This window comes from Pseudomonas qingdaonensis (assembly GCF_018398475.1).
Taxonomy (GTDB): Bacteria; Pseudomonadota; Gammaproteobacteria; order Pseudomonadales; family Pseudomonadaceae; genus Aquipseudomonas; species Aquipseudomonas palmensis.
Map to the genome: position 1 here is coordinate 1,768,516 of NZ_CP074676.1, position 113,987 is coordinate 1,882,502.

The window sequence follows — 113,987 nt, forward strand, 5'->3', positions numbered from 1 at the left end:
CATTGGTGGCGACGGCTTCATCGCCGTGCAGGCCCCGGATGGCAGCGAAGCCTACGTGCGTACCGCCAGCCTCAACATCGATGCCCTGGGCGTGCTGCGCGCGGGCAACGGCATGCCGGTGATGGGCAATGGTGGCCCGATTGCCGTGCCGCCCGAGCAGAAGGTCGAGATCGGCCAGGACGGCACCATCAGCATTCGCGCCATGGGTGAAGGCCCGCGGGTGATGGCCGAGGTCGATCGCATCAAGCTGGTCAACCCCGACGTCAAGACCCTCAACAAGGGCCTGGACGGCATGATCCACACCAAGAGCGGCCAGCCTGCCGATGCCGATGCCAACGTGCAGGTGGTGTCCGGTTTCCTGGAAGCCAGCAACGTCAACGCCGTCGAGGAAATGACCTCGGTGCTGGCGCTGTCCCGTCAATTCGAACTGCACGTCAAGATGATGACCACGGCCAAGGAAGGCGACGAAGCCATGGCTCGGGTTTTGCAAATCGGCTAATTACACAGACGTAGCGCCGTAAAACAGGCGCACGAGGAGAACAGCATGCTTCCGGCTCTTTGGGTCAGTAAAACCGGTTTGTCCGCCCAGGACACCAACCTGACCACCATTTCCAACAACCTGGCCAACGTCTCGACCACCGGCTTCAAGCGTGATCGTGCCGAGTTCCAGGACCTGCTCTACCAGATCAAGCGCCAGCCAGGTGCACAGTCGACCCAGGACAGCGAGCTGCCATCGGGTCTGCAGGTGGGTACTGGTGTGCGCATCGTCGGCACCCAGAAAAACTTCAGCACCGGCAGCCTGCAAACCACCGAGAACCCGCTGGACATGGCCATCAACGGTCGCGGCTTCTTCCAGGTACTGCAGCCAGACGGCACCGTTTCGTACAGCCGTGACGGTACCTTCCACCTGAACTCCGATGGCCAGGTGGTCACCGCCAACGGTTTCGCCCTCGAGCCTGCCGTGGTCGTGCCGCCAGACGCGCAGACCTTCACCGTGGGCCAGGACGGCACCGTATCGATCACCACCGCCGGCAACCCGGCCGCGCAGATCATCGGCAACATCCAGACCGCCGACTTCATCAACCCGGCCGGCCTGCAGGCCATGGGCAACAACCTGTTCCTGGAAACCGCCGCCAGCGGTGCGCCGCAGATCGGCACGCCGGGCCTGAACGGCTTCGGTACCACCCTGCAGCAGACCCTGGAAAACTCCAACGTCAGCACCGTGGAAGAGCTGGTCAACATGATCACCACCCAACGTGCCTACGAGATGAACTCCAAGGTGATTTCCACCGCCGACCAGATGCTCTCGTTCGTTACCCAGAACCTGTAAGTGAAGCCCCAGGGGCGCTGATGCGGCGCCTGTTACACCGTGAGGTCAGAGTCATGAGCCGTTTGTTGTCCGTATTCGCCCTGGGTGGGGTGGTGTTGCTGGCCGGTTGCGTCGCGCCGACGCCAAAGCCCAACGACCCGTACTACGCGCCTGTGTTGCCGCGTACACCCCTGCCTGCAGCGGCCAACAACGGCTCCATCTACCAGGCCGGTTTCGAGCAGAACCTGTACAGCGACCGCAAGGCGTTCCGGGTGGGCGACATCATCACCATCACGCTCAACGAGCGTACCCAGGCGAGCAAGAACGCCAACTCGCAGATCGCCAAGAACAGCAAGGCCGAGCTTGGCCTGACCTCGCTGTTCGGTGCCGGGGTCAACACCAACAATCCGTTTGGCGACGGTGACCTGAGCCTCAGCGCCGGCTACAGCGGCGACCGCGCCACCAAGGGCGACAGCAAGGCGGCCCAGGGCAATACCCTGACCGGTTCGATCACCGTCACCGTGGCCGACGTGCTGCCCAACGGCATCATCGCGGTACGCGGCGAGAAGTGGATGACCCTCAACACCGGCGACGAGCTGGTGCGTATTGCCGGCATGGTACGCGCCGACGACATCGCCACCGACAACACCGTGCCGTCGACCCGGGTCGCCGATGCGCGCATCACCTATTCGGGCACCGGCTCGTTTGCCGATGCCAGCCAGCCCGGTTGGCTGGACCGCTTCTTCATCAGCCCGCTTTGGCCTTTCTAGGTTCGGATGATCATGTTCAACATCAAGCAGCTGATTGCCGCGACTGTCCTGTTGTCCACCGCGTTCGGCGTACATGCCGAGCGCCTCAAGGACATCGCCAGCATTTCCGGCGTGCGTACCAACCAGTTGATCGGCTACGGCCTGGTGGTGGGGCTCAACGGCACGGGTGACCAGACTACCCAGACCCCGTTCACCCTGCAGACCTTCAACAACATGCTCTCGCAGTTCGGTATCAAGGTGCCGCCGGGCTCGGGCAACGTGCAACTGAAAAACGTCGCGGCAGTGTCGGTGCACGCCGACCTGCCGGCGTTCGCCAAGCCGGGCCAGGTGGTGGACATCACCGTGTCGTCCATCGGCAACTCCAAGAGCCTGCGCGGCGGCAGCCTGCTGATGACCCCGCTCAAGGGTATCGACGGCAACGTCTACGCCATTGCCCAGGGCAACCTGGTGGTGGGCGGCTTCGATGCCGAGGGCCGTGATGGTTCCAAGATCACCGTCAACGTGCCATCGGCCGGGCGTATTCCGGGCGGTGCATCGGTAGAGCGCTCGGTGCCGAGCGGCTTCAACCAGGGCAACAGCCTGACCCTGAACCTCAATCGCCCCGACTTCACCACCGCCAAGCGTATCGTCGACAAGGTCAACGAACTGCTCGGCCCGGGTGTGGCCCAGGCGCTGGATGGTGGCTCGGTGCGCGTCACCGCGCCCCTGGACCCGAGCCAGCGCGTCGACTACCTGTCGATCCTGGAGAATCTCGAGATCGACCCCGGCCAGGCAGTGGCCAAGGTCATCATCAACTCGCGTACCGGTACCATCGTGATCGGCCAGAACGTCAAGGTATCGCCAGCGGCGGTCACCCACGGCAGCCTGACCGTGACCATCACCGAAGACCCGATCGTCAGCCAGCCCGGCCCGTTCTCCAATGGCGAGACGGCAGTGGTGCCGCGCTCGCGGGTCAACGCCGAGCAGGAAGCCAAGCCGATGTTCAAGTTCGGGCCGGGCACCACGCTCGACGAGATCGTACGTGCGGTCAACCAGGTGGGCGCGGCCCCCGGTGACCTGATGGCGATTCTCGAAGCCCTCAAACAGGCCGGCGCGCTGCAAGCCGACCTGATCGTGATCTGAGGGGCTGGTCATGGATATGCCTAAAAGCGGCATCAGTGCCGCCGACAGTGGTGCCTACACCGACCTCAACCGCCTCAACTCGCTCAAGGTGGGTGATCGCGACAGCGACGCCAACCTGCGCAAGGTCGCCCAGGAATTCGAGTCGCTGTTCCTCAACGAGATGCTTAAGTCGATGCGCTCGGCCAGCGATGTGCTGGCCAAGGACAACCCGCTCAATACCGAAACCACCAAGCAGTACCAGCAGATGTACGACCAGCAGCTGGCGGTGAGCATGTCCCGCGAGGGCGGCGGCATCGGCCTGCAGGATGTGCTGATGCGCCAGCTGTCCAAGCAGAAGGCCACCAACGCTGCAGCGGCGGCCAGCAGCCCGTTCCCGCGGGTCGATCTGCAGCAGCGCAGCCTGTGGGCGACCAAGGTGGCCGAGCCACTGCGTGATGCCGCCAGCACCAGCCACCGCAACGACATGGCGGCGCTCAATTCGCGGCGCCTGGCATTGCCCGGCAAGCTCACCGATCGCCTGCTGGCCGGTATCGTGCCGTCGGCAGATGGAACGCCAGCCACCACCAATACCGCCGCGTTGCCGCAGCGCACCACGGCCATGACCGATGCGCTGGTCAAGGGCGACTGGGCCCCGGCCCAGACTTTTGCCGCGCCGGGCTCGATGCGTATCTACGGACGTGCCGTGGCGCAGCCGCCACTGGCCCCGGCCAAGCGCGCGTTCGATTCCAGCGACGAGTTCGTTACCACCATGCTGCCGATGGCCGAGCAGGCCGCCAAGCGTATCGGCATCGACCCGCGGTACCTGGTGGCACAGGCCGCCCTGGAAACCGGCTGGGGCAAATCGGTGATGCGCCAGGCCGATGGCAGCAGCAGCCACAACCTGTTCGGCATCAAGGCCACCGGCAACTGGAAAGGCGATCAGGCACGTGCGATCACCAGCGAGTTCCGTGACGGGCAGTTCGTCAAGGAAACCGCTGCGTTCCGTTCCTATGACTCCTACCAGGACAGCTTCCACGACCTGGTGAGCCTGTTGCAAAACAATGCTCGCTATAAAGATGCGGTAAATGCGGCCGATAAGCCTGAACAGTTTGTGCGAGAGCTGCAGAAGGCCGGGTATGCAACCGATCCGGACTACGCCAGCAAGATCTCGCAGATCGCAAAACAGATGAAGTCGTACGAGAGCTACGCAGCTGTCGCTACTACAACGAAACTATAAGGTTTGAATTATGGCGAGTTTGATCAATATCGGCTTATCCGGTGCCAGCGCTGCCCAATCGGGCATGCACACCACGGGTAACAACATCGCTAACGTCGATACCGCTGGTTACTCGCGCCAGCAGAACATTCAAAACTCCAAGAGTTCGATCCGCGAAGGCCAGGTGTTCATCGGCACCGGCACCACGCTGGCCGATGTGCGCCGCGTGTACAACAACTTCCTGGAAAACCAGCTGCGTACCACCAACTCGCTGAGCAGCGAGGCCAACGCCTTTCTCGACCAGGTCAGCCCCACCGACAAGCTGCTGTCGGACAAGGACACCGGTATCACCGGCGCCCTGCAGAGCTTCTTCACCGCCCTGCAGAGCGCTGGCGCCAAGCCGACCGAAGACGCCTCGCGCCAGTTGCTGCTGACCAGCGCCCAGGCACTGAGCAAGCGCTTCAACACCATCGCCGCGCAGCTCAACCAGCAGAACACCAACATCAACGGCAACCTGTCGTCGATGGCCACCCAGGTCAACAACCTGACGGCCACCATTGCCAACTACAACGACCAGATCTCCCGCGTGTCGTCATTGCAGGGCAGCCCCAACGACCTGCTCGACAAGCGCAACGAAGCGGTGCGCCAGCTCAGCAACCTGGTGGGCGTGGATGTGGTCGAGCGCGAGGGCAACCTCGACGTGTACCTCAAGAACGGCCAGTCGCTGGTGCTCGGCAAGACCACCAACACCCTCGAGACGGTGAACAGCCCGACCGACCCGACGCGTTCCAACCTGGTGCTCAACCGCGGCACCACCAAGATCGATATCACCAACAGCGTCAGCGGTGGCGAGATCGGCGGCCTGATCACCTACCGCAATGACGTGCTGGAACCGGCGCTCAACGAACTCGGCCGTGTGGCCCTGGTGGTGGCCGACCGGATCAACAGCCAGCTGGCGCAAGGTATCGACAAGAACGGTGACTTCGGCGCGACCCTGTTCAACGATATCAACAACGCCACCATGATGGCTCAGCGCAGCATCGCCAAGGCGGGCAACAACGCCGCCACCGGCAGCCTTAACGTCAACATCAAGGACACCGGCAAGCTGACCACCAGCGACTACCAGGTGACCTTTACCGACGACAACAACTACACCGTCACCCGGCTCCCGGGTGGCACTGCAGTGGGCTCCTACAAGCTGGACGAGACGCCACCGCCGGTGATCGACGGTTTCACCCTGGAAATGAACGGTGGCCTGCCCAGCAAGGGCGACTCGTTCAAGATCACCCCGACCCGCGGCGCCGCGGGCAGCCTCGACACCGTGCTCACCGACCCCAAGCGCATCGCGCTGGCGGCGCCGCTGACCGGCACCAGCGGTGCAGGCAACCAGGGCACCGGCATCATCGGTCAGCCCAACCTGACTTCGATGATCGACATCTACGACTCGGCCCAGCGCACCGAGCTGCAGAACGGCCTGAAGTACTCGACGCCGGTCAAGCTGGTGTTCGGTGATGAAAGCACCAACCCGCAGACCTACAAGATCCACAACGCCCAGGGCGATGAAATCGGCAGCGGTACTATCATTCCGGGCCAGGAAAACAAGCTGCAGATCAACGTGCCGATGGTCGATGCCAGCGGCAACCCGGTGGGTACGCCACAAAAGAACATCACCTTTGAAATGACCGTGGCCGGTTCGCCCAAGCAGGGCGACAACTACACGGTGGGCATGACCGGTGCCGGCTCTGCCGACAACCGCAACGGCCAGGCGGTGATCGATCTGCAGACCAAGGCCACCGTCGACGTCGGCCCCAACGGCAAGGGCATCAGCCTGACCGATGCCTACGGCAAGCTGGTGGAGAACGTCGGCGGCAAGGCGGCCCAGGCCAAGCTCGATACCGAGGCAACCGGCGCCCTGCAGAAGTCTGCGGTAGCCGCCAGCGCTTCGGTGTCCGGCGTCGACCTGGACGAAGAAACCGGCAACCTGATCAAGTTCCAGCAGTACTACACGGCCTCCTCGCAGATCATCAAGATCGCGCAGGAAATTTTCACCACGCTGATCAACAGCCTTTAAGGAGTCGTAGATCGTGCGCATTTCCACCGCCCAGTTCTACCAGACCAGCACCTCCAACTATCAGGCTAACTTCGCCAAGGCCGTGGAGTCCCAGCAGCAGGCCAGTGACCAGTTGCGCGTACGTACCGCCGCGGACGACCCGGTCGGTGCCGCGCGCCTGCTGCAACTGGAACAGCAGAACAACCTGATCACCCAGTACAGTGGCAACATCTCCAGTGCACGCTCCAGCCTGGGCACCTCCGAGGCCACCCTCAACAGCATCACCAATGTGCTGTCGCGGGTGAAGGAGCTGGCGATCGGCGCCGGCAGCGGCAACATGACCGACAACGATCGCAAGGCCAACGAGCAGGAGTTGTCGCAGCTCGAAGAGCAACTGTTCAGTCTGATGAACAGCCGCGACGAGAACGGCAAGTACATCTTCTCGGGTTCGCGTGGTGACACCCAGCCGTTCGAACGCAATGCCGATGGCACCTACTCGTACAAGGGCGACCAGAGCACCACCAACCTGCAGGTCGGTGACATGCTCAGCGTGGCCACCAACGAGACCGGCTACGACGTGTTCCAGAAGGCGCTAAACACCAGCCGCAGCCAGACCACCATGACCGCGCCTGCCAACCCGGCCGACGTGCGTGTCAACCTGTCCAATGGCCAGGTCTCCGGCAGCTCGACCTATAACGACCTGTTCCGCAGCGGCGAGCCGTACAAGATCGAGTTCGTCAGCGCCACCGAATTCAAGATCACCGACGTCAACAACGTCGACCGTACCCTGGAAGCCACCAATGGCGGGGTCTTCAACCCGAAGGGCGGCAACACCACCATCAATTTCCGCGGCGTCGACATCCGCATGGAAGTCGGCCTGCAGGGCAACGAATTGACCGACCCCACCGCCGCTGACGACGCGGTGCGCGGGCACGAGTTCACCCTCGCTTCCAAGCCCGACGAAATCACCGGCACCCGCAGCCCCGGCAACGTGTCGCCCGACGGCCAGCTCAGCGGCCTGTCGATCGCGGACAAGGCAAAATACGACGCTGCGTTCCCCGGTGGCGGTGCGATCGTCAAGTTCACCAGCGACACCACGTTCGATGTCTATGCGCAGCCGATGACTGCCGACAGCCGTCCTGTGGGCAGCGGTGATACCACCGTCAGCCCGACCCGTGTGGCCGGCGTCGACTTCACCTTCACTGGTACTCCGAAAGATGGCGACCAGTACTCGGTGCAGGTCAACAACCACCAGAACCAGAACGTGCTCGACACCATCCATCAGTTGCGTACCGCGCTGCTGACACCTGTCGACAACGATCCGACAGCCCGCCGCAACTTCCTCGCGTCGATGGACTCGGCTATCTCCAACCTGGCCAGCGCAGCGGACAAGATCGCCGAATCCATCAGCTCCATCGGTGGACGCGGTGCGGCACTGGATGTGCAGGCAGAAACCAACGAAGCCTTGCAGTCGGCCAACACCATCACGCAGAACTCGATCCGCAACGCCGACCCTGCCGAGACGATGATCCGTCTCACGCTTCAGCAGAACATGCTGCAAGCCTCGCAACTGGCCTTCAGCAAGCTGGCCGCGCTCGGGCTGTTCAACCGGCTCTGATTGACCCTTTTCTGCAGTACCCACCCGGGGGCGCTCAGTCGCCCCCGGGGTTTTCTCCAGGTCTATCTCAATGAACGAACTGCCGCTCGTCAGCATCGCCATCCCCGCGTTCAACCCCGAGTTCTTCAGTCGCGCCCTGCACAGTGCCATTACCCAGCGTTATGCCAACGTGGAAGTGGTCGTGTGCGACGACAGCCAGGGTGACGAGATCAAGGCGATTTTCGACCTGTGGGCAGGCCAGGCCACGTGCGCGCTGCGGTATGTGCGCAACCCGTCGACGCTGGGCTTTTCGCGCAATGTGCTGATGTGCCTGGAGCAGGCGCAGGGTGAATTCATCAAGTTTCTCTGCGATGACGACTGGCTGGTGAGTGACTGCATCGCTCAGTCGGTGCAGGTGATGCTCGACTGCCCGGATGTGAATGTGCTGGTTCACCATCGGCTGATATGCGCGGCGGACGAAACGGTACTGCCCATGCGCCAGGCCAACTGCATCATTTCCCCCACCAGCGCGTTGATCAACGGCGGCGACCTGCTGGAGGCGCTCGAAAGCAACCTGCCGAACCTGTTTGGGGGTATCAGCCATGCGCTGTTGCGCCGTGCCCAGGTTCAGGACTTTTTGCCGCAGCTGGTGCAGGAGGGCGAAGGGTTTCGTGCGCGTCTGGTCGAAGCGCTGTTCATCTGCCTGCTGCGCCGTGGCCACCTGGCCTACCTGAACACCATGCTCAGCCTGGAGCGCGTTCACCCCGGGCGCTTGAGCCATCACCCCAGCATGACCCTGGCTTTCGCTACCGAAAGCGAGTGGTTGCGCCAGATGCTCGCCTCGCGCACCAGTGAACCGGCGCCGGCCAGCGGTTGGGTGCGGCACATACCACTGGAGCTCTACACCGCCGGCGCTGACAAGGCCTGGGAAGAGTTCGAGCTGACGCGCCTGTATGCGCGCCAGGTCGCCAGTTTTCAGCAACAGGTCGGCACCAGCAGCCTGAGCTTCACCGAGCTGTACGGCGAGTGGCTGGGGTGTCGGGTATTGTCGGCGGCGCAGCTTGACCTGCTGCCCAAGCGCATTGCGCAATGGCCGCGTCGCCCGCGCATCGACGTGCTGGTGCTCGCTGCCCAAGACGATGGCGTGGCACTCAAGGCCACGCTGGACAGCCTTGAGCAACAGTCCTATGCCGCTGCGGCCATTTGCGTGCTGGGCCCGGCAGCGCTGCAACCGTTGAACCCCAAGTTCGTGCAGGTGCACGCCCAGGGCCATGCCATCGAGCAGCTCAATGACTGCGTGACCCGCGATGGGGCGGGTGACTGGGTATTCCTGCTGCGTGCAGGCGACTGCCTGCACCCGCATGCGTTGGTCATCATGGCCGAGCGCATGGCACTGCAACCCGACTGCGCGTGCCTGTACACCGATGAAGGCACCCACGACAACCTGCAGCCCAGCCAGCCGATCTTCAAGCCGGACTTCAACCTGGACCTGATGCGCAGTGTTCCCTACGTAGGCAGGCTGCTGGCCTTCGATACCGCCCGGGTGCGTGAGCAGGGCGGTTTCGACCCGCAGTTCGAGTCGTTGGCCCCCCACGACATGCTCTGGAAACTGGTCGAGAGTCAGGGGTTGGGCGCGGTGGGGCATGTCGCCGAGCTGCTGGTGCAATGTCGCTACGGCTATGAGGCCTGGCAGCGGGAAGCGGCCTGTGCCGTACAGGCACCCAGGGTGCTGCGTGCGCATCTGGCACGCCTGGGCGTCGAGGCCGAGGTGGTCAGCGCCGAAGGCTCGATGTTTGCCCACGTGCAGTATCGACATGCCGATACGCCGGCGGTGTCGATCATCGTTGCCGCAGGCGATGACGTAAAGGCACTGACGCGCTGCGTCGAATCGATTTTCGAGCACACCGCCTACCGCAACTACGAGATCCTGATTGCTGTCAGTGGTCGTGAGTCGATGCCGGTACAAGGCTGGCTGGCTGCAATGCAGGGGCTTGGCAGCGAGCAGTTGCGCATTGTGCCGGTAGCCTCGGCGAATGGCCCGGCGCTTTACAACCAGGCCAGCCTGCAGGCACGTGGCAGCTACCTGCTGTTGCTCGATTCGGACTGCGTGTTTTTCGACGCGCAATGGCTTGATGAACTGGTAGGTCAGGCCCAGCGTCCAGAGGTCGGCATCGTCGGGCCAAAATTGTGCAACCAGACTGGCAACGTGACCGGAGCAGGCCTGGTGCTGGGGCTGCACGGTGTTGCCAGCAGTCCGTTTTTCGGCCAGCCCGCAGACGCCAATGGCTACATGAATCGGTTGGCTTGCGTGCAGAACTACAGCGCCGTGAGTGGCGTCTGCCTGATGGTACGTCGCGAGCTGTTCGACCAGCTTGGCGGTCTGGACGGCGAAACCTTCTCGACCGGCTTGAGTGATGCCGACCTTTGCCTGCGTATGCGCGACCATGGCTATCTGATCGTCTGGACTCCCTTTGCGGTGGTTGCCAAGGCCACCTCGCAGACGGTGGCCCTGGACGAGCAGCACAAGGACAGCTTCTACGAGCGCTGGCTGCCGCGCGTGGCCAATGACCCGGCGTACAACCACAACCTCAGCTTGCGCATGGCCAGTTTCAACCTGGAGCCGGGCCTGCGCGAGGGATGGGTGCCGTTCATCCAGCCGGTGCTGCCTTTTGTCATGGCCTTGCCAATCAACACCACTGCGGTCGGACACTATCGCGTCAGCCAGCCGTTCAAGGAGCTGGAACGGGCCGGCTGGATACAGGGACAGTTGAACTATGTGCTGCCGAGCATGGTGGAGCTTGAGCGTTGCAAGCCGGATGTGATCATCCTGCAGTGCCGCTATACCACCGGCTCGCTTGAGGAGATGGCGCGCATTCAGAGACTTTCTTCGGCTCGGCGCATCTACGAGATCGATGACTACATCATCGATGTGCCCGAGAAGAATGAACACCGGCGCAACATGCCCGGCAACATGCGCGAAATGGTCAGCCGCGGTATCGCCCTGTGTGATCGGGTGGTGGTCTCCACCGAGCCACTGGCCGACGCGCTGTCGAGCATGCACCGGGATATTCGCGTGGTCCCCAACATGCTCTCGCGCTCGTTGTGGGGCGGCCTGAAGGGGCGCCGCCAGACGTCGGCGCGTCCGCGTGTCGGCTGGGCGGGCGGCACCAGCCACCGCGGCGACCTCGAACTGCTGGCCGAGGTGGTCAAGACCTTGGCCAATGAGGTCGACTGGGTGTTCTTCGGCATGTGCCCGCCGCTGCTGCGTCCCTACATCAAGGAGTTTCATGCCGGCGTGCCGCTGCACCTGTACCCGCAGAAGCTGGCGGGCCTGAACCTCGATCTGGCGCTGGCGCCGCTCGAGCAGAACCTGTTCAACGACTGCAAGAGCAACCTGCGCCTGCTGGAATACGGTGCTTGCGGTTTCCCGGTGATCTGCACCGAGACCAAGGCCTACGGTGGTTACCTGCCCTGTACGCGGGTCGCCAGTAACACCACCGAGCAGTGGCTGGACGCGATCCGCATGCACCTGGCAGATCCGCAGGCCAGTTATCGCCAGGGCGATGCGCTACGCGAAGCGGTACTGCGTGACTACGTACTCAATACACACAATCTGCAGCAATGGGCCAACGGCTGGTTGGCCGATTGACCTCCACCGGCCGGCAAGTCGCCTGGCCGGGCATCCAACAACAGAGGTAGGTGCTTTATGACTGACAACGCAACCGGGTTGGGCAAAGACGTTACGGTCGTGCTGCTGGGGCATGAAGAGCAGGGCTATCGCGAGCGCGCACTGCATTACTACAAGGCGCAGGGTCTCGCCTGTGCAGTGGTCGAGCACGCCTCGTCGAACCTGACTGGCGATGCCTGCACCCAGGGGCTGCAGGCGCTGCTTTCGCAGCTTGCAACGCCGTTCGTGAGCCTGGCGCTGGATACCGACTTTGTCCGTGTTCAGGCCCTGGAGGCTGCGGCAGAGCATCTTCATGCGCACCCGCAGTGCCAGTTGGCCCAGGGCTACGTGCTGGGCTACGCCCCCGGCAGCAAGCAGGTGGCCTACCACAAGATCGGCGATGCACTTGATGCCACCGTTGGCGAAAACGCACGTGTTGCCATCGAGCAGTATGCCGCCAGCGGACAGTCGGCCTGGCGTGCGCTCGTGCGAGTACCGACGCTGCAGGCTGTGCTGTCGACCTTGCCCGCCGGGCTCGATTTCGATACCTGGCTGGTGGTGGTGTCGTACTCGATGCTCGGCCAGGGCGCGCTCAAGCGGCTGGACCAGACCGATGCGCTGGTGCAGTACGCCGACAGCCGGCTGAGCCAGGTCGAACGCGAAGAGCAGCGAGTGCGTGCGGTGCGCGTGCTGCGCCAGTGGGACGCCGACCACCTTCGGCTATGCGCCGACGATGAGGGCTTCACCGTCATCGACCGGTTCGTTGGCGCCACCCAGGGTGGTGTTGCTACCGATCTGCTGTTCACCTCCACCTGGAGCGGCATGAATGCAGCGCCCGAGCGCAGGTTCGAGCCGCGCCAGTTTGTCGAGCTGCCTTACTACAATGCGCCGTTGTTCGAGGTACTGACCGGTCTGGAATTCCTGTTGCACGCCTGGCCGGTCGGACAGGCCCATCGGCAGGCGGTCGAGGGTACCTGGGTGAGCCAGTTCGAGCTGTTGCGCGAGCACCCCAACGACACCGTCGATACCCTGAGGGCACGCTACTGGCAAGCGTTGGACCTGGGGGTGTTCACCCCCGAGGTTTGCCGCCGTCTGCTTGCGACCCTGGTGGATGAGGACGTCCAGGCCGATGCCCGCGAGCTGCAGGCATGGCTGGAACGCCTGGATGGTCTGCCGGGCATCGACCCGGCCGCGTGGCTCAGGGCCACCGCCTCGGGCCTGGTGCAGGAGTCGATTGCCGCTGCCACGCCGGACGCCGCCACCCAGCAGCGTATCGTCGCCCACCTGAGCAAGCAGCGTGCTGCACAGATCGCCTTCGTGGTTGTCGACCTGGAAGACGACAACGGCGCACTGCAGAACACCTTCGACAGCCTGTTGGCCAGTGGCCTGCGCGACTTCAAGCTGGTCGTGCTCAAGGCCGGCAAGCCGCCGGTGGTGACCACGCCACGCGATACCCTGCATTTCATCCAGGTCACGCCGGGCAATTTCGTCTCCCACCTGAACCAGGTGGCGCGTCAGGTACCAAGTGAATGGCTGTTGCTGCTGCAGGCCGGCGACCTGCTGACCGTGGGCGGCTTGCTGCGCCTGCAGGTGGAGCTGGCGTCAGCCCCGGGCTGCCTGGCCATCTGCGCCAACGAAGTGCAGCGCGACTCCGACGGGCGTCTGGTCAGCGTGGTGCGCCAGGGTGGCAACCTGGACCTGCTGCGCAGCCGTCCCGACCTGATGTCGCAGCACTGGCTGGTACGTCGCGAGGCAGTGGTCGAACTGGGCGGCTACAGCGAAACCTACCCGCAGGCGGTGGAGTTCGACCTGCTGCTGCGTCTGGTCGAGCACAACGGCCTGAACTGCCTGGCACACATGGACGAGTACCTGGTGATCGGTCGGGGCGGGCGTGAGGGCATGGCCCAGGACGCGCTGTCCACGCTCAACCGTCACCTGGCGGCGCTGGGCTACCGTGGCCAGGTCAATGATGCAGGCGAGGGGCAGTTGCAGATCGACTTCCGCCATCAGTCCACGCCGCTGGTGAGCATCCTGATCGCGGCCGACGATGACCTCGAGCAACTCAAGGCCTGCGTGGCCAGTGTGCTGCAGCGTACCCGCTACCCGCGCTACGAAGTGCTGGTGGCCTGCCGCGACACCCTGGCAGACCTCACGGTCGCTGCGCTGCAAGGGTTTGGCGGGCGGGTCAAGCTGCTGGCCGGCGAACACGTGCAGTCAGCCTCGCAGCTCATCAACCTGGCTGCCGTCAACGCCAGTGGCGAGTACCTGGTGCTGCTCTCCAGCCGTTGCCAGGTGGTGACGCCGGCCTGGATCGAAGCCCTGCTCAACCAGGCCCAGCGCCCTGAAGTGGGCGTGGTGGGTGCGCGTCTGGTGGACCGCGAAGCCGCCATCAGCCATGCCGGTTACGAACTGCTTGCCGGCGCCCAGGTGCAGTCGCCCTGGCTGGGGGTGTCGACGCGCGACAGCAAGGCGTCGCTGTGGTCGGGCGTGGTCCGCAGTTGTGCGGCGGTGTCGGCTGACTGCCTTATGGTACGCAAGGCACTGTTCGAGCAGTGCGATGGCCTGTCTGCCGAGGGCGGTGCCGACATCGAGCTGTGCCTGAAGGCAGCCGATGCAGGCCTGCTGGTGATCTGGGCGCCACAGGCGCAGTTGCTCAGCGACCAAGTGCCGATGCCGGATGCCCAGGCCTGCCAGGCGCTGGAAGGCCGTTGGCCGGCTGCGTTCAGCAGCCGGGTGATCATCGACGGCCGGTTTGGTGTCGATGTGTCGCGCTCGGTCGCTGCCGGTGGTTCGCCGGTGCTGGAGTGGCTCGCCGACCTGGGCTGATGGCGCGGGTTTTGCAAAAGCCGGGTTTCGTACCCGGCTTTTTTGTGCCCGACCCGCTCAGGCATGAGCGCCGCGTCAGGATCATGCCGGGGTACGGCAGTTTATTGACAGCCATCGCAGGGCGGGCGGGCTTTTCGAGCCGCAGGTGCGCCGTTGTGATCGCCTGAAAAACCTACACAGATCGTACCGGCCCCAGGGCCGTGCGATGGAGGCGTTACCGTGAGCAAACAGGTTATCCCTTTCAACAAGCCGTTCGTGGTTGGCAAAGAGCTGTTCTACATTGCCCAGGCGGTCATGAACGGCTCCATTGCGGGGGACGGCGAATTCACCACGCTGTGTCAGGGCTGGCTGGAAAACAACCTGGGCTGTGAAAAGGCGCTGCTGACCCATTCGTGCACCGCTGCGCTGGAAATGGCCGCGATCCTGGCCGACGTCGGGCCGGGCGACGAAGTCATCATGCCGTCCTTCACCTTTGTCTCCACGGCCAATGCCTTCGTGCTGCGCGGTGCGGTACCGGTGTTCGTGGACATTCGCGACGACACCCTGAACCTGGACGAGCGCCTGGTCGAGGCGGCCATCACCGACAAGACCAAGGCGGTGGTGGCAGTGCACTACGCCGGGCAGCCGTGCGACATGGATGTCTTGGCGCAGATCTGCGAAAAGCATGGCCTGTTCCTGATCGAGGATGCCGCCCAGGCGATCCTGGCCCGCGACCGCAAGCGCGCCCTGGGCACCATCGGGCACCTGGGCTGCCTGAGCTTTCACGAAACCAAGAACGTCATCAGCGGCGAGGGCGGTGCCCTGCTGATCAACGATCCGCGGCTGGTCGAGCGGGCCGAGATCATCTGGCAGAAGGGCACCAACCGCAAGGCCTTCAGCCGCGGCGAAGTGAGCAAGTACACCTGGGTGGATGTCGGCTCGTCGTTCCTGCCCAGCGAGCTGACGGCCGCATTTTTGTACGCGCAGCTCGAGCATGGCGAGCGCATCAACAAGCACCGTCGGACCCTGTACGAGAAGTATTTCAGCCTGCTGCGACCACTGGCCGCCGATGGTCTGTTCCAGCTGCCGCGTACCCTGGACGACAAGCCGGCCAACGCGCACATCTTCTACCTGCTGATGCGCAGTGTCGAAGAGCGCACGGCGTTGATCGCGTTTCTGCGCGAGCATGGGGTGAATGCGGTGTTCCACTATGTGCCATTGCATGACTCGCCAGCAGGCCTGCGTTATGCGCGCAGCAGCGGCCAGTTGCCGATCACCACGGATGTCTCGCAGCGCCTGTTGCGCCTGCCGTTGTTTTCCGACATGCGTAGCCGCCAGGTGGCGCATGTGTGTGCGTGCATCGCGCGCTTTTTCCAGGACAAGCCTTCGAGCGCCTCGCGCTGACAGCAGCACGCCCCTAATCAGAGATTGGAGTTTCACCATGTCGCATGCCTCGCAGGTCGACGCGCAGGTCCTTGAGCAGGCGTTGTTTCGACACACCCTGATGTTCGCCAAACCCGAACACCCTTACTACATCATGGCGCCCGACTACCGGGACACCTCCTCGGGCATCGTGTCGCTGCACTACCTGTGTCACGTGCTCAACCTGAACGGGCGCGAGGCGTATCTGTGCGGGCCCAAGGTGGTCAACCCCAACCTGAAGACGCCGCTGCTCGACGCCGCCACCGAGCAGCGGCATCAGCAACAGGGCAAGGTGGCCATCGCCGTGTATCCGGAGGTGGTGGTCGGCAACCCGCTGGGGCGCAGGGTGGTTTCGCGCTTTTTGCTGAACTTCGAAGGGCTGATCAACGGCAAGTCGATGGAGGCCGCGCCCACCGACCTGCTGTTCTACTACGGCCCGGCGCTGGCTGAAAAACGCGGCCACGCCAACCCCGACCTGCTGGGCCTGCCGGTGCTCGACATCGACCTGTTCAAGGCGCCGCCGGCGGGCACGCCACGCAGGGGTTGCTACCTGTATCAGAACCGTCATCCCCTGGAGCAGATCGACTACTCGCTGTTGCCCGAGGGTATCCAGCTGCTGCGCATCGCCAATGCGCTGCCGCTTCATGAACTGGCCCAGGTGCTGCGCTCGGCCGAGGTGATGTACAGCTACGAATGGTCGATGACCTGCGTGATCGCCGTGCTGTGTGGCTGCCCGGTGATCTTCATGCCCGGTAGTGGTGTCGACCAGGCGTTTCTCGAAACCGGCTTCCTTGGCAGCGCCGGCTTTGCCCTGCTTGACCAGCCGGACGCGCTGGCCACCGCCAGGGCAGGGGTGGAGGGGGCATTGCAGCGCTACGTGCTGGCAACGCTGCCGTTCTGGAAGCAGCTGGATACGTTCATTGCCAAGACCCAGGCCGCGGCCGCGCTCGAAGCGGCGGACCTGAACCTGGGCGTGCTGCCCTGGTTGCGCGAGCGCCACCCTGATGCCCAGCAGCTGCGCCTGATCAACGAGCGCCTCGACAGCCAGCCGATGCCGGTCATCGGTGTGCTTGTGCTGGATGACGCTGATGATCGCCAGCGCCTGGCCGCCACCCTGGCCAGCCTGGGTACGCAGCGCTGCCTGTACCCGCACCTTGAGGTCTGCGTGCTTGGCAACCAGTCGTTGGCCGACCCGCAGGTGCAGCATGTGCCCTGTACCCGGGAGCGGCAAGCTGAAGCGATCAATGCTGCGCTGCAGCACAGCCGGTGCGACTGGTTTCTGATCGTGGAGGCGGGCGTCGAATTCACGGCCTCGGGCCTGCTGATCGCGGCACTCGAGCTGGCCGGTGCCGAGGCCGGTTGCCTGGCGTACATGGCGGATGAAGCGATGCGCGCGACCAATGGCAGCACCGACATCGCACTGCGACCGGATTTCAACCTCGACCTGCTGCTGAGTTTCCCGGCAAGCCTGTCGCGGCACTGGTTGTACCAGCGCCAGGCCTTGTTGCAACGGGGCGGCTTCGCCCTCGACTGCGCTCGGGCGTTCGAGCTGGAGTACCAGCTGCGCCTGGTCGAACAGCAGGGCCTGGGCTGCGTGGGGCATGTCGCCGAGCCGTTGCTGATCGGCGAGGCCCTGCCATTGCGTGATTGCGCCCACGAGCGCGCGGTGCTGGAACGCCACCTGCAGGCCCGCGGTTACACGCAGGGGCAGGTCGCGGTGCTGGCGTCGTTGCCGGGCCGTTATCGTCTCGATTACGGGCATGCCCAGGCCGCCTCGGTGAGTATCCTGATCGCCCTGGAAGGCAGCGTCGGCCACTTCCAGCGCTGCATCGAAACCTTGCTGGAGAACACGGCGCTGGCTGGCGGCTTCGAAGTGCTGTTGCTGGCGCCGTCTGCCCTGGACGAGGCTGCCCGTGAATGGCTGGCGATGGTCGAGCAGATCGGCGGTGAGCAGATTCAGGTCCTGCACTATGCTGCCGGCCAGTCGCGGGTTGCCATGTGCAATCACGCGGCGCAGCAGGCCCGTGGCGATTTCCTGCTGTGGCTGGATGCGCGTGCGGGGATCCTCGCGCGCGACTGGCTGCAGCAATTGCTCAATCACGCCCAGCGGCCCGAGGTGGGCGCGGTGGGGGCCAAGCTGATGGCGGCCGACGGCAAGGTCCGGCATGCCGGCCTGGTGCTGGGGCTCACCGGCCTGGTGGGCTCGGCATTCGACGGGGTCGATCATCAGCAGGCCGGTTACATGGGGCGGCTGCAGGTCGATCAGGACTGTTCGGCGCTCAGTGGCGAATGCCTGATGCTGCGCCGGGCGCTGTTCCTTGAGGCCGGCGGCTTTGCCGAAGATCCGCTGCTGGCCCGCTGGGTGGATGTCGACCTGTGCCTGAGGCTGCAGGAGGCCGGTTACCTGAACGTCTGGACGCCCCATGTGCAATTGCTGATGGACGCTTGCGAGCGCGACGCGGCGACCACGGAGCAGGAGGACGCTCTGCTGGCCCGCTGGCTGCCACGCCTGGCCCGCGATCCGGCATACAACGCCAACCTGTCGTTGCAGGTGCCGGGTGGCTTTGTCCGGGCGAGCAACTCGCTGGTGTGGAACCCGCTGAAAAGCTGGCACCCGCTGCCCATGTTGCTGGCTCACCCGGCCGACCTGCAGGGCGCCGGCCAGCAGCGCATCGTCGAGCCGTTCAAGGCGCTGCGCGAGGCGGGGTGGGTGGACGGGCTGGTCACGCCGCACCTGCTGTCTGCCGTGGAGCTGGAGCGCTACGCACCGGACACCGTGCTGCTGCAGCGCCCGCTCGATGACGCGCAACTGCTGGCCATGCGGCGCCTGCGGGCGTTCTCGCGGGCGTTCAAGGTGCTCGACGTGGACGGCTACCTCCCGCAGATGCGCTTGCAGGGCGCGCATGCCGGGTTTGGCGCCGACGAAATCAGCCAGCGCTTGCAGAGCGCGGTGATCCTCGCCGATCGCATCATCGTGCCTGCGCCCGCGCTGGCCGAGTTGCTGGCAGGCCAGCACGACGATATTCGTGTGCTGGAGGCCAGCTTGCCGGGCCGATGGTGGCGCAATCTCCAGGGCAAGCGTGGCATGGGCAGCAAGCCCCGTGTCGGCTGGGCCGGGGCGGTGGATGCCGACCTGCTGGTCGATGTGGTCAGGACGCTGGCCGCGGAGGTGGAGTGGGTGGCGCTGGGCGACTGCCCCGAGGCCCTGCGCCCCTACATGAAGGAGGTACACGCCGCCGTCGCCCCCGAACGGCAGGCCGCAGCGCTGGCCGCGCTCAACCTGGACCTGGCGCTGGCGCCCATGGCCCAGAGCCTGCTCAATGCCTGCTCGGGCAACCCGGGGTTGCTGGAGTACGCCGCCTGTGGCTACCCGATCATCTGCAGCAATGTGCCGGGCTTTGCCGGTGTCGATGTGCTGCCGCTGACCCGCGTGGCCAACACCACGGCCGACTGGCTGGCCGCGATCCGCCTGCACCTGGGCGACCCGCAGGCTTCCGCCAGCCTGGGCGAGGTGCTGCAGGCCAGCGTGCGGCGCGACTGGCTGCTCGAGGGCGAGCGCCTGGCGCTGTGGCGCGCGGCCTGGCTGGCGGGCTGAGCGGTTTTGCAGGGCGGTCGGGCCTTCCCGACCTGGCCGTCCTCACGTGACCGTGAAGTGCTGTGCACAAGCATCGCCCTGGTTCGCGTACAATGCCGTGACTTGGCAGTCGAAACGTGCATCTCTAAGCTAATGAATCAGCGGGCGGTGCAGGTGGCCTGGAGCGGCGCTGCGTGAGATCCCTTGCCTGCAGGGGAGTGAGGCCCGTGAAAATCCGCATATCTATCGGGAAGCCACAATGATTGGCATCAAAAGTATCGCGAGTTACGTACCTGTCGAGGGTCTGAACAATTACGCCCAGGGTGCGAAATTCGGCAAGGATCAGGACTTCATTCTGGGCAAGATCGGTTCGACCTTTCTGCCGCGCAAGGAGGCAGGTCAGGAGACCTCGGACTTGTGTGTAGAGGCCGCCAAGGTCCTGTTCGCTGCCAATCCTTCGTTGTCCCCGGAGTCGATCGATGTGCTCATCGTGGTCACCCAGAACGGCGACGCCGAAGGGTTGCCGCACACTGCCGCGATCGTCCAGCACAAGCTTGGCTTGCCCACCCATGTGGCGGCCTTCGACATTTCCCTGGGCTGTTCCGGTTACGTCTACGGCCTTTATGCCATCAAGGGCTTCATGGAGGCGGCGGGGCTGAAGAACGGCCTGCTGATCACCGCCGATCCCTATTCCAAGATCGTCGATCCGGAAGATCGCAACACCACCATGCTGTTCGGTGATGCTGCCACGGTCACCTGGATGGGCGAGGACGCGGCCTGGCAACTGGGCAAATCGAGCTTTGGCACCGACGGCGGCGGCGCAGAGCACCTGAAGGTGAATGACGGGGTGTTCTTCATGAACGGTCGCCAGGTGTTCAACTTCGCGTTGCTCAAGGTACCTGCGCACCTGCGTCAGTTGCTCGAGGCGAGCAACCTGGGGGCCAACGACATCGACCTGTTCTGCATTCACCAGGGCAGTGCGGCAATCGTCGATGCCGTGGCGCGCCGCTTCGAGGAAGACAAGCCCGAAACCATCGAGAAATTCGTCAAGGACATGGTCGAGACCGGCAACACGGTGTCCTCGAGCATTCCGTTGCTGCTGGAAAAGCACGTACTGGGCACCCAGCACAGGCGTGTGGCCTTGAGCGGTTTTGGCGTGGGCCTGTCGTGGGGCTCGGCAATCATCGAGCGTCGGGACTGAACCGACCTCCCGTCTACAGAAGCGCTGCCTTGAAGGTGGCGCTTTTTTTTGCCTTTGCGGTATGCCACAACCAAGGCTGTGCCGCAGGGGCCATAAAGCTGGCGTCAAACCCTTGATTTCATTGGAGTGGCAGGGTGCCAGTAAAAATTTTCAAAAAACCCCTAAAGCAACCTGCACAGACGACGATAACTATTACGAAGGTTCTCTAGGCCACACCCGGCGCTTGCCAGGGCCGGAAGCCGCAATACCCACAAACGAGGAATTCGTCATGGCATTAACCGTAAACACCAACGTCACGTCGCTGAACGTTCAGAAAAACCTGAACCGCGCTTCCGACGCCCTGAGCACCTCGATGACTCGCCTGTCTTCCGGCCTGAAAATCAACAGCGCCAAAGACGACGCCGCTGGCCTGCAGATCGCTACCCGTATGACCTCGCAGATCCGCGGTCAGACCATGGCAATCAAAAACGCCAACGACGGTATCTCGATCGCCCAGACCGCTGAAGGCGCGATGCAAGAGCAGGTCAACATCCTGCAGCGTATGCGTGAACTGGCTCTGCAATCGCGAAACGACTCGAACGATTCGGACAACCGTGACTCGCTGAACTCCGAATTCGCCCAGATGCGTGACGAGCTGACCCGTATCGCTCAGTCCACCCAGCTGAACGGCAAGAACCTGCTGGACGGTTCCGCCAGCACCATGACCTTCCAGGTCGGTTCGGAAACCGGTGGCATCAACCAGATCAGCATCGACCTGACCGGCAAGTACCTGGCCAGCGACCTGGGTATCACCAACGCCATCACCATTGCCGGTAGCGACAGCGCCACTGCCGAGACCAACTTCTCGGCTGCAATGGACGCGATCGATGCTGCGGTCAAGACCATCGGTGAAGGCCGTGCTGCACTGGGTGCCGTTCAGAACCGTCTGACCAGCACCATCAACAACCTGCAGAACATCAACGAAAACGCCGACGCTGCCCGTGGTCGTGTACAAGATACCGACTTCGCTGCCGAGACCGCTCAGCTGACCAAGCAGCAGACTCTGCAACAAGCTTCGACTTCGGTTCTGGCCCAGGCCAACCAACTGCCATCCGCCGTACTGAAACTGCTTCAGTAATCGCCTGATGGTTATCGGCGGGGGAGTGCACCTGTGGCGCTCCCCCGCCTTTTGCATTGAGAGGTGGTTGGCATGGATATGAGCGTCAAGCTGAACCTGTCCTACCAGGCTGCGAAGCCTGTGGAGCAGCCCACCGAGCGCCCTGCGGTCAAGCCCGTGGAGGCTGTCGAATCCATCAAGCCAGCGAAGGAAAGCGCCGACAGCGGCCTGACCGAAGCTGAGAAGGTCAAGAACGCGCTCAAGGACATCGAGAAGTTTCTCGCCTCGTCGCGTCGCAATCTCGAATTTTCCACGGATGAAGAATCCGGCCGAATTGTAGTTAAAGTCATCGCCAGTGAAACCGGTGAGCTGATCCGCCAACTTCCTTCGGAAGAGGCGTTGAGAATTGCCCACAGTCTGAGCGATGTTAACAGCCTGCTGTTCAACGCCAAGGTCTGATGCTGGCGTCCGAGCAGCACGTTCGCTAGCCTTGATCGGCTAGGGGCGGCGCGCAACCAAGAGGGAATAGCAATGGCGAGTTCAATTTTACCGGGCACCGGTCTGGGTTCTGGCGTCGATATCAACAAGATCGTCAGCACGCTGGTGGCGTCTGAAACCGATCCGAAAGCCAACCAGATCAAACGCCAGACTGCCAACAACTCGGCCATGCTTTCTGGTGTCGCATCGCTCAAGAGCGCGCTGTCTGTCTATCAGGCGGCGATGAAGAAACTCAATGATCCCCTCGCGCCGTCGTTCAATGCCTATGCGGCAACGTCCAGCAACGACGCCGCGATCAAGGCAACCTCCAACAATACCGCGGTGCCTGGTACCTACACGATCCGTGTCGACAACCTGGCCACCTCGTCCAAGGTGGCCAGCCAGAACTTCGACACCGGCGCCACCACGCCGATTCCCGAAGGTGACCTGCTGATTACCCAGGACGGTGTCACCCACACCGTCAAGGTCGGCCCTGGTGCAACCTTGCAGTCCGTGCGCGACACCATCAACTCGTCGCTGTCCGAGAAAGGCATCACTGCCAACCTGGTCAATGGTGCAGACGGTTCGCGCCTGGTGTTCAGTTCGACCAAGACCGGTGAGGGTACGGACATTTCCGTCGACGGCACCATCGACGCGCTCAAGATCGCGCCGGGCGAGAAGATGGATGGTGACGGTGCCGGCTACATCGGTGAGCCGGCCAAGGACGCAAAACTGTACGTCGACGGCCTGCCGGTCACGAGCAAGAGCAATACCGTCACCGGTGCCATCAGTGGCATCAGCCTGGACCTGCTTCAGGCAACCGGCCCCGACGCCAGCAAGGCTGTACAGGTTACGGTGGGTGAGAACACCGATGGCCTGAAAAAATCGGTGCAGGCCTATGTCGATGCCTATAACACCCTGATCAAGGCGGTCACCAACCTGACCTCCGTGAGCAAGGATGCCGATGGCAACACCGTGCTGGGCCCGTTGACCAACGACCCGACCACCCGTTCGCTGCTGAGCGACCTGCGCAGCCAATTGGCGACCGAGTCGGACGGTACCCGCCTGACCACCCTCAGCCAGCTGGGCATCAACACCCAGAAGGACGGTACCCTCGAGTTCAACTCCGTCAAGTACGACGCAGCGATGAAGGACAAGAAGCTCGGTGCCGACGTGCAGGAGCTCTTCACCGGTAAAAATGGCGTGTTCGCGCACATGAACAAGGCGATCGAACCGTACCTGCAGACCGGTGGCATTCTCGACTCGCGCAAGAACGGCCTGGACAGGCTGCAGAAAGACCTCGAGAACCAGCAGGAGGCCCTGGATCGGCGCATTGCGTCGCTGACCGAGTCGCTGACCAAACGCTACGTGGCCATGGATACCTTGGTCGGCAAGCTCGAGGCGCAGCGCAAGAACATTGCCTCGATGTTCGCCTCGATCGAAGCGCAGCAGAAGAACTCCTGATAGCAGGGGCCGCAAAAAAGCCCGGCAGCACCCCTTCGGGTGCTCCGGGCTTTTCGTTTTCGGGGTTAAAGTTTTTTGACCCGCAGGCGATACAGGCGGTATATGAACCTTTTCGTTTGTTACGAGGTAGAACATGAACCCTATGTTGGCCCTTCGGCAGTACCAGAAAGTCAACGGCGTGGCGCAGACCTCCGAGGCCAGCCCGCACCGTCTCGTGCAGATGCTCATGCAGGGCGGGCTGGATCGCATCGCGCAGGCCAAAGGTGCAATCGCGCGCAATGACCTGGCCCAGAAGGGCATCCTGATCGGCAAGGCCATCGGGATCATCGGCGGTCTGCGCGAAGGGCTCGACCTCGAAAACCAGGCCGAGGCACTGGCCGACATCGATGGGCTGTACGCCTACATGAGCAGGCGCCTGGTCGAGGCCAACGTGCAGAACGACCCGGAGATCCTCAATGAAGTCGCACGCCTGCTGATTACCGTCAAGGAAGGTTGGGACGCGATCGGCGATCAGGTCGCCGACGTCTAGGAGAACGCCATGAGTGCCGTGCTCGAACGTATCGAACAAACCCGCGAAGCCCTGCTCGGGGCATTGGCCAGCCGCGACTGGGAAACGATCACCGAACTGGACCTGAGCTGCCGTGTTTGCGTCGAGGACGTACTGGCCGAGGCATCGACCAACGAACAGGTCCTGCGCACCAGTCTTGAGGAATTGCTCGACGTCTACCGCCAACTAATTGATGTTGCAAGTGGTGAACGTCAAACAATAGTCGACGAGATGACGCAGATCCGCCAAGCGAAAAACGCCGCAAAGGTATACCATCTGTTCAGCTGACGCTGGACGGTTCGAAAATGCAGTGCGCCATAAATTTGACTGTGTACGATTTTTTGACTTAACTAGTGGCTGTTTTCTAATTTCAGACGTCCGATCACTGACCGCTCCAGTCGGAATGGATGTCGAGCATGCCCACATTGGGTGTCGAGTTGACTAGGGAAGTTTCGATTGCATGTGGCGTGAAACCAAAATTCTCCTGATCGATGACGATGACGCTCGCCGCCGCGACCTGGCGGTGGTGCTGAATTTTCTTGGCGAAGAAAATCTTTCCTGCTCCAGCCACGATTGGCAGCAGGTCGTTCAGTCGTTGTCATCCAGCCGTGAAGTACTCTGTGTCCTGGTCGGCACCGTGAACGCTCCGGCAAGCCTTTTGGGCTTGCTTAAGACCGTGGCTGCCTGGGATGAGTTCCTTCCGGTATTGCTGTTGGGTGAAATATCTTCTGCCGAGTTGCCCGAGGACCTGCGCCGCCGGGTGCTTTCCAACCTGGAGATGCCGCCCAGCTACAGCAAGCTGCTCGATTCGCTGCACCGTGCCCAGGTCTATCGCGAGATGTACGACCAGGCCCGCGAGCGCGGTCGTCAGCGCGAGCCCAACCTGTTCCGTAGCCTGGTCGGTACCAGCCGCGCCATCCAGCATGTGCGCCAGATGATGCAGCAGGTGGCCGACACCGACGCCAGCGTGCTGATCCTCGGCGAGTCGGGTACCGGCAAGGAAGTGGTCGCGCGCAACCTGCACTACCATTCCAAGCGCCGTGAAGCGCCGTTCGTGCCGGTCAACTGCGGCGCGATTCCGGCCGAGCTGCTCGAAAGCGAACTGTTCGGTCACGAGAAGGGGGCGTTCACCGGCGCCATCACCAGCCGTGCCGGGCGTTTCGAGCTGGCCAATGGCGGCACCCTGTTCCTCGACGAAATCGGCGACATGCCGCTGCCGATGCAGGTCAAGCTGCTGCGCGTGCTGCAGGAGCGCACCTTCGAGCGTGTGGGTAGCAACAAGACCCAGAGCATCGATGTGCGCATCATCGCCGCCACTCACAAGAACCTCGAGAGCATGATCGAGGTGGGCAGCTTTCGCGAAGACCTGTACTACCGCCTCAATGTGTTCCCGATCGAGATGGCCCCGCTGCGTGAGCGGGTCGAAGACATTCCGCTGCTGATGAACGAGTTGATCTCGCGCATGGAGCACGAGAAGCGGGGGTCGATCCGCTTCAATTCCGCCGCGATCATGTCGCTGTGCCGCCATGGCTGGCCGGGCAACGTGCGCGAGCTGGCGAACCTGGTAGAGCGCATGGCGATCATGCACCCGTATGGCGTGATCGGCGTGTCCGAGCTGCCGAAGAAGTTCCGCTACGTCGATGATGAAGACGAGCAACTGGTCGACAGCCTCCGCTCGGACCTGGAAGAGCGCGTGGCAATCAACGGCCATACGCCCAATTTCAGCAACCATGCGATGTTGCCGCCCGAAGGTCTCGACCTCAAGGACTACCTGGGCAGCCTCGAGCAGGGCCTGATCCAGCAGGCGCTGGACGATGCCAACGGTATCGTGGCGCGTGCCGCAGAGCGCCTGCGCATCCGCCGCACCACGCTGGTGGAAAAAATGCGCAAGTACGGCATGAGCCGTCGCGATGGAGACGAACAGGCGGAGGATTGACGCCTGCTTCCTGCCGGCAGGCCCCGACCGGGGCCTGCCGAACGCAATACCCCTATTTTCCACAGGGCTGTAAAGCCTGCCCTTGCTGGCTTTGGGCGGCGCGCCGCTGCTGCTGGCAACCCCCCGTCAAAGTATCCGGCACGTCTATTGCTATACCGCTGGCAACATACCGTTTTATGACGGTGAGCCATGCGAGAGAGCAACCCATGCCCCACGCCGCCCACATCCCCGCCGCCGAGCCCAGGCGTTCTGACGCCGCCGAACAGCAGAGTCGTCAGGGGCTCGAGCAGGCGTTTGCCCTGTTCGACCAGGTGTCGACCCAGCTGAGCCAGTCCTACAACCTGCTCGAGGCCCGTGTCACCGAGCTCAAGGGGGAGTTGGCCGTGGTCAGTGCGCAGCGCATGGCGGAGCTGGCGGAGAAGGAGCGACTGGCCAACCGCCTGCAGAACCTGCTGTCGCTGTTGCCCGGCGGGGTGATCGTGATCGACGGCCAGGGCCGCGTGCGCGAGGCCAACCCGGCCGCCGTCGAACTGCTGGGCCAGCCGCTGGTGGGCGAGCTGTGGCGTCAGGTGATCGCCCGCAGCTTTGCGCCGCGCGAGGACGACGGCCACGAAGTGTCGCTGCGCGATGGTCGCCGCCTGTCGATCGCTACCCGCTCGCTGGATGCCGAGCCGGGCCAGCTGGTGCTGTTGACCGATCTCACCGAAACCCGCCACCTGCAAAGCCAGCTGGCGCGGCACGAGCGCCTGTCGACCCTGGGGCGGATGGTGGCCTCGCTGGCGCATCAGATCCGCACGCCACTGTCGGCCGCCTTGCTGTATGCCAGTCACCTGGCCGAGCAGGACCTGCCGCTGGACACCCGTCAGCGTTTTGCCGGCAGCCTCAAGGAGCGTCTGCACGAACTCGAGCACCAGGTACGCGACATGCTGGTGTTCGCCCGCGGCGAACTGCCGCTGACCGACCGCGTGACCCCCAAGGCGTTGTTCCAGGCGCTGCAGCAGGCCGCGCAGGTGCATGTACAGGGGCATGCTGTGCGCTGGCAGTGCGACAGCCACCTGGGCGAATTGCTGTGCAACCGCGACACCCTGGTGGGGGCGTTGCTCAATCTCATTGAAAACGCCCTGCAGGCCGCGCCCGGCGCTGCTCGGCTCAAGGTACACCTGTATCGTCGCGGGCAGAGCCTGCGCCTGTGCATCAGCGATGCCGGGCCGGGCATCGACAGTGCATTGCTGGCGCGCCTGGGCGAGCCGTTCCTGACCACCAAGGCCACTGGCACCGGGCTTGGCCTGGCGGTGGTGATGGCGGTTGCCCGTGCACACCAGGGCACCGTGCAGCTGCGCTCGCGCCCTGGGCGCGGTACCTGCGCGCTGGTGACCCTGCCGCTGATCGGCGCACCGCTGGAGGCAACGCCATGAGGGCGATCAAGGTTCTGCTGGTCGAGGATGACCGCGTACTGCGCCAGGCCCTGGCCGATACCCTGGAGTTGGGCGGTTTTGCCTATCATGCAGTGGGCTCGGCCGAAGAAGCGCTGGAAGTGGCGGCCAGCCAGCCCTTCAGCCTGGTGGTCAGCGACGTCAACATGCCGGGCATGGACGGTCACCAGTTGCTGGCTGCGTTGCGGGCCCGCCAGCCGCAGTTGCCGGTGCTGCTGATGACCGCGCACGCCGCCGTTGAGCGTGCAGTGGATGCAATGCGCCAGGGCGCTGCGGACTATCTGGTCAAGCCCTTCGAGCCGCGCGCTTTGCTCGACCTGGTGGCCCGTCATGCCCTGGGCGTTGCCAGCGGCGCGGACGCCGACGGTCCGGTGGCGCGCGAGCCTGCCAGTGCGCAGTTGCTCGAACTGGCCGCGCGGGTGGCGCGCAGTGATTCCACCGTGCTGATTTCCGGCGAATCGGGCACCGGCAAGGAGGTGCTGGCGCGCTACATTCACCAGCAGTCCCTGCGTGCCGACCAGCCATTCGTGGCCATCAACTGCGCCGCCATCCCCGACAACATGCTCGAAGCCACGTTGTTCGGTCATGAAAAGGGCTCGTTCACCGGGGCGATAGCCGCCCAGCCAGGCAAGTTCGAGCAGGCCGACGGTGGCACGCTGCTGCTCGACGAGATTTCCGAAATGCCGCTGGGGCTGCAGGCCAAGCTGCTGCGGGTGCTGCAGGAGCGCGAGGTCGAGCGGGTAGGCGGGCGCAAGCCGATCGCGCTGGACATCCGCGTGGTCGCCACCACCAACCGCGACCTTGCCGGCGAAGTGGCGGCGGGGCGGTTTCGCGAAGACCTGTTCTATCGCCTGTCGGTGTTCCCGCTGGCCTGGCGACCGCTGCGCGAGCGCAGCGCCGACATTCTGCCGCTGGCCGAGCGTCTGCTGGCGCGACACGTCAATAAAATGAAGCATGCCCCCGTGCGCCTGTCGGCCCAGGCCCAGGCCTGCCTGCAAGGCTATCCGTGGCCGGGTAACGTGCGCGAGCTGGACAACGCCATCCAGCGGGCGCTGATCCTGCAGCAGGGCGGGGTGATCGAGGCGGCGGACTTCTGCCTGGCCGGGGTGCTGCCGCTGCTGGCGGCATCGCCCGTAGAGCCGGTGCTGGTGCTGGCCGAGCCGTCCGAGCCAGCCGGGCTGGGGGATGATCTGCGCCGCCACGAGTTCCAGATGATCATCGATACCCTGCGCGCCGAGCGCGGGCGCCGCAAGGAGGCTGCCGAGCGTCTGGGCATCAGCCCGCGCACCTTGCGCTACAAGCTGGCACAGATGCGTGATGCCGGCCTGGATGTGGAGGCGAGTCTCTACGCCAGCGGCGTGTGACGCCGTAACCGGTCGTTTTTGTTGGTCCTGTGGGTAGAGCTGGCACTCTTGTTGCTAAGTTCTGCCTGTCCGCTGCGTAGTGTCAAAAAAATGCGGGTCGTCGGAGAGAAGAGTCAATGAGCCAAGGTGTTGAATTTAATCGATTGATGTTGGACATGCGGGCCATGCAGGCGGACGCCATGTCGATGTCGAAGGCTGCCCCTGCGCCAGAGCTTGGCTCGAGCGGTTTTGCCGACATGCTTGGCCAGGCCATCAACAAGGTCAGCGATACCCAGCAGGCGTCCACCCAGTTGGCCAACGCCTTCGAGATCGGCAAGAGCGGCGTCGACCTTACCGACGTGATGATCGCCTCGCAGAAGGCCAGCGTGTCGTTCCAGGCCTTGACCCAGGTGCGCAACAAGCTGGTGCAGGCGTATCAAGACATCATGCAGATGCCGGTATAAGGGCGAGATTGAGTCATGGCCGAAGCAGTCGTTGATAACGTGCCCGCCAAAGGCAGCCCGGCGCCCAAGCCGCCGCTGTTCGGCATGTCCTTTCTGGAAAACATCGCAGAGATGCCCATGCTGCGTCAGGTCGGCCTGCTGGTCGGGTTGGCGGCGAGCGTGGCGATCGGCTTTGCCGTGGTGCTGTGGTCGCAGCAGCCCGATTACCGCCCGCTGTACCCAAGCCTTGCCGGCATGGACACCAAGCAGGTCATGGACACCCTGTCCGCTGCCGACATCGCCTACAACGTCGAGCCCAGCTCCGGGGCGCTGCTGGTCAAGTCCGAAGACCTCTCCCGTGCGCGCCTGAAACTTGCCGCGGCCGGCGTGGCGCCAGGCGATGGCAACGTCGGCTTCGAACTGCTCGACAAGGAGCAGGGGCTGGGCACCAGCCAGTTCATGGAGGCCACCCGTTATCGTCGCGGCCTGGAAGGTGAACTGGCGCGTACCATCTCCAGCCTGAACAACGTCAAGGGTGCCCGCGTGCACCTGGCCATTCCGAAAAGCTCGGTGTTCGTGCGCGACGAGCGCAAGCCCAGTGCCTCGGTACTGGTCGAGCTGTATTCGGGGCGTGGCCTCGAGCCCGGCCAGGTGGCGGCCATCGTCAACCTGGTGGCGTCCAGCGTTCCGGAACTGAACAAGTCCCAGGTGACCGTGGTCGACCAGAAGGGCAACCTGCTGTCCGACCAGGGCGAGAACTCCGAGCTGACCATGGCCGGCAAGCAGTTCGACTACAGCCGCCGCATGGAAGGCATGCTCACCCAGCGCGTGCACAACATTCTGTTGCCGGTGCTGGGCAACGACCGCTACAAGGCCGAAGTCTCCGCCGACGTCGACTTCAGTGCGGTCGAGTCCACCTCCGAACAGTTCAACCCCGACCAGCCTGCCTTGCGCAGCGAGCAGTCAGTGAACGAACAACGCTCCAGCAGCATGGGCCCGCAGGGCGTGCCTGGTGCCCTGAGCAACCAGCCACCCGGCCCGGCCACTGCGCCACAGCAGACCGGTCAGGCACAGGCCGCCGCGGGCATGGTGCAACCAGGCCAGCCGCTGCTGGACGCCAACGGCCAGCAGATCATGGACCCGGCCACCGGCCAGCCGATGCTCGCACCGTACCCGGCCGACAAGCGTCAGCAGTCGACCAAGAACTTCGAACTGGACCGTTCCATCAGCCACACCCGCCAGCAGCAGGGGCGCCTGAGCCGCCTGTCGGTCGCGGTGGTGGTCGACGACCAGGTCAAGCTCGACCCGGCCACTGGCGAGTCGACACGCGCCCCATGGGGGGCCGAAGACCTGGCGCGCTTCACGCGCCTGGTGCAGGACGCCGTCGGCTTCGATGCCAGCCGCGGTGACAGCGTCAGCGTGATCAACGTGCCATTCGCCGCCGACCGTGGCGAAGTGTTCACCGAGATTCCGTTCTACCAGCAACCGTGGTTCTGGGACATCATCAAGCAGGTCATGGGCGTGCTGTTCATCCTGGTGCTGGTGTTCGGCGTGCTGCGCCCGGTGCTCAACAACATCACCGGCAACGGCAAGCAGGGCGCCGGTGCCGATGGCGACATGGAACTGGGCGGCATGCTCGGTCTGGATGGCGATCTGGCCAACGACCGCGTCAGCCTGGGTGGTCCGCAAAGCATTCTGTTGCCTAGCCCGAGCGAGGGTTACGACGCTCAGCTGAACGCAATCAAGAGCCTGGTGGCCGAAGACCCGGGTCGTGTGGCCCAGGTCGTGAAAGAGTGGATCAACGCCGATGAGTGATAATCGAGCCCTTACCGCCAAACTGACCCGTGTCGACAAGGCGGCCATCCTGCTGCTGTCGCTGGGTGAAACCGATGCGGCGCAGGTGTTGCGCCACATGGGCCCCAAGGAAGTGCAGCGGGTCGGCGTGGCCATGGCGCAGATGGGCAACGTCCATCGCGAACAGGTCGAGCAGGTGATGAGCGAGTTCGTCGAGATCGTCGGCGACCAGACCAGCCTGGGTGTCGGCTCCGACGGCTACATCCGCAAGATGCTCACCCAGGCCCTGGGCGAGGACAAGGCCAACGGCCTGATCGACCGCATCCTGCTGGGTGGCAACACCAGCGGCCTGGACAGCCTGAAGTGGATGGAGCCGCGTGCCGTGGCTGACGTGATCCGCTACGAGCACCCGCAGATCCAGGCCATCGTGGTGGCCTACCTGGACCCCGACCAGGCTGGTGAGGTGCTGGGCAACTTCGATCACAAGGTGCGCCTGGACATCATCCTGCGCGTCTCCTCGCTCAACACCGTGCAGCCGGCGGCGCTCAAGGAGCTCAACCAGATTCTGGAGAAGCAGTTCTCGGGCAACTCCAACGCGGCGCGTACCACACTGGGCGGTATCAAGCGCGCGGCCGACATCATGAACTTCCTCGACAGTTCGGTCGAAGGCCAGCTGATGGACGCGATTCGCGACGTCGACGGCGAGCTGTCCGAGCAGATCGAAGACCTCATGTTCGTCTTCAACAACCTGGCCGATGTCGACGACCGCGGTATTCAGGCGCTGTTGCGCGAAGTGTCCTCGGACGTGCTGGTGGTGTCGCTCAAGGGCGCCGACGAGAAGGTCAAGGACAAGATCTTCAAGAACATGTCCAAGCGGGCTTCCGAGCTGCTGCGTGACGACCTCGAGGCCAAGGGCCCGGTGCGGGTCAGCGACGTGGAAACGGCGCAGAAAGAGATCCTCACCATTGCCCGGCGCATGGCCGAAGCCGGCGAGATCGTGCTTGGCGGCAAGGGCGCCGAAGAAATGATCTAAAGCCGTTCGCCGGTTCCGGCTCCTCCACAGGAGCCGGCCTTGCCGGCGGATGCCTCAACGCGGTACACGCCGGTGCCTGGCGGCCGCATCGCCGACCACCCCGGCGCCTACCCAATTGAACGCGTGGAATCATGTCGACCAACGAGCACCTGAGTGAACTGATCCCCGCCCGCGACGTCGAGGGCTTCGACCGCTGGGCGCTGCCCAGCTTCGACCCGGAGCCGGAACCCGAGCCCGAACCCGAGCCGGAAATCGTCGAGGAAGTCGAAGAAGTGCCGCTGGAAGAAGTCCAGCCGCTGACCCTCGAAGAGCTCGAAAGCATTCGCCAGGAAGCCTACAACGAAGGCTTTGCCACCGGCGAGCGCGAAGGGTTTCACAGCACCCAGCTCAAGGTCCGCCAGGAGGCCGAAGTGGCCCTGAGCGCCAAGCTGGCGAGCCTGGAGCAGCTGATGGGCCACCTGCTCGACCCGATCGCCGAGCAGGACAACCAGATCGAGAAGGCCCTGGTGCACATGGTCAGCCGCATCACCCGCGAGGTGATCGGGCGTGAGCTGGCCACCGACTCCAGCCAGATCACCCACGTGCTGCGCGAGGCCCTCAAGCTGCTGCCGATGGGCGCCGAAAACATCCGCATTCATGTCAATCCGCAGGACTTCGAGCTGGCCAAGGCCCTGCGCGAGCGTCATGAGGAAAACTGGCGCCTGCTCGAAGACGACGCACTGTTGCCCGGTGGTTGCCGCATCGAGACGTTGCACAGCCGTATCGACGCCACCGTCGAGACCCGCATCGAAAAGGCCATGACCCAGTTGTTCGACCAGTTGCATGACCAGGGCCTGCACCCTGCCGCGCCAGACTTGCACGTCGACCTTGCTGGCGACCCGGGCACCCGCGAGGCCACGCCCGATGCGCCTTGACCGCACCAGCTTCGGCAAGCGCCTGGGCACCTATGCCGAGGCCGTGAGCCTGCCGGCGCAGCCGGTGGTGGAAGGGCGGTTGTTGCGCATGGTCGGCCTGACCCTGGAGGCCGAGGGCCTGCGCGCTGCCGTCGGCAGCCGCTGCCTGGTGATCAACGACGACAGCTACCATCCGGTGCAGGTCGAGGCCGAGGTCATGGGCTTTGCCGGTGACCGGGTGTTTCTCATGCCGGTGGGCAGCGTTGCCGGCATCGCGCCCGGTGCGCGGGTGGTGCCGCTGGCCGAAAGCGGCCGCCTGCCGATGGGCATGAGCATGCTCGGTCGCGTGCTGGATGGTGCCGGCCGGGCGCTGGATGGCAAGGGCGGGATGAAGGCCGAGGACTGGGTGCCGATGGACGGCCCCACCATCAACCCACTCAACCGCGACCCCATCAGCCAGCCGCTGGACGTGGGCATTCGCAGCATCAATGGCCTGCTGACGGTGGGCCGTGGCCAGCGCCTGGGCCTGTTCGCCGGTACCGGCGTGGGCAAGAGTGTGCTGCTGGGCATGATGACCCGTTTCACCGAGGCCGACATCATCGTGGTGGGGCTGATCGGTGAGCGGGGGCGTGAGGTCAAGGAGTTCATCGAGCACATCCTGGGCGAGGAGGGCATCAAGCGCTCGGTGGTGGTGGCATCCCCTGCCGATGATGCACCGCTGATGCGCCTGCGCGCCGCCATGTACTGCACGCGGATCGCCGAGTACTTTCGCGACAAGGGCAAGAACGTGCTGTTGCTGATGGATTCGCTGACCCGTTTCGCCCAGGCCCAGCGGGAAATCGCCCTGGCCATCGGCGAGCCGCCAGCCACCAAGGGCTATCCGCCTTCCGTGTTCGCCAAGCTGCCCAAGCTGGTGGAGCGCGCCGGCAACGGCGAGGCCGGTGGTGGCTCGATCACCGCCTTCTACACCGTGTTGTCCGAAGGCGACGACCAGCAGGACCCGATTGCCGACTCCGCGCGGGGCGTACTCGACGGCCATATCGTGCTGTCCCGGCGCCTGGCCGAAGAGGGGCATTACCCGGCCATCGATATCGAGGCTTCGATCAGCCGGGTCATGCCGCAGGTGGTCAGCCCCGAGCAGATGACCCAGGCCCAGCAGTTCAAGCAGCTCTGGTCGCGCCTGTCGCAAAGCCGCGACCTGATCAGCGTGGGTGCCTATGTGGCTGGCGGCGACCGCGAGACGGACCTGGCGATTTCCCTGCAACCCAAGCTGGTGCAGTACCTGCGCCAGGGGCTCAATGAAAACGTCAGCCATGAGCAGAGCCGCGATGAACTGGCGGCGGTGTTCGCCCCAGCGGCATCGGGCTGATAACCGATGGCCCTGCCAAGTCGTGCCGCGCGCCTGGTGCCGGTGGTGGAGATGGCCGAGGAGGCCGAGCGCAAGGCCGTGCAGCGCCTCGGGCATTTCCAGCAGCAGGTGAGCATGGCCGAAACCAAGCTCCGGGAACTGGACCAGTTTCGCAGCGAGTACCAGAACCAGTGGATGGAAAAGGGCGGCCAGGGCGTTTCAGGCAGCTGGCTGCTGGGCTATCAGCGCTTTCTCAGCCAGCTGGACACCGCCGTGGCCCAGCAACACCAGAGCCTGGTGTGGCACCAGACCAACCTCAACAACGCACGGGCCACCTGGCAGCAGGCCTACGCCCGGGTCGAGGGCCTGCGCAAGCTGGTACAGCGCTACCGCGATGAAGCCCGCATGCTCGAGGACAAGCGCGAGCAGAAGCTGCTCGACGAATTGTCCCAGCGATTGCCGCGCCACGATCGCTTCTAGCGCGGCATTGGTCGGCGCAGGTTGCCCAGGGGCGGGCGGACTGCTAAACCTGTGGTGTCTGCAATCGCCATGATCGAAGGAGTCGAGCATATGGCCGTGGAGCACGATCTATCGCCGGATGGGAACAGCCTGACGATCAGGGTCAAGGGACGGTTCGATTTCGGCAAGCACCAGGCGTTTCGTGAATGCTACGAGCGCGAGCCAGTACCTTCCAAGGGCGTGGTCGTCGACTTGAAGGACGCCACCTATCTCGATAGCTCCGCCCTGGGCATGCTCCTGCTGCTGCGTGACCACGCCGGCGGCGACGATGCGTACATACGGGTGATCAACGCCAGCTCCGACGTTCGCAAGATCCTCGCCATCTCCAATTTCGACAAGCTGTTCGAGATCACTTGAGCGACCTCGTGAACGAGCAGTCGTCGCTGACCGTGCTGATTGCCGAAGATGGCGCCACCGACCGCCTGTTGCTGGCGCGCATCGTGCGCGAGCAGGGGCATTCGGTGATCACGGCCGAGAACGGTGCGCAGGCAGTGGCGCTGTTTGCCGAGCTGCGTCCGCAACTGGTGCTGCTCGACGCGCTGATGCCGGTGATGGACGGCTTCGAGGCGGCTCGCCAGATCAAGCTGATGGCTGGCCAGGCGCTGGTGCCGATCATCTTTCTTACCTCGCTGAGTGAGGAGCAGGCCCTGGTGCGTTGCCTGGAGGCCGGTGGCGACGACTTTCTGCCCAAGCCTTATCGCCCGGTGATCCTGGCCGCCAAGATCAAGGCGATGGATCGCCTGCGTCGCCTGCAGGCGACCGTGCTGGAGCAGCGCGACGAGCTGGCGCGCCACCACGGTCACCTGCTCAACGAGCAGCGGGTGGCCAAGGCGGTGTTCGACCAGGTCACGCACTCGGGGTGCCTGAATGCGCCGAACATCCGCTACCTGCAATCTCCCTATGCGCTGTTCAACGGCGACCTGCTGCTGGCGGCGTTCACGCCGACCGGTGAAATGCATGTGCTGCTGGGCGACTTCACTGGCCATGGCCTGCCGGCTGCAGTGGGCGCCATGCCGTTGGCCGAGGTGTTCTACGGCATGACCGCCAAGGGCTACGGCCTGGCCGAAACCTTGCGCGAGATGAACGCCAAGCTCAAGCGCATCCTGCCGGTGGACATGTTCTGCTGCGCAATGATGCTCAGCCTGAGTTTCGAACGACGCCTGGCCGAGGTATGGAACGGCGGCATGCCGGACGGCTACCTGCTGCCCGCGGCCGGTGGCGAGCCCCAGGCGCTGGTGTCGCGGCACTTGCCCTTGGGGGTGCTGGCGCCGGAGCGTTTCGACGAGCACCCCGAGGTGGTGTCGCTGGCGTTGGGGGATCGTCTGTTCCTGCTGTCCGATGGGGTGGTGGATACCTGCGACCAGGATGAGCAGCTGTTCGGGGTGGAACGCCTGCGCCAGGTGTTTGCGCGCAACCGTGCGCCGCAGCACCTGTTCGAGGATGTACTGCAGGCGCTCGAAGACTTTCGCGGCCAGTCCCGCGACGATGTCAGCATGCTCGAGATCAGTGTGGTCGAGCCACAGACACTGGCCCCGCCGCCGCTGGTGTATTCGGACAGCGGCCAGTCCAGCCCGCTGGACTGGTCGCTGTCGTTCGAGTTTCGCGCGCAGACCCTCAAACGCTTCAACCCCTTGCCCTATCTGTTGCAGGTACTGCAGGAAATACACGGCCTGCGCCCCCAGAGCGGTGCGCTGCACAGCGTGCTCAACGAGCTCTACACCAATGCACTGGAGCACGGTGTGCTGGCCCTCGACTCGGCCCTCAAGCGCGACGCCCAGGGGTTTGCCGCCTATTATCAGGAGCGCAGCCGACGCCTGCAGGCATTGCAGGAAGGTTACATACGCTTGCACCTTCAGGTTGAACCCGTAGCGGGTGGCGGGCGTCTGGTGATTGAGATCGAAGATAGCGGCAGTGGCTTCGATGTGGGTACAGTGCTGGCCCGACCGGTGTTGGAGCAGCGGTTGTGCGGGCGTGGCCTGAGCCTGATCCGGCGTTTGAGCCGTCACGCCGAATGGGCCGACGGAGGGCGCAGGGCCCGCGTGGAGTTCGCCTGGGTGGCTCTGGCATAATTGAACTTGATCAAGGAGTGAGCAAGTGTCCGATCAGCGTATCGATAACAAGGTAGTGGGCGAGTTGCGGGAGGTCATGGGTAGCCAGTATGCCGAGTTGCTGGAGACCTTCCTGGCCGATTGCGAAAAGCGCATGGTGCAACTGCGCGACGCCCGCTCCCCCCGGCAGCTGAGTGAGGCTGCCCACAGTTTCAAGGGTAGCTGCAGCAACATGGGCGCCACCGACCTGGCCGAGTTGTGTCGGCAGCTGGAAGTGCGCGTGATGGAGCAGCCGGCACACGGCATCGAGGACCTGATCAGCCAGATCAGGTGCGAGTACCTCGAAGTGCGTCCCTTCTATGTCGCCGAGTTGGAGCGCGTGTCGCCGCAGGCGGTCAGGCATCCTGTGTAGCGCAAACCTGGCGCGACTCTTGCAGTCTCTTCGCTATTCAAGTTCGCGCTTCTGTAGTGGAGACCCTTCCCATGCCTGTCGCTTCAAACCCGCTGCTGCAACCGTCCGCCGTGGCCAAGGCCTCGCGCACGGCTGCGCCAGCGCCCGAAAAGGTGCCCCAGGTCGCCAATGACAAGGCTGCGGGCTTCTCCAAGGTGTATGCCGATCAGTCCCGCGACAAGCTGCCGGCCAAGGCGGATGTGCCCAATGCCGACAAGGCGGGCGTTGCAGCCGGGGCGGCAAATGCCGGCAAGACGGCGACCGATCAGGAGCGCACTGTTGCCGACAGCGGCAATTCATTGCCTGAACAGAAGCCGGCATCGGACGAGTCGACGCCAGTTGCCGATGACCTTCAACTGCTCGATTCGAGCCTGGTGGCGGGTCAGGTTACTGACGCCCAGGCCGGCGCACAGCTGATCCAGGCTCAGGCCGAAGCGGTGGCCCCAGTGGTGCAGGCGGCTGCCGCACAGTTGCAGGCCCAGGTGCAGGCCCCGGCCGTCGCGCCGCAGCCACCGGCCCCGGAAGAACCCGCTTTCGACCCGGCCGGCGACGTGCTCGAGGACCTGCCGGCATTGCGCCTGGCCCTGGAGCAGAACGCCCAGGCCCAGGGCACCACCTCTGCCCATGCCAGCAAGCCGACCACGGCGCAACCCGAAGCCACCCAGGGCCAGCCTGCCGTCAATACCCTGGCGGCCATGCTCGACCCGCGTCAGGCCGATCCGGGCGACAGCGAGCCGGGCGAGAAGGGCTTCAGCAACCTGCTCGATGACGGTCTGAAGGACCTCAAGGGCGCCTCCAGCGATACCCGTGTCGATGACTTTGCCGAGCGCCTCAGCGCGCTGACCCAGGCCGCGACGCCCAAGACCGCCAATGCGGTGCCGGTGGCGATGCCGCTGAACCAGCCGCTGGCGATGCACCAGGGTGGCTGGACCGAGGGCCTGGTCAATCGCGTGATGTACCTGTCTAGCCAGAACCTGAAGTCGGCTGAAATCAAGCTGGAGCCAGCCGAGCTGGGGCGCTTGGACATTCGCGTGCACATGACACCCGAGCAGCAGGCGCAGATCACCTTCACCAGTGGCAACGTGGTGGTGCGCGAAGCGCTGGAAAACCAGGCCAGCCGGCTCAAGGAAATGTTCGCCGAGCAGGGCCTGGCGCAACCTGACGTGAACGTGGCCGACCAGTCCCGCGAGCAGCAGCAGGGCTCGCAGGACGGCACCTCGAAGCTCAGCGGCGTGGCCGCGCGTCGCAATGAAGGCGCGGGCGGCGAAGAGGCCGACGCCGACGCGGCGGCCCAGCCGGTGGAGCGACCGGTGGTGCTGGGGTCCAGCGCGGTCGATTTCTACGCCTGATTGCACGGGTAGGGCTGGGCGGTTGCGGGGCGGCTGCCCAGCCCTTCACGGATGAATCTGCCCCTGCGTTCGTCGCCTTCCTCAATCGGGCCGGTGTGGCCCGCAAATCTGGCATAACACTTGCTCAACCCTCGCCATGTGGGACAAACCTCTTGTGAGTGACGGATTATTGGCATGGCGAAGAGCGAAGCAGTGAAAGACCCCGCCGTAAAAGGCAAACTCAAGCTGATCCTGCTGCTGGTGCTGGCATTGCTGCTGGCCATCGGCTTGTCGGTGGGCGCCACCTGGTTCTTCCTGCAAAGGGGCGACAGCAAACCTCAGGTCGACCCGGCAACCGTCAGCAACGTCAGGCCTGCGGCCATCTACGAGCCGCTGGCGCCAGCCTTCGTCGTCAACTTCAACCAGAACGGTCGTCAGCGCTACATGCAGGTGAGCATCACCATGCAGGGGCGCGACCAGGCTGCGCTGGATGCGCTGAAAGTGCACATGCCGGTGATCCGCAACAACCTGGTGATGCTCTTCTCCGGCCAGCCGTTCGACTCCCTGGCGACCCCGGTCGGCCAGGAGATGCTGCGCCAGAAGGCCACCGCCAGCGTGCAGGAAGTGGCCCAGAAAGAAGTCGGCAAGCTGGTGATCGACCAGTTGCTGTTCACCAATTTCGTATTGCAGTAGGAGCCCAAGATGGCCATGCAGGACCTGCTGTCCCAGGATGAGATCGATGCCCTGCTGCACGGCGTCGACGACGGGCTGGTGCAAACCGATAGTGGCGCCGACCCCGGCAGCATCAAGAGCTACGACCTGACCAGCCAGGACCGGATCGTGCGCGGGCGCATGCCGACCCTGGAAATGATCAACGAACGTTTCGCCCGGTATACCCGCGTGAGCATGTTCAACCTGCTGCGCCGCTCGGCGGATGTGGCAGTGGGGGGCGTGCAGGTGATGAAGTTCGGTGAGTACGTGCACTCGCTGTACGTGCCCACCAGCCTCAACCTGGTGAAGATCAAGCCGTTGCGCGGCACCTCGCTGTTCATCCTCGATGCCAAGCTGGTGTTCAAGCTGGTGGACAATTTCTTCGGTGGTGACGGTCGTCACGCCAAGATCGAGGGTCGCGAGTTCACGCCCACCGAATTGCGCGTGGTGCGCATGGTGCTGGACCAGTGCTTCGTCGACCTCAAGGAAGCCTGGCAGGCGATCATGCCGGTCAACTTCGAGTACATCAACTCGGAGGTCAACCCGGCCATGGCCAACATCGTCGGCCCGAGCGAGGCGGTGGTGGTGTCCACCTTCCACATCGAACTCGATGGCGGTGGCGGCGACCTGCACGTGACCATGCCCTACTCGATGATCGAGCCGGTGCGCGAAATGCTCGACGCGGGCTTCCAGTCCGACCTGGACGACCAGGACGAACGCTGGATCAAGGCCCTGCGCGAAGACGTGCTGGACGTCAGCGTGCCGATCAGCGCCACCGTGGCACGCCGCGAGCTGCGCCTGCGCGACATCCTGCACATGCAGCCGGGTGATGTGATCCCGGTCGAACTGCCGGACGAGCTGGTACTGCGCGCCAATGGCGTACCGTCGTTCAAGGCCAAGTTGGGCTCGCACAAGGGCACGCTGGCATTGCAAGTAACCGAGCCGATCGAGCGCCGCTGATCGGTACCCTGGCTTTAACACTGAATTGATTGCCCCGTCGAGGACAAGATGGCTGACGAAAACGATATCACCTCCATGGAAGACCAGGCCCTGGCCGATGAGTGGGCAGCAGCCCTGAGCGAGACCGGCGACGCCGGCCAGTCCGACATCGACGCGCTGTTGGCGGCTGACGGCGGCAGCAGTGCCGGCTCGCCCAACCGCCTGCCGATGGAAGAATTCGGCAGCTCGCCCAAGGGCAACGATGCAGTGACCCTGGACGGCCCGAACCTGGACGTGATCCTGGATATTCCGGTGAGCATCTCGATGGAAGTGGGCAGCACCGAAATCAACATCCGCAACCTGCTGCAACTGAACCAGGGTTCGGTGATCGAGCTGGACCGCCTGGCCGGCGAGCCGCTGGACGTGCTGGTCAACGGCACCCTGATCGCGCACGGCGAAGTGGTGGTGGTGAACGAGAAGTTCGGCATCCGCCTGACCGACGTGATCAGCCCGAGCGAACGCATCAAGAAGCTGCGCTGAGTGAAGCGTCTTCTGCAAGCGGGGCTGACCGGGGTCGGCCTGCTCTGGCTCGACCTGGCACTGGCGGCACAGCCCGCGGCCACGACAGCCGCGGCGACCACGGCAGCAGCCGGCAGTGCCAGCGGGCAGTTGGGCCGTCTGGTGCTGGGGCTGCTGCTGGTGCTGGGCCTGATCTTCTTTCTCGCCTGGCTGCTGCGCCGGGTGCAGAACGTGACGCCGCGTGGCCAGCAGGTCATCGAGATCGTCGGCACGCGCGTGGTCGGCCCGCGTGATCGGCTGCTGCTGGTGCAGGTGGGCAACGAACAGATACTGATCGGTCATACGCCGGGCAGCCTTACCGCATTGCATGTGCTGGCCGAGCCGGTGCAGGTACCGGCCAGCGCCCGCCAGGCTACGCCCGAATTCGCCCAGCGCCTGATGGAGCTGCTGGGCAAGGATCAAAAGGACAAGTCGTGATGGGCGCATTGCGCATGCTGTTGACCCTGCTGCTGATGTTCGCAGCGCCGCTGGCCCTGGCCGCCGACCCGCTGTCGATTCCGGCGATCACCCTGTCCAACGGGGCGGATGGGCAGCAGGAGTACTCGGTCAGCCTGCAGATCCTGCTGATCATGACGGCGCTGAGCTTCATTCCGGCGTTCGTGATCCTGATGACCAGCTTCACCCGGATCATCATCGTGTTCTCGATCCTGCGCCAGGCCCTGGGCCTGCAGCAGACGCCGTCGAACCAGATCCTCACCGGCATGGCGCTGTTCCTGACCCTGTTCATCATGGCGCCGGTATTCGACCGGGTGAACAAGGATGCCCTGCAGCCGTACCTGGCCGAGACCCTGTCGGCCCAGGACGCGGTGGCCAAGGCCCAGGTGCCCCTCAAGGACTTCATGCTGGCGCAGACCCGCGAGAGCGATCTCGACCTGTTCATGCGCCTGTCCAAGCGTACCGATATCGCCACGCCGGACGAGGCGCCGTTGACCATTCTGGTACCGGCCTTCGTCACCTCCGAACTCAAGACCGCGTTCCAGATCGGCTTCATGATCTTCATCCCGTTCCTGATCATCGACCTGGTGGTGGCCAGTGTGCTGATGGCCATGGGTATGATGATGCTGTCGCCGCTGATCATCTCCCTGCCGTTCAAGATCATGCTGTTCGTGCTGGTGGATGGCTGGGCGTTGATCATGGGCACCCTGGCCGGCAGTTTCGGTGGCGTCTAGCGCGCCGAGGAGAACAACATGACCCCAGAAGTTGCTGTCGACCTGTTCCGCGATGCGCTGTGGCTGACCACCATGATCGTGGCTGTGCTGGTGGTGCCGAGCCTGCTGGTGGGTCTGATGGTGGCCATGTTCCAGGCCGCCACCCAGATCAACGAACAGACCCTGAGCTTCCTGCCGCGCCTGCTGGTGATGCTGATCACGCTGATCGTGGCCGGGCCCTGGCTGGTGCAGAAGTTCATGGAATACATCCTGTCGTTGTACGGCAGCATTCCCCAGTTGATCGGCTGAGCGCGCGATGCTCCAGTTGACCGATGCGCAGATCGCCACCTGGGTGGCGAGCTTCATCCTGCCGCTGTTTCGCATTGCCGCCGTGCTGATGACCATGCCCATCATCGGGACCAAGATGGTGCCGGGGCGCATCCGCCTGTACCTGGCCCTGGCGATCACCGTGGTGGTGGTGCCGGGCCTGCCGCCGATGCCCGAAGTCAATCCGCTGTCGCTCAGCGGGCTGCTGCTGATTGCCGAGCAGATCCTCATCGGTGCGGTATTCGGCCTGTCGCTGCAACTGTTCTTCCAGATATTCGTAGTGGCCGGGCAGGTGGTGGCCATCCAGATGGGCATGGCCTTCGCCTCCATGGTCGACCCGGTCAACGGCGTCAACGTGGCGGTGGTCAGCCAGTTCCTGAGCATGCTGGTGACGCTGCTGTTCCTGTCGATGAACGGGCACCTGGTGGTGTTCGAGGTGATCACCGAGAGCTTCACCACCTTGCCGGTGGGCACCGGCCTGATGGTCAACCACTACTGGGACCTGGTCGGGCGGCTGAGCTGGGTGCTGGGCGCGGCGCTGCTGCTGGTGCTGCCGGCGATCACCGCGCTGCTGGTGGTGAACATCGCCTTCGGCGTGATGACCCGTGCAGCGCCGCAGCTGAACATCTTCTCCATCGGTTTCCCGTTGACCCTGGTGCTGGGGCTCGGGATTTTCTGGGTTGTCCTGGCCGACATCCTTTCCCATTACCAGGCGCTGGCCTCCGAGGCCCTGCAGTGGCTGCGTGAGCTGGCGAGGGCGAGCTGAGCATGGCAGAGAGCGAAAGCGGTCAGGACAAGACAGAAGACCCCACGGAGAAAAAGAAGAAGGACGCCCGCGAGAAGGGCGAGATCGCCCGTTCCAAGGAGCTCAACACGGTGGTGGTGACCCTGGCCGGGGCCGGTGGCCTGTTGGTGTTCGGTGGTGGCCTGGCCGAAGTGCTGATGGACATCATGCGCATCAACTTCACCCTGTCGCGCGACACGCTGATCGACGAGCGCTCGATGGGCACCTTCTTGCTGGCCTCGGGCAAGATGGCCCTGATGGCGCTGCAGCCGGTATTGCTGGTGGCGCTGATCGTGGCCTTCATCGGGCCGATTTCGCTGGGTGGCTGGCTGTTTGCCGGCGGCACCCTGGCGCCCAAGTTCAGCCGCATGAACCCGCTGTCGGGGATCAAGCGCATGTTTTCCCTGAACGCACTGACCGAGCTGCTCAAGGCCCTGGCGAAGTTCTTCGTGATCCTGATCGTGGCGCTGGTGGTGTTGTCGTCGGACCGTGACGACCTGCTGGCCATTGCCAACGAGCCGCTGGAGCAGGCGATCATCCACAGCGTGCAGGTGGTGGGCTGGAGTGCCCTGTGGATGGCCGCCGGCCTGTTGCTGATTGCCCTGGTGGACGTGCCGTTGCAGCTGTACCAGTCGCACAAGAAGCTGCTGATGACCAAGCAGGAGGTGCGCGACGAGTACAAGAACAGCGAGGGCAAGCCGGAGGTCAAGCAGCGTATTCGCCAGTTGCAGCGCGAGATGTCGCAGCGGCGCATGATGGCGGCGATCCCCGATGCCGACGTGATCATCACCAACCCGACCCACTATGCGGTGGCGCTCAAGTACGACCCCGAGAAGGGCAATGCGCCGACGCTGCTGGCCAAGGGCACCGATTTCCTGGCGCTGAAGATTCGCGAAATCGCCAATGCCCACAACATCCAGGTGCTGGAATCGCCTGAGCTGGCGCGTTCGATCTTCTACTCCACCGAGCTCGAGGAAGAGATCCCGGCCGGCCTCTACCTGGCCGTGGCCCAGGTGCTGGCCTACGTGTATCAGATTCGCCAGCACCGGGCGGGCAAGGGCAAGGCGCCGGAGCCGCTCAAGGATCTGCCGATTCCGCCGGAGCTGCGCCGCGATTCCTGAACCGTTTGAGCTCTTCCCGTCGGCGCCGAGGTGCCGGCCCCTTCGCTGCAGGAGCCGGCCGTGTCGGCGAAGGTCGCGTCACTGATCCAAAGTTGGAAAGCTTCTTGCAATAGCAGCGCCAAGCGCCCGCATGGCGTCAAAAGTTTGCTTGAAGAGGAATATCGGTGGATCGCTCTCAGTTAATCAACAGCGCCCGTAGCAACCTGTCCGGGCTCGGCCGGGGCAACCTGGGGGTGCCGCTGTTGCTGCTGGTGATGTTGGCAATGATGATGTTGCCGATCCCGCCGTTCCTGCTCGACGTGTTCTTCACCTTCAACATCGCCCTGTCCATCGTCGTGCTGCTGGTGTGCGTGTACGCCTTGCGCCCGCTGGATTTCGCCGTGTTTCCGACCATCCTGCTGGTGGCCACGCTGCTGCGCCTGGCGCTGAACGTGGCGTCCACGCGGGTGGTGATGCTCCACGGCCACGACGGCCACGAAGCCGCGGGCAAGGTGATCCAGGCCTTCGGCGAGGTGGTGATCGGCGGCAACTACGTGGTCGGTATCGTGGTGTTCGCGATCCTCATGATCATCAACTTCGTGGTGGTGACCAAGGGTGCGGGGCGCATTTCCGAGGTGAGCGCGCGCTTCACCCTCGACGCCATGCCCGGCAAGCAGATGGCCATCGACGCCGACCTCAACGCCGGCCTGATCGACCAGGCCCAGGCCAAGGCACGGCGTACCGAAGTGGCCCAGGAGGCCGAGTTCTACGGTTCGATGGACGGTGCCAGCAAGTTCGTGCGCGGTGACGCCATCGCCGGCCTGCTGATCCTGTTCATCAACCTGATCGGCGGCATGGCCGTGGGTATCTTCCAGCACGGCATGACCTTCGGCGACGCCGGTCGCGTGTATGCGCTGCTCACCATCGGTGACGGTTTGGTGGCGCAGTTGCCTTCGCTGCTGCTGTCCACCGCCGCCGCGATCATGGTTACCCGTGCCTCGGGCTCCGAGGAAATGGGCAAGCAGATCAACCGGCAGATGTTCGATTCGCCCAAGGCGCTGGCCGTGTCCGGCGGCCTGATGATCGTCATGGGGCTGGTGCCGGGCATGCCGCACGTGGCATTCCTCAGCCTCGGCCTGATGGCCGCAGGCGGCGCCTACCTGGTGTGGCGCAAGCAGAACCAGGCCAAGGTCAAGGCACAGCAGGAAGTGCAGCGCCAGCAGGACCTGCTGCCGTCGCCGCAGCGTGCTCAGGAAACCAAGGAGCTGGGCTGGGACGACGTTACCCCGATCGACATGATCGGCCTGGAAGTCGGCTACCGGCTGATCCCGCTGGTGGACCGCAACCAGGGTGGGCAGTTGCTGGCGCGGATCAAGGGGGTACGCAAGAAGCTGTCCCAGGACCTGGGCTTCCTGATGCCCACCGTGCACATCCGCGACAACCTCGACCTGGCCCCCAGCGCCTACCGCCTGACGCTGATGGGGGTGATCCTGGCCGAGGCCGAGATCTACCCCGACCGCGAACTGGCGATCAACCCGGGGCAGGTGTTCGGCAACCTCAACGGCATCGCCGCCAGGGACCCGGCCTTCGGCCTGGAGGCAGTGTGGATCGATGTGGCCCAGCGCAGCCAGGCGCAATCGCTGGGCTACACCGTGGTGGACGCGAGCACCGTGGTCGCCACCCACCTCAACCAGATCCTCTACAAGCATTGCCACGAGCTGATCGGTCACGAAGAGGTACAGCAACTGCTGCAGGTCCTGGCCAAGGGCTCGCCCAAGCTGGCCGAGGAACTGGTACCGGGGGTGCTGCCGCTGTCCGGTCTGCTCAAGGTGCTGCAGGCGTTGCTGGCCGAGCAGGTGCCGGTGCGCGACATCCGCACCATTGCCGAAGCCATCGCCAACAATGCCGCCAAGAGTCAAGATACCGCCGCGCTGGTGGCTTCGGTGCGCGTAGGATTGAGCCGCGCAATCGTGCAAAGCATTGTAGGAACTGAGTCCGAGCTGCCTGTGATCACGCTTGAGCCAAGGTTGGAACAGATTTTGCTCAATAGTTTGCAAAGGGCCGGGCAGGGTCAGGAAGATGGTGTTCTTCTTGAGCCGAGCATGGCCGAAAAGCTTCAGCGTTCGTTGATCGAGGCCGCCCAGCGTCAGGAGATGCAAGGGCAACCTGCAATCCTGCTGGTCGCAGGACCCGTTCGACAGATGCTGTCGCGTTTTGGCCGCCTGGCTGTACCGAATTTGCATGTTTTGGCGTATCAGGAAATACCTGACAACAAGCAAGTTACCATCGTTGCCACAGTAGGCCCCAACGGCTGAGGTAGTGGGATATGCAAGTTAAGCGTTTTTTCGCCGCTGATATGCGTCAGGCCATGAAGCTGGTTCGTGATGAGCTGGGGGCAGAGGCCGCCATCATCGGCAACCGACGGATTGCTGGCGGTGTCGAGCTGACGGCGGCGCTGGACTACAAGCTGTCCGCGCTTGCGCCGCGGGTGCCGAACGTCGAGCTCGAGGACGAACTGCGCAAGACCCAGTCGCGCATCGTCACCGCGCAGGCCGAGCTCAGCAGCCGGGTCGAAGGCGAGGAGGGCAACCGCCAGTTGTTCGCCGGCCTGCCGCTGACCGCCTCCGAGCCGCTGGTAGAGCCGCAGGTCGAGGCCCCCGTGCGGCCTCAGGCAGCGGCCCCGGCGCCGGTCGATCAGCGTCTGTTCGATTCCATGCGCTCGGAGCTCTCGGGCCTGCGCGAGCTGCTCGAAGTGCAGCTCGGCTCGCTGGCCTGGACCCAGCTGCAGGGCAGCAAGCCGCACCAGGCCAACCTCTGGCGCCGTCTGCAGCGTATCGGCATCGCCGGGCCGCTGGCCCGCGAGGTGCTGGACATCACTGCCGACATCGAAGAGCCCCGCCAGGCCTGGCGCATGCTGCTGGCGCACCTGGCCCGCATGATCCAGGTGCCGGAAATCGAGCCGATCGAAGAGGGCGGCGTGATCGCCATGGTCGGCCCGGCCGGCATGGGCAAGACCACCACCCTGGCCAAGCTGGCGGCGCGCTATGTGCTCAAGTACGGCGCGCAGAACATCGCGCTGGTGAGCATGGACAGCTTTCGCATCGGCGCCCAGGAACAACTCAAGACCCTGGGGCGCATCCTGAATGTGTCGGTGACCCACGTCGACCCCGGCCAGTCGCTGGCCCAGGCCCTGGACCCTCTGCTGCGCAAGCGCGTGGTGCTGATCGATACCGCCGGCCTGCAGGCCAGCGACCCGGCACTGCGCATGCAGCTCGAAACCCTGGCCGGGCGCGGCATCCAGGCCAAGAATTACCTGGTGCTGGCCACCACCAGCCAGAAGCAGGTGCTGACCGCTGCCTACCACAGCTACAAGCGCTGCGGGCTGGCCGGTTGCATCCTGACCAAGCTCGACGAAACGGCGTGCCTGGGCGAGGTGCTGAGCCTGGCCATCACGCATGAGTTGCCGGTGGCCTATCTGACCGATGGGCCGCGCATTCCGGACGATCTGCACTTGCCGCGCCGGCACCATCTGGTCAGTCGCGCGGTCAGTGTACAAATGCAGGACGATCCCAGCGAAGAGGCCATGGCCGACATGTTCGCCGATCTGTACCACAGCGACGGCAAGCGTGTCGGCTGAGGTAAATGTGTATACGTTGCAAAGTACCTACATCAATGGTCTGCCAGGCATTTTTCAGGTGTTGAAAGCGCAGCCAGTCATGTGGCCTCGGTCTAAGTAAGACAAGGTAAAGAACAAACATGGGCAGCATGCATCCCGTACAGGTGATCGCCGTGACAGGCGGCAAAGGTGGCGTCGGCAAGACCAACGTGTCAGTGAACTTGTCATTGGCGCTGGCTGAGCTTGGCCGTCGGGTCATGCTGCTGGACGCCGACCTGGGCCTGGCCAACGTCGACGTCTTGCTCGGCCTGACCCCCAAACGCACACTGGCCGATGTCATCGAGGGCCGCTGCGAGCTGCGCGACGTGCTGCTGCCGGGGCCTGGCGGGGTACGCATCGTGCCTGCGGCCTCCGGCACCCAGAGCATGGTGCACCTGGCGCCGGCCCAGCATGCCGGGCTGATCCAGGCGTTCAGCGAGATCGGCGACAACCTCGACGTGCTGGTCATCGACACCGCGGCCGGCATCGGCGATTCGGTCGTCAGCTTCGTGCGCGCGGCCCAGGAAGTGCTGCTGGTGGTGTGCGACGAGCCCACGTCCATCACTGACGCCTATGCCCTGATCAAGCTGCTGAACCGCGATTACGGCATGAACCGTTTCCGGGTGCTGGCCAACATGGCACAAAGCCCTCAGGAAGGTCGCAATCTGTTCGCCAAATTGACCAAGGTCACGGATCGCTTCCTGGATGTCGCCTTACAATACGTCGGTGCTGTGCCCTACGACGAATGTGTCCGCAAGGCAGTGCAGAAGCAGCGAGCAGTCTACGAAGCCTTTCCGCGTTCCAAGTGCGCGCTGGCCTTCAAGGCCATTGCTCAGAAGGTCGATAGCTGGCCGTTGCCTGCCAACCCGCGTGGTCATCTGGAGTTCTTCGTCGAACGGCTGGTGCAACCGACCAGTGCGGGACCAGTGCTATGAGTGCAAGCGGCTATCGGATGTACAGCAAGGCTTCGCGTGATGCCCAGTACGAGCTGATCGAGCGGTACGCACCCTTGGTCAAGCGCATTGCCTATCACCTGCTGGCGCGTCTGCCAGCCAGTGTGCAGGTGGAAGACCTGATCCAGGCCGGCATGATCGGCCTGCTCGAGGTCTCCAACAAGTACGACTCCAGCAAGGGTGCCAGTTTCGAGACCTATGCCGGTATCCGCATCCGTGGGGCCATGCTCGACGAGGTGCGCAAGGGGGATTGGGCGCCGCGTTCGGTACACCGCAATACCCGCATGGTGAGTGACGCGATTCGTGCAATTGAAGCAAAAACCGGTCGTGATGCTAAAGATCACGAGGTTGCTGCCGAACTTCAATTGAGTCTCGATGATTATTACGGGATTTTGAACGATACCTTGGGCAGTCGCCTGTTCAGTTTCGACGACCTGTTGCAGGACGGCGAACATGAAGGCCTGCACGAGGACGGCGCCAGTGCCCAGCTCGAGCCATCGCGCGATCTGGAAGACGAGCGCTTTCAGGCAGCCCTGGCGGATGCAATCGCCAACCTGCCCGAGCGCGAGCGCCTGGTGCTGGCGCTGTACTACGACGAAGAGCTGAACCTCAAGGAAATCGGCGAGGTGCTGGGGGTCAGCGAGTCGCGTGTCAGCCAGTTGCACAGCCAGTGCGCCGCACGCTTGCGCGGTCGCCTGGGGGAATGGCGGGCGCGTTGAGCAGCCGTTCCATACAGTCGTGAAATGTAGTGCCCGAATTGATTGAATGCGCGTTCAGCGCTGAGCGCGTTAAAGACTGCTTGGAGGTCTAATTGAACAAAGACATGAAAATCCTCATCGTCGACGATTTTTCGACGATGCGGCGGATCATCAAGAACCTGTTGCGTGACCTGGGCTTCACCAATACCCAGGAAGCCGACGACGGCAACACCGCGTTGCCGATGCTCGAAAGCGGTCACTTCGATTTCCTGGTGACCGACTGGAACATGCCCGGCATGTCCGGTATCGACCTGCTGCGCAAGGTACGTCTGGATGAACGCCTCAAGCACCTGCCGGTGCTGATGGTGACGGCCGAAGCCAAACGCGAACAGATCATCGAAGCCGCCCAGGCGGGCGTCAACGGCTATGTGGTCAAACCGTTCACCGCCCAGGTGCTGAAAGAAAAGATCGAAAAGATCTTCGAGCGCGTCAATAGCTGAGGTACGCCACGGGGGCGCTTATGGAGCAAAAAAGATCATCTTTGGACGACTTCGAGTCGACTCTGAAGAAACATGCCCAGGAGCTGGTCAGCAGCCTTGAAAAAGGCAGGTTCGGCGACGCGGTGCAACTGATCCATCAGCTGAACCAGACCCGTGACCTTGGCCTGTACCAGGAAGTCGGCAAGCTTACCCGCGAGCTGCACAGTGCGATCGTCAGTTTCCAGATCGATCCGCACATGCCGCAGGCCGAGGAAGTCTCGCAGATTACCGACGCCACCGAACGCCTGTCGTACGTGGTCAAGCTGACCGAGGGCGCTGCCAACCGCACCATGGACCTGGTGGAGGCAAGCACGCCGGTACTCAACGACCTCAGTGCCGAGGCGGCCAGCCTGAGTGGCGACTGGCAGCGCTTCATGCGCCGCGAAGTCGAGGCTCCGGAGTTTCGCGAGCTGGTCAAGCGCGTCGACAGTTTCCTGACGCACAGCGCCGAGGGCAACCGCAAGGTCGCCGGCCATCTCAACGACATTCTTCTGGCTCAGGACTACCAAGACCTGACCGGCCAGGTGATCAAGCGCGTCACGGCACTGGTCACCGAAGTAGAAAGCAATCTTCTGAAGCTCGTGTTGATGGCGAGTCAGGTCGACCGGTTCGCCGGCATCGAGCATGACCACGACCAGCTGCGTGCCGAAAAAGATCAAGAAAAACATCCGACTCGGGGTGAAGGACCACAGATTCATGCCGATAAACGTGAAGACGTTGTGTCCGGTCAGGACGATGTCGACGATCTGCTGTCCAGCCTGGGTTTTTAGGGAGCACGTTTAATGAGCTTCGGCGCCGATGAAGAAATCCTCCAGGATTTTCTGGTAGAAGCCGGCGAAATTCTTGAGCAACTGTCCGAGCAACTGGTCGAGCTGGAAAGCCGCCCGGATGATGCCGACCTGCTCAATGCAATTTTTCGCGGTTTTCACACTGTAAAAGGGGGCGCCGGCTTCCTCCAGCTCAATGAGCTGGTGGAGTGCTGCCACATCGCCGAAAACGTCTTCGACATCCTGCGCAAGGGTGAACGACGTGTGGACGCCGAACTGATGGACGTGGTCCTGGAAGCCCTGGACACCGTCAACAGCATGTTCGGCCAGGTGCGCGAGCGCACCGACATCACCGCAGCCACTCCGGAACTGCTGGCCGCCCTGGCGCGCCTGGCCGAACCTGCCGGTGCCGAAGCGGCGGCGCCTGCGCCGGTGGCGGCGGTTGCCGAGCCGGAGCCTGAGGCCGAGGCGAGCGGGGGTGATATCACCGACAGCGAGTTCGAGCAGTTGCTCGACTCGCTCAATGCCGCCAAGGCCCAGGCCGAGGCGCCCGAGCCGGTGGCCGTGGACGCTGCCAGCGATGAAATCACCGACGCCGAGTTCGAGTCGTTGCTGGACCAGTTGCATGGCAAGGGCCAGTTCGCCCCCGACAGCGTGGCGGCGGCATCTGCTGCTGCACCTGGCGCGGACTCGGCGCCCAGCGGTGACATCACCGACGATGAATTCGAAGCACTGCTGGACCAGTTGCACGGCAAGGGCACCTTTGCCGCCGATGCACTGCCCGGCGCTGTAGCGGCCGCCGCACCGGCCGCTGCCGCACCCGCAGCGGCGGGTGACCATATTTCCGAACACGAATTCGAGGCCCTGCTCGACGAGTTGCACGGCAAGGGCAAGTTCGCGCCCGACGCCGTCAGCGGCGCTGGCGCTGCCAGCGCGCCTGCTGCTGCGGCGACGGTTGCGGCCAAGCCGGCGGCCAAGCCCGCAGCGGCAGCCGCTGCACCGGCACCGGCACCGGCACCGGCCAAGGCACCCGCCCCCGCGCCGGCCCGTCAGGCGGCTCCCGCTGCCGACAAGCATCCGGCCAGCGAGGCCGAGACCACCGTGCGGGTCGACACCGCGCGCCTGGACGAGATCATGAACATGGTCGGCGAACTGGTGCTGGTGCGTAACCGCCTGGTGCGCCTGGGCCTGAACAGCGGCGATGAAGCCATGTCCAAGGCCGTCTCGAACCTGGACGTGGTGACCGCCGACCTGCAGACCGCGGTGATGAAGACCCGCATGCAGCCGATCAAGAAGGTCTTCGGGCGCTTCCCGCGTCTGGTTCGCGACCTGGCCCGCCAGCTCAAGAAAGAGATCAACCTGGAGCTGGTCGGCGAAGAGACCGACCTGGACAAGAACCTCGTCGAGGCCCTGGCCGACCCGCTGGTGCACTTGGTGCGCAACGCTGTCGACCATGGCGTGGAAACCCCGGAAGAGCGCGAAGCCGCCGGCAAGTCGCGCAATGGCAAGGTGATCCTCGCTGCCGAACAGGAAGGCGACCACATCCTGCTGTCGATCTCCGATGACGGCAAGGGCATGGATGCCAATGTCCTGCGCGCCATTGCGGTCAAGCGCGGGGTGATGGACAAGGACGCCGCCGATCGCCTCAGCGAAAGCGACTGCTACAACCTGATCTTCGCCCCGGGCTTCTCGACCAAGACCGAGATCTCCGACGTGTCCGGTCGCGGCGTGGGCATGGACGTGGTCAAGACCAAGATTTCCCAGCTCAACGGCTCGATCAACATCTACTCGACCAAGGGCCAGGGCTCGAAGATCGTCATCAAGGTGCCGCTGACCCTGGCGATCATGCCGACCCTGATGGTGATGCTCGGCAACCAGGCCTTCGCCTTCCCGCTGGTGAACGTCAACGAGATTTTCCACCTGGACCTGTCGCGCACCAACGTGGTCGACGGCCAGGAAGTGGTGATCGTGCGTGACAAGGCCTTGCCGCTGTTCTACCTCAAGCGCTGGCTGGTCAGCTCGGCAGCCCACGAGGAGCAGCGTGAAGGCCACGTGGTGATCCTTTCGGTGGGTACCCAGCGCATCGGCTTCGTGGTCGACCAGCTGGTGGGCCAGGAAGAGGTGGTCATCAAGCCGTTGGGCAAGATGCTGCAGGGCACCCCGGGCATGTCGGGCGCCACCATTACCGGTGACGGGCGCATTGCGCTGATCCTCGACGTGCCGAGCATGCTCAAGCGTTACGCCGCTCGGCGTATCTGATCCCGGTGGCGTGGCCAGGTGGCCGCGCCCCGTAATGGAGTGTTTATGGTAGTCAAGGTCCTGGTGGTGGATGATTCCGGTTTTTTCCGCCGCCGTGTCTCGGAAATTCTTTCAGCGGACCCGACTATCCAGGTGGTCGGTACCGCGACCAACGGCAAGGAAGCGATCGATCAGGCGCTGTCGCTCAAGCCCGACGTCATCACCATGGACTATGAAATGCCCATGATGGATGGCATCACCGCCGTGCGTCATATCATGCAGCGCTGCCCCACGCCTGTACTGATGTTCTCCTCGCTCACCCACGAAGGCGCCCGCGTCACCCTCGACGCACTGGACGCCGGTGCGGTGGACTACCTGCCGAAAAATTTCGAGGACATCTCGCGCAACCCCGAGAAGGTCAAGCAGATGCTGTGCGAAAAGGTGCATACCATTTCGCGCAGCAACCGTCGTTTCAGCAGCTATGCCAGCCCGGCACCGGCCGCGGCGCCTGCACCGTCGCACAGCGCCGGCAGCAGCGCCCCGGCAGCGTCCATGCGCGCCGCCCCGGTTGCCCCGCAAGCCCCTGCGCGGGCCGCTGCACCCAGCTCGCCGGCACCCAAGCGCAAGGCCTACAAGCTGCTGGCCATCGGTACCTCAACTGGTGGCCCGGTGGCGCTGCAGCGCGTGCTGACCCAACTGCCGGCCAACTTCCCGGCGCCGATCGTGCTGATCCAGCACATGCCGGCGGCCTTCACCAAGGCCTTCGCCGAGCGCCTGGACAAGCTGTGCCGCATCAGCGTCAAGGAAGCCGAGGACGGCGACGTGCTGCGCCCCGGCCTGGCCCTGCTGGCACCGGGCGGCAAGCAGATGATGGTCGACGGGCGCGGCACGGTGAAGATCCTGCCAGGTGACGAACGCCTCAACTACAAGCCCTGCGTGGACATCACCTTCGGTTCGGCGGCCAAGTCGTATGGCGACAAGGTGCTGGCCGTGGTGCTGACCGGCATGGGCGCCGATGGCCGCGAAGGCGCGCGCCTGCTCAAGCAGGGCGGCAGCCAGGTGTGGGCCCAGGACGAAGCCAGCTGCGTGATCTATGGCATGCCCATGGCCATTGCCAAGGCCAACCTGGCCGATGCGGTGTACGGCCTGGACGAGATCGGCCGGCACCTGGTAGAGGCGTGCATCTGATGGACGTGTTGAGCCTTATCGGGATCATCCTGGCGTTCGTCGCCATCGTTGGCGGCAACTACCTCGAAGGCGGCCATCTGTCGGCGCTGATCAACGGCCCGGCGGCGCTGATCGTGATCGGCGGGACGCTGGCGGCCTCGCTGCTGCAGGCCCCCATGAGCGCGTTCAAGCGCGCCCTGCAGATCGTGCGCTGGATCCTCTTCCCGCCGCGGGTCGACCTGGCCGGTGGTATCGACCGGGTGGTCAACTGGAGCCTCACCGCACGCAAGGAAGGCCTGCTGGGCCTTGAGGGCGTGGCCGATGCCGAGCCCGACCCGTATGCCCGCAAGGGCCTGCAGCTGCTGGTCGACGGCGCCGAGCCCGAAGCCATCCGCAGCATTCTCGAGGTGGATTTCTACACCCAGGAAAGCCGTGACATCCAGGCCGCCAAGGTGTTCGAGAGCATGGGCGGCTATGCGCCGACCATCGGCATCATCGGCGCGGTGATGGGCCTGATCCACGTGATGGGCAACCTGGCCGACCCGACCCAGCTGGGCAGCGGTATCGCCGTGGCGTTCGTGGCCACCATCTACGGCGTGGCCAGTGCCAACCTGATCCTGTTGCCGATCGCCAACAAGCTCAAGGCCCTGGCCATGCGCCAGTCGCGCTATCGCGAAATGCTCCTGGAAGGCTTGCTGTCGATTGCCGAAGGCGAGAACCCACGTTCAATCGAACTGAAGCTTCAGGGCTTCATGGAGTAAGCCATGGCCCGTCGTCGTCAACCCGAGGAACATGAAAACCACGAACGCTGGCTGGTGTCGTATGCCGACTTCATCACCTTGCTGTTCGCCTTCTTCGTGGTCATGTATTCGATTTCCTCGATCAACGAGGGCAAGTACAAGGTCATCTCGCAGGCGCTGATCGGCGTGTTCAACGACCCCGAGCGCAGCATGAAGCCGATTCCGATAGGCGACGAGCGCCCCCTCAGCGTCAAGCCGGCCGAACCGCTGATCAAGGACAGCGAGCAGGTCGATGCGGGCCTGGGGCAAAGCTCCAGCGACCCGCTGCAGACCATCGCCGACGATGTGCGCGATGCCTTTGGCGACCTGATCAAGTCCGACCAGATGACCGTGCGCGGCAACGAACTGTGGATCGAGATCGAGCTCAATTCCTCGCTGTTGTTCGGCAGTGGCGATGCCATGCCCAGCGACAAGGCGTTCGACATCATCGACAAGGTGGCGCACATCATCAAGCCGTTCGCCAACCCGGTGCACGTCGAAGGCTTCACCGATGACCAGCCGATCCGCACGGCGCAGTACCCGACCAACTGGGAGTTGTCGTCGGCACGGGCGGCGAGCATCGTGCGCCTGCTGGCGATGGAAGGGGTCAACCCGGCACGCATGGCTTCTGTGGGCTACGGCGAGTTCCAGCCCATCGCCAGCAATGCCAGCCCTGAAGGGCGCGCGCAGAACCGCAGGGTGGTGCTGGTGATCTCGCGCAATCTGGAGGTGCGCCGCAGCCTGACCGGTACCGGCAGCGCCAATGCCACACCCGACGCGGCGCTCAAGCGTGCTGGCACACAAACTGCACCGCCAGCCGTAGCACCGACGGCCGGGCGCAATCCCGTCAATTCCCCGTCGTCGACCCTTTAATCGATCCCGGCAGGGTCCGACCCGACCGGGAGGAAGCAGCGCAATGAGAGTCTGGGCAGTAGCCAATCAAAAAGGTGGTGTCGGCAAGACCACCACATCCATCGCCCTGGCCGGCCTGCTGGCCGAGGCGGGCAAGCGCGTGGTCGTGGTCGACCTCGACCCGCACGGGTCCATGACCAGCTACTTCGGTCACAACCCGGACACCCTCGAGCACAGCAGCTACGACCTGTTCCTGCACAAGGGCACGGTGCCCGAAGGGCTGCCGGGCCAGCTGTTGCTGCCCACCAGCGACGAGCGCATCTCGCTGCTGCCTTCCAGCACCGCCCTGGCGGTGCTCGAGCGTCAGTCACCGGGCCAGAGTGGCCTGGGCCTGGTGATCGCCAAGAGTCTGGCGCAGCTGTGGCAGGATTTCGACTACGCGATCATCGACAGCCCGCCGTTGCTGGGCGTTCTGATGGTCAATGCGCTGGCAGCCAGCCAGCAACTGGTGATCCCGGTGCAGACCGAATACCTGGCGGTGAAAGGCCTCGAACGCATGGTCAGCACGCTGAGCATGGTCAATCGCTCGCGCAAGCAGGCCTTGCCGTACCACATCGTGCCGACCCTGTTCGACCGCCGTACCCAGGCCTCGATGGGCACCCTGCGGGTGCTGCGCGACGCTTATCCCGACACCATCTGGCAGGGCTACATTCCGGTCGATACGCGCCTGCGCGACGCCAGCCGTGCCGGGCTCACGCCGTCGCAGTTCGATGGCAGGAGCCGTGGCGTGATTGCCTACCGGGCATTGCTCAAGCATCTGCTGGCGCAGAATGCCGTTGCGCAGGTGGCCTGATGAACAGCCCGCAGCAGGTCACCATAAAGCCTCAACTGGCCTTGCAGTCGTACCTGGACGGCCTGTTGCAGGAGGCCACCGAAGAGCTGCAGCCATTGCCCCTGGCGGTGGCCGAACGCGTCGCAGTGGCCCCGGCCCCGGTGGTCGTCACGGCGCCTGAAGCGATCGACGAGTTCCAGGCCGCAGTGCTCGAAGAACAGGCCCGTGACGCCCGGCTCAAGACCGCGGCGCCGGCATTCGCCGAGCCGACGCGGCTGGTCATGCCGGTGATGGCGCCACCGGTGGTGGCCAAGGTGGTGGAGGCGGCCCCGGTGGTCGCCCCGGTCATCGCCGACGTGCCAACCCCGGTCGAGCCGCTGGTGCAGGTGCACCTGCCCGCAGCACCGGACCAGCCGGTGCCGCCGTTGACGGGCGACGGTCGCCCGGCCTGGGCCGCCGAGCCGTTCGAATGCCTGCTGTTCGACGTGGCCGGGCTGACCCTGGCGGTGCCGCTGGTGTGCCTGGGCTCGATCTACTCGCTGGCCGGCCAGGAGCTCACGCCGCTGTTCGGCCAGCCCGAGTGGTTCCTGGGCATCCTGCCGAGCCAGGCGGGTAACCTGAAGGTGCTCGACACGGCGCGCTGGGTCATGCCCGACCGCTACCGCGACGACTTCCGCCAGGGGCTGCAATACGTTATTTCGGTACAGGGCTACGAGTGGGGGCTGGCGGTGCATCAGGTCAGCCGCTCGCTGCGCCTGGACCCGAGCGAGATCAAGTGGCGCAGCCAGCGTGGTCAGCGCCCGTGGCTTGCCGGTACGGTCATCGAACACATGTGCGCGCTGCTGGATGTCGCCGAGCTGGCCGAGCTGATCGCCAGCGGCGCCGTCAAGCAGATGCACGGTACGCATAAATAATCGGTCGCAACTGCCGCGACCGCACTGAGTACACCGCCGAGAACGGCTTTTGAGGGTTAGGGGAATGAAAAACATGACTGCGCAGGGTTCCGACGATCCGATTCTGCAGTGGGTAACGTTCAAGCTGGACAACGAGTCCTACGGCATCAACGTGATGCAGGTCCAGGAAGTGCTGCGCTACACCGAAATCGCTCCGGTGCCGGGCGCGCCGAGCTATGTGCTGGGCATCATCAACCTGCGCGGCAATGTGGTGACCGTGATCGACACGCGCCAGCGCTTCGGCCTGATGTCTGCCGAAATCTCCGACAACAGCCGTATCGTGATCATCGAGGCGGACAAGCAGGTGGTTGGCATCCTGGTCGATAGCGTGGCCGAGGTCGTGTACCTGCGTCAGTCGGAGATCGAGACCGCGCCGAATGTCGGCAACGAGGAATCGGCCAAGTTCATCCAGGGAGTGTGCAACAAGAACAACGAACTGCTGATCCTGGTCGAGCTGGACAAGATGATGACCGAGGAAGAGTGGTCCGAGCTGGAGAATATCTGAGTTGATTCTCGAGGGTGCTGTCATATTTCTGGCGCTGGTCTGGATCCTCAGCCTGTGGCTGTTCTACGGCTACAGCAAGCGCCAGCGCGAGCTGGCCTCGCAGCAGGCCCAGGGCGATGCGCTGCGTGACCAGCGCATCAAGGACCTGGCCAAGCGTGTGGACGATTATCAGAACGGTACGGTGCGCATGGGCGACGCGTTGCACGAGCTGCGCGCCGTGGTGGCGCCGTTGCCGGACAAGCTGATGCAACTGGAGCAGCGCGACCCCAACAGCCTGTCGTTCGCCCAGGCGGCGCGGCTGGTGGGCATGGGCGCCAGCGTCGACGAGCTGACCCAGTCCTGCGGCCTGACCCAGGCCGAAGCCGAGCTGATGAGCAAGCTGCACCGCAGCTGATGCAAGGCACCCGGCCTGCGCGTCGTCAGTCCGGCGCAGGCAGGCTGTACAGGTTCGGGGTAATGTCGCGCTCCTGCGGGGCGTTGTCCACGAACCCCTCCGGCACCTGGCCCTTGAGCTGCCAGGCGAAGGCGATGATCTCGGCGATGGTCAGGTACAGCGCCTCCGGGATCTGATCGCCCAGCTCCATGCGCGCCAGCAGGCGTACCAACTCGGCATTCTCGTAGATCGGCACTTCGTGTTCGCGGGCAATGGCCAGGATCGCCTCGGCCAGCTCGTCGTCGCCCTTGGCGCTCAAGGTCGGGGCCTGCTGGCCGTCGTAGGTCAGGGCAATGGCCTGACGTGGCGGGGTCTGGCTCATGCGTTTTCATCCACCCAGCGTTGTTCCAGATGCGTACGCGGCCCCTGTGGCGGCGTACCGTGATGGCACAGCAGTTCACCGACGTTGAGCCCGCGCTCCACCAACCGCGCGCGCAGCTTGCCGAGCTGGCTGTCGATCAGTTGCGCGGTGCTCGGCAGCTCCGCCCACAGCTGGCTAGACAGGTTACCCTGGCTGATCTGCGCCTGTACCTGCAAGGGCCCCAGCGGGCTGAGGTCGAATGCCAGCTCCACGCGCCAGAGCATCTCCAGCGGGTCGCGCTGTTCGCGTTCCGGATCGGCCTGCTGCTCGGGGGTTTCCTCGCGCTGCAGCTTCACTTGCAGCGGCATGAACTCCTGACCATTGCGCACCGGTATCTCCAGTTGCCAGGTGGTCTGCAGGTTGCCGTCGGCGGTGGTGCGGGTTTGCTCCAGGCCAGCGAGCTGGTGGCTCTGCAGGCGTGAAATGGCTGCCGCTGCCAGGCGCAGCAGCTGTTCCAGGTCGCCTTCTTCGTCGCCACTTTGCAGCAACCGCGAGGGCAGCGGAAAGCTTCCCGGGGCCGGGCGCGGGCTTACCTGGCCGAGCATGCCCAGGGCGTTGCGCACCATGCCCGGCAGCACCTGGGCCAGGGTGCTGGCAGCCACGGCCGGGTTGAACTGGGTGCTGCCGGGGAGGCCGGGCAGCAACTGCGCCACCAGCCGGATCACCTGGGCCTTGAGGTCGGGGGCGAGGGCGGCGGGGGCGCCAGCCAGCAGCTTGGCTTCCAGAAACGCGCCGCTGTTGTTCAGGGCCTGGGCCAGGCCCTTGGCCGTGCCGAGCTGTTCCATGTCCGGCAGGCTGGCCAGCAGGGTGCTCACGCTGGCCCGCACATCGGCCGGCAGGCGCTGCTCGGCGCTCATCTGTTGCAGGCTGGCGAGCAGGCCCGGCAGCGAGGCCTGGCGGCTCAGCTGCGCGCTCAGGTGCTGGGTGATCGCCAGTTGTTCCTGGCGCCCGCTCAGGGGCACGAAGCTGATCGACTGTTCACCCTGTACCCGTGCGCTGAGCAGGCTGCCCAGCGCCAGTGGCCGAGGGCTGTCGATGTTCAGGGTGGCGCCGGCCTGGGCGGTGTTGAGCAGGGTCACCAACGAGCGGAACAAGGCCGGCTGCCCGGCAGCCTGGGGCAGCGTCTGGGTGGTCAGCACCTTGCCCTGCAGCAGGGTGCCCGGCGGCAACTGGCGGGTGTCGAGCTGGGTGAGGGTGGCCACGCTGCGCGCGATGGCCTGCTGCACGGTGATGCTCAGGTTGCCGGCATTGGGCTGGCTGACCGTCAGCTCGCTGCCCTGGGGCAGGGGCTGGCTGGCGCTGGTCTGCACGGTAGTCTGGCGCCCGTTGGTCTGGGTCAGTTGCAGCAGCAGCTGGAAGTCCTGACCGACCTGGCGCAACGACAGTACCTGCGCCTGCGCGGTCTCGCCCGGGGCGAGCAGGGCAGGCTGGGGTTGCAGCAGCTTGAGCAGTTCGCCGGTCATCGCCGCGCTGCGCGCCTGGGGGTTGGCCAGGGCCTGCGGGCCAAGGCTGTTGATTTCGCCTGTCATCACGTTGCAACCTGTGGAAATAGCCCTCTTTGCAGTAGGACATGCCATGTATAATGCCGCCCGTTCCTGGCGGGTGCGCACGTCCTGTGGCGTGCCCGATGCGACCGGCCATGCCGTACAGCTGTTGCTCAGTATAACGGCCAGGCCCGGACCGACTTGAGACCGAACCATAAGGCGAACCTGTGACCCCTCGACTCGAAGCTGTGGGCCTGGCCTGCGAGCGCGACTGGCGAATGCTTTTCGAACACCTCGAACTGCACCTGGCGGCCGGTGACATGCTGCAGATCAGCGGCCCCAATGGCAGCGGCAAGACCAGCCTGCTGCGCCTGCTCAGCGGGTTGATGCGGCCCACCAGCGGTGAAATCCGCCTGGACGGCAAGCCCTTGGCCGAGCAGGGCAGCGAACTGGCCAGGATGCTGCTGTGGATCGGTCATGCGGCCGGCATCAAGGACCTGCTCACCGCCGAGGAAAACCTGGCCTGGCTGTGCGCCCTGCATCAGCCTGCCAGCCGCGAGGCGATCTGGCAGGCACTGGCGGCCGTGGGCCTGCGCGGCTTCGAAGATGTTGCCTGCCATACCCTGTCGGCCGGCCAGCAGCGCCGCGTGGCGCTGGCGCGGCTGTACCTGGACAGCCCGCCGCTGTGGATTCTCGACGAACCCTTCACCGCCCTCGACAAGCAGGGCGTGGCCCAGCTCGAAGCGCACCTGGCGGCGCATTGCGAGCGCGGCGGCATGGTCGTGCTGACCACCCACCACACGCTGGCGCAGACGCCGTCCGGCTACCGAGAACTGAACCTGGGGCAGTACGCGGCATGAGTGTGTTCGTTCATTTGCTGCGCCGAGAAGCGCAGGTGCTGTGCCGCCGGCCGGCCGAGCTTGCCAACCCATTGGTGTTCTTCGCGATCGTGATCGCGTTGTTCCCGTTGGCGGTCGGGCCGGAGACGCAATTGTTGCAAAACTTGTCCCCTGGGTTAGTCTGGGTGGCCGCCCTTTTATCCGTTCTGCTCTCGCTGGACGGGCTGTTTCGCAGTGATTTCGAGGACGGATCCCTCGAGCAGTGGGTCCTTTCGCCGCACCCCCTGGCGCTTCTGGTATTGGCAAAGGTGCTGGCACACTGGGCCTTTTCCGGTCTGGCACTGGTATTGTTGTCGCCGCTGCTGGCCCTGATGCTCGGTTTGCCGGTGCAATGCCTGCCGGTACTGCTGGCCTCGCTGCTGCTCGGTACCCCGGTACTGAGCCTGCTGGGTGCAGTGGGCGCAGCCTTGACCGTGGGTTTGAAGCGCGGTGGCCTGCTGCTGGCACTGCTTATTTTGCCGTTATATATCCCGGTGTTGATCCTGGGCAGTGGCGCCTTGCAGGCGGCACTGCAAGCTATGCCGGCGACCGGTTACCTGCTCTGGCTTGGCAGCCTGACCGCCCTTGCAGTAACCCTGGCACCCTTTGCAATAGCGGCTGGCCTGAAGATCAGCGTCGGCGAATAATGAGGTCTGGGCCCCGCCCAGCAAAGACCCTGGATGTACCGTGATGAAAAGCAGCGCAATAAGCTGGACGTGGTTTCACAAGCTGGGTTCACCCAAATGGTTCTATGCCATCAGCGGCCGCATGCTGCCGTGGCTGAGCATCGCCGCCATCCTGCTGATCGCCGTGGGCGTGGTCTGGGGCCTGGCCTTCGCCCCGCAGGACTACCAGCAGGGCAACAGTTTCCGAATCATCTACATCCACGTGCCGGCGGCCATGCTGGCGCAGTCGTGCTACGTGATGCTGGCGGTGGCCGGCGTGGTCGGCCTGGTCTGGAAGATGAAGATCGCCGACGTGGCACTGCAATGCGCCGCGCCCATCGGCGCCTGGATGACCGTGGTGGCCCTGAGCACCGGTGCCATCTGGGGCAAGCCGACCTGGGGCAGCTGGTGGGTTTGGGATGCACGACTAACGTCGATGCTGATCCTGCTGTTTCTGTACTTCGGTCTGATTGCCCTGGGCCAGGCGATCAGCAATCGTGAGAGCGCGGCCAAGGCCTGCGCGGTACTGGCGATTGTCGGCGTGATCAACATTCCGATCATCAAGTACTCGGTGGAGTGGTGGAACACCCTGCACCAGGGCGCCACCTTCACCCTCACCGAAAAGCCGGCGATGCCTGCCGAGATGTGGCTGCCGCTGCTGCTGACCGTGCTGGGGTTCTATTGCTTCTTCGGGGCGGTGCTGCTGTTGCGCATGCGCCTTGAAGTGCTGCGGCGCGAGGCACGCGCCAGTTGGGTCAAGGATGAAGTGTTGGGCCACCTGGGGCGGGAGACCGCACGATGAGTTTTGCCAGCTTCAATGATTTCCTCGCCATGGGCCATCACGGCCTCTATGTCTGGTCGGCCTATGGCATCTGCCTGCTGGTGCTGGCCATCAATGTTGCCGCGCCCGTACTGAGCAAGCGCCGGTATCTGCAAGAAGAAGCGCGCCGCCTGCGCCGGGAGAAGTCCAAGTGAATCCGCAACGCAAGAAGCGTCTGTTCATCATCCTCGGCCTGCTGGTGGGTGTCGGCGTCGCCGTCGGCCTGGCCCTGAGCGCGCTGCAGCAGAACATCAACCTGTTCTATACCCCTACCCAGATCGCCAACGGCGAAGCCCCGCTCGATACGCGCATCCGGGCCGGCGGCATGGTCGAGGCCGGTTCCCTGCAACGCTCCGGCGACTCGCTGGACGTGCGTTTCGTGGTCACCGACTTCAACAAGTCGGTGCCCATCACCTACCGAGGCATCCTGCCCGACCTGTTCCGTGAAGGGCAGGGCATCGTCGCCCTGGGCAAGCTCAACGCCGAGGGCGTGGTGGTGGCTGACGAGGTGCTGGCCAAGCACGACGAAAAATACATGCCGCCCGAGGTCACCAAGGCCCTGAAGGAAAGCGGCCAGGTGTCCACCGACGGCGGAGCCAAGCCATGAATGCTGCACTGATGATTCCCGAGCTGGGCCAGTTGGCGATGATCCTGGCCATCTGTTTTGCCGGCGTTCAGGCCAGCGTGCCGCTGCTCGGCGCCTGGCGGGGCGACAGCCTGTGGATGAGCCTTGCACGCCCGGCGGCGTGGGGCCAATTCGCCTTCCTGGCGTTTGCCTTCGCCTGCCTGACCCATGCCTTCATGACCGACAACTTCTCGGTGGCGTATGTGGCCAGCAACTCCAACAGCGCCTTGCCCTGGTACTACAAGTTCAGCGCCGTGTGGGGCGCCCACGAAGGCTCGCTGCTGCTGTGGGCGCTGATCCTGGGCGGCTGGACCTTCGCCGTGTCGATCTTCTCGCGCCAGTTGCCGCAGGTGATGCTGGCCCGGGTGCTGGCGGTGATGGGCATGATCAGCGTGGGCTTCCTGTCGTTTCTGATCGTTACCTCCAACCCGTTCCAGCGTCTGCTGCCGCAGGTGCCTGCCGATGGTCGCGACCTCAACCCGCTGCTGCAGGACATCGGCCTGATCGTGCACCCGCCGATGCTCTACATGGGCTACGTGGGCTTCTCGGTGGCCTTCGCCTTCGCCATCGCCGCCTTGCTCGGCGGGCGCCTGGACGCGGCCTGGGCACGCTGGTCGCGGCCCTGGACCATCGTGGCCTGGGCGTTCCTGGGCATCGGCATCACCCTGGGCTCGTGGTGGGCCTACTACGAGCTCGGCTGGGGTGGCTGGTGGTTCTGGGACCCGGTCGAAAACGCCTCGTTCATGCCGTGGCTGGTGGGCACCGCACTGATCCACTCGCTGGCCGTCACCGAGAAGCGCGGCGTGTTCAAGAGCTGGACCGTGCTGCTGGCGATCGCTGCGTTTTCGCTGAGCCTGCTGGGCACCTTCCTGGTGCGTTCCGGCGTGCTGACCTCGGTGCACGCCTTTGCCGCCGACCCCGAGCGCGGCGTGTTCATCCTGATCTTCCTGCTGTTCGTGGTCGGCGGTTCGCTGACTCTGTTCGCCTTGCGCGCCCCGGTGGTCAAGAGCCAGGTCGGGTTTGCCCTGTGGTCGCGGGAAACCCTGCTGCTGGCCAACAACCTGGTGCTGGTGGTGGCGGCCTCGATGATCCTGCTGGGCACCCTGTACCCGCTGGTGCTCGATGCACTGACCGGGGCCAAGCTGTCGGTGGGGCCGCCTTACTTCGATGCGCTGTTCATCCCGCTGATGGCCCTGCTGATGGTGGTGATGGCGGTCGGCGTGATCGTGCGCTGGAAGGACACCCCGACGAAATGGCTGGTGAGCATGCTCACCCCGGTGGCGATCGGCAGCGTGGTGCTGGCACCCATCGGCGGGCTGCTGGTGGACGACTTCGACTGGCAGGTACTGACCACCTTCGCCCTGGCGGCGTGGATCCTGCTGGCCGGCGTGCGCGACCTGCTCGACAAGACCCGTCACAAGGGCCTGCTCAAGGGCATGCGCGGCCTGAGCCGCAGTTACTGGGGCATGCACGTTGCACACCTGGGCATCGCGGTATGCGCCCTGGGCGTGGTGCTGTCGAGCAACAACAGCGCCGAGCGCGACCTGCGCCTGGCGCCGGGCGAGTCGATGGAACTGGGCGGCTACCAGTTCGTGTTCGAAGGCGCCAAGCATTTCGAAGGGCCGAATTTCACCTCCGACAAGGGCACCGTGCGCGTGCTGCAGGACGGTCGTGAAATCAGCGTGCTGCACCCGGAAAAACGCCTGTACACCGTGCAGCAGTCGGTGATGACCGAGGCCGGCATCGATGCCGGTTTCACCCGCGACCTGTACGTGGCGCTGGGCGAGTCGCTGGACAACGGCGCCTGGGCCGTGCGCGTGCACGTCAAGCCGTTCGTGCGCTGGATCTGGCTGGGCGGCCTGCTGACCGGCCTGGGCGGCCTGATGGCGGCGATGGACAAGCGGTATCGGGTCAAGGTGAAAAGCCGGGTACGTGAAGTACTGGGCATGTCGGGAGCAACTGCATGAAGCGTTGGATCATGGTGCTGCCGCTGGCGGTGTTTCTGCTGGTGGCGGTGTTTCTGTACCGGGGCCTGTACCTGGACCCGTCCGAGCTGCCCTCTGCGATGATCGGCAAACCCTTCCCGGCGTTCTCGCTGCCGACCGTGGAAGGCGACCGGACCCTGACCCGCGACGACCTGCTGGGCAAGCCGGCGCTGGTCAACGTGTGGGCCACCTGGTGCCCCTCGTGCAAGGTCGAGCACCCGGTGCTGAACAAGCTGGCCGAGCAGGGCGTGGTGATCTACGGGGTCAACTACAAGGACGAGAACGCGGCTGCGATCAAGTGGCTGACCGAGTTCCACAACCCCTACCAGATCGGCATCCGTGACGAGCACGGCACCCTCGGCCTGGACCTGGGTGTGTACGGCGCGCCGGAGACCTTCATCATCGACGCCAAGGGCATCATCCGTCACAAGTTCGTCGGCGTGGTCGACCAGACCGTGTGGCGCGAGCAACTGGCGCCGCTGTACCAGGGCCTGCTCGACGAGGCCGGCCAATGAGGCGCTGGCTGGCAGGCGCGCTGCTGGGCCTGAGCATCGCCGGCGTGGCCCACGCGGCCATCGACACCTATCAGTTCGCCGACGACGCCGAGCGCGAGCGTTACCACGTGCTGACCAAGGAACTGCGCTGCCCCAAGTGCCAGAACCAGGACATCGCCGACTCCAACGCACCGATTGCCGCCGACCTGCGCCGCGAGATCTTCCGCATGCTCGGCGAAGGCAAGGACAACCAGCAGATCATCGACTTCATGGTCGACCGCTATGGCGACTTCGTGCGCTACAAGCCGGCCCTGACGGCGCGTACCTGGCTGCTGTGGTTCGGCCCGGGCATCCTGCTGCTGGGCGGCTTCGGCATGCTGGCGCTGATCGTGCGCAAGCGCCGTACCCAGGCGGCGGGCGGCACCGTCGACCTTTCCCCCGAGGAGCGTGAGCGCCTCGCCAAACTGCTGGACAAAGAACGCACCCATGACTGAATTCTGGCTTCCCGCAGGCCTGCTGTTACTGGTAGCCCTGAGCTTTCTGCTGATCCCGGTGTTGCGCGTGCGTCGTGCGCAACAGGAAGAAGACCGTACCGCGTTGAACGTGGCCCTGTACCAGGAGCGCGTGGCCGAACTGCAGGCCCAGGGCGAGGCCGGTGTGCTCACCGCCGAGCAACTGGACCGTGGCCGCGACGAGGCCGCCCGCGAGCTGCTGGCCGACACCGACAACGCCGAGCCCGACCGCAGTGCGCGCCTGGGCAAGACCTTGCCGCTGCTGGCCGCGGTGCTGGTGCCGGTGATGGGCCTCGGGCTGTACCTGCACTTTGGCGCCAGCGACAAGGTCGAGCTGACCCGCGAGTTCGCCCAGGCGCCGCAGTCGGTGCAGGAGATGACCTCGCGCCTGGAGCGTGCGGTGCAGGCCCAGCCAGACTCGGCCGAAGGCCTGTACCTGCTGGGCCGTGCCTACATGGCCCAGGAACGCGCCGCCGATGCTGCCAAGGCCTTCGAGCGCGCTGCTGCCCTGGCCGGGCGTCAGCCTGAGCTGCTTGGGCAATGGGCGCAGGCGCTGTACTTCGGTAACGGCAAGCAGTGGACAGCGCAGATGCAGGCGTTGACCGACGAAGCGCTCAAGGCCGATCCGGCGGAAGTCACCAGCCTGGGGCTGCTGGGTATCGCCGCGTTCGAGGACGGGCGCTACCAGCAGGCCATCGACTACTGGAACCGTCTGATTGCCCAACTGCCCGAGGGCGATGCCTCGCGTGCCGCGCTGCAGGGCGGCATCGAGCGTGCTGGCGAACGGCTCAAGGCCGCGGGCCAGGCGCCGGCCACCAGCGCACGCCTGACGGTGCGGGTCGAGCTGGCGCCGGCGCTCAAGGACAAGGTGCGTCCCGATGACAGCGTGTTCATCTTTGCCCGCGCCAGTTCCGGGCCGCCGATGCCGCTGGCGGCCAAGCGCGTGACCGTGGCCGACCTGCCGATCGAGGTTCAGCTCAGCGACAGTGATGCGATGATGCCGAACATGAAACTGTCGAGCTTCCCCGAAGTCCAACTGGTTGCGCGCGTCTCCCGTGCCGGCCAGCCGACCAAGGGCGAGTGGATCGGCCGTGGCAGCCCGCTGGCCAGCAGCACCGAGGCGCCGCAGCACCTGACCATCGACAGCCCGGACCTGTAGAGAGCTCACTATGAACAGCATCGCACGCCTCACCCTGATCGCCCTGGCCGTGGGCTTGAGTGCGTGTACGGTGCATCGGCCCAGCGAGCCCACTGTGCCGCCGATCGAAACCCTGCCGCCGACCGGGCCGGTGATCAAGCCGGTGCCGGGGCCCAAGCCAGGTACCCCGGCCACGCTGCCGACGCCCAAGCCGATGCCACGCACCTCGGCAAGCTTCGCGCCGCCGCCGGGTGGCGCCAGCCACTGGGACCCTAAACTCGGGGTGTACGTGCTCGAAGGCAAGACCAACACCTTCTACCGCCAACGCACCTACTACCGCTTCAGCAATGGCTGGAGCTGGGCCACCAGCCCTGACGGCCCCTGGCAGGACACCGACAGCGGCGGCGTGCCGGGTGGCCTGGGACGGGCTTTCGCCCAGTAAGCCCAAGCCGGCATAATGCCCCTTTTTGCGAATGGCCAGGGGGCAGGGCATGACACACAAGGTACTGGTGCTGGTAGAAACGGTGGATGACTACCTGCCCTTGCTCGAACAGGCCGGCTTCGAGCTGATTCGTGCACAGACCCCGGTCCTGCGTGCCGAGGCCATCGCCCGCCACGGCGGCGCAATCGATGCGGTACTGACCCGCGGGCCGCTGGGCTTGCGGGCCGACGAAATCGCCGCCTTGCCCCATCTGAAAATCATCTGCGTCATCGGCGCCGGGTACGAGGAAGTGGACCTGGCAGCGGCTGCTGCGCGTGGCATCACCGTGACCAATGGCGCCGGTGCCAACGCCACGGCGGTGGCCGACCATGCCCTGGCGCTGCTGTTCGCCATCGTGCGCGATATTCCCCGTGCCGATGCCACCACCCGCCAGGGGCAGTGGAACCGTGTGATCAGCCCGTCGCTGAGCGGCAAGCGCCTCGGGGTACTGGGCCTTGGCGCGACGGGGTTGGCGATTGCCCGGCGTGCGGCGCTGGGCTTCGACATGCAGGTCAGCTACCACAACCGCCGGCCACGCACCGACGTGCCCTACACCTGGTGCGAAAGCCCGCTGGCGCTGGCGGGGGAGGTGGACTTTCTGATCGTTGCCACCCCGGGCGGGGCCGGTACGCGCCACCTGGTCGACGCGGCGGTGCTGGACGCACTGGGGCCTCAGGGTTTTCTGGTGAACATTGCGCGGGCCAGCGTGGTGGACACCGATGCGATGGTGGCGGCGTTGCGCGAAGGGCGTATTGCCGGGGCCGGGCTGGATGTGTTCGATGCCGAGCCTGAAGTCCCGCAGGCACTCAAGGCGCTGGACAACGTGGTGCTGACCCCGCATGTGGCCGGACAGTCGCCGGAAGCGGCGCGCGATACGGTGGCGCTGGTGCTGCGCAACCTGCAGGCGTTCTTTGCCGGGGAACCGGTGTTGACCCCGGTGACGGCGTAATCCGCTGTAGGAGCCGGCCTTGCCGGCGAAAGGGCCGGGGCCGACTGCTGCTAGACTTCAGCCCTACCGCCCACCGCAAGGACCCTGCACCATGTCCCAACCCCAGGAAAAACACGGCAGCTGCCTGTGCGGCGCCATTCACCTCAGCGTCAGCCTCGACAACGCCAGCGTCAGCGCCTGCCATTGCAGCATGTGCCGCAAATGGTCCGGTGGCCCGTTGATGGTGGTGCACAGCACCCAGACCCTCAGGCTCAGCGGCGACACCCCGCGCATCTACGATTCCTCCGAGTGGGCCCAGCGCGGCTTCTGCGGCACCTGCGGCACCCACCTGTTCTATCGCCTCAAGGCCGGCGGCTTCGACGCCGTGCCGGTGGGCGTGCTCGATGGCGAGAGTGACTGGGCGCTGGAACTGCAGATCTACATCGATCAGAAGCCGGGTTACTACTGCTTCGCCAACCAGACCCGGACCCTCACCGGCGCCGAGGTGCAAGCGCAGTTCAGTTGAGCGCCAGCAACCAGTCCCTGAACACCTGGGCCGCCGGCGAGCACACGCGCTGCCTGTCGTGCACCAGGTAGTCGGCCTGGCCGGTGTGCACGACGAACTCCGACACCGGTCGCACCTGCCCGCTGGCGATGCGCTCGCGGGCCATGAACTCCCAGCCTAACCCCACCCCCATGCCCTGCATCACTGCGTCGAACACCAGGGTGATCTGATTGAATGTCACCGCATCGGCCGGCGCCTTGTAGCGCACCCCCAGGTGCGCGAACCAGTCGGGCCAATCCAGACAGTTCCAGGCCGAGGCATCCAGCTGGATCAGCGGCAGGGCCTGCAGCGCCGCCAGCGAATCGGCTGGCGGCAGGGCCCGCTGGGTGCTGACGATGGGGTAGATGCATTCATCGAACAGCTTGTCGGCCTGCAGTGAACTCCAGCGGCCATGGCCGTACAGCACGCCGAAGTCATAGTTGCCCACCACGCGTTCATCCATCTCGTTGCTGGCATGGATGTTCACTGTCAGCTCGGGGTGCTGTGCGTTGAAGCGCAGCAGCCGCGGGAACAACCAGTACTGCGCCACCGCATGGGTGCAGATCACGCTGACATTGCGGCTGCCGTGCCCGCTCTTGAGGCGCAATACGTTGGCCAGCAGGCTGTCGAGCATCGGCTCGACGATGGCATTGAAGCCACTGCCGGCGGCGGTCAGGGTGATGCCGCGGGCGCGGCGTTCGAACAGCGGCGCACCCAGGTGTTCTTCAAGCAGCTTGATCTGTTTGCTCACCGCGCTCTGGGTCAGCGACAGCTCGGCGGCGGCGCGGGTGAAACTGCCGGTGCGTACCACCGCCTCGAAAGCGATCAGGGTATCCAGCGGGGGCAGGTGACGGCTGAAGCGGCTCATTGCGGGGTCTTCGGTTCAGGGAATGGCTGGATGGTAAACCCGGTGCTTTGCGCTTTAAAGGTATTCCCCATGGGAATGCCTGCATGCCGAATGATCTTTTGCCTGGACGCCTGCATTTGGCTAGCCTGCGTGCTCTGAAAAACGAGGAGCAGGCAAGTGAAACGGGGTGTGGCGTATGCCGGCGTGGCCGGTGCGATGTGGGGCATGGTGCTGATGGTGCCGCAACTGCTGCCGGAGTTCAGCCCGGTGCTGCTGGCCTGTGCGCGGTTCGTCCTGCTGGGGGCGGTATCGCTCGCGCTGCTGCTGCCAATGCGCAAGGCGCTGCGTCAGCTCGAACGGGCAGACGTGTGGATGCTGGCGCGCCTGGCGCTGATCGGCAACCTGCTGTACTTCATGTGCCTGGTGGCGGCGATCCAGCGCCTGGGCGTGGCGCCGGCATCGCTGATCGTTGGTGTGCTGCCGCTGACCATCACCCTGTACGGTCGCAATGACAGCGGCGCGGTGGCCCTGTCGCGCCTGGCCGGGCCGCTGGCGCTGATCCTGGCGGGCATGCTGTGCATCAACCTGCAGACCTTCGCGGTGGAGCCGGGGGCGGTGCAGGACAAGCTCGCCGGGCTGCTCTATGCGCTGGCCGCGCTGGCCTGCTGGACCTGGTACGCCACCTACAACAGCCGCTATCTCAAGCAGTGCCGGCACCTGGACAGCCATCAGTGGTCGGTGCTCACCGGGGTGGTGACCGGCGTGTTCAGCCTGGTGCTGGTGGCGCTGCTGTGGGTGTGGCAGCCGCAGCAGTTGCAGGTGCAGGCCACTGCTGAGCGCTGGCAGCTGTTCTGGGCGTTCAGCCTGGGTTGCGCGCTGTTTGGCTCGTGGCTGGCGGGGGTGTTGTGGAATGCGGCAGCCAAGCGCATGCCGCTGACCCTGAGCGGGCAGTTGATCGTGTTCGAGACCCTGTTTGCCTTGCTGTATGCGTTCATCTGGCGCCAGAGCGGGCCGAACCTGCTGGAGGGCGCGGCGATCGTGCTGGTGGTGGGCGGGGTGTGCTGGTCGATGCGCCAGCACGAGCCGGTGACAGCCAGCGCCACCTCATGAGCCGAGTTCGCTCCCCACAGCCTTGCAAAACCCGGCCATTGCTGCGAAAACGCATCGGCAGAAAACGTCCCATAGCCGTCAGAGATCACCCATGAGCAACGAACTTCAAATCATCGACCTCCAGTTGGGCGACGGCAAGGCGGCCGTCAAGGGGGCGCTGATCACCACCCAGTACACCGGCTGGCTGGACGATGGCAGCGTATTCGATTCCTCCCACCAACGCGGCAAGCCGTTCCAGTGCGTGATCGGCACCGGCCGCGTGATCAAGGGCTGGGACCAGGGCCTGATGGGCATGCAGGTGGGCGGCAAGCGCAAGCTGATCGTGCCGGCGCACCTGGGTTACGACGCGCGCAGCGTAGGCAGCATCCCGCCGAATTCGACCCTCACCTTCGAGATCGAGTTGCTCGAGGTCCTCACCCGCGACGATTGAGGGCTGAGTCATTCTCATTACAGTCTTTGGCCCTGATGCCGATAACAGCCTGTCTCTCACCCGAAGCAAGGACATTTTGCGTGCTGCGTACTTTCTGTTTTCTTTTCCTGGCCTGCCTCGGCCTTACCGGTTGCTACTCCTTCACACCGGTGGGCCCGATCGGCGAACCGGTCACCGTGGCCGACAACACTGCACAGCGGGGCGCCCAGATCGCCGACGTGGCCATCACCGCGCCCGACCTCAAGGATGACGTGCGCCTGAACATCAGCCGCCAGCTCACCGCACAGATCAGCCACTACGTCGACCGCGGCGAGTACTTCACCAAACTGGTGGAATTTCCCGCCACCCTGGGCGAGCAGGATGTAGTGCTCAAGTTCACCATCACCTCGCTCAAGGGCAAGCGCACCACGCACCCCGGTTACGTTCCCGGCGCGTTGGTGACGCTGACGTTCTGGATCTGGTTCAACGGCCCGATCTATGTCGACAAGTACGACCTGGCCGGCGAGCTGGTGATCGAAGACCGCGACGGCAAGCGCCTCACCCGCGTCACCGAGCAGGTCAAGCTCGACAACAATGTCGGCCTGTACGACAACGACTATGCCAACGGCAGCCTGGGGGGCGTGCAGTTGCGTCAGCTGATCACCAGGTTGCTCGACACCGCGACGGCTGCCCCGCAATTGGCCACTCACTGAAAGGAATTCAACCATGCGTCATTGCCTAATGGCCCTGTTGCTGGCCCTCAGCACGGCCCTGACCGGCTGCATCAGCTACTCCCAGCACCAGTTGCCGGTGGTCGAAGCCTGGCCGCCGCTGCCTGCCGCCGATGCGGCGCCCGCGCACAAGACCGCCTATGTGCGCTTCAACACACTGTACGAGTTCAACGGCCAGCCGCGCGCCAGCAACGCCAACCTGATGCGTTTCGAAAAGACCCTGGTGCAGAGCTATGAACAGAGCGAGCGCTTCACACGGGTGACCAGCGAGAAGGTCGACTTCGACGTGTACGCCTACGTCACGCTCAGGAACAACGAGCAAGGCAACGTGCTGGCGGCGACGCTGACCGGTGCGACGCTGTTCATCATCCCGTCCACCTTCGACAACACCCTGACCCTGGAGACGCTGTACAAGGACCGTGAAGGCAAACTCATCGGCAAGGTCAGCAAGAGCGAAACCATCACCACCTGGATGCAATTGCTGTTGATCTTCGCGGTGCCGTTCAACGATTCGGGCGATGCCATCATCGAGCACCTGAGCCGCAGTTCGGTTGAAGAAGCGATCCGGCGCAAGCTGATCTGAGCGTCATCATCGCGAAACATCCCTGCGCCAGACTGGCGCGGGCTCAAGGCTGAGCCGGCACGGATGAACCAAACGGGTTTGCGACACTCTCAAGCACGCCCGTTTCCACGGATGGAACGACAGACAGGGATCACCCCGCAGCCTCGGCTGCGGGGTGGCACAGGCGGGTCAGCCTCAACCCTATTTGTCGCAAAGAGCCCGTGCCATGAAGTTGCCCTCCTTTTTTCGGCGTTATCGCCCTGCGCTGTTTTCCGTTCCGCTGGTCGTCGGCGCCACCCTGCTGACCTTCGAAGCGCTCGAAAGCCGAGCCCAGCCGGTGGACGGCACCCAGACCCTGGTCTTCCTGCGCCACGCAGAAAAGCCCGGCGAAGGCCTCGGGCAACTGAACTGCCAGGGCCTCAACCGCGCCCTGGACCTGGCCACTCTGCTCCCGGAAAAATTCGGCCCCGCCGACTACGTGTTTGCCGCCAACCCCAACCGCGAAGTGGAGGAGGGCAGCAACGACAATGCCTACAGCTATATCCGTCCGCTGATGACCATCAGCCCGAGCGCGATCAAGCTCGGCCTGCCGGTGAACATCGACTTCGGCGCCAACGACACCGGCGACCTGGCCGACGAGCTGCTGCAGGACAAGTACCGCAACGCCACGGTCTACACCGCGTGGTCACACGGCTACCTGCCCGAGCTGATCAACACCGTGGCCGGCAAGGCGCTGGGCGAAAAACGCACCATCACCGACGACTGGGACGGCGAGGATTTCGACTCGCTGTATGTGCTGACCCTGACCTGGCACGACGGCAAGGCCAGCCTGCTCAGCCGCAACTACAAGCAGGGGCTGGACAACGGCGACCTCGCCTGCCCGAGCTGAGGGCTAGTTCACCACCTCGAAGCGTGCGCTGGCCTCGCGCCACTCGAACGTCTTGCCCAGGCAATACGGGCTGGAGGGGATGAGCACCTGGGTGGCGCCACCCTGCAGGCGTACCTGGACGGTGTCGATACCCTTGCTGCGACAGCCCGGCACCTTCACCTCCAGCGTCTGCTGCAGCTTGCCGGTGGCCTTGTCCATTACCTGGATGGTTTCGAGGGCGGCATAGTCCATGTCCATCGGCAACTGGAAGTAGAAGCGTTCGGTGGATGCGGCCTGGGGCAGTACCGCGCCCGGCGAGGGTGTCTGCAGGCCGATGTCGGCCACCAGCTTGAGCGTGAAGGGCAGCTGCTTGCCGCTGGCGTAGGCGGTCCAGGTGCCTTGCAGCGGCTGGGCACGGCTGCTGAAATCGGCTTTCTGGAAATGCAGACGCGCGGTGGGCAGGCCGCCGCTGTCCAGTTCGTCCATGGCGAAGTTGTAGGTATCGGTGTTGCGCGTGGGCTTGAGCCGGATCGGCGTGTGGTAGCGCTCGTAGTAGTAGATACCGGTCACGTAGTCGTTGGTGCGCTCGATCACCAGCGTCACCGGCAACCCGCCGAGTTTGCCCTGGTACACGGAATGGTAGGCCAGGGCATGGGCGCTCAGGCACAGCAGCAGGCAGGCGAACAGGGTACGAAACGGCATCAGAAAGGCTCCACGCTGTGGCGTTGCCACACCAGTTGCTTGGGGTCGACGAAGTGGTAGTACTGCCAGTCGCTGGTCCCGGTGTCGTAGTTGCTGCCCTGGCGCTGGGCTACCCAGCCGGGGGCGGGGAACTTGAGCGCGCCCTTGTCGCCCAGCGCTTCGAGTTCGGTGTGGCGTTGGTAGGTATTGCTGGTGGGCTGGTACAGGTAGAACTGGTCCGGCTCCTGGTTGGCGCCGCCGGTGGCGCGCTGGCCGATGGGCGAGGCCCTGAAGTCGATGATGCCGTCACCGTTGTAGTCGGCGAAGGTCAGGGTCCGGGTGCCGTTGAACGCCAGCGCCAGGTTGTCCAGCACCTGCAGTGTGCTGCCGCTGGCGAGGTCGATGATGGTGATGCGATCGACCTTGCCGGTGTATTCGCCCTCGGCCTTGCTGGCGTGCACGTAGAAGCTCTTGCCGCGGTTCTGCGGCTGTTGCAGCAGCTCGCCTTGCCAGCTGGAGCGCTGCTCGTCGCTGAAGCGGGTCTGGCGCGTGAGGCTGAAGGGCACACGTTCCCGGGTGCGCAGGTCGATCCATTCGCCACTGAAGTCGCGATCGTGCGTGAACACGAAGGGGCGCACCCGCAATGCTGCGGCGGGCATGCGCGGGTTGTCCATGATGTTGATCAGCAGTGGCACGTCCTTGCTGTAGGGCGTCACTTCCAGTGGCTGGCTGGTGTGGTGCTCGGTGTCCAGCAGGTAGCCTTGCACGTACTCGTATTGCGAGGTGTATTGCAGGGCGACCTCGACCTTGCGCTCGCCGAGGGTGCCCTGGTACAGGTTGATCGGGTCGGTGGCGTGGGCGCTGGTGAAGGCCAGCGCCAGGCCCAGCATGCAGAGGGGCCTTGGGAAAGCGAACATGGTGACGGTGCGTCCTTGCGGGAGAGGGGCGCAAGGCTAGCATATGTGTGGAACGTGCCGTTGCTCTGCGAATCCCGCGCCGCCCGCCAGTATGGCGCTTATGCCATCGGCGGCAGCCGTCGCTTCACCGGGCTTTTCTTGACGATGGCGGTGTTGGTTTCGGCGTGGCTGTTGAGCTTGTCGAGCAAGGTGTCGAGCTGCTCCATCGAGCGTACATGCAGGCGCGCGATGAAGCAGTCGTCACCCGTGACCTTGTCGCACTCGGTGAACTCGGGGATGGCGATGATCTGGCGCTCCACCTCCTGCAGTTGCCCCGGCAACGGACGAATGCGCACGATGGCCTGCAACTGGTACCCGAAGCTGCGCGGGTCGATGTCGACCGTGTAGCCCTTGAGCACGCCGCGTTCTTCCAGGCGACGCAGGCGCTCGCTGACGCTGGGCGCCGACAGCCCGCTCAGGTGTGCCAGCGCCTTGAGCGAACGCCGCGAGTCTTCCATCAGCGCCTTGATCAACAGCTGGTCGATATCGTCAGTCATGCAATCCTCGTCAGGCAGATCAATGAAATTGCCTTGATAAAAAAGGCAAGGCTTGAGTCTAGCCTTGTTTTTGCTATGGAGTGCCCTGGCTTCTCGCTCGCATAATCTGTCCATCGTCTGGGAGGTGAGAGATGGACAATTCAATACGCCGTGGGTCGTTGGAAATGGTCGCCGCGATGCTGATATCCGGCACCATCGGCTGGTTCGTGCTGGTGTCGGGGCAACCGGTGCTGGACGTGGTGTTCTGGCGCTGCGTGTTCGGCGCCGGCACGCTGTTGCTGGTGTGCGCCGTGCTGGGCTTTCTGCGGCCGGGCATCCTCACACGTGCCAGCTTTGCCCTGGCGGTACTCAGCGGGGTGGCCATCGTGGGCAACTGGGTGCTGCTGTTCGGCTCCTATTCACGGGCCTCGATTGCCATCGGTACGGCGGTGTACAACGTGCAGCCGTTCATGCTGGTGGGGCTGGCGGCGGTGTTTCTGGGTGAAAAGCTCAGTGTGCCCAAGCTGTTCTGGCTGGGGGTGTCGTTTGCCGGGATGCTGGCCATTGTGAGTGCCCACGGCAGCGGGCAGGGCAGTGGCGAGGATTACCTGCCGGGCATCGCGCTGGCGCTGGGCGCGGCGTTTCTGTACGCGGTGGCCGCGCTGATCATCAAGCGCCTGAGTGGCACGCCGCCGCACCTGATCGCGCTGATCCAGGTGAGCACCGGCATCCTGTTGCTGGCGCCCTTTGCCAATACCGGCGGCCTGCCGGGCACTGCGGGGGCGCTGGCCAGCCTGGTGACGCTGGGTATCGTGCACACCGGCCTGATGTACGTGCTGCTGTATGGCGCCATCCAGAAACTGCCGACCGCGTTGACCGGGGCGTTGTCGTTCATCTACCCGATTGCGGCGATCTTCGTCGACTGGTTTGCCTTTGGCCATCGCTTGAGCGCGCTGCAATGGCTGGGGGTGGCGGCGATTCTGCTGGCGGCTGCCGGCATGCAGCAGGGCTGGTGGTGGAGGGCGAGCGGCAAGCTGCACGCCACAAGCGACAAGTAAACAGGCGCCCGGCGCAAACTTGTCGCTTGCTGCGTGAAGCTTGCCGCTAAAATAGCCCTTTTTGTCCCAGTGAATCCTGCCATGCCGATTGCCACCCTTCACGCCCACCTGCTTGGTGCCCTGAACCCTGCGCCTGCCGAAACCCGGCGCCTGTTCCATGGGCGCGGGCGCTGCTGGCCGGGGCTCGAACAGATCACCGTGGACTGGCTGCAGGGCGTGCTGCTGGTCTCGCTGTTTCGCGAGCCGCCCGAAGGGCAGCTGGCCACGCTGGAGCAGATGCTGCGCACCCTGGCCGCCAGCCCTGGCTGGCCCGGGCAGGCGATCCTGATTCAGCACCGCTACCTGCCCGACAGCCCCGGCCAGTGGTTGCTGGGCGAGCCGAGCGAGCACCGCGTGATCGACGAGGATGGCCTGTGCTACCAGCTGGACCTGGGCCTGAAGCAGAACACCGGGCTGTTCCTGGACATGCGCTATGGCCGGCGCTGGGTGCGGGAGCAGGCGGCGGGCAAGCGGGTGCTCAACCTGTTCGCCTACACCTGCGGGTTTTCGGTGGCAGCGATTGCCGGGGGGGCCGAGCAGGTGATCAACCTCGATATGGCGCGCTCGGCCCTGAGCCGCGGGCGCGACAACCATCGGCTCAACGGGCATGACCTGGGGCGGGTGGGGTTTCTGGGGCATGAGCTGTTCAAGTCATGGGGCAAGGTGCGCAAGAGCGGGCCGTATGACCTGATCATCATCGACCCGCCGACGTTCCAGAAGGGCAGCTTTGTGCTGACCCAGGACTACAGCAAGATCCTGCGCCGCCTGCCGGAGCTGTTGAATGAAGGCGGCACGGTGCTGGCGTGCGTGAACGACCCGGCCATCGGGCCTGACTTTCTGATCGAGGGGATGGCAGCCGAGGCGCCGGGGCTGGTGTTCGTGGAGCGTCTGGCCAACCCACCGGAGTTTGCGGACAGTGATCCGGTGGGCGGGCTGAAGGCGCTGGTGTTTCGCCAGGGGTGAATCTGTTGTGCCAGTGCTGGCCTATCGCGGGTCAAGCCCGCTCCCACAAGGATTGGCGCTAACCCTGTGGGAGCGGGCTTGACCCGCGATGCGATCCGAAGGCTAGCGGCGCAAACGCCGCCACCCCATCACCACACCACTCACGCTCAGCACCAGCCCACCCAGGCTGAGCACAATCATCCACCCATCCCACAACGGCCGCCGCGTCAGCAGCGGTAGCCAGTCCCAGCTGTGCAGCAACGCGAACAGCCAGCGTGACGCGCGCCGTGGCTGGTCCAGCTGCCCCAGTACTTCACCGGTGTACAGGTCCAGATGCAGCCAGGTCTGCGCCGGGTCGTCGAAGCGCACCCGCAGCACCGGCAGACGCTTTTCAAGATGCCCGAGCATGCTCTGCTCGGCCCGCGCGTAGTAGTAGAAGTCGTAGGCCTCCAACTGCTGCACCTGCATCGCCGGCCCGATCGCCTGCGCCGCCTGCTCCAGCACCGCCCGTGGCAGACGCTGCAGCACCTGGCCGTCGTGCATCGACAGTACCCGCGTGCGTCCCGCGCCGTCCTGGCCCACCACATACCCCGCGCCCCCGATCAGCCGCCACTCCAGCTCGCGGGCGGTGAAGCCCTGGTCGGCAAAGCGCGCCAGTGCCTGGGGCACCGACAGCGGGAACGCCGCCGCATTCAGCGGCCCGCCCTGATACGCCGAGGTATCCAGCGGCTGGGCACTGCTGAACAGCCGCCACGGGTTCATCGACATCAGCCCACTGAAAATCCAGGTGATGGCCAGGGCACCGAACAGCAACCCGCCCACATGGTGCCAGCGTGCCCAGCCCTTGTACGGCGAACGCGAACCGCTGCGGTAGGGCCGGCTGAAGCGCCAGCGCATCACCCCCACCACCGCGCCCAGCAGCGCCATCACGCTGGCTGCCAGCGACAGGTAGATCACCAGGTTGCTCCACAGCCCGTCCAGGCCGATGCCGCGCAATGGATACAGCCAGTGCAGCCAGGCGCCGATCAGGTTCCAGCCGCGCTCGCTGGCGCTGGCATCGCGCACCACTTCGCCGGTCTGGCCGCTGATGTACAGCAAGGTGCCGTCCGTATCGCTCAACTGCACGCGATGCAGCGGCCGGTGCGCATCCAGTGCGCGCGAATGGCTCCACAGGTCTTCCTGCACCGCGTCGCGATAGGTCATCGGCGCATGCGGGTCGTATTGCCCGGCACTGGCCAGCGCCCGTTCGCGGGTGGTGGGGGCGATGCGCTGGCCGCTAGTTGCGTCCACCGCCAGGGCCTTGCCGCTGGCATAGTCGAACAGGTAAAGCGCCTGCCCGGCCACGCTGCTCAGGCGTATGCGTGCAGGTTGCGGATCGGCCACCGCCAGCGCCTCGCCCAGCGAGACGCAACAGCCCTGCGCCGAAAGCGCCGGCAGGTGCGCCAGGTGCTCGCGCGGGGTCAGCTTGGGGTAGCCCACGTACAGCATCACCATGCCCGAGACGAACCATAGCGCCATGAACACGCAGGTCACGATCCCCAGCCAGCGATGCCACAGATACAGATAACGCTTCATTGCAACGCTCCATCAGGGCCGGGGCGCGAACGCCCCGGCCCGGCCCAGTCAGAAGCGGGTCTGCACCGCCAGTTCGAAGGTGCGCGGTGCACCCAGGTAGAGCATGCTCGACGAGGTCCAGCGTGCGTACACCTCGTCGGTCAGGTTGCGCACCCGCGCGGTGATGCGCGTGTCGGCATCCACCTTGTAGCCGACGAAGGCCCCGAACAGGGTGTACGACGGCGCGTAGCGGGTGTTGGCCGCATCGGCATACACCGACGACACATAGCGGCTGTCGCCGCCCACCTGCCACTGTGGGTCCAGGTCGTAGGTCAGCCACAGGTTGGCCACCCGGTCCGGGGTGTTGGTGGGGGTGTTGCCCTTGCGCGAGAACGACTGGCCGCCGACGTTTTCGTTGAACGCGTCGTACTGCGCATCGACATAGGCGAAGTTGCCTTCGGCCAGCAGTTGCGGGGTGACGCGCAGCGCCGCCGCCACCTCGATACCGCGTGACGACTGCTTGCCCACCGGCTGGGTGAAGCCGGGGTTGACCGGGTCGGCGGTGGCCAGGTTGTCGCGCTCGATGCGGTAGGCGGCCACGGTGGCCGAACCGCGTCCGTCCAGAAAGTCGAACTTGCTACCCACCTCCAGCTGCTTGCCGGTGCTCAGGTCGAAGTCGCGCACCTGGCCGAAGCTGGCGGTGGTGAGCATGCCGGCGGGCGGGTCGGCGGCGGTGCTGTACTGCACATACACGTTGGCCGACGGGGTCAGCTCGAACACCAGGCCCACACGCCCGGTGGTGGGCTGGTAGCGGCGTTTGAACTGCGCCGGGTTGGCCTCGTTGACGGCGCGGTAGTTGCGTACCTGCAGGTCGATGCTGTCGTGGCGCAGGCCCGTCAGCAGGGTCAGGCGATCGGTCAGGGTCAGGCGGTTCTCCAAAAAGCCGGCCCAGGTGTCGACCGTGTTCTGACGGTTCTTCTCGTAGCCGGGGAACATGCCCGGCAGGTCGTAGAAGTGTCCCGGGTCGAAGTGGTCGGGGTCGACGCTGCCGGCAGCGGTGCCCGAGCGCGGGTAGGTCATCTGCACGTTGTGGCTGTAGTCCAGGCCCGTCGACCACTGGCTGCGCAGGCCGAACAGCTGGCCGTCATGCAGCAGTTCCACGCGGTTGCCGTTGAGCTCCTGGTCGTGCCGTTGCAGCAGGCTGCCGGAGCGTTGCACGCGGCTGTTGTCGGCGTTGTAGGTGTAGGTCTCGAGATTGCGGAAGTTGCGCTCGGCGTTGTAGTGGTAAAGCGTATTGCGCAGCGAGGTGGCGTCGTCGAAACGGTACTCGGTGATCGAGCGCAGCCAGCGCACGCGCTGCTCGTAGCGCCCGTCCTCGACGTTGTAGTTCTCGAAGCGCCGGCTCTTGTCGACCTTCATCTGGCCGCCCAGCGGGTTGAGCACCGGGCTGCCCCAGTAGGGGCTGTCGACGCTCTCGTTCTGGTATTCGAGTGCCAGGGTGTGGGACAGCTGGTCGTTGATGTCGGTCAGCAGCGAGAACGCCACGCTCCAGGCATCGCGCTCCTCGCGGTCGACGTAGCCATTGCTGCGGGTATGGCTGAAATCCAGGCGCGCATGGTTGGTGTCGTTGAGTGCGTGGTTGAAGCCGAACGAGGTCTCGCTGCTGTCGTAGCTGCCATAGCTGACGCGGCCTTCATTGAAGTCTTCGTCGCGGTTGGCCAGCTTGGTGATGTAGTTGATCGAGCCGCCTACGGCGCCGGCGCCGAACAGGAAGCTGGACGGGCCGCCGACCGCTTCGACGCGGTCATAGATCCAGCTGTCGACCGGGCGTGCGGCGATCGAGTCGTACTGCACGCTGATGCCATTGAACAGCTGGGTGATCTGCGCCCCGGAAAAGCCCCGGTACGACACCGAGCCGGCCGAGCCGGGCGGGGAGGCGGCGTTCAGGCCGGGTACGCCGGCGAGCATGTCCTGGGTGGTCCTGGCGCCGCGCTGTTCGATCTGCTGGCGGTTGACGATGCTGATCGAGGCCGGGGTTTCGCGGGGCGTGAGGCCCAGGCGCGAACCGGTTTGCGAGGGGGTGTCGAGCAACACGCCGTCCACCGGAATCGGCCGGTCGCTGACCAGTACATCGGGCAGCACGAGTGCCTCGTCGGCAACGGCGTTGAGCGACAGGGCGCAGAGCAGGGCAGTGCAGCCCTGCAAACGTGGGAAAGGGGTCATTGAGCGAACTCTGCAGGTGAGCCAACGGCACCCCCGCGCAGTGGCGCAGGCGTGTGCCGGTACGGGCAGCGGCAAGGCTGCCGGGTTGGATCAGGCCAGCAGGGGGGAGGCGCGCGGGTTGGCCGAGGGCCAGCAGTAGCGAGGTGGTGCCTTGCTGCGCAGTTCGCGGTGGTAGCGGCGCGTGCGGGTGAACGCCAGCAGCCAGCCGATCACCAGGCTCAGGGCCAGGCACACCACGGCCGCGGCACACACCGGGCAGGTTTGCAGGCTGTCCCAGCCGGCGATGGAGGCGTCGCTGTAATCGGTCTTGAGGGTCGGGCCCGGGGTGCCCATGGCCGAGCAGAAGGCTCCGCCGATGCCGTTGAGCTGCAGGCCCATCATCTGCCCGTGGCCGATACCGCAGGCGAACAGATTGAACAGGACGCTGAAGTACAGCGTCCAGGCAATCAGCGAGCGGTCGGCACGGGTAAATTTCATGGCGGCGACTTTAGCACCACCTTCCCATGCCGGGAAGGTTGAACGCCGCAGTGTCTACACCGTTTCGTCGCGTACGTGGGCCGGCTGCGGGTAATACTGCGCGAAGCTCACGTCGTCGGTCTGGTCCACGCGCTTTTTCAGGCGTTCGTTGAACGCCCGGTTCACCGCGTACTGCCCGCCCGAGGTGGTGCGGAACTGGGCGGTGAGGGTGATGCCGTTGAGGTTCATGGCGTCCACCCCGAACACCTGCAGCGGCCCTTGCAGGCTGTGGCGCAGCACCGGGTCCTCGCTGATCGACTGGCCCACCTCGCGGATCAGGTGCAGGGCGCTGTCGACATCGGTCTGGTAGCTGAACTGCACCGAGAAGAACGCATAGGCGAACTGGCGCGACTGGTTGGTGACGGCCTTGATCTGGCCGAACGGTACCGAGTGCACGAAGCCCTTGCCGTCGCGCAGGCGCAGGGTGCGGATGGTCAGGCTCTCGACGGTGCCGGCGTGGCCGGAGTCGAGTACCACCCAGTCGCCGATGGCGATGGTGTCCTCGATCAGGATGAACAGGCCGGTGATCACGTCCTGTACCAGCTGCTGCGAACCGAAACCGATGGCCAGGCCGACCACCCCGGCACCGGCCAGCAGCGGCGCCACGTTGATGCCCAGGTTGGCCATGGTGGTGATGGTGCAGATCACCACCAGCACGATCTTCACCGCGTTGCGCAGCATCGGCAGGATGGTGCGCACCCGTGTGCTGGGCTGGCGCGAAGCGCGCCGGCCGGCGCTGGGCTTGAGGGCTTCCTGGATGGCGGTGTCGATCACCACCCACAGCAGCCAGGTGACCAGCAAGATCAACCCGATGCTGCTCAGCGAATCGCTGATTGCCCGGCCCAGGCTGTTGCGCACGGCGAATTCGAGTACCGAAAAGCCCCAGATGCGCCCCAGCAGCTCGATGAAGGCGATGGCCATGCCGATGCGCAGCAGCGCGTGGGCGAGGTTGCGCACCAGTTCCTTGTAGGGGCGAAGGCGCTGGCCGGGGTCGACCTCGCGGGACTTGAACAGGTGCTGCAGCACCGTGCTCAGGAACACCGTGCCCACCAGCAGCACCGTGGTCAGCAGGGCCTTTTGCAGGGCCTTCTGGCTTTCTTCGCCGGCGCCGATCAGGTTGATCGCCGATACCAGGATCATCATCAGGATCGGCAGGTACCACAGCCACGAGAAGATCCGCAGGGTTTCCTGCAGGGCGCGGTGCTGCAGGCGGTCGTGCAGGTCGCGGTTGCGGATCAGGTGGGCCACCGGGCGGCGCAGGCGGATCACCAGCGCGGCGAAGGCAAAGGTGGCCAGCAGGCCGGTGATCACCGCGATGCTGCTGGTGAGGTTGCCACCGATCTGGCGGGTGATCTGCGGGCTGGTCAGGGCGTCGGCCCAGGCGGCGAGAAAGCCGATCATGAACAACGGGCGTGGCGCGATCTTGCGGATGATGCGCACGGCGGTGCGCTTGTGGCCGGTATCGAACACGGTGATCAGGCACAGGATGATCGACGTCGAGAACAGGCCGCTGCTGGTGGCGTAGGCCAGGCTCAGGCCCAGCGCGCGGCCGATCGAGGGGTCGAGCAGGCGCGTGCTGGCGTAGAGGGTGGCGGGCAGGCTGGCCAGGGCCGGCAGGGTGTAGGGCAGCAGGTAGCCGAGCAGTTTCTGCAACCGCGGACGTTCGCGCAGCGGGCGCCTGCGATTGATGTGGTGGGACAGCACGCGGCCCAGGCTGGTGAGCACGCCGAACACCACCAGCCAGGTGAGGCTGAGCAGGGCAAAGTCCACCAGCAGGTCGAAGGAGTCTTCGGCGTGGCGGTCGACCAGCTGGTTGGCCTCCTTGCTGGCGCGATTGGCGCGCAGGCGCCAGGCGTCGACCAGGTGACCGTCGACGTCGATTTCCTGGGTGACGCTGTCGAGGCTGTTGGCCAGGGCGCCGAGCAGGCCGCCCTGAACCACGGGTTCCGGTGCTTTTTCGGCGGTTTCGGCGCTGTCGGTGCCGGGGATGAGGCTGGCGGCGAGCAGTTGCGTGCTGAGCAGGCAACCGAGCAACAGGGTGAGCAATCGGGTCACTGGGCACTCCTTGAGCCGTGAATGACGGAAAGGGTAGTCCAAGGAACTGATCGGTATTTGCCGGGCAAGTTCGAAACCGAGGTGAATTCATCGCGGGTCAAGCCCGCTCCCACAGGTGCGACATCGCCCTTGAAATCGGCACATCACCTTGTGGCAACGGGCTTGACCCGCGACAGGCCCGAACGCCGGCCACAAAAAATCCGGGGCCCGTCACAGGCCCCGGATTCGTCACCCGGCCTTACTGCCCGGTGTAGATCTGGTCGAAGATCCCGCCGTCGTTGAAGTGGGTCTTCTGCACGGTGCGCCAGTCACCGAAGGTCTTTTCCACCGACAGGAAGTCGACTTTGGGGAAGCGGTCGGTGTACTTGGCCAGCACGGTCGCATCGCGTGGGCGCAGGTAGTTGTTGGCGGCAATTTCCTGGGCTTCAGGCGACCACAGGTACTTGAGGTACTCCTCGGCGGTGGCACGGCTTTTCTTCTTGTCCACCACCTTGTCGACCACGCTCACCGGCGGCTCGGCTTCGGCCGACACGCTCGGGTAGATCACCTCGAACTGGTCGCGACCGAATTCGCGCGCGATCATCTCGGCTTCGTTCTCGAAGGTCACCAGCACGTCGCCGATCTGGTTGGTCATGAAGGTGGTGGTCGCGGCACGGCCACCGGTATCGAGCACCGGTGCCTGCTTGAACAGCTTGCCGACGAAGTCCTTGGCCTTGTTCTCGTCACCGCCGTTCTTGAGCACATAGCCCCATGCCGACAGGTAGGTGTAGCGGCCGTTGCCCGAGGTCTTGGGGTTGGGCACGATCACCTGTACGCCGTCCTTGAGCAGGTCGGGCCAGTCCTTCAGGGCCTTGGGGTTGCCCTTGCGCACGATGAACACGGTGGCGGAGGTGAAGGGCGCGCTGTTGTTGGGCAGGCGGGTGACCCAGTTGTCCGGCACCAGCTTGCCGTTGTCGGCCAGGGCATTGATGTCGGTGGCCATGTTCATGGTGATGACGTCGGCCGGCAGGCCGTCGATCACCGAGCGCGCCTGCTTGCTCGAACCGCCGAAGGACATCTGCACGTTGATCTTCTCTTTGTGCTCGGCTTCCCAGTGCTTCTGGAACGCGGCGTTGTAGTCCTTGTAGAAGTCGCGCATCACGTCGTAGGAGACGTTGAGCAGGGTGGTCGGGGCGGCCTGGGCGAGGTTGCCCAGGGCCAGGCCTGCGGCCAGAAGCGAGGCACCAAAGAGTTTTTTCACTGCGCATTCCTTGTTCGAGTTGGGAGAAAGGCATTATGCCAGCGACTATAGCGGCTCGGCCTTAGTCGCTTAAAGATTAAAAAGTGCTGTGGTTATTCCATTTTCTTGAACAGCGCATTGCCGCAGCGTGAACAGAACGCGGCGCTCTGCTCGTGGCTGCCCTTGTGGCAGGTGGGGCAGGCGTGCTGCAGCTGTTCGCCGCGCATGGCGTTGGCCAGCTCGGCAGTGAAGATGCCGGTGGGCACGGCAATGATCGAGTAGCCGGTGATCATCACCAGCGAGGAAATCACCTGGCCCAGCGGGGTCTTGGGCACGATGTCGCCAAAGCCCACGGTGGTCAGGGTCACGATGGCCCAGTAGATGCCCTTGGGGATGCTGGTGAAGCCGTGCTCCGGGCCTTCGACCACGTACATCAGGGTGCCGAACACCGTGACCAGGGTCGACACGCTGACCAGGAACACGATGATCTTCTGCTTGCTGCCGCGCAGCGCCGACATCAGGTAGTTGGCCTGCTTGAGGTACGGGCCGAGCTTGAGCACGCGGAAGATGCGCAGCATGCGGATCACGCGGATGATCAGCAGGTACTGCGCGTCGCTGTAGTAGATGGCGATGATGCCCGGCACGATTGCCAGCAGGTCCACCAGCCCGTAGAAGCTGAAGGCATAGCGCAGCGGCTTGGGCGAGCAGTACAGGCGGGTGAGGTATTCGGCCAGGAAGATGGCGGTAAAGCCCCACTCGATCCAGGCCAGCAGCCCGGCGTAGCCCTGGTGGACCTCGTCGATGCTGTCGAGGATGACGGTGATCAGGCTGGCCAGGATGATCAGCAGCAGAATGCTGTCGAAGCGCCGGCCGGCCACGGTGTCGGCTTGAAAGACGATGACGTAGAGCCGCTCGCGCCAGCTCGAAGGGGTGCTCATGGGCGCTTTCCATTACAAGATGGAGCAGAGCCTAGGGGCTGGCCCGCAGCTGTGCAAGCGGGCGACGTCGGGCAGCGGTGCCCAGTTGCAGCAGCCAGCAGGCGAGGATGAACGGCGCGGTCAGGCCCGGCACCGGCAACAGGCCCAGCAGCGGTTGCAGCACGATGGCCAGAACGATGGCCAGCAACGGCCGCCAGGGTTGTACGCGGGTCTGGCTGAAGGCCAGCGCGGCCAGCGCCGCATTGAAGCCGTACAGGCCGTAGTAGCCGGCGCCGGCCTCGCCACCGAGCAGCGCCACGCTGCCGCCCAGGGCGGCGCCCAGTAGCGCCCAGGCGGCGGCGTAGCGGTTGGCGATCAGCAGGCCCAGGGCAATCAGCAGGCCGGCCAGCGGCTGGTCGAGCAGGAAGATCTGGCCCAGGCCGCGACCCAGGGCGAACAACGGGTTGGCCGCGACCGGGCCGTAGCCGGCGCTGGAAGGCTCGGCCAGCGCCAGTACCGCCCAGCCGATCAGCACGAAGGGCGCGGTGTAGGCGGGCAGCAGGCGGGGGCTTTTGCGCTTGAGCCATTGGTGCACCAGCATGCTGCTCAGGCCCGCGGCGGCAATGATCAGCGGGGGCAGCAGGGCCGACCAGGGCAGTGCGTGGCTGAGCAGCAGGCCCAGCAGCACGCCGTTGTAGCTGTACAGGCCGGCCTGGCGGTCGGCGCGGTTGTAGCCGCGGCGCTGCGCGGTGAGCAGCCCGGCAAGGGCGCCCAGCAGCGCACCGCCGATGAGTTCGGGGGCGGTGATCAGGATGGCCAGCAGGCACAGCAGGCCGCACAGCGGGTTGCGCTGCAGCAGCACCTGACTGAAACCGTTGAGCAAGGCGGTGGCCCAGTCGGGGCACGGGTTGACGAAGTTCTTGGTGTACATGGCAGTGGGTCAGGGTGGGTGGAGTGGGGCGCCTCTTCGGGCTTTGTTGTCCCACGGTGTGGTGTGTCAGTGCGCCCATCGCGGGTCAAGCCCGCTCCCACAAGGGCCGATGTGATCCTTGTGGGAGCGGGCTTGACCCGCGATGGGCGGCGCAGCCGCCCCAATCAAATCAGAGCAGTGTTTCGATCCGCAGCGTATTGGTCGACCCCGGCTTGCCAAAAGGCACACCGGCAGTGATCAACAGGATGTCGCCACGGCTGGCCATGCCCTGGGCCTGGGCAATCTCCAGTGCCGTGGACACCACTTCATCCACCTGGCGCAACCGATCGTTGACCACCGAATGCACGCCCCAGGCCACACTCAGGCGCCGTGCGGTGTTGAGGTTGGGGGTCAGGTTGAGGATCGGTGCACGCGGCCGTTCACGCGCTGCGCGCAGGGTCGAGTTGCCCGACTCGCTGTAGTTCACCAGCACCGCCACCGGCAGGATGCCGCTGATGCGACGGATCGCGCAGCTGATCGCATCCGACACCGTGGCCTCGGCCTGTGGCCGGCCCACGTCCAGCTGGGCCTGGTAGTCCGGGCCGCTTTCGACCTGGCGGATGATCTTGCTCATCATCTGCACCGCTTCGAGCGGGTAGTCGCCCGAGGCGGTCTCGGCCGACAGCATCACCGCATCGGCGCCCTCGGCCACGGCGTTGGCCACGTCGGTGACCTCGGCGCGGGTCGGGGCCGGGCTGAAGCGCATCGATTCGAGCATCTGCGTGGCCACCACCACCGGGCGGCCCAGCTGGCGGCAGGTGGTGATGATGCGCTGCTGGATCTGCGGCACGCTTTCGGCCGGCACTTCCACGCCCAGGTCGCCACGGGCGACCATGATCGCGTCGCTCAACTGGGCAATTTCGCGCAGTTGCGTGACCGCCGAGGGCTTCTCGATCTTGGCCATCAGGTAGGCCCGGTCGCCGATCAGCTGGCGCGCCTCGATGATGTCTTCAGGGCGCTGCACGAACGACAGGGCCACCCAGTCCACGCCCAGCTCCAGGCCGAAGGTCAGGTCGCGACGGTCCTTTTCGGTCAGCGGGCTGAGCTCGAGCAGCGCCTGGGGCACGTTCACGCCCTTGCGGTCGGACAGTTCGCCGCCGTTGAGCACCTCGGTGTCGATGGCGTCGGCGTGCTTGGCGGTCACGCGCAGGCGCAGTTTGCCGTCATCGAGCAGCAGGTCCATGCCCGGCTCCAGCGCGGCGATGATCTCCGGGTGGGGCAGGTTGACCCGCTGTGCATCGCCCGGTGTGGCATCCAGGTCCAGGCGCAGGGCCTGGCCGCGTTGCAGCTGCACCTTGCCTTCGGCAAAACGCCCGACACGCAGCTTGGGGCCTTGCAGGTCCATGAGGATGCCCAGCGGGTAGTTGAGCTGGCGCTCCACTTCGCGGATCCATTCGAAACGCATGGCGTGGTCGGCGTGCTCGCCGTGGCTGAAGTTCAGGCGAAAGATGTTCACCCCGGCTTCGACCAGCTGACGGATGTCGTCGATGCCTTTGGTCGCGGGGCCGAGGGTGGCGAGGATTTTGACTTTCTTGTCAGGCGTCATGTTGTGCGGTCTCGAGGATCAGGATGGCGCGAAAATCGTTGACGTTGGTGCGCGTGGGCTCGGTAACGATCAAGGCGTCGAGCGCGGCGAAATAACCGTAGCCATTGTTGTTGTCCAGCTCGTCCGCCGCCGACAGGCCCAGGGCCTGGGCACGCGCATAGCTGTCGGGGGTCATGAAGGCCCCGGCGTTGTCTTCGGAGCCGTCGATGCCGTCGGTGTCACCGGCCAGTGCGTACACACCGGGCAACCCCTTCAGGCTTTCGGTGAGGCTGAGCAAGAACTCGGCGTTGCGCCCGCCGCGGCCATTGCCGCGCACGGTGACGGTGGTTTCGCCGCCCGACAGGATCACGCAGGGCGCCGCCAGTGGCTGGCCGTGCTGCACGATCTGGCGCGCGATGCCGGCATGCACCTTGGCCACTTCACGCGACTCACCTTCCAGGTCACCCAGGATCAGCGGGCTGAAGCCGGCCTGGCGCGCCTTTACCGCAGCGGCCTCCAGCGACTGCTGGGGGCGGGCGATCAGCTGGAAGTGGCTGCGGGCCAGGGCCGGGTCATCGGCCTTGACGGTTTCGGAGGCCGGGTTGTTCAGCCACGCGGTGACGGCGGCCGGGGCCTGGATGTTGTAGCGCTTGAGGATCGCCAGCGCTTCGGCCGAGGTGCTCGGGTCGGCCACGGTGGGGCCGGAGGCGATCACGGTGGCGAGGTCGCCGGGTACGTCGGAAATCGCGTAGGTGTACACCGTGGCCGGCCAGCAGGCCTTGGCCAGGCGGCCGCCCTTGATCGCCGAGAGGTGCTTGCGCACGCAGTTCATCTCGCCGATGGTGGCGCCGGATTTGAGCAGGGCCTTGTTGACCTGCTGCTTGTCGGCCAGGGTCAGGCCTTCGGCGGGCAGGGCCAGCAGGGCGGAACCTCCGCCGGAGAGCAGGAAGATCACCCTATCGTCGGCGCTGAGGTCGCTGACCATCGCCAGCACACGCTTGGCCACGGCCAGGCCGGCGGCGTCCGGTACCGGGTGGGCGGCTTCGACCACTTCGATCTTGCTGCAGCTGGCGCCGTGGCCGTAGCGGGTCACGACCAGGCCCGAGACCTCGCCCTGCCAACTGCGCTCGACCACTTCGGCCATGGCGGCGGCGGCCTTGCCGGCGCCGATGACGATGACGCGGCCGCTGCGGTCGCTGGGCAGGTGGGCTTCGAGCACTTGGCGTGGATGCGCGGCATCGATGGCCGTGGCGAACAGCTCGCGCAGAAAGTGTTGCGGATCGACCGACATGGCAGGCTCCCAAATCTTATTGTTTTGCAGAATCGAAAACGCCCCTGGGCCTGCCTCCGTGCAGACGGGCCCAAGGGCGGGTGGTGCTCTTTAGCGCGGCAAGCTTCAGGCTACAAGCTGCAAGAGACAGCGGACCGATGCGCGGTCTGCCGGTCTTGCCGCATGAAACCTGCCGCTTGACGCTTACTTGTCGCCGCGGATCGAGAAGTTGGCCATGTGCTCAAGGCCCTTGACCAGCGCCGAGTGGTCCCAGTTGGCGCCACCGATGGCCGCGCAGGTGCTGAACACCTGTTGGGCATTGGCGGTGTTGGGCAGGTTGATGTTCAGCTCCTTGGCACCCTGCAGGGCCAGGTTCAGGTCCTTCTGGTGCAGGCTGATGCGAAAGCCCGGGTCGAAGGTGCCCTTGATCATGCGCTCACCGTGCACTTCGAGGATTTTCGAGGAGGCAAAGCCGCCCATCAGTGCTTCGCGCACCTTGGCCGGGTCGGCGCCGTTCTTGGCGGCGAACAGCAGGGCTTCGGCAACGGCCTGGATGTTCAGGGCCACGATGATCTGGTTGGCGACCTTGGCGGTCTGGCCGTCACCACTGCCACCCACGTGGGTGATGTTCTTGCCCATGGCCTGGAACAGCGGCTGGGCACGTTCGAAGGCTTTGGGGCAACCGCCGACCATGATGCTCAGGGTCGCGGCCTTGGCGCCGACTTCACCACCGGACACCGGGGCGTCGAGGTAGGTGGCGCCGGTGGCCTTGATCTTCTCGGCGAAGGCTTTGGTGGCGGTAGGGGAGATCGAGCTCATGTCGATCACCACCTTGTTCGGGCCAATGCCCTGGGCCACGCCGTTTTCACCGAACAGCACGGCTTCGACCTGGGGAGTGTCCGGCACCATGACGATGATGAACTCGGCTTCCTGGGCCACTTCCTTGGGGTTGGCCAGGGCCACGCCGCCGGCGGCGATCAGGTCGGTTGGCGCGGCGCCGTGGTGCGAGGAAAGGAACAGGCTGTGACCTGCCTTCTGCAGGTTCTGAGCCATTGGAAGGCCCATGATGCCGGTGCCGATGAATCCGATTTTAGCCATGAGAGTTGCCTCTTGTATTTGTTGTGGGGACCCTGTGGGAGCGGGCTTGACCCGCGATAGCGGCGGTGAACGCGCTATCGCATCGCGGGTCAGGCCCGCTCCCACAGGAAATGCGTCCCGGCAGAAAGATGATTAGATCGCGTTGTGGGTCTTGAGCCAGCCAAGGCCCGCTTCGGTGGTGGTCAGCGGCTTGTATTCGCAGCCTACCCAGCCCTGGTAGCCGATGCGGTCCAGGTGCTCGAACAGGAAGCGGTAGTTGATCTCGCCGGTGCCCGGCTCGTTGCGGCCCGGGTTGTCGGCCAGCTGGATGTGGTTGATCTTGGCCAGGTTGCCTTCCATCGTGCGGGCCAGGTCACCTTCCATGATCTGCATGTGGTAGATGTCGTACTGCAGGAACAGGTTGGTGCTGCCCACTTCGGCCTGGATCTCCAGCGCCTGCTTGGTGGTGTTCAGGTAGAAGCCCGGGATGTCGCGGGTGTTGATCATCTCCATCACCAGCTTGATGCCTGCTGCCTGCAGCTTGTCGGCGGCGAACTTCAGGTTGTCGACGAAGGTCTTGCGCACCGTGGCGCAGTCCGGGCCTTGTGGGCGAATACCGGCCAGGCAGTTGACCTGGGTGTTGCCCAGTACCTGGGCGTAGGCAATGGCCAGGTCCACGCCGGCACGGAATTCCTCGACACGGGACGGGTCGCAGGCGATGCCGCGATCACCCTTGGCCCAGTCGCCGGCCGGCAGGTTGAACAGCACCTGGGTCAGGCCGTTGCTGTCCAGGTGCTGCTTGATTTCAGCCGAGCTGAAATCGTACGGGAAGAGGTACTCGACCCCGCTGAAGCCGGCGTCGGCAGCAGCCTTGAAACGGGCGAGAAAGTCCTGCTCGGTGAACAGCATGGACAGGTTGGCGGCGAAACGAGGCATGGTTGTCTCCTTGCAAAAGTGGGCCCTGTGCGCGGGGCAGCAGGGCCGCTACAACAGTCAGTCGAGCAGCGAGATCGCGGTTGGCGCGTCGTTGCCGACCAGCGCCAGGTCTTCGAATTCGTTGACCGCGTTGATTTCGGTACCCATGGAAATATTGGTCACGCGCTCGAGGATCACCTCGACCACGACCGGCACCTTGAACTCTTCGGCCATCTGCTGGGCCTTGCGCAGGGCTGGCTGGATTTCTTCCGGCTTGAACACGCGCAGTGCCTTGCAACCCAGACCTTCTACAACCGCGACGTGGTCCACACCGTAGCCGTTCAGTTCCGGGGCGTTGAGGTTCTCGAACGCCAGCTGTACACAGTAATCCATCTCGAAGCCGCGTTGGGCCTGGCGGATCAGCCCCAGGTAGGAGTTGTTCACCACCACGTGGATGTACGGCAGGTTGAACTGCGCGCCCACCGCCAGCTCTTCGATCATGAACTGGAAGTCATAGTCGCCCGACAGTGCCACGACCTTGCGCGACGGGTCGGCCTTGACCACGCCCAGTGCCGCAGGAATGGTCCAGCCCAGCGGGCCGGCCTGGCCGCAGTTGATCCAGTGACGCGGCTTGTACACGTGCAGGAACTGCGCACCGGCGATCTGCGACAGGCCGATGGTGCTGACGTAGCAGGTGTCCTTGCCGAACACCTGGTTCATTTCCTGGTACACGCGCTGCGGCTTGACCGGCACGTTGTCGAAGTGGGTCTTGCGGTGCAGGCTGGCCTTGCGCTGCTGGCAGTCCTTGAGCCACTCGCCACGGTCCTTGAGCTTGCCGGCGGCTTTCCACTCGCGGGCCACTTCCAGGAACACGTCCAGTGCGGCGCCGGCGTCGGACACGATACCCAGGTCCGGGGTGAACACGCGGCCGATCTGGGTCGGTTCGATGTCGACGTGAATGAAGCGACGGCCTTCGGTGTACACATCCACCGAGCCGGTATGGCGGTTGGCCCAGCGGTTGCCGATGCCCAGCACCACGTCCGACTTGAGCATGGTCGCGTTGCCGTAGCGGTGCGAGGTCTGCAGGCCGACCATGCCCACCATCAGCGGGTGGTCGTCAGGGATCGTGCCCCAGCCCATCAGGGTCGGGATGACCGGGATACCGGTGAGTTCGGCGAATTCCACCAGCTTGTCGCTGGCATCGGCGTTGATGATGCCGCCACCGGCCACCAGCAGCGGACGCTCGGCGGAGTCGAGCATGGCCAGGGCCTTCTCGACCTGCACGCGGTTGGCCGACGGCTTGCTCACCGGCAGCGGCTGGTAGGCGTCGATGTCGAATTCGATCTCGGCCATCTGCACGTCGAACGGCAGGTCGATCAGTACCGGGCCAGGACGGCCGGTGCGCATTTCATAGAAGGCTTTCTGGAACGCATACGGCACCTGGCCAGGTTCGAGCACGGTGGTGGCCCACTTGGTGACCGGCTTGACGATGCTGGTTATGTCGACGGCCTGGAAGTCTTCCTTGTGCAGGCGCGAGCGAGGCGCCTGGCCGGTGATGCACAGAATCGGGATGGAGTCGGCCGAGGCGCTGTACAAGCCGGTGACCATGTCGGTGCCGGCAGGGCCGGAGGTGCCGATGCACACGCCGATGTTGCCGGCCTTGGTACGGGTGTAGCCCTCGGCCATGTGCGAGGCACCTTCCACGTGACGAGCAAGGACGTGATCGATGCCGCCGACTTTCTTCAGGGCCGAATACAGCGGGTTGATCGCGGCGCCCGGGATGCCGAATGCGGTGTCGACGCCTTCACGGCGCATGACCAGCACGGCTGCATCGATTGCTCTCATTTTGCTCATGGTTTTGTGCCTCTTAGATTTTGTAATTGTATACAAATTGCTTTTCGACAGAGTGTATTCACGGCAGGCGACTCTGGTCAATCCATTTTCATCCGCCACCGGGTGCTTTCGTCGTTACCCCGTAAAAAAGGGGTTGTGACGGGTTTTGGTCGGATGGAGTGAATTATTGTATACAAAAATATTCTTCATTGTGTTCTATTTGTTGTATTGGTTTTTCACTTGCCCACGTGGGCTTCTAACAACAAGAGGACCTTTGGATGAACGTTCTGAGCTTGAAAGTAGCGGTGAGCCTGGTGAATGGCGCGCTGGCGGCCGGCCGCAGGATTTCGGCGGCGCCGCTGACCGTGGTGGTGCTCGATGCCGGTGGGCACCTGCTGACCCTGCAGCGCGAGGACGGTGCCAGCCTGCTGCGTCCGCAGGTGGCGATGGGCAAGGCGTGGGGCGCGATTGCGCTGGGCAAGGGCTCGCGCCTGCTGGCGCTGGACGCGCAGCAGCGCCCGGCGTTCTTTGCCGCGCTCAACGGGTTGGGCCAGAGCCCGGTGGTGCCGGCGCCGGGTGGGGTGCTGATTCGGGATCAGAGCGGGGCAGTGCTGGGCGCGATCGGTATCAGCGGTGATACGTCGGATATCGACGAGCAGTGCGCGATCAGTGCGATCGAAGAGGCGGGGTTGACGGCGGATGCGGGGGTGGCGGCGTAGGGCCCTTTCGCCGGCAAGGCCGGCTCCTACATGTCTGCGCGAGCCTTGTAGGAGCCGGCCTTGCCGGCGAAGCAGTCAACGCGATCAGGCGTCCGGCGCACAGCCCTTGAGCACCAGCCGGATGATGGTCTGCGCCGCCGCCTCGTAGTCGCTGTCCTCGAGCTTGGCCTTGCCGGTGACCACCGAGATCTGCCAGTCGAAATCGGCATAGGTCTGGGTTGCAGCCCAGATGCTGAACATCAGGTGGTGCGGGTCGACCGGGGCGATCAGGCCGCGTTCGATCCAGCCCTGGATGCATTCGATGTTGTGCCGTGCCTGCACGTTGAGCTGCTCGACCTGGCTTGCGCTCAGGTGCGGCGCGCCGTGCATGATCTCGCTGGCGAACACCTTGGACGCGAAGGGCAGGTCGCGGGAGATGCGCACCTTGGAGCGGATGTAGGCACTGAGCACCTCTTGCGGCTCACCGTCGGCATTGAACGGGGTGGAGGCCTGCATGATCGGCTCGATGATGCTTTCGAGCACCTCGCGGTAGAGGTTTTCCTTGGATTTGAAGTAGTAGTAGACGTTGGGCTTGGGCAGGCCGGCCTTGGCCGCGATGTCGCTGGTCTTGGTGGCAGCGAAGCCCTTGTCGGCGAACTCCTCGCTGGCGGCCCGCAGGATCAGTTCTTTGTTGCGCTCGCGAATGGTGCTCATGGTGGCGCTGTTCCTTGTATCTGGCCGCGTGCGGCAACAGGCCTGGGCAGGCGGTTGCGCATGGTAGCACCGCGTTCGCGAAGCGCTCAAGGTCGCCCCTTTTGCCCATCGACAGGCTAAGCTTGGCGCCATCTCACCTCAATGGAACATGAATCATGGCTGCAAGCAGTTTGCTGGTACTGATCGACGATATCGCCACGGTACTCGACGATGTCTCGGTCATGACCAAGGTCGCGGCCAAGAAGACCGCCGGCGTACTGGGTGATGATCTGGCGCTCAATGCCCAGCAGGTCACGGGTGTGCGCGCCGAGCGGGAACTGCCGGTGGTGTGGGCGGTGGCCAAGGGCTCGTTCCTGAACAAGCTGATCCTGGTGCCGGCTGCGTTGCTGATCAGCGCATTCATCCCGTGGGCGGTAACCCCGCTGCTGATGCTCGGCGGCGCCTACCTGTGCTTCGAGGGGTTCGAAAAGCTCGCGCACAGGTTTCTGCACAGCGCCGAGGAGGCCAAGGCCGGGCATGCGGCATTGACCGAAGCAGTGGCCAACCCGGCGGTCGACCTGGTGACGTTCGAGAAAGACAAGATCAAGGGCGCGGTGCGTACCGACTTCATTCTCTCGGCCGAGATCATCGCCATCACGCTGGGCACCGTGGCCGATGCGCCACTGCCCCAGCAGATCATCGTGCTGTCGGGCATCGCGATCGTGATGACGATCGGCGTGTACGGGCTGGTGGCGGGGATCGTCAAGCTGGATGATCTGGGCCTGTGGCTGACGCAAAAGGCCTCGCGTGCAGCCAAGGCCATCGGCAACGGCATTTTGAGTGCGGCGCCCTACATGATGAAAAGCCTGTCGGTGATCGGCACTGCGGCGATGTTCCTGGTAGGTGGGGGGATTCTGGTGCATGGCATCGCGCCGCTGCATCATGCCATCGAGGCCTTCGGCGAAGGGCGTGGCGGGGCGCTGACGACGGCCTTGCTCAATGCCGGCGTGGGCGTAGTGGCGGGGGCTGCGGTGCTGGCGGTGGTTGCCGTGGTGGGCAAGCTCTGGAAGGCCATCCGGGGCTGATGGCCTCTTCGCCGGCAAGGCCGGCTCCTACAGGAGTGAGCCGTCTGTAGGAGCCGGCCTTGCCGGCGAAGAACGCAACCCGGTCAGAAGTGCACTTTCACCAGCAGGCTCGCGGTGTTCTGGTCGGTATCGAAGGCGTCGCTGTCCTTGATACCGTACTTGTCTTTCCAGTAGTCGTATTCGAAACCGACGTACAGCTGTTTTTCGCCCAGGTTCAGGGCCTTGCCCAGGTCATACTTGATCTGCGGGTTGAAGTGCAGGTTGGAATGATAGGTGCCGCGACGCCGGGTCTCGTCATTGTCCACCACCCAGTCCATGTAGCCGTCGATCAGGATGTCCGACTTGCCCACGGGAATGGTGTACGACCACACCGGGGTGATCTGCCATACGTTGTCACCGGCGCGGCTGCCCTCGGTGTGGCGCTGGTAGAAGTTGAGCTGGAAGTAGTCGAAGCCGGGGATGGCCAGGTCGAAGCCTGGGCCGATCAGGTACGACTCGTTGTCTCCCTCGCCAAACTCGTAGGTCATGGCCAGCAGCACATCCTTGACCGGGCCGAACTCCAGTTTCTGGTCGAAGATCTTGCCGAACGACAGGCGCGGGGTGAACTCGCCGTAGTAGGTGTTCGGACCGACGTTGCCGTCCTTCTTGCCGTTGTAGAAGATCTTGTCGATGAACAGGAAGTTGTCGCCGTACTTCCAGGCATCGGCGTGCTCGAAAGTGAAGGTCTGCTGGATCTGCGGGTTGACCGTAAAGTCCTTGCCGTAGAGGTAGGTCAGGCTGTTGTTCTGCCACTGCAGCAAGTCACCGGCGGTGGCGGTACTTGCCGCCAGCAGGCCGCCTGCAAGCATCAGGCTGTTGGTAATGCGCATTGCGTGCTCCCTTGATTGATTCGGCACTCTGTGTCGGCGCCGTTCTGGTTCAACGTGTTGTCTTTTTGGTCAGCTTTTTTCGATCGGCCACAGCGCGTTCGCAAGAGCTGAGCCAACCTTGGCGGGTTGGCGCAACGGGCCTGCTCGACGTCTTTCTGAACAGTTGAACAAGGGGCGTGAGGCTGGCAATACGCTTACCAACCGCCCGAATTCATTGACTGAGCGGTCAGTAAACGCAGGTAGGAAGGGTCCTACCCTGAGCGAGGGGGCGCGCAGATTACTGGCTTGCGCGCCGTCCCTCAAGTGCTCCGTTATGGAGCGTGTGCGACAAAAACTGTGCGTTCGATCAGGTTTTAGAAGTGAACCTTGATCAGCGCACTGGTCACGCTCTGGTTGGTCTTGAGGCGATCGCTGTCCTCGATGCCGTATTTGTCCTTCCAGTAGCTGTATTCGATACCCACGTACAGCTGCTTGGCGCCGATGTTCAGCGCCTTGCCCAGGTCGTACTTGACCTGCGGGTTGAAGTGCAGGTTGGCGTGGTAGGTGCCGCGACGGCTTTCGTCGTTGTCCACCACCCAGTCCATGTAGCCATCGATCAGCAGGTCGGACCTGCCCATGGGGATGGTGTAGGAGAACGCCGGGGTGATCTGCCACACGCGATCACCCGGGCGGCTGCCTTCGGTGTTGCGCTGGTAGAAGTTGAGGGTGAAGTAGTTGAAGCCGGGGATGGCCAGGTCGAAGCCCGGGCCGATCAGGTAGGCCTCGTTGTCGCCTTCACCGGTTTCGTAGGTCATGGCCAGCAGCACGTCCTTGATCGGGCCGAACTCCAGCTTCTGGTCGAAGATCTTGCCGAACGACAGGCGCGGGCTGATCTCGCTGTAGTAGGTGTTCTTGCCCTTGTTACGGTCTTGGCCGCCGTTGTAGAAGATCTTGTCGACGAACAGGAAGTTGTCGCCGTACTTCCATTTGTTGGCGTGCTCGAAAGTCACCGTCTGCTGGATCCGCGGGTTGACCTGAAAGTCCTTGCCGTACAGATACGTCAGGCTGTTGGTGTGCCAGAGCAGCAGGTCCTCCGCTACCGCAGGAAGCGTGGCCAGCAAGCTGCTGCCCAGCAAGAGGGAAGAGGTGATGCGTTTCATGTGGTTATTCCCGGCTATTGTTATTGTTGGATTGCGGTTTTTTCGGCGCAAACGCGCCCCGAGCGGCCCACTCCCAGGGGCCGACGGTACTGCGTGGTGCTCGGGTTGAGCGGGGCGGCAGGCGCCGCCCCGTGTATCAGTGCTGGTGCACGGCGTCGTTGTGCGCGGCGCGTTCGGCGCCGCCCAATACGTTGAACAGCAGGTTCAGTACCAGGGCACTGACGGTGGCCATGGCGATGCCGCTGTGGGTGATCGGCTCCATCCACTGCGGCATCTGCGCGAAGAACTCCGGACGTACCACCGGGATCAGGCCCATGCCGACGCTGACGGCCACCAGCAACTGGTTGCGCCGGTCGCCGATGTCGGCCTCCTGCAGGATCTTGATGCCGGTGGCCGCGACCATGCCGAACATGGCGATGGAGGCGCCGCCCAGTACCGCCGGCGGGATCGAGGCAATCAGGAATGCCGCCTTGGGCAGCAGGCTGAGCACGATCAGGAACAGCCCGGCCACCACGGTCACGTAGCGGCAGCGCACGCCGGTCATCTGGACCAGGCCGATGTTCTGTGCGAACGAGGAGTGGGTGAAGGTGTTGAAAAAGCCTGCCACGAACGAGGCGCCGGCGTCCCAGAACAGGCCGCGACGCAGCATGCCCGGGGTCACTTCACGCTCGGTGACCTTGCCCAGCGCCAGGAACATGCCGGTGGACTCGACAAAGATGATCACCACCACCAGGCACATCGACAGGATCGGCGCCAGGCTGAAGGTGGGCATGCCGAAGTGCAGCGGGGTGACCACCTGTACCCAGGGGGCCTGGGCCAGGCCGCTGAGGTCGACCATGCCGATGGCGCCGGCAATGATGTAGCCCAGGCCCATGCCGATCAGTACCGACACGTTCACCCAGAAGCCACGCATGAAGCGATTGATCAGCAGGATGGTGGTCAGCACCAGGCCGGCCACGGCCAGGTAGATCGGCGAGCCGAACGGCGCGGCCGCCGCGCCGCCGCCGGCCCAGTTGACGGCGACCGGGAACAGCGACAGACCGATGGAGGTAATCACCGTGCCGGTGACCAGTGGCGGGAAAAACCTCACCACCTTGGACATGAACGGGGCGATCAGCATGCCGAAGAAGCCGGCGGCGATGGTCGCGCCGAAAATCCCCTGCAGGCCCACGCCGGGCATGCCGGCCATGGCCACCATGCTGCCGACGGCGGCGAAGCTGGCGCCCATCATCACCGGCATGCGGATGCCCAGTGCGCCAATGCCGAGCGACTGGACCACGGTGGCGACACCGGCGACCAGCAGATCGGCATTGATCAGGAATGCGATTTCTTCACGAGAGAGCCCGGCGGCCTGCCCGATGATCAGCGGCACCGCAATGGCACCTCCGTACATCAGCAGAACATGTTGCAAACCCACCAGGATCAGTTGCAGCAGGGGCAGTGGCTGTCGTGGCGGCGCAACGGGGATGTACGCCTTGCGTGACTCGGACATGCAGCACCTCAGGTTTTGTTTTTATTCTGGGTAGCTGCAGGCTCAGGCGCCCTGCTTGCGAAGAAGCAGGAGGCCGCGCCTGGCTTGCAGCTTGTAGCTTGCCGCTTGAAGCTTGTATCAGTTGGTTGGAGCACCCTTGGCGATCCATGCACCAATCAGTTCACGTTCCTGCTGGGTCATCTGGGTGATGTTGCCCAGGGGCATGATCTGGCTGGCGACGGCCTGTGCCTGGATGCGTGGGGCCAGTTGCTGGATCTGTTGCGGGGTATCGAGCATCACGCCGGCCGGGGCGGCACTGAACAGCGGGCTGGTCGGCTTGGCCGAATGGCACACGGTGCAGCGTTCCTGGATGACGCTGTGGATCTTGTCGAAGTTGCCGCTGTCCGCCGCAGCGGTGGCAGTGGCGGGCGCTTCGGCCGGGGTGGCGGCAGGTGCCGGGTTGGCAGCCTGTTCGGCGGCTTTCTCGGCAGCGGTCTTGCCACCCAGTGCGGTTTCCGGCAGCGGCTGGTACTGGACCTTGGCAGCGGCCTGCTCAGGGGCGGTCGGCATCGGCTTGGGGCCGGTGACGTAGGCCAGGCAGATCATCGCCAGGGCGCCGACGGGCAGGGTCCAGGCGTACTTGGCACTGTCGTGGCGGGTGTTGAAGTAGTGACGCACCAGCACCGCTGCAATCGCGATCCCGGCCAGGATCAGCCAGTTGTACTGGCTGCCGTAGGTGCTCGGGAAGTGGTTGCTGATCATGATGAACAGCACCGGCAGGGTGAAGTAGTTGTTGTGGCGCGAACGCAGCAGGCCCTTGGCCGGCAGGGTCGGGTCGGGGGTTTCGTTCTTCTCGATGGCGGCGACCAGTGCACGCTGGGCCGGCATGATGATGCGGAACACGTTGCCGACCATGATGGTGCCGATGATCGCGCCGGTGTGCAGGTACGCACCACGGCCGCTGAACACCTGGCTGAAGCCGTAGCAGGCCGCAATGATCAGCACGAACAGCACCAGGCCGAGCAGGCCGGGGCGCTTGCCCAGGGGCGAGTCGCACAGCACGTCGTAGATGAACCAGCCGGCGATCAGCGAACCGACGCCGATGGCGATGCCTTCACCACCGCTCAGGGTGCTGCCGGGGGCCAGCAGGTAGACGCTGGGGTTCCAGTAGAACACCAGGCACAGCAGGGCAATACCCGACATCCAGGTGAAGTAGGCTTCCCATTTGAACCAGTGCAGGTTCTCCGGCATTTTCGGCGGGGCAAGCTTGTACTTTTCCAGGTGGTAGATACCGCCACCGTGAATCGCCCAGAGGTCGCCCGACAGACCGTCGCGCGGGTTGGCCCGGTTGAGGTTGTTCTCCAGCCATACGAAATAGAACGACGCGCCGATCCAGGCCACGCCAGTGATCATGTGAACCCAGCGCACGCTCAGGTTCAGCCATTCCAACAGATGTGCTTCCACAGTCTTTACCTCTTGCCGGTCACCGCAGGCCAGTGACCGACCTTCTCTTATTGGTGGGGTGCGAGGATCAGTTGCTCATCCTCATTGAAGAAATGTTCGTCGCAGTTGTTGCCGGAACCGCTGCGATCAACCACCAGGAAGTCATCCCGCTTTTCGATCGTCAGCACCGGGTGGTGCCAGACGCCGCGATGGTAATTGATGCCCTGCCTGCCATTACTGACAAAGGCGCGGACAAGACCCGATACAGGTACATCGCCAACGGGCGCGACCACGATCAGAAAGGGATTGCCGAGCAGCGGGATGAAGGCCTGGCTGCCCAGCGGATGGCGCTCCAGCATGCGCACGGTCAGCGGCATGTCCTGCGCGTCGGCGCGGAAGATGCTGATGATGGCGGAGTCCTCGGGCTGGGCGGTTTCTACCGTGGCCAGCTTGTGGAAGCGCATGGTCGAACCGTTGTTGATCATGAAGTGGTCGCTGCCGTCGGTTTCGATCACGTCACCGAAAGGGGCGAAGGCTTCTTTGGTCAGGGGCTCAATCACTAAAGTGCGCATGCGGGTGTTCTCTAATTATGTGTTGTCGGGGCTTTGGCGATTGCCGGCAGGCCAGTGCCTGCCAAGGCGCGCCGGTTACAGCTGCTGCAGGCGGAACAGGGCGATCAGGTTGATCTGCGCCAGGGCTTCCTTGAACTCGGCCTCGACCGAGTTGTGGATGCGTTTCTCGAACGAGGCGAGGATCTGGTGCCGGTTGCTGCCTTTTACCGCCATGATGAACGGGAACTGGAACCTGGCCTTGTAGGCGTCGTTGAGTTCGGTGAAACGGGCGAACTCTTCGGCGGTGCACTGGTGGATGCCGGCGCCAGCCTGTTCGTTGGTGCTCGATTCGGTCAGTTCGCCCTGGACGGCGGCTTTGCCGGCCAGGTCCGGGTGAGCATTGATCAGGGCCAGCTGGCTGGCGTGATCGGCGCTGAGCAGGATGTCGCTCATGCGCTGGTGCAGGGCTTCGATCTGGTCCAGCTCGTGCAGTTGGCCCAGGTCGTAGGCTTTTTCGGCGACCCACGGCGAGTGCTCGTAGATGTCGGCGAAGGCGGCGACGAACGCGGCACGGTCCAGGGTCGAAGGCTTGAGGGTCTTGAAGTCGGTCATTTGGCGCTCTCGGCTTGGAAAGGGTGGGTGGCATGCCAGTGGCGGGCGATGTCCACGCGCCGGGCGAACCACACCTGCTCATGGCTCTTGGCGTACTCCACGAAGCGCTTGAGCGCGGCGATGCGTGCCGGGCGGCCGATCAGGCGGCAGTGCAGGCCGATCGAGAGCATCTTCGGCGCCTCGGCACCTTCGGCGTAGAGCACGTCGAAGGCGTCCTTGAGGTACTGGAAGAACTGCTCGCCACAATTGAAGCCCTGCACCTGGGTGAAGCGCATGTCGTTGGTGTCCAGGGTGTAGGGGATCACCAGGTGCGGCTTGCCGGTGGGGTTGTTGGGTTCCCAGTAGGGCAGGTCGTCGTCGTAGGTGTCGCTGTCGTAGAGGAAGCCGCCTTCCTCCATCACCAGGCGGCGGGTGTTGGGCCCGGTACGGCCGGTGTACCAGCCCAGCGGGCGCTCGCCGGTGAGGTCGGTGAGAATGCGGATGGCCTCGAGCATGTGCTCGCGCTCCTGGTTCTCGTCCATGTACTGGTAGTCGATCCAGCGGTAGCCGTGGCTGCAGATCTCATGGCCGGCGGCGACCATGGCGCGGATCACGTCGGGGTGGCGCTGGGCGGCCATGGCCACGGCAAACACGGTGAGCGGCACGCCGGTGTCTTCGAACAGCTTGAGCAGGCGCCACACACCGGCGCGGCTGCCATACTCGTAAAGCGATTCCATGCTCATGTTGCGGGCGCCCTGCAGGGGCTGCGCCGAGACCATCTCGGAAAGGAAGGCTTCGGATTCCTTGTCCCCGTGAAGAATGTTGCGTTCGCCACCTTCTTCATAGTTGAGCACGAAAGACAAAGCGATGCGGGCATTCCCCGGCCAGCGCGGATGGGGTGGGTTGTTGCCGTAACCGATCAGGTCGCGAGGATAATCAGCGCTCACTGCAGCCTTCCTTCTTGTACGTGAAAACGGGGGTGTGGTGTCTGAGTCAGGTCATCGGCCACAACGATGGAGTGATTGTATACAACTTTATTGACGATTTGTAAGCCTGTTTTTTCGCATTTCTTCCGCCATTTGGCCTTGAAAAAGGTTGCAAGAAACCTGCCTGATTGGTCAGTAAATGACGATAGCGTCCGCCAGGACTGCGGCTTTGCGACTGATGGCGTATTTACAGGCCACGCTCGGCAGGCTAACAAAATCGTCGAATTTATTGTGTACAATTTTAGCTGAAAATGTCTTAATAATCCGACAGCCGCACGCTGCCCTGCTTCATCCCGGTGCCGTGCGGGTATTTTTTGCCCATAGATTGAAACGAGGCGCACGCAATGGGACGTTTGACCACGCATGTACTGGATGCCGCACATGGCTGCCCTGGCAGCTCGATCAAGGTCGAGCTGTACCGGGTCGAAGGCCAGCAGCTTGAGCTGGTGAACACGGCGCTGACCAACAGCGATGGCCGTTGCGATGCGCCACTGCTGCAGGGTGAGGATTACCGCAGCGGTGTGTACCAGCTGCAGTTCAGTGCCGGTGACTATTATCGTGCCCGTGGTGTGCAGTTGCCGGAGCCGGCGTTCCTGGATGTGGTGGTGCTGCGTTTCGGCATCAGCGCCGAGCAGGATCACTACCACGTGCCGTTGCTGATCTCGCCGTACAGTTACTCGACCTATCGCGGAAGCTAGTTGGTCGCTAGATGAATCTTCGTAGGTCCTTGCCCGCTCTCACTGGCGGGCTTTTTTTTGCCTCGGATTCGAGGGCGTGCCTGCAGGGCTGTTCGCTGGCAGAGCGGCACAGGCAACAAAAAGCCCCGCCCGAAGGCGAGGCTCCTTGAACCGACGCAGTGCTTACAGGAACACGAACTTGGCCACAAAGATCGCACACAGCACCCACAGGCTCGCCGAGATCTCCCTGTAGCGCCCGGTGCCGGCCTTGAGCACCACATAGGTGATGAAGCCCAGCGCAATGCCGTCCGCCACCGAGAATGTCAGCGGCATCATGATCGCCGTGACGATCGCCGGAATGCTGTCGGTGGCTTCATCCCAGTTGATGTGAGCCATGCTGCCCATCATCAGCATCGCCACATAGATCAGTGCGCCGGCGGTGGCATACGCCGGGATCATGCCCGCCAGCGGCGCAAAGAACATCGCCGCGACGAACAGCAGGCCGACCACCACGGCCGTGAGCCCCGTGCGCCCGCCGGCCGCCACACCTGCAGCACTTTCCACGTAGCTGGTTACCGGCGGCACACCCACCACGGCACCGAACACGCTCGATGCACTGTCGGCCTTGAGCGCCCGCGATAGGTTTTCGATGCGCCCCTCGGCGTTCACCAGGTTGGCGCGCTGGGCCACGCCCATCAGCGTGCCGGCGGTGTCGAACATGTGCACGAACAGAAACGCCAGTACCACGCTGATCATGCTGACGTTGAACACGCCCGCCACGTCCATGGCCATCCAGGTGGGCGCCAGGCTCGGCGGCAGCGAGAACACGCCGCCATATTCCACCAGGCCCAGGGCCCAGCCGGCCAGTGTCACGGCGATGATGCTGATCAGGATCGCGCCGAACACCCGGCGATAGCTGAGCACGGCAATCATCAGGAAGCACGCCGCCGCCAGCAGCGGGCCAGGCTCGTGCAGCGAGCCGAGCTTGATCAGGGTGGCTGGGCTGGCGACGATGATGCCGGCCGTCTTCAGCCCGATCACCCCGAGAAACAGCCCCACACCCGCGCCCATGGCGTGACGCAGGCTCAGCGGGATGCTGTTGAGCAGCCATTCGCGCACCCGCGACAGCGTCAGCAGCATGAACAGCACACCCGATACGAACACCGCACCCAGCGCGGCCTCCCAGGTGTAGCCCATGGTGCCGACCACCGTGTAGGTGAAAAAGGCATTCAGCCCCATGCCGGGTGCCAGGCCCACCGGCCAGTTGGCATACAGGCCCATCAGCAGGCAGCCGAGCGCCGCCGCGATGCAGGTGGCCACGAACGCGGCGCCGTGGTCGATGCCGGCGTCGGCCATGATGTTGGGGTTGACGAAAATGATGTAGGCCATGGTGATGAAGGTGGTTACACCCGCGATCAGTTCGGTCCTGACAGTGGTGCCGTGCAGCTTGAGTTTGAAAATCCGCTCCAGCCAGCTCGTTTCGAGCGGTGGGGCAAGATCCAGCGTAGGGGCTTGGGGTTTGCGGCTTTCCACAGCGTGTACTCCTCACGTCTTTTCTTGTTGTTCAGAGCTTGTCCTGCGCGTTGACTGGGGGCTCTGCGAGGGGGAGGGCATGGCGACCGGACCTGTTGTTGACCTGCGGGTCAGGAAGTTGCACGGCTGGATTATGCGTTTGTATACAAATAATGCAAATAATGTTTTTGTCGGTGTGTGCAGGTAAATTGTCGCCACGGCTATAACGTGATGGCACTCTGCAGAAATCGCCAAGCCTGTGTACAATGCGTCAATACCATGAACGTCTAATTTTCTATCCAGGACTTGCCATCGCCCTACTGGCTGGTATTACAGTCAGGGTCCGATAGGTGGATCTCCGTGCTCGAGCGCCCATGAACGAACAGCTGCAACCCCTCAAGAAACCCACGCGCACCGGCAAGGCCGGTCGTAGCGGCACCCAGGACGATATCGTTTACGCGCACATATTCGAGGCAATCCTCGAACAACGCCTGGCGCCGGGTACCAAGTTGAGTGAGGAAGCCCTGGGCGAGATCTTCGGCGTCAGCCGCACCATCATCCGGCGTGCGCTGTCGCGCCTGGCCCACGAAAGCGTGGTGCTGCTGCGCCCCAATCGCGGTGCGGTAGTGGCCAGCCCGACCGTCGAAGAGGCGCGTCAGGTGTTCTTTTCGCGGCGCATGGTCGAGCGTGCCATCACCGAACTTGCAGTGGAGCACGCCACCGCCGAGCAGTTGAACGAACTGCGCCAGATGGTGCGCGAGGAGCGCGACAGCTTCTCGCGCGGCGACCGGGGTGCCGGCATTCGCCTGTCTGGCGAGTTTCACCTCAAGCTGGCGGAAGCGGCGGGCAATGCACCGCTGATCAGCTTCCAGCGCAGCCTGGTATCGCAGACCTCGCTGATCATTGCCCAGTACGAAAGCGGCAACCGCTCGCACTGCTCGTATGACGAGCACATGCAACTGATCGACGCCATCGAGGCGCGTGATGCGGCCCAGGCGGTGAGCCTGATGATGCACCACATGGACCACATCGACAGCAAGCTCAACCTCGACGAGGAGAGTGCGTCGGATGACCTGCACGCGGTGTTCTCGCACCTGCTGCAAACCAAGAAGCGCGGCAGCTCGGTGCCGGCCAAGGGCTGATACTGCGTCGCCTGCAATCGCGGGTCGAGCCCGCTCCCACAGGATTGTCTCGGTCCTTGTGGGAGCGGGCTTGACCCGCGATGCTTTCAGGGCTGCTGGCACTTGAGCCAACCTCTGCTAGATTTCTATCTGTTGCACTCCCGCAAACCTTCATCAAGCAGTTGGGCTTGCGCTTCAGGCGTACCACTTCTTGAGGACTGACTGATGTCGATGCCCATGAGCAAACGCATGGGAGCTGAATTGATAGGGACGTTCTGGTTGGTGTTGGGGGGTTGTGGCAGCGTGGTACTGGCTGCGTCTTTTCCGATCGGCATTGGCCTGGTCGGTGTCTCCATGGCCTTCGGGCTGACTGTGCTGACCATGGCATTCGCCATCGGTCATATCTCCGGTTGTCACCTCAACCCTGCGGTATCGCTGGGCCTGGTCGTGGGCGGGCGGTTTCCGCTCAAGGACCTGGTGCCGTACGTGATCGCCCAGGTGGTGGGCGCCATCCTGGCTGCCGGCGTGATCTACCTCATCGCCAGCGGCAAGGCCGGCTTCGAGCTGTCGAACGGGCTTGCCTCGAACGGCTATGGCGAGCATTCGCCGGGGCAGTACTCGCTGGGGGCAGGTTTTGTCAGCGAGGTGGTGATGACCGCGATGTTCATTCTGATCATCATGGGCGCCACCGATTCGCGGGCGCCGGCCGGCTTTGCGCCGATCGCCATCGGGCTGGCGCTGACGCTGATCCACCTGGTGTCGATACCGGTTACCAACACATCGGTGAACCCGGCACGCAGCACCGGGCCGGCGCTGTTCGTCGGTGGCTGGGCGCTGCATCAGCTGTGGCTGTTCTGGGTGGCGCCGCTGATCGGGGCGGTGATCGGCGGCGCGTTGTACCGCGGCCTGTTTCGAACGCCTTAGCGCTGGTGCACGCTGCGCCCGGCGGCAAAGGTTTCGCGAATGGTACGGTCGTCGCCCAGGGTGGTCAGCACGAACAGGGTCTCCTCGATGCTGCCGGACTGCTGGAGACGGTAGTCCAGCAACGGGGTGGCCTTGTAGTCGAGCACGATGAAGTCGGCATCGCTGCCCGGTTGCAGGGTGCCGATGCGCTCCTCCAGGTTCAATGCCCGCGCACCGCCCAGGGTGGCCAGGTACAGCGACTTGAACGGGCTCAGGCGTGCGCCCTGCAACTGCATGACCTTGTAGGCTTCGTTCAGGGTGTACAGCAGCGAGAAGCTGGTGCCGGCGCCCACGTCGGTGCCCAGGCCGACCTTGACCTTGTGCTGCTCGGCCTGGGGCAGGTTGAACAGGCCGCTGCCCAGGAACAGGTTGGAGGTCGGGCAGAACGCCACGGCCGAACCGGTCTCGGCCAGGCGCTGGCATTCGGCATCGCACAGGTGAACGGCGTGGGCGAACACCGAGCGCTCGCCCAGCAGTTCGAAATGGTCGTACACATCCAGGTAGCCGCTGCGCTCGGGGAACAGCGCCTTGACCCACTCGATCTCCTTGAGGTTTTCGCTCAGGTGGGTGTGCAGGTACAGGTCCGGGAACTCCTTGAGCAACTGGCCGGCCAGGGCCAGCTGTTGCGGGGTGCTGGTGGGCGCAAAGCGCGGGGTCACCGCATAGTGCAGGCGGCCCTTGCCGTGCCAGCGCTGGATCAGCGCCTTGCTGTCGGCGTAGCCCGACTCGGCGGTGTCGGTCAGGTAGTCGGGGGCGTTGCGGTCCATCATCACCTTGCCGGCGATCAGGCGCAGGTCCAGGCGCTCGGCTTCCTCGAACAGGGCGTTGACCGAGGCAGGGTGCACGCTGCCGAACACCAGCGCCGAGGTGGTGCCGTTGCGCAGCAGCTCCTTGAGGAACAGCTTGGCCACCTTGTCGGCGTGAGCCTTGTCTTCGAACTGGCGCTCGCACGGGAAGGTGTAGGTGTTCAGCCAGTCCAGCAACTGCTCGCCGTAGGAGCCGATCATGCCGGTCTGCGGGAAGTGGATATGGGTATCGATGAACCCCGGGGTGATCAAGGCGTCCTGGTAGTGCACCACTTCGATGTCGGCGTCCAGGCCTGGCAGCAGTTCGCTGGCGTGGCCGATGGCGCTGATCTTGCCCTGGTCGATGACCAGCAGGCCGTCTTCGAAATATTCATACGATGCTTCGACGCCTACCTCGGCAGGGTCGGCGAGGCTGTGCAGCAGGGCGGCACGGTAGGCTTTGCGGGTTGCGCTCATGTGGCTCTCGTCAAATGGCTTGGCTGCGCCGTGACGGCGGCAGCAGTTTGGCAATGGGTTGGGTGGTGGCCGAGCCGGTATGCTGGCCGAAGTTCGCGTTGTAGGTGGCGATGATTTCGGCGGCGATGGACACGGCGATCTCGATCGGCAGCTTGCCCTTGACCTCGGCCAGGCCCATCGGGCAGCGCATGCGTGCCAGGCTGTCGGCGGCAAAGCCGCGCTCGCGCAGGCGGTGCTCGAACTTCACGCGCTTGGTCCTGGAGCCGATCAGGCCGAACCAGGTGAAATCGTTGCGCTTGAGGATCGCGGCGGTCAGTTCCAGGTCCAGTTGATGGTTGTGGGTCATGACGATGCAATAGCTGCCGGCGGGCAGTTCATCGACCTCGTCGACCGGTTCCTCGCTGACGACCTTGCTCACCCCCGTGGGGATGATGTCGGGGAATTCCTGCTCGCGCGAATCGATCCAGCGTACCCGGCAGGGCAGCGCGGCGAGCAAGGGTACCAGAGCGCGGCCGACATGGCCTGCGCCGAATACCGCGATCTGCGCCTGCACGCCGCCCATGGGCTCGAACAGCAGCACGGTGGCGCCGCCGCAGCACTGGCCAAGGCTGGCGCCGAGGCTGAAGCGCTCCAGGTGGGTGGTTTCGCGGCCTTCGGCAAGCATCTGCCGGGCGATGTGCATGGCCTTGTATTCCAGGTGCCCGCCGCCGATGGTGTCGAACAGCTGGGTCGCGCTGACGACCATCTTCGAGCCGGCATTGCGTGGGGTGGAGCCCAGCTCTTCGATGATGGTCACCAGCACGCAGGGTTCGCCCCGGGTGTGCAGGTCGGACAGGGCGTTGATCCAGGTGTGCATAGTCGGTTGCCTCTTCAGTGCCTGATCGGGCCTCTTCGCCGGCAAGGCCGGCTCCTACAGCAATCACGCCCTGTAGGAGCCGGCCTTGCCGGCGAAGGGCGCACTACGGTGTAACGGTTTCCACCTCGGCAGCTGCCTGCCGGCCCGCCACCACCTTGCGCATCTGCTCGCAGCCCCACAGCACCCGCTCGGGGGTGGCCGGGGCATCGATCTGCGGTTGCTCGCGATAATCCGCCAGGCTGGCCACTGCATCCTTGATCGCGCACCACGGCGCGATCCCCAGCATGAACGGCGGCTCGCCCACCGCCTTGGAATGGAACACCGTGTCCTCGGGGTTCTTGCGGTTCTCCACCAGCTTCACCCGCAGGTCCACCGGCATGTCCGCCACCGCCGGGATCTTGTAGCTGGCCGGGCCGCTGGTCATCAGCTTGCCCTTGGCGTTCCACACCAGTTCCTCGGTGGTCAGCCACCCCATGCCCTGGATGAACCCGCCCTCCACCTGGCCAATGTCGATGGCCGGGTTCAGCGAGGCGCCCACGTCATGCAGGATGTCGGTGCGCAGCATCTTGTACTCGCCGGTCAGGGTGTCGACGATCACCTCGGCGCACGCCGCGCCGAAGGCGAAGTAGTAGAACGGGCGCCCGCGCGCCTGGCTGCGGTCGTAGTAGATCTTCGGGGTCTTGTAGAAGCCGGTGCTCGACAGCGACACCTGGGCAAAGTAGGCCTGCTGCACCAGGCTCTCGAAGGTGAGGATTTCATCGCGCACGCGCACGTGCCCGTTGCGAAACTCGACGTCTTCTTCACTGACCTTGTACTGGCGCGCGGCAAACTCCACCAGGCGCTGCTTGAGGATTTCGGCCGCGTTCTGCGCCGCCTTGCCGTTCAGGTCGGCGCCGCTGGAGGCCGCCGTGGGCGAGGTGTTGGGCACCTTGTCGGTGTTGGTGGCGGTGATCTGTATGCGGCTGAAGTCCACCTGGAACACTTCGGCCACCACCTGGGCCACCTTGGTGTTCAGGCCCTGGCCCATCTCGGTGCCGCCGTGGTTGAGGTGGATGCTGCCATCGGTGTAGATGTGCACCAGCGCACCGGCCTGGTTGAGAAAGCTGGCGGTGAACGAGATGCCGAACTTCACCGGGGTCAGCGCCAGGCCCTTTTTCAGCACCGGGCTGTTGGCGTTGAAGCGGCGGATCGACTCGCGGCGCTGCTGGTAGTCGCTGCTGGCTTCGAGCTCGGCGGTGATTTCCTCGAGCATGTTGTGCTCGACCGTCTGGTAGTAGTGGGTGACGTTGCGCTCGGTCTTGCCGTAGTAGTTGGCCTTGCGTACTGCCAGCGGGTCCAGTGCCAGGTGGCGGGCGATGCGGTCCATCACCTCTTCGATGGCAACCATGCCCTGCGGGCCGCCAAAGCCGCGGTAGGCGGTATTGGAGGCGGTGTTGGTCTTGCAGCGGTGGCCGTTGATGGTGGCGTCGCCCAGGTAGTAGGCGTTGTCGGAGTGGAACATCGCACGGTCGACGATCGAGGCCGACAGGTCCGGCGAGCAGCCGCAGTTGCCGGCCAGTTCCAGGTTGATGCCATGCAGGCGGCCGCTGTCGTCGAACCCCACGTCGTATTCGATATAGAAGGGGTGGCGCTTGCCGGTCATCAGCATGTCCTCGACCCGTGGCAGGCGCATCTTGGTCGGTTGCCCGGTCAGGCGCGCGATCACCGCGCACAGGCAGGCGGGGCTGGCGGCCTGGGTTTCCTTGCCGCCGAAGCCGCCGCCCATGCGGCGCATGTCCACCACGACCTTGTTCATCGGCACGTCCAGCACTTCGGCCACCAGCTTCTGCACCTCGGTGGGGTTCTGCGTGGAGCAGTACACGATCATGCCGCCATCCTCGGTGGGCATCACCGAGGAGATCTGGGTTTCGAGGTAGAAGTGCTCCTGGCCGCCGATATGCAGGGTGCCCTGTACCCGATGCGGGGCGCTGGCCAGCGCGGTGACCGAATCGCCGCGCTGGTGGGTGTGGCTGTCGAGCACGAAATGCTTCTTGCGCAGGGCCTGAACCACATCCAGCACCGGCTCCAGGTCTTCGTATTCGATGATTGCGGCCATCGCTGCGCGGCGGGCGGTGTCCAGGTCGCAGGCGGCCACGGCCAGCACCGGCTGGCCGACGAACTCGACGGTGTCGATGGCCAGCAGCGGGTCGCCCGGCAGCAGCGGGCCGATGTCCTTCAGGCCCGGGATGTCTTCGTGGGTGATGGCGATGCGCACGCCTTCGATGGCGTAACACGGGCGGGTGTCGATGCTCAGCACCCGTGCATGAGCGCGGTCCGACAAGCGAGCGTACACATGCAACTGGTTGGGGAATTCGAGGCGGTCATCGATATACATCGCCTCGCCGGACACATGCTTGTCGGCGCTATCGTGCTTGATGCTGCGCCCGACGCCACTGGTCAGGCCCTGGGCGAACAGCTCGGCCAGTTCGGCCTGGCTCCTGGCCACGTGAGGATGGTTAGACATAGGCGGTCACCCGGGTTTCGATGTGCGGCGTGTGCAGTTCGATGAAGTACTTGCGCAGCAGGTTCTGCGCGCCGAGCAGGCGGTATTCCTTGCTGGCCCTGAAGTCCGACAGCGGGGTGAAGTCTTCGCCCAGCGCCTGGCAGGCGCGCTCGATGCCGGCCTGGTTGAACGGCTTGCCGAGCAGGGCGGCTTCACAGGCGCGGGCGCGCTTGGGGATGGCGGCCATGCCGCCGAAGGCGATACGTGCCTCGGCCACCACGCCGTTGTCGATGCGCAGGTTGAAGGCGGCGCACACCGCCGAAATATCGTCGTCCAGTCGCTTGGACACCTTGTAGGCCCGGAACGCCCAGGCCAGGTTGGCCCGCGGCACGATGATCTTCTCGATGAACTCGCTTTCCTGGCGTGCGGTGATGCGGTAGTCGATGAAATAGTCTTCCAGCGCCAGGGTGCGTGTGTCCTGACCCCGGCGCAGCACGATCTGCGCACCCAGGGCGATCAGCAGGGGCGGCGAATCGCCGATCGGCGAGGCGTTGCCGATGTTGCCGCCCAGGGTGCCCTGATTGCGGATCTGCAGCGAGGCGAAGCGGTGCAGCAGTTCGCCGAAGTCGGGGTATTCACGGCTCAGCGCGTCATAGCAGTCGGTGAGTGGCGTGGCGGCGCCGATTTCCAGGCGATCGTCAAAGGCCTCGACCCGCTTCATCTCGGCGACGTTGCCCACGTAGATCATCACCGGCAGGGTCTTGTGGAACTGCGTGACCTCCAGCGCCAGGTCGGTGCCGCCGGCCAGCAGGCGGGCTTCGGGGTGCGAGCCGTAAAGCTCGGCCAGGTCGGCCACGGTCAGCGGCACCAGGCAGCGCTTGTCGCCGCTGTTGAGTTCGCCGGTTTCCTTGGGCGCAATCGCCTGGAGCCGGGCGATGGTCTGTGCCTGGGCGCTGTCGAACTGGTCGGGGGCGGCCTGGCAGCAGGCCTGCTCGGCGGCTGCCAGGATCGGCCGGTAGCCGGTGCAGCGGCACAGGTTGCCGGCCAGGGCCTCCTGGGCGCGGTGCAGGTCGGGGGCGTCGCTGTTCTTCTGCAG

The 113,987-nt window shown here is 64.5% G+C and carries 108 protein-coding genes (2 of these 108 only partly in view); 76 read left to right on the top strand and 32 right to left on the bottom strand.

All coding sequences use genetic code 11. The features are described 5' to 3' along the window. The 17 genes from KH389_RS08305 to fliT all read left to right on the top strand — a co-directional run. Window positions 1-499, top strand: the 3' portion of a protein-coding gene (locus KH389_RS08305; protein ID WP_043861786.1) for a flagellar basal body rod protein FlgF. Its footprint begins 242 nt before the window's first position; the window shows 499 of its 741 coding nt (coding positions 243-741); its start codon lies off the left edge, out of view; the stop codon is at window positions 497-499. A gap of 45 nt (window positions 500-544) precedes the next feature. Continuing rightward, window positions 545-1,330, top strand: coding sequence for a flagellar basal-body rod protein FlgG (gene flgG / locus KH389_RS08310; RefSeq protein WP_043861787.1), 786 nt, complete (start codon window positions 545-547; stop codon window positions 1,328-1,330). A gap of 53 nt (window positions 1,331-1,383) precedes the next feature. Continuing rightward, complete coding sequence (gene flgH / locus KH389_RS08315; RefSeq protein WP_043861788.1) at window positions 1,384-2,079, top strand: flagellar basal body L-ring protein FlgH; 696 nt, start codon at window positions 1,384-1,386, stop codon at window positions 2,077-2,079. Window positions 2,080-2,091: 12 nt separating this feature from the next. Then, window positions 2,092-3,201, top strand: a complete 1,110-nt coding sequence (locus tag KH389_RS08320; RefSeq protein ID WP_054915656.1) for a flagellar basal body P-ring protein FlgI — start codon at window positions 2,092-2,094, stop codon at window positions 3,199-3,201. Window positions 3,202-3,211: 10 nt separating this feature from the next. Continuing rightward, window positions 3,212-4,417, top strand: coding sequence for a flagellar assembly peptidoglycan hydrolase FlgJ (flgJ, locus tag KH389_RS08325; protein WP_043861789.1), 1,206 nt, complete (start codon window positions 3,212-3,214; stop codon window positions 4,415-4,417). A 10-nt stretch (window positions 4,418-4,427) separates the two neighbouring features. Next, window positions 4,428-6,467 carry a flagellar hook-associated protein FlgK gene (gene flgK / locus KH389_RS08330; RefSeq protein WP_213607206.1) on the top strand — a complete coding sequence of 680 codons (2,040 nt, stop codon included), beginning with the start codon at window positions 4,428-4,430 and terminating at the stop codon, window positions 6,465-6,467. Window positions 6,468-6,480: 13 nt separating this feature from the next. After that, window positions 6,481-8,064, top strand: a complete 1,584-nt coding sequence (locus KH389_RS08335; RefSeq protein ID WP_213607207.1) for a flagellar hook-associated protein 3 — start codon at window positions 6,481-6,483, stop codon at window positions 8,062-8,064. Between the two features lie 70 nt (window positions 8,065-8,134). Continuing rightward, window positions 8,135-11,692, top strand: a complete 3,558-nt coding sequence (locus KH389_RS08340; protein ID WP_213607208.1) for a glycosyltransferase — start codon at window positions 8,135-8,137, stop codon at window positions 11,690-11,692. 57 nt (window positions 11,693-11,749) lie between these two features. After that, window positions 11,750-14,536, top strand: coding sequence for a glycosyltransferase (locus KH389_RS08345; RefSeq protein WP_213607209.1), 2,787 nt, complete (start codon window positions 11,750-11,752; stop codon window positions 14,534-14,536). Between the two features lie 219 nt (window positions 14,537-14,755). Next, the gene (rffA, locus tag KH389_RS08350) at window positions 14,756-15,919 is read left to right on the top strand and encodes a dTDP-4-amino-4,6-dideoxygalactose transaminase (protein WP_058542058.1); all 1,164 of its coding nucleotides are present in this window, start codon (window positions 14,756-14,758) and stop codon (window positions 15,917-15,919) included. A gap of 37 nt (window positions 15,920-15,956) precedes the next feature. Continuing rightward, window positions 15,957-19,532 carry a glycosyltransferase gene (locus KH389_RS08355; protein ID WP_213607210.1) on the top strand — a complete coding sequence of 1,192 codons (3,576 nt, stop codon included), beginning with the start codon at window positions 15,957-15,959 and terminating at the stop codon, window positions 19,530-19,532. 238 nt (window positions 19,533-19,770) lie between these two features. After that, the gene (locus tag KH389_RS08360; protein ID WP_054915639.1) at window positions 19,771-20,712 is read left to right on the top strand and encodes a ketoacyl-ACP synthase III; all 942 of its coding nucleotides are present in this window, start codon (window positions 19,771-19,773) and stop codon (window positions 20,710-20,712) included. 268 nt (window positions 20,713-20,980) lie between these two features. Beyond that, window positions 20,981-21,829: a flagellin domain-containing protein gene (locus KH389_RS08365; protein WP_054915638.1), complete on the top strand. Its 849-nt coding sequence runs from the start codon at window positions 20,981-20,983 to the stop codon at window positions 21,827-21,829. Between the two features lie 72 nt (window positions 21,830-21,901). Then, window positions 21,902-22,267, top strand: a complete 366-nt coding sequence (locus KH389_RS08370) for a flagellar protein FlaG (protein ID WP_043861796.1) — start codon at window positions 21,902-21,904, stop codon at window positions 22,265-22,267. 72 nt (window positions 22,268-22,339) lie between these two features. Further along, complete coding sequence (gene fliD, locus KH389_RS08375; RefSeq protein ID WP_078480281.1) at window positions 22,340-23,749, top strand: flagellar filament capping protein FliD; 1,410 nt, start codon at window positions 22,340-22,342, stop codon at window positions 23,747-23,749. Window positions 23,750-23,882: 133 nt separating this feature from the next. Continuing rightward, on the top strand, window positions 23,883-24,278 hold the full coding sequence (gene fliS, locus KH389_RS08380) for a flagellar export chaperone FliS (RefSeq protein ID WP_043861798.1): 396 nt from the start codon (window positions 23,883-23,885) through the stop codon (window positions 24,276-24,278). Window positions 24,279-24,287: 9 nt separating this feature from the next. Further along, the gene (gene fliT / locus KH389_RS08385; RefSeq protein ID WP_043861799.1) at window positions 24,288-24,584 is read left to right on the top strand and encodes a flagellar protein FliT; all 297 of its coding nucleotides are present in this window, start codon (window positions 24,288-24,290) and stop codon (window positions 24,582-24,584) included. 94 nt (window positions 24,585-24,678) lie between these two features. Here the strand turns inward: fliT and KH389_RS27280 are convergent, their stop codons facing one another. Next, a complete protein-coding gene (locus KH389_RS27280) occupies window positions 24,679-24,867 on the bottom strand; it encodes a hypothetical protein (protein ID WP_229590459.1) in 189 nt (62 codons plus the stop codon). On the opposite strand from KH389_RS27280, the gene fleQ reads away from it, so the two are divergent. From fleQ to KH389_RS08560, 35 genes are all read left to right on the top strand, one after another. Further along, window positions 24,814-26,232, top strand: a complete 1,419-nt coding sequence (fleQ, locus tag KH389_RS08390; RefSeq protein ID WP_235384250.1) for a transcriptional regulator FleQ — start codon at window positions 24,814-24,816, stop codon at window positions 26,230-26,232. The genes KH389_RS27280 and fleQ overlap by 54 nt on opposite strands. A 206-nt stretch (window positions 26,233-26,438) precedes the next feature. After that, a complete protein-coding gene (locus tag KH389_RS08395; RefSeq protein ID WP_213607211.1) occupies window positions 26,439-27,647 on the top strand; it encodes a sensor histidine kinase in 1,209 nt (402 codons plus the stop codon). Beyond that, the gene (locus tag KH389_RS08400; RefSeq protein WP_043861802.1) at window positions 27,644-29,029 is read left to right on the top strand and encodes a sigma-54-dependent transcriptional regulator; all 1,386 of its coding nucleotides are present in this window, start codon (window positions 27,644-27,646) and stop codon (window positions 29,027-29,029) included. The genes KH389_RS08395 and KH389_RS08400 overlap by 4 nt, the downstream gene beginning before the upstream one ends. Before the next feature lie 116 nt (window positions 29,030-29,145). Further along, complete coding sequence (gene fliE / locus KH389_RS08405; protein ID WP_043861803.1) at window positions 29,146-29,472, top strand: flagellar hook-basal body complex protein FliE; 327 nt, start codon at window positions 29,146-29,148, stop codon at window positions 29,470-29,472. A gap of 15 nt (window positions 29,473-29,487) precedes the next feature. Continuing rightward, window positions 29,488-31,266 (top strand): flagellar basal-body MS-ring/collar protein FliF, encoded by a 1,779-nt coding sequence (fliF, locus tag KH389_RS08410; RefSeq protein ID WP_043861804.1) that lies wholly within the window; start codon window positions 29,488-29,490, stop codon window positions 31,264-31,266. Then, on the top strand, window positions 31,259-32,278 hold the full coding sequence (fliG, locus tag KH389_RS08415; RefSeq protein WP_043861805.1) for a flagellar motor switch protein FliG: 1,020 nt from the start codon (window positions 31,259-31,261) through the stop codon (window positions 32,276-32,278). The genes fliF and fliG overlap by 8 nt, the downstream gene beginning before the upstream one ends. 131 nt (window positions 32,279-32,409) lie before the next feature. After that, window positions 32,410-33,192 carry a flagellar assembly protein FliH gene (fliH, locus tag KH389_RS08420; RefSeq protein WP_058542054.1) on the top strand — a complete coding sequence of 261 codons (783 nt, stop codon included), beginning with the start codon at window positions 32,410-32,412 and terminating at the stop codon, window positions 33,190-33,192. Continuing rightward, window positions 33,182-34,540 carry a flagellar protein export ATPase FliI gene (gene fliI, locus KH389_RS08425; protein ID WP_043861807.1) on the top strand — a complete coding sequence of 453 codons (1,359 nt, stop codon included), beginning with the start codon at window positions 33,182-33,184 and terminating at the stop codon, window positions 34,538-34,540. Before fliH ends, fliI begins: the two co-directional genes overlap by 11 nt. 6 nt (window positions 34,541-34,546) lie before the next feature. Then, window positions 34,547-34,999 (top strand): flagellar export protein FliJ, encoded by a 453-nt coding sequence (gene fliJ / locus KH389_RS08430; protein ID WP_043861808.1) that lies wholly within the window; start codon window positions 34,547-34,549, stop codon window positions 34,997-34,999. Window positions 35,000-35,089: 90 nt separating this feature from the next. After that, entirely contained in the window at window positions 35,090-35,395 is a 306-nt protein-coding gene (locus KH389_RS08435; protein ID WP_043861809.1) for an STAS domain-containing protein, read from the top strand. Beyond that, a complete protein-coding gene (locus tag KH389_RS08440; RefSeq protein WP_043861810.1) occupies window positions 35,392-37,107 on the top strand; it encodes a fused response regulator/phosphatase in 1,716 nt (571 codons plus the stop codon). The genes KH389_RS08435 and KH389_RS08440 overlap by 4 nt, the downstream gene beginning before the upstream one ends. A gap of 25 nt (window positions 37,108-37,132) precedes the next feature. Next, on the top strand, window positions 37,133-37,498 hold the full coding sequence (locus KH389_RS08445) for an Hpt domain-containing protein (RefSeq protein ID WP_078480280.1): 366 nt from the start codon (window positions 37,133-37,135) through the stop codon (window positions 37,496-37,498). Between the two features lie 71 nt (window positions 37,499-37,569). Next, the gene (locus KH389_RS08450; protein ID WP_088515602.1) at window positions 37,570-38,886 is read left to right on the top strand and encodes a flagellar hook-length control protein FliK; all 1,317 of its coding nucleotides are present in this window, start codon (window positions 37,570-37,572) and stop codon (window positions 38,884-38,886) included. Between the two features lie 174 nt (window positions 38,887-39,060). After that, window positions 39,061-39,558, top strand: coding sequence for a flagellar basal body-associated protein FliL (gene fliL / locus KH389_RS08455; RefSeq protein WP_054915630.1), 498 nt, complete (start codon window positions 39,061-39,063; stop codon window positions 39,556-39,558). 9 nt (window positions 39,559-39,567) lie between these two features. Beyond that, window positions 39,568-40,536, top strand: coding sequence for a flagellar motor switch protein FliM (gene fliM / locus KH389_RS08460; protein WP_043861814.1), 969 nt, complete (start codon window positions 39,568-39,570; stop codon window positions 40,534-40,536). Between the two features lie 48 nt (window positions 40,537-40,584). After that, complete coding sequence (gene fliN, locus KH389_RS08465; RefSeq protein WP_043861815.1) at window positions 40,585-41,055, top strand: flagellar motor switch protein FliN; 471 nt, start codon at window positions 40,585-40,587, stop codon at window positions 41,053-41,055. A 24-nt stretch (window positions 41,056-41,079) separates the two neighbouring features. Then, entirely contained in the window at window positions 41,080-41,511 is a 432-nt protein-coding gene (gene fliO / locus KH389_RS08470) for a flagellar biosynthetic protein FliO (protein WP_370409109.1), read from the top strand. Continuing rightward, window positions 41,511-42,263 (top strand): flagellar type III secretion system pore protein FliP, encoded by a 753-nt coding sequence (gene fliP, locus KH389_RS08475; protein WP_054915628.1) that lies wholly within the window; start codon window positions 41,511-41,513, stop codon window positions 42,261-42,263. Before fliO ends, fliP begins: the two co-directional genes overlap by 1 nt. A gap of 18 nt (window positions 42,264-42,281) precedes the next feature. Continuing rightward, window positions 42,282-42,551, top strand: coding sequence for a flagellar biosynthesis protein FliQ (fliQ, locus tag KH389_RS08480; protein ID WP_043861818.1), 270 nt, complete (start codon window positions 42,282-42,284; stop codon window positions 42,549-42,551). A 7-nt stretch (window positions 42,552-42,558) separates the two neighbouring features. After that, a complete protein-coding gene (fliR, locus tag KH389_RS08485) occupies window positions 42,559-43,335 on the top strand; it encodes a flagellar biosynthetic protein FliR (protein ID WP_054915627.1) in 777 nt (258 codons plus the stop codon). A gap of 2 nt (window positions 43,336-43,337) precedes the next feature. After that, window positions 43,338-44,474 carry a flagellar biosynthesis protein FlhB gene (gene flhB, locus KH389_RS08490; protein ID WP_104572217.1) on the top strand — a complete coding sequence of 379 codons (1,137 nt, stop codon included), beginning with the start codon at window positions 43,338-43,340 and terminating at the stop codon, window positions 44,472-44,474. A gap of 164 nt (window positions 44,475-44,638) precedes the next feature. Next, the gene (gene flhA / locus KH389_RS08495) at window positions 44,639-46,768 is read left to right on the top strand and encodes a flagellar biosynthesis protein FlhA (protein WP_043861821.1); all 2,130 of its coding nucleotides are present in this window, start codon (window positions 44,639-44,641) and stop codon (window positions 46,766-46,768) included. 11 nt (window positions 46,769-46,779) lie between these two features. After that, on the top strand, window positions 46,780-48,090 hold the full coding sequence (flhF, locus tag KH389_RS08500) for a flagellar biosynthesis GTPase FlhF (RefSeq protein ID WP_043861822.1): 1,311 nt from the start codon (window positions 46,780-46,782) through the stop codon (window positions 48,088-48,090). Window positions 48,091-48,209: 119 nt separating this feature from the next. Continuing rightward, the gene (fleN, locus tag KH389_RS08505) at window positions 48,210-49,043 is read left to right on the top strand and encodes a flagellar synthesis regulator FleN (RefSeq protein WP_054915624.1); all 834 of its coding nucleotides are present in this window, start codon (window positions 48,210-48,212) and stop codon (window positions 49,041-49,043) included. Further along, entirely contained in the window at window positions 49,040-49,780 is a 741-nt protein-coding gene (gene fliA, locus KH389_RS08510; RefSeq protein ID WP_043861824.1) for an RNA polymerase sigma factor FliA, read from the top strand. The genes fleN and fliA overlap by 4 nt, the downstream gene beginning before the upstream one ends. A gap of 104 nt (window positions 49,781-49,884) precedes the next feature. Further along, on the top strand, window positions 49,885-50,259 hold the full coding sequence (locus tag KH389_RS08515) for a chemotaxis response regulator CheY (protein ID WP_043861825.1): 375 nt from the start codon (window positions 49,885-49,887) through the stop codon (window positions 50,257-50,259). Window positions 50,260-50,279: 20 nt separating this feature from the next. Further along, window positions 50,280-51,068, top strand: coding sequence for a protein phosphatase CheZ (locus KH389_RS08520; protein ID WP_043861826.1), 789 nt, complete (start codon window positions 50,280-50,282; stop codon window positions 51,066-51,068). A gap of 12 nt (window positions 51,069-51,080) precedes the next feature. Then, window positions 51,081-53,324 (top strand): chemotaxis protein CheA, encoded by a 2,244-nt coding sequence (locus tag KH389_RS08525; protein ID WP_213607212.1) that lies wholly within the window; start codon window positions 51,081-51,083, stop codon window positions 53,322-53,324. Between the two features lie 45 nt (window positions 53,325-53,369). Beyond that, the gene (locus KH389_RS08530) at window positions 53,370-54,491 is read left to right on the top strand and encodes a protein-glutamate methylesterase/protein-glutamine glutaminase (protein ID WP_058542051.1); all 1,122 of its coding nucleotides are present in this window, start codon (window positions 53,370-53,372) and stop codon (window positions 54,489-54,491) included. Beyond that, window positions 54,491-55,231, top strand: a complete 741-nt coding sequence (locus tag KH389_RS08535) for a flagellar motor protein (RefSeq protein ID WP_043861829.1) — start codon at window positions 54,491-54,493, stop codon at window positions 55,229-55,231. Before KH389_RS08530 ends, KH389_RS08535 begins: the two co-directional genes overlap by 1 nt. Before the next feature lie 3 nt (window positions 55,232-55,234). Further along, a complete protein-coding gene (gene motD, locus KH389_RS08540) occupies window positions 55,235-56,122 on the top strand; it encodes a flagellar motor protein MotD (RefSeq protein ID WP_043861830.1) in 888 nt (295 codons plus the stop codon). 43 nt (window positions 56,123-56,165) lie between these two features. Then, on the top strand, window positions 56,166-56,954 hold the full coding sequence (locus tag KH389_RS08545; RefSeq protein ID WP_078480275.1) for a ParA family protein: 789 nt from the start codon (window positions 56,166-56,168) through the stop codon (window positions 56,952-56,954). After that, window positions 56,954-57,847 (top strand): CheW domain-containing protein, encoded by an 894-nt coding sequence (locus KH389_RS08550; protein WP_043861832.1) that lies wholly within the window; start codon window positions 56,954-56,956, stop codon window positions 57,845-57,847. The genes KH389_RS08545 and KH389_RS08550 overlap by 1 nt, the downstream gene beginning before the upstream one ends. Window positions 57,848-57,911: 64 nt before the next feature. Continuing rightward, window positions 57,912-58,391 (top strand): chemotaxis protein CheW, encoded by a 480-nt coding sequence (locus KH389_RS08555; RefSeq protein WP_043861833.1) that lies wholly within the window; start codon window positions 57,912-57,914, stop codon window positions 58,389-58,391. Between the two features lies 1 nt (window position 58,392). After that, a complete protein-coding gene (locus tag KH389_RS08560) occupies window positions 58,393-58,785 on the top strand; it encodes a DUF2802 domain-containing protein (RefSeq protein WP_043861834.1) in 393 nt (130 codons plus the stop codon). A 25-nt stretch (window positions 58,786-58,810) separates the two neighbouring features. On the opposite strand, the gene KH389_RS08565 is transcribed toward KH389_RS08560, so the two are convergent. Both KH389_RS08565 and fliK read right to left on the bottom strand, forming a co-directional pair. After that, on the bottom strand, window positions 58,811-59,146 hold the full coding sequence (locus KH389_RS08565) for an EscU/YscU/HrcU family type III secretion system export apparatus switch protein (protein ID WP_043861835.1): 336 nt from the start codon (window positions 59,144-59,146) through the stop codon (window positions 58,811-58,813). Further along, window positions 59,143-60,714, bottom strand: coding sequence for a flagellar hook-length control protein FliK (gene fliK, locus KH389_RS08570; protein ID WP_213607213.1), 1,572 nt, complete (start codon window positions 60,712-60,714; stop codon window positions 59,143-59,145). Before fliK ends, KH389_RS08565 begins: the two co-directional genes overlap by 4 nt. A gap of 233 nt (window positions 60,715-60,947) precedes the next feature. Here fliK and ccmA point away from each other — a divergent pair, with 233 nt between their 5' ends. From ccmA to KH389_RS08630, 12 genes are all read left to right on the top strand, one after another. Then, window positions 60,948-61,529 (top strand): cytochrome c biogenesis heme-transporting ATPase CcmA, encoded by a 582-nt coding sequence (ccmA, locus tag KH389_RS08575; RefSeq protein WP_235384254.1) that lies wholly within the window; start codon window positions 60,948-60,950, stop codon window positions 61,527-61,529. Beyond that, window positions 61,526-62,194 (top strand): heme exporter protein CcmB, encoded by a 669-nt coding sequence (ccmB, locus tag KH389_RS08580; RefSeq protein ID WP_043861838.1) that lies wholly within the window; start codon window positions 61,526-61,528, stop codon window positions 62,192-62,194. Before ccmA ends, ccmB begins: the two co-directional genes overlap by 4 nt. A 43-nt stretch (window positions 62,195-62,237) precedes the next feature. Then, the gene (locus tag KH389_RS08585) at window positions 62,238-63,014 is read left to right on the top strand and encodes a heme ABC transporter permease (protein ID WP_043861839.1); all 777 of its coding nucleotides are present in this window, start codon (window positions 62,238-62,240) and stop codon (window positions 63,012-63,014) included. Continuing rightward, a complete protein-coding gene (gene ccmD, locus KH389_RS08590; protein ID WP_043861840.1) occupies window positions 63,011-63,187 on the top strand; it encodes a heme exporter protein CcmD in 177 nt (58 codons plus the stop codon). Before KH389_RS08585 ends, ccmD begins: the two co-directional genes overlap by 4 nt. Beyond that, window positions 63,184-63,639: a cytochrome c maturation protein CcmE gene (ccmE, locus tag KH389_RS08595; protein WP_058542048.1), complete on the top strand. Its 456-nt coding sequence runs from the start codon at window positions 63,184-63,186 to the stop codon at window positions 63,637-63,639. The genes ccmD and ccmE overlap by 4 nt, the downstream gene beginning before the upstream one ends. An 11-nt stretch (window positions 63,640-63,650) precedes the next feature. Further along, the gene (locus KH389_RS08600) at window positions 63,651-65,624 is read left to right on the top strand and encodes a heme lyase CcmF/NrfE family subunit (protein ID WP_213607513.1); all 1,974 of its coding nucleotides are present in this window, start codon (window positions 63,651-63,653) and stop codon (window positions 65,622-65,624) included. Continuing rightward, window positions 65,621-66,157 (top strand): DsbE family thiol:disulfide interchange protein, encoded by a 537-nt coding sequence (locus KH389_RS08605; RefSeq protein WP_043861843.1) that lies wholly within the window; start codon window positions 65,621-65,623, stop codon window positions 66,155-66,157. The genes KH389_RS08600 and KH389_RS08605 overlap by 4 nt, the downstream gene beginning before the upstream one ends. Then, window positions 66,154-66,630, top strand: coding sequence for a cytochrome c-type biogenesis protein (locus KH389_RS08610; protein ID WP_043861844.1), 477 nt, complete (start codon window positions 66,154-66,156; stop codon window positions 66,628-66,630). Before KH389_RS08605 ends, KH389_RS08610 begins: the two co-directional genes overlap by 4 nt. Then, window positions 66,623-67,807: a c-type cytochrome biogenesis protein CcmI gene (gene ccmI / locus KH389_RS08615; protein ID WP_213607214.1), complete on the top strand. Its 1,185-nt coding sequence runs from the start codon at window positions 66,623-66,625 to the stop codon at window positions 67,805-67,807. Before KH389_RS08610 ends, ccmI begins: the two co-directional genes overlap by 8 nt. Window positions 67,808-67,817: 10 nt before the next feature. After that, the gene (locus KH389_RS08620) at window positions 67,818-68,228 is read left to right on the top strand and encodes a hypothetical protein (protein ID WP_213607215.1); all 411 of its coding nucleotides are present in this window, start codon (window positions 67,818-67,820) and stop codon (window positions 68,226-68,228) included. A 49-nt stretch (window positions 68,229-68,277) separates the two neighbouring features. After that, window positions 68,278-69,216, top strand: a complete 939-nt coding sequence (locus KH389_RS08625; protein ID WP_213607216.1) for a 2-hydroxyacid dehydrogenase — start codon at window positions 68,278-68,280, stop codon at window positions 69,214-69,216. Window positions 69,217-69,307: 91 nt separating this feature from the next. Then, on the top strand, window positions 69,308-69,721 hold the full coding sequence (locus KH389_RS08630) for a GFA family protein (RefSeq protein ID WP_043861848.1): 414 nt from the start codon (window positions 69,308-69,310) through the stop codon (window positions 69,719-69,721). Here the strand turns inward: KH389_RS08630 and KH389_RS08635 are convergent. Then, window positions 69,714-70,607 (bottom strand): LysR substrate-binding domain-containing protein, encoded by an 894-nt coding sequence (locus tag KH389_RS08635; RefSeq protein ID WP_054915613.1) that lies wholly within the window; start codon window positions 70,605-70,607, stop codon window positions 69,714-69,716. The genes KH389_RS08630 and KH389_RS08635 overlap by 8 nt on opposite strands. A gap of 156 nt (window positions 70,608-70,763) precedes the next feature. Here KH389_RS08635 and KH389_RS08640 point away from each other — a divergent pair, with 156 nt between their 5' ends. From KH389_RS08640 to KH389_RS08660, 5 genes are all read left to right on the top strand, one after another. Then, window positions 70,764-71,696, top strand: a complete 933-nt coding sequence (locus KH389_RS08640) for a DMT family transporter (RefSeq protein ID WP_123753585.1) — start codon at window positions 70,764-70,766, stop codon at window positions 71,694-71,696. 91 nt (window positions 71,697-71,787) lie between these two features. Further along, a complete protein-coding gene (locus KH389_RS08645; RefSeq protein WP_043861851.1) occupies window positions 71,788-72,126 on the top strand; it encodes an FKBP-type peptidyl-prolyl cis-trans isomerase in 339 nt (112 codons plus the stop codon). Between the two features lie 80 nt (window positions 72,127-72,206). Further along, on the top strand, window positions 72,207-72,818 hold the full coding sequence (locus tag KH389_RS08650; RefSeq protein WP_043861852.1) for a hypothetical protein: 612 nt from the start codon (window positions 72,207-72,209) through the stop codon (window positions 72,816-72,818). Window positions 72,819-72,831: 13 nt separating this feature from the next. Beyond that, window positions 72,832-73,419 (top strand): hypothetical protein, encoded by a 588-nt coding sequence (locus tag KH389_RS08655; protein ID WP_213607217.1) that lies wholly within the window; start codon window positions 72,832-72,834, stop codon window positions 73,417-73,419. A gap of 205 nt (window positions 73,420-73,624) precedes the next feature. Further along, window positions 73,625-74,287 (top strand): histidine phosphatase family protein, encoded by a 663-nt coding sequence (locus KH389_RS08660; protein ID WP_210014305.1) that lies wholly within the window; start codon window positions 73,625-73,627, stop codon window positions 74,285-74,287. A 3-nt stretch (window positions 74,288-74,290) separates the two neighbouring features. On the opposite strand, the gene KH389_RS08665 is transcribed toward KH389_RS08660, so the two are convergent. The 3 genes from KH389_RS08665 to KH389_RS08675 form a co-directional block, all read right to left on the bottom strand. Further along, window positions 74,291-74,968 (bottom strand): hypothetical protein, encoded by a 678-nt coding sequence (locus KH389_RS08665; RefSeq protein ID WP_213607218.1) that lies wholly within the window; start codon window positions 74,966-74,968, stop codon window positions 74,291-74,293. Continuing rightward, window positions 74,968-75,864, bottom strand: coding sequence for a hypothetical protein (locus tag KH389_RS08670; protein ID WP_143516676.1), 897 nt, complete (start codon window positions 75,862-75,864; stop codon window positions 74,968-74,970). The genes KH389_RS08665 and KH389_RS08670 overlap by 1 nt, the downstream gene beginning before the upstream one ends. Window positions 75,865-75,962: 98 nt before the next feature. Continuing rightward, window positions 75,963-76,400, bottom strand: a complete 438-nt coding sequence (locus KH389_RS08675; RefSeq protein WP_043861856.1) for an Lrp/AsnC family transcriptional regulator — start codon at window positions 76,398-76,400, stop codon at window positions 75,963-75,965. A 131-nt stretch (window positions 76,401-76,531) separates the two neighbouring features. On the opposite strand from KH389_RS08675, the gene KH389_RS08680 reads away from it, so the two are divergent. After that, a complete protein-coding gene (locus tag KH389_RS08680) occupies window positions 76,532-77,437 on the top strand; it encodes a DMT family transporter (protein WP_213607219.1) in 906 nt (301 codons plus the stop codon). A gap of 81 nt (window positions 77,438-77,518) precedes the next feature. Next, the gene (locus tag KH389_RS08685) at window positions 77,519-78,439 is read left to right on the top strand and encodes a class I SAM-dependent methyltransferase (RefSeq protein ID WP_213607220.1); all 921 of its coding nucleotides are present in this window, start codon (window positions 77,519-77,521) and stop codon (window positions 78,437-78,439) included. Window positions 78,440-78,541: 102 nt separating this feature from the next. Here KH389_RS08685 and KH389_RS08690 read toward each other — a convergent pair whose 3' ends face one another. The 12 genes from KH389_RS08690 to gcl form a co-directional block, all read right to left on the bottom strand. Further along, complete coding sequence (locus KH389_RS08690; protein WP_213607221.1) at window positions 78,542-79,993, bottom strand: PepSY domain-containing protein; 1,452 nt, start codon at window positions 79,991-79,993, stop codon at window positions 78,542-78,544. 48 nt (window positions 79,994-80,041) lie between these two features. Continuing rightward, window positions 80,042-82,195: a TonB-dependent receptor gene (locus KH389_RS08695; RefSeq protein ID WP_213607222.1), complete on the bottom strand. Its 2,154-nt coding sequence runs from the start codon at window positions 82,193-82,195 to the stop codon at window positions 80,042-80,044. Between the two features lie 90 nt (window positions 82,196-82,285). Continuing rightward, window positions 82,286-82,672, bottom strand: coding sequence for a DUF2946 domain-containing protein (locus KH389_RS08700; protein ID WP_043859887.1), 387 nt, complete (start codon window positions 82,670-82,672; stop codon window positions 82,286-82,288). 54 nt (window positions 82,673-82,726) lie between these two features. Beyond that, window positions 82,727-84,766: a mechanosensitive ion channel family protein gene (locus KH389_RS08705; protein WP_043859888.1), complete on the bottom strand. Its 2,040-nt coding sequence runs from the start codon at window positions 84,764-84,766 to the stop codon at window positions 82,727-82,729. Between the two features lie 238 nt (window positions 84,767-85,004). Beyond that, on the bottom strand, window positions 85,005-86,006 hold the full coding sequence (locus KH389_RS08710; RefSeq protein ID WP_043859889.1) for a sulfate ABC transporter substrate-binding protein: 1,002 nt from the start codon (window positions 86,004-86,006) through the stop codon (window positions 85,005-85,007). 92 nt (window positions 86,007-86,098) lie between these two features. After that, window positions 86,099-86,923 carry an ion transporter gene (locus tag KH389_RS08715; protein WP_043859890.1) on the bottom strand — a complete coding sequence of 275 codons (825 nt, stop codon included), beginning with the start codon at window positions 86,921-86,923 and terminating at the stop codon, window positions 86,099-86,101. Between the two features lie 31 nt (window positions 86,924-86,954). Beyond that, on the bottom strand, window positions 86,955-87,833 hold the full coding sequence (locus KH389_RS08720) for an urea transporter (protein WP_213607223.1): 879 nt from the start codon (window positions 87,831-87,833) through the stop codon (window positions 86,955-86,957). 169 nt (window positions 87,834-88,002) lie between these two features. Continuing rightward, a complete protein-coding gene (gene pyk, locus KH389_RS08725) occupies window positions 88,003-89,418 on the bottom strand; it encodes a pyruvate kinase (RefSeq protein WP_043859892.1) in 1,416 nt (471 codons plus the stop codon). After that, on the bottom strand, window positions 89,408-90,688 hold the full coding sequence (locus KH389_RS08730) for a glycerate kinase type-2 family protein (protein ID WP_054915605.1): 1,281 nt from the start codon (window positions 90,686-90,688) through the stop codon (window positions 89,408-89,410). Before KH389_RS08730 ends, pyk begins: the two co-directional genes overlap by 11 nt. A 183-nt stretch (window positions 90,689-90,871) precedes the next feature. After that, entirely contained in the window at window positions 90,872-91,765 is an 894-nt protein-coding gene (locus KH389_RS08735) for a 2-hydroxy-3-oxopropionate reductase (protein WP_116053261.1), read from the bottom strand. 132 nt (window positions 91,766-91,897) lie between these two features. Continuing rightward, complete coding sequence (gene hyi / locus KH389_RS08740; protein ID WP_054915603.1) at window positions 91,898-92,680, bottom strand: hydroxypyruvate isomerase; 783 nt, start codon at window positions 92,678-92,680, stop codon at window positions 91,898-91,900. Window positions 92,681-92,737: 57 nt separating this feature from the next. Beyond that, the gene (gene gcl / locus KH389_RS08745; protein WP_043859896.1) at window positions 92,738-94,513 is read right to left on the bottom strand and encodes a glyoxylate carboligase; all 1,776 of its coding nucleotides are present in this window, start codon (window positions 94,511-94,513) and stop codon (window positions 92,738-92,740) included. Between the two features lie 257 nt (window positions 94,514-94,770). Between gcl and KH389_RS08750 the strand changes: the two genes are divergently transcribed. Then, on the top strand, window positions 94,771-95,211 hold the full coding sequence (locus KH389_RS08750; protein WP_054915601.1) for a GlcG/HbpS family heme-binding protein: 441 nt from the start codon (window positions 94,771-94,773) through the stop codon (window positions 95,209-95,211). A gap of 84 nt (window positions 95,212-95,295) precedes the next feature. Here KH389_RS08750 and KH389_RS08755 read toward each other — a convergent pair whose 3' ends face one another. Further along, window positions 95,296-95,904, bottom strand: coding sequence for a TetR/AcrR family transcriptional regulator (locus KH389_RS08755; protein ID WP_043862341.1), 609 nt, complete (start codon window positions 95,902-95,904; stop codon window positions 95,296-95,298). A gap of 155 nt (window positions 95,905-96,059) precedes the next feature. On the opposite strand from KH389_RS08755, the gene KH389_RS08760 reads away from it, so the two are divergent. Next, the gene (locus tag KH389_RS08760) at window positions 96,060-96,968 is read left to right on the top strand and encodes a DUF808 domain-containing protein (protein ID WP_054915600.1); all 909 of its coding nucleotides are present in this window, start codon (window positions 96,060-96,062) and stop codon (window positions 96,966-96,968) included. Between the two features lie 83 nt (window positions 96,969-97,051). Here the strand turns inward: KH389_RS08760 and KH389_RS08765 are convergent, their stop codons facing one another. From KH389_RS08765 to puuE, 7 genes are all read right to left on the bottom strand, one after another. After that, window positions 97,052-97,837, bottom strand: coding sequence for an outer membrane protein OmpK (locus KH389_RS08765; protein ID WP_043862344.1), 786 nt, complete (start codon window positions 97,835-97,837; stop codon window positions 97,052-97,054). A 353-nt stretch (window positions 97,838-98,190) separates the two neighbouring features. Further along, window positions 98,191-98,976: an outer membrane protein OmpK gene (locus KH389_RS08770; RefSeq protein WP_043862345.1), complete on the bottom strand. Its 786-nt coding sequence runs from the start codon at window positions 98,974-98,976 to the stop codon at window positions 98,191-98,193. A 136-nt stretch (window positions 98,977-99,112) separates the two neighbouring features. Continuing rightward, the gene (locus tag KH389_RS08775) at window positions 99,113-100,468 is read right to left on the bottom strand and encodes a nucleobase:cation symporter-2 family protein (RefSeq protein WP_043862346.1); all 1,356 of its coding nucleotides are present in this window, start codon (window positions 100,466-100,468) and stop codon (window positions 99,113-99,115) included. Window positions 100,469-100,585: 117 nt separating this feature from the next. Then, window positions 100,586-101,911, bottom strand: a complete 1,326-nt coding sequence (locus KH389_RS08780) for a urate hydroxylase PuuD (protein ID WP_043862347.1) — start codon at window positions 101,909-101,911, stop codon at window positions 100,586-100,588. A gap of 47 nt (window positions 101,912-101,958) precedes the next feature. After that, complete coding sequence (locus tag KH389_RS08785) at window positions 101,959-102,462, bottom strand: ureidoglycolate lyase (RefSeq protein ID WP_043862348.1); 504 nt, start codon at window positions 102,460-102,462, stop codon at window positions 101,959-101,961. Window positions 102,463-102,537: 75 nt separating this feature from the next. Next, complete coding sequence (gene uraD / locus KH389_RS08790; protein ID WP_043862349.1) at window positions 102,538-103,053, bottom strand: 2-oxo-4-hydroxy-4-carboxy-5-ureidoimidazoline decarboxylase; 516 nt, start codon at window positions 103,051-103,053, stop codon at window positions 102,538-102,540. Further along, window positions 103,050-103,979, bottom strand: a complete 930-nt coding sequence (gene puuE, locus KH389_RS08795; protein ID WP_043862350.1) for an allantoinase PuuE — start codon at window positions 103,977-103,979, stop codon at window positions 103,050-103,052. Before puuE ends, uraD begins: the two co-directional genes overlap by 4 nt. Before the next feature lie 383 nt (window positions 103,980-104,362). Between puuE and uraH the strand changes: the two genes are divergently transcribed. After that, the gene (gene uraH, locus KH389_RS08800; RefSeq protein WP_043862351.1) at window positions 104,363-104,716 is read left to right on the top strand and encodes a hydroxyisourate hydrolase; all 354 of its coding nucleotides are present in this window, start codon (window positions 104,363-104,365) and stop codon (window positions 104,714-104,716) included. A gap of 162 nt (window positions 104,717-104,878) precedes the next feature. Here uraH and KH389_RS08805 read toward each other — a convergent pair whose 3' ends face one another. Next, window positions 104,879-106,228, bottom strand: a complete 1,350-nt coding sequence (locus tag KH389_RS08805) for an NCS2 family permease (RefSeq protein WP_054915598.1) — start codon at window positions 106,226-106,228, stop codon at window positions 104,879-104,881. 353 nt (window positions 106,229-106,581) lie between these two features. Here KH389_RS08805 and KH389_RS08810 point away from each other — a divergent pair, with 353 nt between their 5' ends. Both KH389_RS08810 and aqpZ read left to right on the top strand, forming a co-directional pair. After that, window positions 106,582-107,349: a GntR family transcriptional regulator gene (locus KH389_RS08810; RefSeq protein ID WP_054915597.1), complete on the top strand. Its 768-nt coding sequence runs from the start codon at window positions 106,582-106,584 to the stop codon at window positions 107,347-107,349. Between the two features lie 204 nt (window positions 107,350-107,553). Continuing rightward, complete coding sequence (gene aqpZ, locus KH389_RS08815) at window positions 107,554-108,252, top strand: aquaporin Z (protein WP_213607224.1); 699 nt, start codon at window positions 107,554-107,556, stop codon at window positions 108,250-108,252. Here aqpZ and guaD read toward each other — a convergent pair. The 4 genes from guaD to xdhA all read right to left on the bottom strand — a co-directional run. After that, on the bottom strand, window positions 108,249-109,553 hold the full coding sequence (gene guaD / locus KH389_RS08820) for a guanine deaminase (RefSeq protein WP_058542039.1): 1,305 nt from the start codon (window positions 109,551-109,553) through the stop codon (window positions 108,249-108,251). The two genes, aqpZ and guaD, sit on opposite strands and share 4 nt — an antisense overlap. A 10-nt stretch (window positions 109,554-109,563) precedes the next feature. Next, window positions 109,564-110,409, bottom strand: a complete 846-nt coding sequence (xdhC, locus tag KH389_RS08825) for a xanthine dehydrogenase accessory protein XdhC (protein WP_043862356.1) — start codon at window positions 110,407-110,409, stop codon at window positions 109,564-109,566. 103 nt (window positions 110,410-110,512) lie between these two features. Continuing rightward, entirely contained in the window at window positions 110,513-112,912 is a 2,400-nt protein-coding gene (gene xdhB, locus KH389_RS08830) for a xanthine dehydrogenase molybdopterin binding subunit (protein ID WP_213607225.1), read from the bottom strand. Beyond that, window positions 112,905-113,987 carry the 3' portion of a xanthine dehydrogenase small subunit gene (xdhA, locus tag KH389_RS08835; RefSeq protein WP_054915592.1) on the bottom strand. Its footprint extends 372 nt past the window's final position, so the window shows 1,083 of its 1,455 coding nt (coding positions 373-1,455); the start codon falls outside the window, past its right edge; its stop codon occupies window positions 112,905-112,907. Before xdhA ends, xdhB begins: the two co-directional genes overlap by 8 nt.

What these genes read in the sequence shown, in the direction of transcription:
- flgG (WP_043861787.1), top strand. Translation starts at nt 545, where the DNA reads ATGCTTCCGGCTCTTTGGGTCAGTAAAACCGGTTTGTCCGCCCAGGAC.
- flgH (WP_043861788.1), top strand. Translation starts at nt 1,384, where the DNA reads ATGAGCCGTTTGTTGTCCGTATTCGCCCTGGGTGGGGTGGTGTTGCTG.
- KH389_RS08320 (WP_054915656.1), top strand. Translation starts at nt 2,092, where the DNA reads ATGTTCAACATCAAGCAGCTGATTGCCGCGACTGTCCTGTTGTCCACC.
- flgJ (WP_043861789.1), top strand. Translation starts at nt 3,212, where the DNA reads ATGGATATGCCTAAAAGCGGCATCAGTGCCGCCGACAGTGGTGCCTAC.
- flgK (WP_213607206.1), top strand. Translation starts at nt 4,428, where the DNA reads ATGGCGAGTTTGATCAATATCGGCTTATCCGGTGCCAGCGCTGCCCAA.
- KH389_RS08340 (WP_213607208.1), top strand. Translation starts at nt 8,135, where the DNA reads ATGAACGAACTGCCGCTCGTCAGCATCGCCATCCCCGCGTTCAACCCC.
- KH389_RS08345 (WP_213607209.1), top strand. Translation starts at nt 11,750, where the DNA reads ATGACTGACAACGCAACCGGGTTGGGCAAAGACGTTACGGTCGTGCTG.
- KH389_RS08355 (WP_213607210.1), top strand. Translation starts at nt 15,957, where the DNA reads ATGTCGCATGCCTCGCAGGTCGACGCGCAGGTCCTTGAGCAGGCGTTG.
- KH389_RS08360 (WP_054915639.1), top strand. Translation starts at nt 19,771, where the DNA reads ATGATTGGCATCAAAAGTATCGCGAGTTACGTACCTGTCGAGGGTCTG.
- KH389_RS08365 (WP_054915638.1), top strand. Translation starts at nt 20,981, where the DNA reads ATGGCATTAACCGTAAACACCAACGTCACGTCGCTGAACGTTCAGAAA.
- KH389_RS08370 (WP_043861796.1), top strand. Translation starts at nt 21,902, where the DNA reads ATGGATATGAGCGTCAAGCTGAACCTGTCCTACCAGGCTGCGAAGCCT.
- fliD (WP_078480281.1), top strand. Translation starts at nt 22,340, where the DNA reads ATGGCGAGTTCAATTTTACCGGGCACCGGTCTGGGTTCTGGCGTCGAT.
- fliS (WP_043861798.1), top strand. Translation starts at nt 23,883, where the DNA reads ATGAACCCTATGTTGGCCCTTCGGCAGTACCAGAAAGTCAACGGCGTG.
- fliT (WP_043861799.1), top strand. Translation starts at nt 24,288, where the DNA reads ATGAGTGCCGTGCTCGAACGTATCGAACAAACCCGCGAAGCCCTGCTC.
- KH389_RS08395 (WP_213607211.1), top strand. Translation starts at nt 26,439, where the DNA reads ATGCCCCACGCCGCCCACATCCCCGCCGCCGAGCCCAGGCGTTCTGAC.
- KH389_RS08400 (WP_043861802.1), top strand. Translation starts at nt 27,644, where the DNA reads ATGAGGGCGATCAAGGTTCTGCTGGTCGAGGATGACCGCGTACTGCGC.
- fliE (WP_043861803.1), top strand. Translation starts at nt 29,146, where the DNA reads ATGAGCCAAGGTGTTGAATTTAATCGATTGATGTTGGACATGCGGGCC.
- fliF (WP_043861804.1), top strand. Translation starts at nt 29,488, where the DNA reads ATGGCCGAAGCAGTCGTTGATAACGTGCCCGCCAAAGGCAGCCCGGCG.
- fliG (WP_043861805.1), top strand. Translation starts at nt 31,259, where the DNA reads ATGAGTGATAATCGAGCCCTTACCGCCAAACTGACCCGTGTCGACAAG.
- fliH (WP_058542054.1), top strand. Translation starts at nt 32,410, where the DNA reads ATGTCGACCAACGAGCACCTGAGTGAACTGATCCCCGCCCGCGACGTC.
- fliI (WP_043861807.1), top strand. Translation starts at nt 33,182, where the DNA reads ATGCGCCTTGACCGCACCAGCTTCGGCAAGCGCCTGGGCACCTATGCC.
- fliJ (WP_043861808.1), top strand. Translation starts at nt 34,547, where the DNA reads ATGGCCCTGCCAAGTCGTGCCGCGCGCCTGGTGCCGGTGGTGGAGATG.
- KH389_RS08435 (WP_043861809.1), top strand. Translation starts at nt 35,090, where the DNA reads ATGGCCGTGGAGCACGATCTATCGCCGGATGGGAACAGCCTGACGATC.
- KH389_RS08450 (WP_088515602.1), top strand. Translation starts at nt 37,570, where the DNA reads ATGCCTGTCGCTTCAAACCCGCTGCTGCAACCGTCCGCCGTGGCCAAG.
- fliL (WP_054915630.1), top strand. Translation starts at nt 39,061, where the DNA reads ATGGCGAAGAGCGAAGCAGTGAAAGACCCCGCCGTAAAAGGCAAACTC.
- fliM (WP_043861814.1), top strand. Translation starts at nt 39,568, where the DNA reads ATGGCCATGCAGGACCTGCTGTCCCAGGATGAGATCGATGCCCTGCTG.
- fliN (WP_043861815.1), top strand. Translation starts at nt 40,585, where the DNA reads ATGGCTGACGAAAACGATATCACCTCCATGGAAGACCAGGCCCTGGCC.
- fliP (WP_054915628.1), top strand. Translation starts at nt 41,511, where the DNA reads ATGGGCGCATTGCGCATGCTGTTGACCCTGCTGCTGATGTTCGCAGCG.
- fliQ (WP_043861818.1), top strand. Translation starts at nt 42,282, where the DNA reads ATGACCCCAGAAGTTGCTGTCGACCTGTTCCGCGATGCGCTGTGGCTG.
- fliR (WP_054915627.1), top strand. Translation starts at nt 42,559, where the DNA reads ATGCTCCAGTTGACCGATGCGCAGATCGCCACCTGGGTGGCGAGCTTC.
- flhB (WP_104572217.1), top strand. Translation starts at nt 43,338, where the DNA reads ATGGCAGAGAGCGAAAGCGGTCAGGACAAGACAGAAGACCCCACGGAG.
- flhF (WP_043861822.1), top strand. Translation starts at nt 46,780, where the DNA reads ATGCAAGTTAAGCGTTTTTTCGCCGCTGATATGCGTCAGGCCATGAAG.
- fleN (WP_054915624.1), top strand. Translation starts at nt 48,210, where the DNA reads ATGGGCAGCATGCATCCCGTACAGGTGATCGCCGTGACAGGCGGCAAA.
- fliA (WP_043861824.1), top strand. Translation starts at nt 49,040, where the DNA reads ATGAGTGCAAGCGGCTATCGGATGTACAGCAAGGCTTCGCGTGATGCC.
- KH389_RS08515 (WP_043861825.1), top strand. Translation starts at nt 49,885, where the DNA reads ATGAAAATCCTCATCGTCGACGATTTTTCGACGATGCGGCGGATCATC.
- KH389_RS08520 (WP_043861826.1), top strand. Translation starts at nt 50,280, where the DNA reads ATGGAGCAAAAAAGATCATCTTTGGACGACTTCGAGTCGACTCTGAAG.
- KH389_RS08525 (WP_213607212.1), top strand. Translation starts at nt 51,081, where the DNA reads ATGAGCTTCGGCGCCGATGAAGAAATCCTCCAGGATTTTCTGGTAGAA.
- KH389_RS08530 (WP_058542051.1), top strand. Translation starts at nt 53,370, where the DNA reads ATGGTAGTCAAGGTCCTGGTGGTGGATGATTCCGGTTTTTTCCGCCGC.
- KH389_RS08535 (WP_043861829.1), top strand. Translation starts at nt 54,491, where the DNA reads ATGGACGTGTTGAGCCTTATCGGGATCATCCTGGCGTTCGTCGCCATC.
- motD (WP_043861830.1), top strand. Translation starts at nt 55,235, where the DNA reads ATGGCCCGTCGTCGTCAACCCGAGGAACATGAAAACCACGAACGCTGG.
- KH389_RS08545 (WP_078480275.1), top strand. Translation starts at nt 56,166, where the DNA reads ATGAGAGTCTGGGCAGTAGCCAATCAAAAAGGTGGTGTCGGCAAGACC.
- KH389_RS08550 (WP_043861832.1), top strand. Translation starts at nt 56,954, where the DNA reads ATGAACAGCCCGCAGCAGGTCACCATAAAGCCTCAACTGGCCTTGCAG.
- KH389_RS08555 (WP_043861833.1), top strand. Translation starts at nt 57,912, where the DNA reads ATGAAAAACATGACTGCGCAGGGTTCCGACGATCCGATTCTGCAGTGG.
- KH389_RS08565 (WP_043861835.1), bottom strand. Translation starts at nt 59,146, where the DNA reads ATGAGCCAGACCCCGCCACGTCAGGCCATTGCCCTGACCTACGACGGC.
- fliK (WP_213607213.1), bottom strand. Translation starts at nt 60,714, where the DNA reads ATGACAGGCGAAATCAACAGCCTTGGCCCGCAGGCCCTGGCCAACCCC.
- ccmA (WP_235384254.1), top strand. Translation starts at nt 60,948, where the DNA reads ATGCTTTTCGAACACCTCGAACTGCACCTGGCGGCCGGTGACATGCTG.
- ccmB (WP_043861838.1), top strand. Translation starts at nt 61,526, where the DNA reads ATGAGTGTGTTCGTTCATTTGCTGCGCCGAGAAGCGCAGGTGCTGTGC.
- KH389_RS08585 (WP_043861839.1), top strand. Translation starts at nt 62,238, where the DNA reads ATGAAAAGCAGCGCAATAAGCTGGACGTGGTTTCACAAGCTGGGTTCA.
- ccmD (WP_043861840.1), top strand. Translation starts at nt 63,011, where the DNA reads ATGAGTTTTGCCAGCTTCAATGATTTCCTCGCCATGGGCCATCACGGC.
- KH389_RS08600 (WP_213607513.1), top strand. Translation starts at nt 63,651, where the DNA reads ATGATTCCCGAGCTGGGCCAGTTGGCGATGATCCTGGCCATCTGTTTT.
- KH389_RS08605 (WP_043861843.1), top strand. Translation starts at nt 65,621, where the DNA reads ATGAAGCGTTGGATCATGGTGCTGCCGCTGGCGGTGTTTCTGCTGGTG.
- KH389_RS08610 (WP_043861844.1), top strand. Translation starts at nt 66,154, where the DNA reads ATGAGGCGCTGGCTGGCAGGCGCGCTGCTGGGCCTGAGCATCGCCGGC.
- ccmI (WP_213607214.1), top strand. Translation starts at nt 66,623, where the DNA reads ATGACTGAATTCTGGCTTCCCGCAGGCCTGCTGTTACTGGTAGCCCTG.
- KH389_RS08620 (WP_213607215.1), top strand. Translation starts at nt 67,818, where the DNA reads ATGAACAGCATCGCACGCCTCACCCTGATCGCCCTGGCCGTGGGCTTG.
- KH389_RS08625 (WP_213607216.1), top strand. Translation starts at nt 68,278, where the DNA reads ATGACACACAAGGTACTGGTGCTGGTAGAAACGGTGGATGACTACCTG.
- KH389_RS08630 (WP_043861848.1), top strand. Translation starts at nt 69,308, where the DNA reads ATGTCCCAACCCCAGGAAAAACACGGCAGCTGCCTGTGCGGCGCCATT.
- KH389_RS08635 (WP_054915613.1), bottom strand. Translation starts at nt 70,607, where the DNA reads ATGAGCCGCTTCAGCCGTCACCTGCCCCCGCTGGATACCCTGATCGCT.
- KH389_RS08645 (WP_043861851.1), top strand. Translation starts at nt 71,788, where the DNA reads ATGAGCAACGAACTTCAAATCATCGACCTCCAGTTGGGCGACGGCAAG.
- KH389_RS08655 (WP_213607217.1), top strand. Translation starts at nt 72,832, where the DNA reads ATGCGTCATTGCCTAATGGCCCTGTTGCTGGCCCTCAGCACGGCCCTG.
- KH389_RS08660 (WP_210014305.1), top strand. Translation starts at nt 73,625, where the DNA reads ATGAAGTTGCCCTCCTTTTTTCGGCGTTATCGCCCTGCGCTGTTTTCC.
- KH389_RS08665 (WP_213607218.1), bottom strand. Translation starts at nt 74,968, where the DNA reads ATGCCGTTTCGTACCCTGTTCGCCTGCCTGCTGCTGTGCCTGAGCGCC.
- KH389_RS08670 (WP_143516676.1), bottom strand. Translation starts at nt 75,864, where the DNA reads ATGTTCGCTTTCCCAAGGCCCCTCTGCATGCTGGGCCTGGCGCTGGCC.
- KH389_RS08675 (WP_043861856.1), bottom strand. Translation starts at nt 76,400, where the DNA reads ATGACTGACGATATCGACCAGCTGTTGATCAAGGCGCTGATGGAAGAC.
- KH389_RS08680 (WP_213607219.1), top strand. Translation starts at nt 76,532, where the DNA reads ATGGACAATTCAATACGCCGTGGGTCGTTGGAAATGGTCGCCGCGATG.
- KH389_RS08685 (WP_213607220.1), top strand. Translation starts at nt 77,519, where the DNA reads ATGCCGATTGCCACCCTTCACGCCCACCTGCTTGGTGCCCTGAACCCT.
- KH389_RS08690 (WP_213607221.1), bottom strand. Translation starts at nt 79,993, where the DNA reads ATGAAGCGTTATCTGTATCTGTGGCATCGCTGGCTGGGGATCGTGACC.
- KH389_RS08695 (WP_213607222.1), bottom strand. Translation starts at nt 82,195, where the DNA reads ATGACCCCTTTCCCACGTTTGCAGGGCTGCACTGCCCTGCTCTGCGCC.
- KH389_RS08700 (WP_043859887.1), bottom strand. Translation starts at nt 82,672, where the DNA reads ATGAAATTTACCCGTGCCGACCGCTCGCTGATTGCCTGGACGCTGTAC.
- KH389_RS08715 (WP_043859890.1), bottom strand. Translation starts at nt 86,923, where the DNA reads ATGAGCACCCCTTCGAGCTGGCGCGAGCGGCTCTACGTCATCGTCTTT.
- KH389_RS08720 (WP_213607223.1), bottom strand. Translation starts at nt 87,833, where the DNA reads ATGTACACCAAGAACTTCGTCAACCCGTGCCCCGACTGGGCCACCGCC.
- pyk (WP_043859892.1), bottom strand. Translation starts at nt 89,418, where the DNA reads ATGACGCCTGACAAGAAAGTCAAAATCCTCGCCACCCTCGGCCCCGCG.
- KH389_RS08730 (WP_054915605.1), bottom strand. Translation starts at nt 90,688, where the DNA reads ATGTCGGTCGATCCGCAACACTTTCTGCGCGAGCTGTTCGCCACGGCC.
- KH389_RS08735 (WP_116053261.1), bottom strand. Translation starts at nt 91,765, where the DNA reads ATGGCTAAAATCGGATTCATCGGCACCGGCATCATGGGCCTTCCAATG.
- hyi (WP_054915603.1), bottom strand. Translation starts at nt 92,680, where the DNA reads ATGCCTCGTTTCGCCGCCAACCTGTCCATGCTGTTCACCGAGCAGGAC.
- gcl (WP_043859896.1), bottom strand. Translation starts at nt 94,513, where the DNA reads ATGAGCAAAATGAGAGCAATCGATGCAGCCGTGCTGGTCATGCGCCGT.
- KH389_RS08750 (WP_054915601.1), top strand. Translation starts at nt 94,771, where the DNA reads ATGAACGTTCTGAGCTTGAAAGTAGCGGTGAGCCTGGTGAATGGCGCG.
- KH389_RS08755 (WP_043862341.1), bottom strand. Translation starts at nt 95,904, where the DNA reads ATGAGCACCATTCGCGAGCGCAACAAAGAACTGATCCTGCGGGCCGCC.
- KH389_RS08760 (WP_054915600.1), top strand. Translation starts at nt 96,060, where the DNA reads ATGGCTGCAAGCAGTTTGCTGGTACTGATCGACGATATCGCCACGGTA.
- KH389_RS08765 (WP_043862344.1), bottom strand. Translation starts at nt 97,837, where the DNA reads ATGCGCATTACCAACAGCCTGATGCTTGCAGGCGGCCTGCTGGCGGCA.
- KH389_RS08770 (WP_043862345.1), bottom strand. Translation starts at nt 98,976, where the DNA reads ATGAAACGCATCACCTCTTCCCTCTTGCTGGGCAGCAGCTTGCTGGCC.
- KH389_RS08775 (WP_043862346.1), bottom strand. Translation starts at nt 100,468, where the DNA reads ATGTCCGAGTCACGCAAGGCGTACATCCCCGTTGCGCCGCCACGACAG.
- KH389_RS08785 (WP_043862348.1), bottom strand. Translation starts at nt 102,462, where the DNA reads ATGCGCACTTTAGTGATTGAGCCCCTGACCAAAGAAGCCTTCGCCCCT.
- uraD (WP_043862349.1), bottom strand. Translation starts at nt 103,053, where the DNA reads ATGACCGACTTCAAGACCCTCAAGCCTTCGACCCTGGACCGTGCCGCG.
- uraH (WP_043862351.1), top strand. Translation starts at nt 104,363, where the DNA reads ATGGGACGTTTGACCACGCATGTACTGGATGCCGCACATGGCTGCCCT.
- KH389_RS08810 (WP_054915597.1), top strand. Translation starts at nt 106,582, where the DNA reads ATGAACGAACAGCTGCAACCCCTCAAGAAACCCACGCGCACCGGCAAG.
- aqpZ (WP_213607224.1), top strand. Translation starts at nt 107,554, where the DNA reads ATGTCGATGCCCATGAGCAAACGCATGGGAGCTGAATTGATAGGGACG.
- guaD (WP_058542039.1), bottom strand. Translation starts at nt 109,553, where the DNA reads ATGAGCGCAACCCGCAAAGCCTACCGTGCCGCCCTGCTGCACAGCCTC.
- xdhC (WP_043862356.1), bottom strand. Translation starts at nt 110,409, where the DNA reads ATGCACACCTGGATCAACGCCCTGTCCGACCTGCACACCCGGGGCGAA.
- xdhB (WP_213607225.1), bottom strand. Translation starts at nt 112,912, where the DNA reads ATGTCTAACCATCCTCACGTGGCCAGGAGCCAGGCCGAACTGGCCGAG.